Raw genomic sequence first — 115100 nt, forward strand, 5'->3', positions numbered from 1 at the left:
GACTTCAACGGCATACCGCGCGCTCACCCCACTGCCCGAGATCCGAGCCGGTGCGAAACGTCCGTCTGCAGTACAGTGCTTTTTAGCCTATACCCGGATTGACACTAAGCACGACGTCCCGCCTCTTCGTGATAGGTGACGGAGAACTTCAAGATTTTGGTTTCCGCACAATCGGCCAAAGCGACAGGGTATGTCGCATGTGCCACGCATAGGTTGGGGCAGCATCGGTCGCTTAACCTGCCGCCTGACGACAATCGTGTTTTCCGACACCGCGTGAACCCAACGTGGTTTGCGAGAGGCGGCCGCCAACATTGATCTGCTCAACGTACTTGAGCGCAACAGGACGTAGTACGATCACCCCGTCCGAGCGAGGTATACCGAAAGCCCGTGCATGACCAATTACGCGGCCGCGCGCTCCTCTTCCACTGCCAGATCGCGCAGAATCGAATGCAGCTTGTCGCCGCTGAAGCGAGACGGATCAAAGTCGCTAGCTGTTGCCACATCTGCGAAACGGGCCGCATCGTGGTCGGATAGGCCCACGAAACCCATCGCCCAGTTCGGAAAACTTCGAGTCGTGATAGGCTCCATCGCGAGGAGGGAGACCTCGCTATGGCGGTCGTCCTGCTGGATCCGCTCGAAGGCGACTTCCACCACATCGAGGGGCCCTTCGAGTACCTGAGCGAAACAGCCCGCGTTAAACATCAACGCGCCGGTGATGCCGTCCCGTTTATTGTTGGCGCGGCTCGTCGCAAGGATATCATTCACCTCTGCCGCAAACGTTTCGACGTCGCCGGTCGTCAGGTTACGACTGTAATACACTAAACGATAGGTTTCAGCGGACATCACCGTCTCCTCCGGATTTGTTGGTAAGGAAGAACTGCACGTTAGCCTGTGCCATCGGCCGTCCAGTGAGGTACCCCTGCACATGGGTACAGTTCTGATTACGTATGCGCTTGAGTTGCTCGGCGGTTTCAACGCCCTCCGCAGTGATCTCCATGCCGAGACTGGTACCGAGACTGGAGACTGCTCTCAGAATGGCTTCGCTGTCGGGATCGTCGCCGGCAACGAACGAGCGATCGATCTTGATCTTGTTGAACGGAAACTTTTGGAGGTAGCTCAGCGACGAGTAGCCGGTACCAAAATCGTCCATCGAAATCTTCACGCCCAGAGCGCGTAGCGCGTGCAGTGTCGCTAGCACGTTATCTGTGTCCGCGAGAAGGGCGCCCTCGGTAATCTCGATTTCCAGGCGCTCCGGCTTGAGCCCCGATCTGGCAAGCGCCAGTGACACGGACGCGAGCAACGTGTCTGCCTTGAACTGTAGCGGCGAAACGTTGACGGCTACAACGAGATCACCGGGCCAAGATGCAGCCTCCATACATGCTGTCAGAAGTACCCATTCGCCGATCTTTACGATCAGCCCGTTTTCTTCAGCGACGGCGATGAAGTCGAGCGGGGGCACGTTGCCGCGGACAGGATGCTGCCAGCGTAACAGTGCCTCAAAGCCCATTACGGTATCCGTCGAGAGATCGAGGAACGGCTGGTAATGAAGTTCAAACTGCTTGAGCGCCAACGCGCGGCGTAAGTCGATCTCCAACTCCCGGCGCTCCTGAAGCAGCGTGTCCATCCCGTGCTCGAAAAAGCGGTAGCGTCCGCGGCCCGCCCGCTTTGCCTCGTAAAGCGCCAAGTCGGCGTTACGAAGTAGGTCGCGGGGCTGCATCGAACCGGACCCCAGCCCCACACCAACGCTAATGCCAATGTTCACTGTGTGCCCACCGAGCACGTAGGTCCGGCCGATAAGGTCGACGAGGCGCTCGGCGAGAAGCTCAGCGTCGCGTGGCGAGCGGATGCCACGCTGAAGGATGACGAACTCGTCGCCTCCAAGCCTGGCGACGAGATCGTCTTTGCGTGACGCCTTGCGCAGTCTGTCCGCAACCTTTATAAGTAGCTGATCACCAATGCCGTGTCCCAGCGTGTCGTTGATCATCTTGAAGCGATCAAGATCGAGGCAGAGCACCGCGACCGGCTCGCCACCCTCGGCTGTCCCGGGTAATGCGCGCTCGAGTGTCGCCATAAAGGTGTTGCGCAAGGCGAGCCCCGTCAGGTCGTCCGTCTGAGCCTGCACCATTTCAACGGGAGCGATGGCAACCGGCCAGAAACTGACGCAAATGTTTCCCCCGCCAACCGGATTGAACAGCGCGTCGTACGCTTCGGACTGACGCGTCATCAACCTCATGCTCGATGGGCCGTCGCCGATCGAAGTGGACCGTAGATAGTCGGCGAAGATATCGGCCAGCGTCAGCCCGACGATCCAGCCACCAAAGCTGGTCGCGGCGGTTGCGTTGGCGTAGGTGATTTCATTGTTGGCGTCGACGACCAGAACCGGGTGCTGCAGTGATTCCAGGATCTGACCGGAGGAGAGCATTGCGGCTTCGGAGTTCTGCATAAGGTGCTCAAACATAGGTCTAAGTGCTCCGGCCTCTCTACGGCTTACCGTTGACAGGCGAACAAGACGTTAAGGCTTACGCACATCATACGTGACGTAAGCTTGCTATTGACCGTGAGCGCTTTGGGGAGAACTACGCTGAACGTCTCGGATTGGCGTGAGGAGCGCGGCGTCCCGGGATGACGGGGGTGGCACTTGCTTCCCATAGCCCGTGAGTCAGCGTTGAAAGTGCGACCCCGGTCTGGGCAACACAAGCTCCTGTAATTTCTTGACAAATATGGGTTATAAAGGGGCCCCAATCGGCGCCGATCCACAATTTTGAACCGATAAAGTTCACAGTGGCGCACCGTGCGTTTATTCGAAAAGTCTCTGCGCTAGATCATTAAATAAAGATATTGCTCCATGCCCGTTACGATTGGCCGATCGTGCCGAAGGAGGGGGTCTTTCTGAAAAGGAAAGCTGCCGCTACCGAATCGAAGCTCTTGGCATTTGCTGATCGATGTTGTCGATCGGACTACCGCCCGCTGATATGCGGTTTGTATGCCCACCTACACCGTCACAATCATCAATGGACACTTCTCTCAGACAGGGGAGCAGGAATCGCGCGATAATATCGAGGCGTGGAAGAGCGCTATTTCCAGCGCGATTACGATCGCTGCGGATCAAGTATCGAATGGCAATCCTTTCTTCGGCGCAGAGGTGACCGTCACGCTGGGCAAGGAGCAGATTGGCCGATACCTTGTCTCGGTGGGCGCTACTCCGCTGAAAGACTAAAGTCCGTTATTGGGCGGATACGGTTCGGCCGCTTTTAAGCGCACGGCGTTTTGCGACGACCCAGAGGCTGCCGTCCGAAATCACCTGTTGGTTGTACAGTATTGCCGGCGATCGAGATTGTCGGAGTTCGCGGTGAGTCTCACCGAACGGGCGAGACGGGGCCGGCCTTCTCAAAAAGGATCCCTTTTGCAACGCGACGGACACTGCTTTTGGCCACTTAGTGTAGCAAAACTAGCAACTTTACAGACATCCGAAACTCAGGAGTTTGGCGACAAAGACGGGCGATGACGGCAAGCGTCAAAGATCGTACCAGCCGCGTTATGAATGAACCTGCCGCTTTGAAACGACGAACACGCTGGATCGAGCGGCTACCGGTTGCACGCAACCGCCCTGTTCTCGGCACGATTGTCATGTTGGCGATCGTCGCCGGGGCGCTGGCGCTGCGGATGGTAACAGCCTCGCTGCTCCCGCCGGGCTTTCCCTACGTCACTTTCTTCCCAGCAGTGATCGTCACATCATTCCTGTTCGGGGGGCGGCTGGGCGTGGTTTCGGCTGTCCTATGTGGCCTGCTCGCCTGGTACTTCTTCATACCACCTACATACAGCTTCGAGATGACGCATGGCACGGCTTTTGCGCTCGCCTTCTATGTGTTCGTCGTCGCAACGGATCTGGCACTCGTTCACTGGATGCAGGCTGCCAACCGGCAGCTCGCCCGCGAGCGCGAACTGAGCCGGTCGCTGGCAGACACGCGGGAGCTGCTGTTTCGCGAGCTGCAACACCGTGTATCGAACAACCTTCAGGTCGCAGCCGGGCTGCTCAACATGCAGAAGCGCACGCTGGACGATCCCAAGGGAAAGGCGGCACTGGACGAGGCGACACGCCGGCTTGCCCTGATCGGACGCATCAGCCGGCAGATTTACGATTCCTCCGGTCTCGCTCAGCCGCTGCTGCCCTTCCTGGGTGAGCTGTGCCAGGGTGTTATCGAAGCAAGCGGCCGCGATGACCTCGTGCTGGAAGTGCAAGGCGATAACGAACTCCGGCTCCATCCTGATGCGGCCATACCCACCGCGCTCGTCATCGCTGAGGCTGTCGCCAACGCCATCGAGCATGGCTTTCGCGATGGTCGAATAGGGCGGATATCTGTTGGGGTCGGCATGCATCCCGAAGGCGCGGCGGTCACCGTTCATGACGACGGACACGGGTTGCCGGAAGGGTTCGTGCATGACGGGACCAGGAGCCTAGGTCTGCGCATAGCGACGACGCTGGCGAGCGGCCAGGGCGGTCGCTTCCGGATCGAGCCGCGTGGTGGAGCGCTAGCGACCCTTACCTTGCCATCTAACCTGATAGCATAGCGGCGGGATCATCTTGGGCGTCTTAAAACGTTCGTCTTCGAACAGTTAGGGCCAATCCGCGGACGCCGAAAGTGCCGAAACCGTTCTCATCCCCGATCTGCTCGCCGACGATTGCTATCGGACCAGCATCCTCGCCGCACAGAGCGTGCGATTCTATGCCGGAGCACCGCTAACCATACGGGACGGCTTCGGCCTGGGGTGTCAATCGGCGTCCAAAAAGGACCCCCTATCGGCGTCCAAAAGAGGCTCTGACGCACATTTGATGATCTCAGAGCCATGCGGGGCCGACCAATCGCGCTTCGAGTAGGTCCAGTTTACCGCGTCCGTACATCTGCCGTTTTACCAACTTCAGCTTAGTGATCTGCCCTTCGGTCTGCCCGTTTGACCACGAGGTGATGATGGCGGCTCGAACCGCGGCGATGTCGCGTGCAATTCCATTGGCAAAAGACGCTACCAGGCTGGCTCGGCCACGCTCGATCCAGGGAACGAGATTCCCCTCTGTTTTGAGCCGGATCATTTCGTGGAATCCGTCGACGACGGTACGCGCCTCAACGAGCGTCGGTACGCCTGCCTCTACCGCAGCAACCGTCACAGTTTCTGCCCTCGACAGGGTATCGCGCCCGGTCGTCATCAACCTGGCGATAGTTCTTGCCGAGGGCACGCGTTGAAGGGACTCCGTATCGACCCGCTCAGCCTGTCGCTGCCGGCTAGCCCATTCGGTTACGACCCGCAGCGACCCACGAAATCCTTGTGATCTCAGGCGTCGCCAGAGGTCAGCACCATTGTGAGATCCCGCTGCCCACTCTCGATCCAGCCACGGCAGATAGGTTTCCAATGAGCTCTCCCGAACCCTGAACACATCGCTACGTTCGCCACGCAAAATTCGGCGGACCAGGCCACGACTGTGTCCGGTGCGGCGCACGATCTCCTTGATAGATGCCCCGTCCTTGGCAATCGTCAGGACGGAAGCAATGGTCTCCTCACGGTGAAGATATCCCTGATATTGCAGGTGCTCCGCCGCTGTCAGCAGGGCGGGGTTTATGGTCATGGCACCGACGGATTGGCGGATTTGGCGCATCGACCGACGGACCGCCTCAAGAAATGCATGGCTCGCGTTTTCCATCAGGTGCCAGCGGTCCGCGACCTGGACTGCGTGCGGCAAAGCCTTTGCGGCAGCCCGCGCATACGCCCCACCGCGGTCCCGGGCGACGACCGTGATCTGTGGCTGGGTGGTAAGCCATGCCTGAGCCGTTGCCGGTTCACGATCCGGGAGCAGGCTGATTGGCTTTCGCCGCTCCAGATCGCAGATGATCGTGCCGTATCTATGATTGCGCCGCCACGCCCAGTCATCGATACCTATGACCGTCGGCGCTGGCCTTACCGGGCACCCGCGCCGACGTACCACTCTTAGCAACGTGTCGTTGCTGACCGGGAGCATCAGTCGCTTGGCCAGGCTTGCGGCAGGCCGGCCGCCAAGCGCCAGCCCGAGATGATGTACGAGGACGTCGAGACGCCCGGTACGCCGCGCCCAAGGCGCCAATACCCCAGTGGGAAACTGCTCAGTAAAGATCTGTTGCCCACACTGGGTCGCTGCACATCGAAAACGGCAAACTTCGGCGATCAGGCGAACTGATCTCCCAGCTAGTGGCAGGTCGGCGATACGACGCTGATAGCGGCTATGGACCCGGTTACTGTCAGTTCCGCACGTGGGACAACAGCTCGATTTTGAAATGCTGCGAACCGTAACGGTCGTTCGGTCGCCATCGCTGGACGCCGCGACCATCGCAAACCCAGCAGGGATGAGAGACGAGGGGTGAAGCGCCTTGTGCATGACGATAATCCCATCTGGAGCCAACGCCAGCAGACCTCATAACTGCATCAAAATTGAGTCAGAGCCCTTTTTCCACGCCGATCCACAGGCCTGGGGGCCTTGTGCGTGCTCGGCACGGAACCGAGAACCGCTACGACCGCCGAGATGGCGGCGCTGGACGATCTGGCAAAGATGGTCATGTCGCAGATCGAGCTTCAGCACGCCTTTGGTCGGATCGATCCGTTAGCGGAGCTTCTGAAGCAAATGAGTTGCGACGAGGGCCAGGGATACTCCTTTGCCCGGCCTATGGAGCTCGCCAGTTTCGAGCAGTGGCTTGATCGCCAGGAGGATGCACGAGCAGCTGCTAAAAAAATCAAAGCCGACATGCTTATCCGCTACCAACGGCTGGCCTGTCGCAAAGGCAGGGACATACGTGACGTCCGGAACTCAGCACGTTCGCGACATGTCGTGCGTACAGCCATACGGTTTGGAATGTTGCCAACTGGGAAGGGCGGCAGCGTTAGAATTCATACGTTCATACGTTCATACGACTGGATCACGTGAGGTGGAGCACGGCAAGCAGGCCTAGGCTGATCGCTACTAGACCGAGTAGCGACAGAACCACCGCACCCGTTACACGCCCACCGGTTTTGTCTGACCTGCTACGGGTCAGGACAGCCACCGCTTCAATGCCATTGTCACATTATTACTGCAATGTTGATTAAGGTGAATCGTTCGGCTTGTTGTGGATCTATACTTCAGGAGCTAGCAGATGCTCCCTCCAGAATGCTGCTAGTGTCCAGCTCTCGGGTTGGAGCCCAAACGACGCGGTCAGCCTGTCTGTTTTATCAGCATTTTTCAGACGAGCTGGCCGCTGCCGGGTAGGCTTGCAAGACTGGCACCGATTGGGAACATCACGCTGTCCCCGAGGACCCACTATCGCGCATTTCTTTCAAATAAACTCTAGGCAGCGACAGATCGACTAAAATTATCATCTGTTAGGCGGGAGACATTCCAATGTCCGTCTGTTCGTGTCTCCTAAGTCAACTCCATTGTAGTTGACTAGATTCCCAACGCTGTAGCCGGCAAACCATGCAAGGCATGCCGCATAATCTTCTATTGGCCACGGACAATCCAAAGGCGTCGTTCCCGCTGATTTTCCAGCCCGCAAGCCTTGCATATGCGCGATAGCAACTGGGTGAATGACTCTATCCATCGGAAATCATTCAGATATTTTGCCAATAATTTCAACGAAAAAATCCCTTGTGATGGCTCACGCCGTTGCCGATCGCCACGGCACTACGGCTGGCCTTAGGTCGCTCCCCACCCAGCCATTCCTGGAATTCGATCGCCTGTATAATCCAGGCGGCGCTTCCGACTGTCGTTATGGGATATGCCAATGACACCTGTTCACTGATGTTCGACATCCTGATTGAACAGCAAAGAACCGCAACGTCCATCAGGTTATACCTTTTTCGAACGCATCCATCATGCGCTTGCACCGAATAACTGAGTTGCTTGATCAGTAGAGGTACTTTGCTTGGCGTCATTGTTTCCTCTGCCAAGGCCAGCGTCCTTCGATCTCGACCTCTAGTGAGAAGCTTAGAAAGGTGCGGATCAAGACAATTCCGGCAAGCACAATCAGGCTTCGGATCGTCGGCTCAACAGCGACCGTATTGATAATATCGGCAGCGACAAGGAACTCGAGTCCCAGCAGAATTGATTGACCGAGGCTCGAACGAAAGTTCGATACCAACACATCGTGTTCCGCAGCTTTCTTCACCATCTTCATAAGGAAGGCTATTAGGGCACCAAACGAACCTACGACTATTATACCGATCCTAACTATCTCCACGATGCGGGTGGCGAGATGAATCCAGTCCGCTTCGCTGTTCATGGTTTCCCTTCTTTCAAATCTATCGCGTAAATTTATGCTCATTCAGCATATACGTTGGCAGGTAATAGTAGAATACTTGTGAATAATTCGCCGATACTGGTTCCTGTAAACTATGTATGCATCAAGAAGATTAGGCTGCTTTCGAATAAGGTCTTGTTTCTACGATCACTGCGACCGCATCAGCCAACGAGCTTACATAGCGGTCCGCACCCAAGGCCTGTTGGATCCCAGTATCGCTAAGGGTAGCTTCTCCCTGCGGCCATAGCCCGACAACAATGCGCGCGTTTGGCGCTCGGGCACGCAAGCGCCGGACAAGGTAACGCAACTGCGCTGGCGAACCGGTCATCTCCAGATAGGAAATGGCGATCACATCGATCCCGGTTAGATCCAACGTCTGCACCGCATCACGGGACACTTCGGTATTGGGAATACGTGTCGCTTGCACCCCTTGCTGACCTAGCAACTGCGTGAGCATAGCAGTAACAGCGTCATCGAACGGACCGTGCCCCGCAACGCAGGCGACCGTTTGAGCCTTTGCCATGGTGTCAGACGGTGCTGCCCCTGACGTTGGCTGTAGGTCCTCGATCACGGACATCATCGATTTGGTCATCTGCGCCGCACCAGCGCGGTCGATTGTCCCGTGCGCTTCGTCTTCGACTGCCAGCTTCAACCCTTCAAGCACGACCCCGTCATAGTATTCCGTGAGAGACCGGTCCGCGAGAAGCATCTCCGCCTGTGCCAAAGCCTCGTCGGGGTTCCGGGCCAGAATGCGCTGGTAGAAGCTTTCGATAGGTGTCAGCGCCGGTCTGTCGCCTAGCATGACGTCGAAGAACTCCAGGCTCTTCACGTGGCGTCCAATGACCACCAGACATAGCGTCAGCGGTGTGGACATGATGAGCCCGATCGGCCCCCAAAGCCATGTCCAGAAGATCGCCGATACAATCACCGACACAGGCGAAAGGCCTGTCGAGTGGCCGTAGAGCAGTGGTTCGACCACATAACCGGTGAGCGGCTCGATGATCGCGAAGAGAGCTACGACTTCCAGCGCCATGCCCCAGCCTGGATCCACGGCCGCACCGAGCGCCGCAGGAGCAACTGCTGCCAGGAACGGCCCGATATAGGGTACGAAGCGCAGCAGACCCGCCATCACGCCCCACATGGCCGGCGATGGTATGCCGATCAGCCATAGACCAAGGCCTATAACGACGCCGAAGCACGTGTTCACAGCCAGCTGGGAAAGGAAATATTTGCTGAGGCGCTGACCCGCGTCATCGATAGCACGCGTCGTGCGGTGCAGGTCGCTCGATCCGAACACTCGGATAAAGCGATCGCGCAGATCCTCCTTATGCATCAAGACGAATATCGCCACGATGAGGACGATGACCGTCGTCTCCAGCGGGCCCAGGATGGGTTCGAGAACCGTACGCGCTATCGCAAACGGCGACGTGCTGCCTTGAACGACTTCCACTGGAATAGGGCGGCGCTGGTCGGACGCTGTTACAGCCGGCGGTGTTGCCAGCGTTGCCGGCGCGGCACGAGGCCGGGCAGTTGGTCGCGAGCCACCCAGTTCCTTGGTGATCGAGGCAAGGCGTGCGACCGCAAAGCCCTGAACCCCTTGGACCTTTGCTTCTATCGTGCGGGCGTATTGCGGCGCGTTCACCGTCAGCGACGCGGCCTGACTGCCGATGAGCGCGCCGAACAGGCCCAAGAGACCCAGGGCCGCTATGACGGTCAGGATCACGGCGGGCGCACGCCAGAGACGCAGACGCTGCAGCAGGTTGACGACCGGTGAGAGAACGAAGGAGAGCATCACCGCCAGGGTGATCGGGATGAGCACCTCCTGACCGAAATACAGGGCGGCGATGACGAGCGTGCCAACGGCCACGCCGGCCAGCGTCTTGAGTTCCGGCGCCGAGGCCGAGCGGATCTGAGCCGCACCTGGATTGTCCGCGGGCGCTTCGCGGCTACCGGTCACGACATCCTTGTAGCCGGCGATATTGTCGGGGCTGCTCATGCGGAAACCTTCCTGCCGGGGCTCGCGTATCGGTCACGTCGAGACCCGGCACGAAGCATTTTTCGTTGTATCCGTCCTGACGTCAGGACGGGCAAAGCCGAGAGGTACATCTGCTGTCCCTCTCGGCTTCATACTTCATCGTCTGGGACGCTACCTCAGGACTTGAGCGCTTTCGCCATGTTGAGATGCGCTGCGACCGTGGGTGCCAGACCCGACGCGAACGTCTTCAGCTGGGGCACGTCGCCGGTTGCAGCATATCCCTTGAGCGTATCGAGCGTCTGCTGATGCCCGGCGACCTGGGCAGCCGCGTATGCGGTGTCGAAATCAGTGCCCTGCTTGCTCTTTAGATCGGCAAGCTTCTGCTGCTGCTCAGCACTCAGCGCCGGGTTGGGCGTCAGAGCTGGCGACAGCGTTGCCGTCAGTGCCTTCAGCTTCGCAGTCGAACCATCATGTGCGGTGATCATCTGGCCAGCGAACTTCTTTACCGCAGCAGATGCGCCGTTGGTTACGGCCAGCTTCGAGGTCTCGATCTCGAACGCATCGCTTGCAGCCGCCATGTTGACGAAAGCCTGCGCACCTGAGGCCGGTGCTGCCATGGCATCATTGGAACCGGCTGCATTCACGTCCGTGGCAGTCGTGTTGGCGTAGGTGCTGTTATCGACGGCGGTCGTATCGTCGGCCTTCTTGCCGCATGCGGCCAATGACAGGGCCGCTGCCGACACCAGTGCCAGGGTCTTGAAGTTCATCATACTCTCCATCTGCTCGCATATTACCGCTGCCTGCTCAACGCGTGCCTCCTGAGGACCGTTCCGCACGAGCAACGAACTCCGGACCGATCCTGAAGCGAGTTCGTTCTAGCCGTCCGCCGGCACAGCTGCCGGCCTTATCGGGACACGGTTATGAGCATCTTCAGCACGATCATGAACAAGGTTTTTCACCACAAAGCCGCACCAGCCGCTGCACCGTCTCAGGCTCCAGCCGCGGCGCCGCAGGCTGCACCACAAGCCGCGCCGACCGCTGCCGCCCAGCCCGCCCCCGCAGCGCCTCAGCAGTCCGTCGATGTCGGTGCGGTCCTCAGCGAGATGGCATCGATGAAAGATGGCGGGGGCAACTACCAGAGCTCGATCGTCGATCTTTTGAAGCTGCTGGACCTGGATTCCAGTCTGACCGCTCGCAAGGAACTCGCCAGCGAACTGAATGTCCATGCTGCAGCCGACGGCTCGGCCGAGCAGAACATTGCCCTTCACAAGGCAGTGATGGAGAAGCTTGCCGATAACGGCGGTATCGTTCCAGACAGCCTGCGCAACTAACGCGGCCGATCCGGAGGGGACCGCACCCTATGCGGTCCCCTCTGTCCTCAGACTGCTGGCTTAACCGCCCTCATTTCTAGCGAGCAGGACTAGCGTTCGGAGGCGTCGCAGTGACGGTTCCCTGCGCTGCTTGTGCTGGTAGCGTTTGACTACCACGCGGTGGTCCATTCGGCTCCTTCTGAAAGCCTTGCGCGGCGAGCCAGCATATCGTGACGACGAGCGCCACGATCAGCACGAAGATGATGATTGCCACCGGACCAGCCCGCTTGTTTCCTCGTTTCCGCATCACATGCGCTCCCTAGTCATGCCGTCGATGGTATTGTCATGCCGTAGGCCCGTGGCGATGAGATGTTCCTGGATCGTAAATCCGCCGGTTTGATCGAGCAGGACGGTCTTATGTCCGGACGGCTCTATCGCCGCTCGCCGAAGACCGAACCAAGAATGCCCCCCAGTCCGCCGCCAAGACCGCCCCCGGGCGCAGCGCCTGCGACTCCAGCGCCACCTAGGCTGCCAAGTACAGATCCAAGGATCCCGCCAAGGCCGCCTTGCTGCCCGCCCGAGCGCCCTGTCAGATGGCCGGCCACCAGCATGACCAGGATCGGCAGCATCTGCTTCAGAAGCTCAGGCGCTAGGCCGCTGCTCTGCGCTGCGTTGTCGGCGACCTCACGACTGCCGTCCTTCGACCCAAAGATACCGCCGAGGATCTGATTACCGCGATCGATCTGCGTCGGCTCGTTGCCCAACACGTTCGCAGCAAGGTCTGCGCCGCCAAGCGTGTTCACATGGGCGTCTAACTGCGTCGTGTTATTCCCCATGCCGCCCAGAACCGACGGCAGCAGCGCCTCGGCGCCGCGCTGGGCTTGCTCACGCGGTATGCCTAGTTGGGCGGCGAGTGCATCGATGCCACCATCAGGCAGCAGGTCATTGAGATACATGTCGGCTTCCTTGTTGTGACGGGTACCAACAGATGCTTGGACCTATCGGTCCGGTCCCCTTCGATCGAGCTAGGACCTTGGATCAGCAGGCATGCGCTGTCTGCACATATTAGTCAGGAAGTTCGGGCGTACCTGAGCCAACGGGTCGGCCGGATAGCCAACTAAGCCCTCCCCCGATAACGAGCAGCCCTGCCCCCATAAGCGCCTTGTCACGGCGTCGCAGGAGAACAAGCCCGCCAGTAACGATGACGGACGGTACCATGCCGACTTTGCCCAGGCCGGTTACGCGTGCTGCACGCACGACCATGCGGCCGGCAGCGTACTCACGCAAAGGTGAAGGCGTAGACGGTGTGGCTTGGGATACCGCCTTGTCACCATTTGAGGGCTGCGGTCCTGGTCCTGGCTGCGGCGCTATCTCCGCTCCGGAAGCTACCGTGTCGGCTGCGTACGCTCCGCGATCGCCGAGCGATTTGGTAGGCCCCCTGGTCGTGTCTTGCGTGGTCTGTCGCTCCAGCTCGCAATTGAACTCGGCGCCGAGCAGTAGAATGTAGGCGGACAAGTAGAGCCAGGTCAGCAATACGATCGCGGCTCCCATCGAGCCATAGGTCGCGTCGTAGCTGCCAAAGTTTGCCACGTAGAACCCAAAGCCAAGGGTAACGACCAGCCACAACACAGTCGTCAGCACCGAGCCAGGCGTCAGCCACGTCCACTTCGCCTCATCGCGATTGGGCGCGTAGCGGTAGAGCGTCGCCGCTGCTGCGGCTCCCATACCGGCCATGACCACGTAGGAAACAATCTTTCCCGCTATGAGAACGATGGCAGAGGCGGAGGGGAACAGTGTGTCCAGACTGCCCATCGCGGCTATCGCCATGATAGCGACGATGGCGATGAGCACTGCCCCGGCGGTGATGGCTAACGCGATAAGGTTCAGCCGAACAAAGCTCCGCGTTTCCTCTTCGTCATAGGCGATATTCAGCGATGTAATAAGCGCGGTTGCGCCTTTCATCGCACCGTACAACGCGATGCCGAGCGCAAGCAGAAGGCCGAACCCCTTCTTACCGTCCGATGTCGTTACAACGTTCGCCAGCTGTTCGCCGATTAGCTTGGCAGCATCTGAGCTGCCCCCTTCTGAGCGGTCCATCGACTATGAGAGTCTGGATCAAGGAAGGGACGACGAATGCCTGCGAAAAAGCACAAGCCGGAAGAGATCATCGGGAAGCTGCGTGAAGTTGAAATCGTCCTGGGCCAGGGCGGGACGACCGCCGAGGCGTGTCGGCGGATCGCGGTCAGCGAGCAAACCTATTACCGCTGGCGCAAGGAATATGGTGGGCTGAAGACGGATCAGGCTCGTCGGATGAAGGATCTGGAGAAGGAGAACCTGCGGCTGCGGCGTGCGATCTCCGACCTGACACTGGACAAGCTGATCCTGCAGGAGGCGGCACGGGGAAACTTCTAAGCCCCGCGCGGCGCCGACGCTGCATTGACCAAGTGAAAGAGGTGCTGGACGTATCCGAGCGACGGGTGTGTCGCGTGCTCGGGCAGCATCGGTCGACGCAGCGCAAGGTGCCGTGTGGGGCAGATGACGAACAGGCGCTGACTGAGGACATCGTTGCGCTGGCCGGGCAGTATGGACGCTACGGTTACCGCCGGGTGACCGCACTGCTGCATGCCGCGGGGCGGTCGGTGAATCATAAGCGTGTCGAACGCATCTGGCGGCGTGAGGGGCTGAAGGTACCACAGAAGCAACCCAAGCGTGGCCGGCTGTGGTTAAACGACGGCTCGTGCATCCGGCTGCGGCCGGAGTATCCGGGGCATGTCTGGGCGTACGACTTTGTCGAAGCGCGAACGCACGACGGGCGCAAGTTCCGGATCCTCACGATCATCGACGAGGCCAGCAGGGAGTGCCTGGCGCTGACCGTCGCACGTCAGTTGAAACACGAAGACGTGCTGGCGGCGCTTGCCGAGCTGTTCATCGCGCGAGGTCCGCCAGCGCATATCAGGTCGGACAATGGCAGCGAGTTCATCGCTACCGCGGTCCAGAAATGGCTCGGCCAAGTCGGCGTGAAGACGCTGTACATCGCGCCGGGCTCGCCATGGGAAAACGGCTATAACGAGAGCTTCAACGGTTCGCTTCGCGACGAGCTACTCAACGGCGAGATCTTCTACAGCCTCGCCGAGGCAAGGGTGCTGATCGAGGCGTGGCGGCGTCACTATAACACCGTCCGACCACACAGCAGCCTGGGCTATCGACCTCCGGCGCCAGCAGCAGCGACCCCGCCATTGCCGGCCTCCGGCTCCGCTTCGCTCCACCTACGCCCGGCAATGGCGGCGGAGGCGACGATGCACTAACTATCTACCCGGACCACCCGGTGGGGGCTGCTCACATCTGTCGGCATGACGGACGTCAGCGACTGGACGTTCTTCATCACCGTAGCAGGTGTAGCAACGAGCCCATAGCTCAGCACGACGGCGCCCAGCATAGGCACCATGGCGAGCACGCCGCAGAAAGCCACGCCAGAGGCTACTAGGCTAATATTGTCTTGCCCCCCCTCCTTCCAGGCTCGCAGAGCAATGTCCTTCCAACCTTTGGCAGGAATTGCCCAGGGACTGGCGGCATCGTGCCCCCTGGCGTTCGTCGTGTTCGTCTCGGCCATGCCGTGTCCCCTTAAGCATTTATTACACTCTTGGCATGCGATCACCACGCTCACGCTACACGCCAGTGTCGATACGATCGCGAATACAGAACAGCCTCAAACCTCTACGGCGGGCGGCGCATCCTTGTCCGGATCGCGACCGTGCTGCCGATCAAGGAGACGCATGATCGGCGTGACAGTGAGCCCGTGCAGAACGATCGAGAACAGCACGACCAATCCGAGTAGCCCCCACAGGCGTTCTGCGGCAGCGACGTGGATGTGGTTGAGGCCGTAGGCCAGATAATAGATCGACCCGACACCGCGGATGCCAAAGAAGGCGAGCGTCAGCTTCTCGGACCGATCTGCCCGGTGGCCCGCCAGACCGATGAGCCCCGTGATCGGGCGGATGACCAGAAGGATCACGAGCGCGACAAGGACATCTGTCAGCGAGACCGATGCCAACAACCCACTGACGAGCGCGCCGCCAAACAGGAGCAGCAATACCATCATCGCAAGGCCTTCGATCTGCTCGGTGACATCGTGCATATCGTGGTGAAAGTCGTGCGTTCGGTGTGTCCCCCGAAACGTTAGTGCCGTGACGAATACCGCTAGGAAGCCGTAGCAGTGGATCAGTTCGGTAAACCCGTAGGAGATGCAGGTCGCGGCCAGCGCGATCAGGCCGTCACCGGTTTGCGCGAGCTTGCTCTGCGCCGGGACATGGAAGGTCAGCCAACCGAACGTACGGCCGATCAACCAGCCGGCGCCAACGCCTGCACCAATTTCCCATATAACCCGGTACGTCAGCCACTCACCCAGGTTCGACTGGCGGGTCCCAACAGCCGCTGCCAGCATGATGGCAAGATGGACGAACGGAAACGCGAAGCCATCGTTCAGGCCTGCCTCTGATGTGAGTCCGAAGCGCACTTCATCTTCGTCTTCGCTCTTGGGCGGCCCGACTTGGATGTCAGCTGCCAGAACGGGATCCGTTGGCGCCAAGCTAGCTGCGAGCAGAAGGGCGATCGCCCACGGCAGTCCCATCCCCCACGCTGTCACTGCGGTGATGGCCAAGATTCCCAGCGGCATAGTGATAGCAAGCAGCCGCCAAGTGACGGCCCAGTCCCTCCACCGAAACACCCGGTCAATCTTTAAACCGGCGCCCATCAACGCGATGATGACGACGAACTCGGTGAAGCGTTCGGTGATTTCAGGGTAGAGAAGCGGCAGCGGCCTGAGCGTGACCTGTGGAACCGAGAACAGCGCAGCGCCAAGCGCAATGCACACGATCGGTAACGACAACGGCAGCTTACGGAGCGCCAGAGGCAGCCAGACGACCAACGCGGTAAGCAGGCCAAAGCCGGTGAGAATGAGAATGTAAGGGTCGGGCAACCCGGAAGCGGCGATCATGACGGGTCTTTCCGATAGGGAATCAGACTATGCCGCAGGAAGGCACGCATTACTGGTCGGCTAAAGAACTAGGTGAATGGGAGCGATGGCGCTGCCATCGCTCCTCAACACTTAAATTTACGAGCGGTCTGGACCCTTGCCCTGCTCGCTTTCGCCACGATGCTCCTGTTCGATACCATCGCGCTTTAGGCTCTCGTTCCCGAAAACGCTGCCGGCAGCCTGCTTGACGTTGCCAAGCGCCTCGTCGGCCATGCCCTTCGCCTTGCTGCCGGTGCTATGGTCGTTGCCGTACGAACGCACTCGCGACGAACCGCGATCGAGGTCTCGACGCCCGTAGATCGATGATGTGTTAGCAGGTTGCACGTCGTCTCCAGACGCTGCAAAGGCTCGATCCGGCGAAGCATTGAGACCGTAGCTAGCAGCGGTGGCAGCTGCTTCGGCGGGCTCGTAGTCCCAACCGGACGACCGCCAGGACTCGGCACGCTCGTCTATATCGACGGTATTGGCTTCTTCGAGGACATTAACAGCCTCACCGACAGAATCGTCATCCACGTTTGCCGTAAGAAGAAAGCCACCACGACGTACACCTTCCTCGTAGGTATGACGGTCATGGTCGGGCAAAAACGCATTCTTGATCGACGCCCAAATGCCGCGATCTTCGTGCGTCGAGTTCGTGGTTTCACTGTAGCCGTCGCTGGTCTTATCATGGATGCGGATGTGATCGGCATCCACACGTGACTGCTTCAGGCGTTCTTGGGCCGCTTCAGCGTCGTTACGGTCATCGAATAAGGCGGTGATGGTGCGGGTCATAGGTGATCTCCAAATATGTCAGTGAATTAGCGCGACGTTACCACCAGTTCGGTGCGGCGGTTCTCAGCCTGACCGGCGGTCGTAGCGTTGGTGTCAACCGGATCGGTTTCGCCGCCCGAAACGGTCTCGATCCGAGCGGCATCGATGCCCTGCGCAACCAAGCCGGCCTTGACAGCGTCAGCGCGTGCCTTGCCGAGAGCGACGTTGGCAGCGGCGGGTCCCCGAGCGTCGGCGTAGCCGGCGATGCGGACGCGCGTATTACCGTATTGCTTGAGAACGGTCGCGATGGTCGCCACTTCCTGTGCGTCGCCCGGACGCAGCGCGCTCTTTGCCGTATCGAAGGTCAGCTGTTCGAACTGGAATGTCCGCGGTGCGGCTTCGGTGCCGCTAAGGTAGCCGCCAAGGCCTGACGTACCAACGAGCGCTGTTGCGGAAGCGGCGCCGGGCGTCGTCGCGACGACTTCGGTCGGCGTCGAACTCGGTGCGGTTGCGACCGCTACGGTATCGTCATGGCCACAACGACCCAGCGCAAACAGTAGCGCCAGGATCCCCGCTGCAAGCGCAATCCAAGCGAGCCAGTTAGGCTTCTTTTTTTCGACATGGATCGCGCGCGGTGGCGCCCCATCGGTCTTGTGCGGGTCAGCCATTTCAATCCTCTTATGTTAAATGCATCGAAGCCATGCTGTCCTCGATACCAAGCCGTAACGATCGCTATCGCTTTTCGGGCGCACCCCGAACGAAGCGCGCTCAAACGATCCGGAATGCTACGCTATGGCTTGAAGCAGGATAGCTGATGCTCGCGCCGCGCAGATAGCCCATGATATGTTTTAGGAGCACTGCCAAATAGCAGAATTTCTACTTAAGCGGACTGCGGTTACTTCAGATAGAAGACATACGACGAGACTTTTGATCGTCATGCAAGTGACTATCATTACCCTCGATTTCCGTGCTGCTGTCATCTTCGCCGCCAGCTCCGGTATCAGGCTCGTTAGGGGTATCCGTCTTTGCGTTCTCGTCCGCCGGCTGATCGTCAATGTTCGCCATGTTAAATCTCCGTTTCAATCGCTACCGGCGTCTGGACCGAGCTTACTTTTCCCGGCCTTAACAAGCTTTTCGACCTTGTATGGATCGCCCTCGAAAACGTCGATCGCTTTAATTCCCACATCAAAACCTTAAGCTTCACCTGACCGTTGTTCGTTATTGTTCACGAAGCCCTCCAGTTATGAAAAGCTCAACGTAGGGGTGGCGCGATTGGGTACACCACGCGACCAGTTTTATAATAATGTCGAAGATCGAGTAGCCATCTAGGTCGCTGTATCATTTGAACCGACGTTGATCGGCAAGACCTACCTAGGCATGCGACCAGACGCTGCATGCTGCATGATACTCACATCGAGATATTCGACTGCGTCAGCGAGCTTTGCCGCGGAGAGAATGCAGCTGCCATTGCCGAGCAAAATCAAAGCGGCTTTCATCATTTTCGATGCCTCAGCCATGTCCTGGCATTTCTGCATTTCCGTATCGATGCCGCCCGGACCGTTAGCTCCCGCTACCTGATCGAGATGCTTGCTCTGAGACCCAGAGACCTCCGGGTCGCGTGCCGCTAATGTGTTACGACGCTGGACGGCGTCCCTTCGGCTACTGTCGGTAGCATGCTCCGAAGCTCGATCTGCCGCCCAATCGGATTTGCTGCGTTCTTGTAGCCCCACCGATCGCATCCCGTAGTTATTATCGAGGTCGCCTCCAGCCGGTTGGGATGCTAACGCGCCTGACCAGAGGATGCGATCCACACCAAATAACTTGCTGCCTTGTTCATATCTTATCCTTGATCAACGATATGACGCCTTGGCAACAATATTCCTATTGATCGGACGCCATAAACCCGTCGATTGACCCACTATCGTCGATCGACTGTCAAGTTATTTAGCATCAAGATTTCAGACGCCGATGTAGATAATTGTCGTCAAACCCGGCGATGCGTGCGAGCACTGAAAGATTGCAGATTGTCATAGACGAGCCACCGAGCTCTAAAGCGCCCTCCTGGCGTAGCTTGCGAAGCACGCGGTTTACGTGAACTGGCGTCAAACCCACCGCATCCGCCAGCACGATCTGTGAGAATGGCATGACGTAACGATCGAAGCCGTTCTCATCGACGTTGCGCAGTCGAAAGCATAACTCGCAAAGCAAGTGCGATACCCGCTCAAGGCTATTGCGTCGACCGAGGCTGACGATCGTTGCACGCAACATCGCGGCCTCGACAAGCTGTGTCCACCAGAACACGCGAATGAGCGCTGGCGATGCTTCGACAAGCGCTTCCATTTCGGGGCGCTGAATGGTGGCAATCCTCGCCGCCGTCAGCGTCTCGATATTGTGATCCATTTCATCGAGTACACCGACGTGCATATCGCAAAAATCGCCGGGCATCATGAAGGCGATGATCTGCCGGTTGCCGTTTGGCAGTATCTTGTAGCGACAGGCCCAGCCTTCGAGAATGACGAATACCGGTCCTGGTTGATCGCCCTCCCGGATAAGGTCCTGCGCCTTCCTGTACGACCGGACTTGAAGGCAGGCATGCCGCAGACGCTCCTCGTCCGCCGCCTCCAACGGTGCAAACGTGTTCAGCTTGTCAACAAAGGCATGGGCAGCAGGCGGCTTTGAGCGTCCGGTGGATACATTGCTCTCGTCGGGCAAAGTCGCGCGATCACGTGTCATGGGTTGTCCCCCGGGCATCTTTACCCGTGCTTTGAAGTATCGTGAGCACCCCAGGCTGCGGGGTGGCGGATTAGGTAAGGACGTTCACCGCACGCACGTCGACTGTTGCGACGACGACGTTGAAGAGGGGTTGATGATCCTCGTCACAAACATCAACTTGCCAATGACCTTGGCTTGCATATTCGGGGAAGTCGCGCAAGTATTCGCCTAAGTAGCTAATCGCGGCATTGCGTGCTTCTCCGAGATTCTCACACTCAAGACCGATGTCATCAACGTCAATGCCTATCATATCAAAGAAATATCGTGGCATTCATGGCCTCCTATACTGCCCCCGCTTTTTCGACGGTCAACGTTGTCACAAGATCAACCGGCTGCAAGAAGGTCTTCGAACAGCTTCTGCACTGGATATGGCGCTAGCTTGGTAAGCTGTGCGATGCGGATCACATACTTCTTGTGTTCTCTCATATTCTGGTAACAGGCCATTTCCCATTGGCCGAACTCCCTATGGGAAGTCAGACGTCGACTGAGCACAAGTAGCTCATTATGACGGTCATCCTGGATGATACGGATGAACGCGTCTTCCACGACTTCCTTTGGCCCTTCGATTGCCTGAAGGTATTTTCCCGATTTGACGAGCATGAAGCCGGTGATTTCATCACGCCGATTATTATCAACCGACAACTTGCATAAAGTCACGAGTTCATCTTGCGCCAAGATTCTCGTCGCAACACTGATATAGACGATTTGCAGCACGTCTTATTTTCCTAAGTGCCTGACAATAAACACTTAGATCATATACCATCACTTTAATCTAGATCATATTTAATAAAATAGTAACATTTCACGCCGTTCTGAAGCACATATCCGTTTGATCGAACGCGAGTTTCATCTTTGCAAGACCCCGTCGGATCTTGCTTTTAACCGTTCCGAGTGGGACCGCCGAACGCTCGGCTAATTCGGCGTAGGTTGCTCCATCGAAAAATGCGGATATAATTAGCGCCCTGACAGCCGGATCGAGCGTACCAAGTAAGTTGGTAAGATTACGTTTTGTTTCGAGTGACATCAGCAGGAACTCGACGCTCGGGCTTTCGTCGATAATGTCCGGAGCAGCCTCGAGTGGCAGTGCACGTTCACGGGGGTGACCCCGTCGCCAATCGATCGCCTTATTCCGCGCGATCATAGCCAACCAGGAGATTGGACTCGCCCGGCCAGGCACCCAGTCACCGGCACGGCGCCAGACGATAAGATAGACATCGGCGAGCACGTCTTCGGCGCCACTTTGCTCTCCACAGATCCGCACGCAAATGCCGAATAGCTTTGCGTTCGTCGAAAGATACACTGACTGAAACGCCGCCCGATCGCCGCGGCCTGTAGCGATCAACGCCTCGGCAAGAATGCGCGCCTGTGGAGTCAGCACGAAAGGCGGTTGGTAGAGCGCTGGTACGGGCGTCATATCAGTGGAGCGACTGTCCAGGTTCAGGTCGGGGTGAAGGTCAGGCCGGATCACCAAGGGTTGAACACGACTTGGACACGCAATCCGCGTCCTGGACAATCCCGCTCGATTGCCCCGCCGATAAGGCCTGATAGTTGATCAAGGAGCTGCGTACCGTTGCCAGGCTCCTTACCCTGCGGCATGCCGATGCCGTCATCTTGGACCGTCAACGCACCCACATCCCCATGCCGGGTCAAGGTTATCGAGAGTTCGCCAGCGCGGCCAGCCGGGAATGCGTATTTGACAGTGTTGATCACGAGTTCGCTGGCAATCAGGATCAGTGCCCGCCGCTTGTCCTTTGGGAGCCAGAGCTCGTCTAGGCTCAACCGCAAAATAAACGCCCCTGCATCTTCGACAAACAGCGTGGTCAATCCGACGATGACATCGCGCAATATCGGCGTACATGGGAGGAGAATATCATCGGGTCCGTCCGTAGCTATGGCGGCATAGGCGCTGGATAAAGTGGCAGCATGGCGCTGCACAGCGCCCGGATCCAAGGCCAGGTCGAGAACGGGGGCAAGGTTCTGCAGCGATGCGAACATTTGCGTAAAATTGGTCGCACGGTGATGTGCGTCCGCCGCCCAAAGGGCATGCCTTCCCTCGCCAGCAACATTTGCTGATGAACAAACGAACGTGCTCGAACGTGAGCCGGGATGATCAGGTCTCAGCAGGTCGAGTAGTGATGTCGACCGCCTGCCAATCTCTGTGATCGACTTTTGATTTAGGCCCGGTTCGATAAATGTTGGCATCGATCTTCCCCCGTGCGACCACGTGTCGTGGTAGCGCGAGACGCCCGCGCCATCTTGATCATGGTCAAGATTCTTGTGCCTCTGCATAGGTGCACTGGAGACATTTGCTGGAAGATCAAGGGCATCACCCTTCTATCGTGGCCGTGATCGCCCCGGGGCAAAGCCTGGCAAGCGCTATCGTTCGCTCATGCCCAAGTCGGCCAAGCGGTCTACGACACACATTTGGCTGTCGGCGAGCTTGGCACCGAGCAAATACTCCTCGGCGTCGTCAGCGACGCGAAGGAGTTCCTCCAACGTAATTCTGATCGCGTTAAGTTGCGCGCGCGCCGTCTCTACGCCTCGATCCCGCTCCATTCCAAACCTCCTTCTGCCGTTGAAATTCCTTTAGTCTGCGCCTGATGGAGGTAGCGATCGTCGAAGTCCGATGCACGCCGAAGCTGCTCCCAATGGGGTAGCCGTATCTGACGGCTTTTTCGCAGTATGAGACCATCGTCCTCCAAGATACGCAAAACGCGATTGACGTGTACCGGCGTCAGTCCGAGCGCGTCAGCCAGTTGCTCCTGCGTCATGGGCAGTTCATAATCCTGCCCGGGTGGGAGCCCTTCCATGTCGAGACGGGCCGCGATCTCACAAATGAGATGGGCGACGCGACCGCGCGCGTCGCGACGACCGATGTTCAGAATCCATTCGCGGTAGACCGAGGCATCGACGAGTACGCCGAGAAGAACTGCATGCCCTATCAAGGCCGCCGACTTGGCCAAGGCGCCAAAGGCGCTGCGTGATACTGTCAGGACGTCTGAACGCGACAACATCTGAACATTGTGGTCAGCATAATCGAGGAATAGGTTCTGCATATCGAGCAGATCGCCTGGAACATGAATTGCAACGATCTGTCGCGTTCCGGCTCCGGTAAGCTTATGGCGAAAGGCAAATCCAGTCATCAGCAAGGCGCATTTATCGGCCCTGTCTCCTTCCCGGACCAGATAGGCACCAGACTCGTAGCTGGTGACCTTGAACGGTAAAGCGAGGATCGCGTCCCGGTCACCTGGCGAAAGCACGACGTACTTTTCGAGGCTCTTAGCCATTCTGGCCATGGGAGAGGTCGTATCGAGCATTAGTTGCCTCCTGCGCAACGGTATCAGGGAGCGCGTCCCTCAACCGCCGGCAACGTCCCACCGAGCGATGCCGCTAGATTACCAAAGTTCTTATGCACAAACGCAACATAGATCAATATCCAGGGTGTATGGCGCCTACAGGCATTCCAACAGCACTACTCCCCGCCTTTTCAGGCGAGACGAGTACGCCGGTGCAGATAGCCTTCGTCAAACCCAGCGATACGGACAAGTTTATCGGGGTCACTTACTTCAAGGCTACCGCGATGGAGCGTCATAGCACCGGCAATGCGTAAGTCTTTCAGCACCCTATTAATATGCACGCTCGTCATGCCCAATGCGTCGGCTAACAGAACTTGGGAAAGCGGAAGCGTAAGCGTCGCTTCACCAGTCATGGCGATATCGCGTGCGCGTAGGTAAAGCTCGCACATGAGGTGAGCAACCCGTTCAATGCTGGTTCGACGACCCATGCTTGTGATCCATGCGCGCATCGTGCCTTCGTCGACCAGCTGCGCGATATACATGGCTTTGGCGATCGCAGGTCGCCGCCTCATCAGTTCATCCATGTCGACACGCTCGATGGTCGCGACACGAGCAGGAGTGATCGTCTGGATGCTATGATCCATCTCGGCCAGCAGACCAATATGCAGATCACATGCATCACCAGGCATCAGAAAGGCGAGAACCTGACGCGTGCCGCTGGGAAGTATCTTGTAACGACATGCCCAGCCTTCGATCATGACGAAGACCGGCCCCGGTCGGTCGCCTTCACGGATGAGGTCCTGACGTGTCTTGCTTACGCGCGACCGGGACGTAAGCGCAACCAGCTCCGCAACGTCGGCGTCAGCAAGCGGCGAGAAACCACGGAGTTTTTCGACGAAGCGGTTAGTCATTCGAGCTTAATCCCATACCGGGCGAATATGTGATATTGTCGAATGTTATAGCTTAAAGTTAACCTCAATGAGGAAAGCTGGCCAGATTTCTGCTAGTTCCGGTGATGCCGAAGACAGAGAAAGTTTCGCCATTGGCGAAGTGCAACGTCTTGGCCTCGAACCTGGAGCATGATGATGATCGGAGTAAGCAACGATAACGAGGGGCTCTGCCCGGCCGTTAGATCGGAAGCCCCCGATGCGCACGGCCAAGCCGCGATGCTGCTCGTGGAAAGCTTGATCCACAACCTGATTGAACGCTCCGTTCTGAATGTGGCCCAAGCTATCGAAATCGTCTCCATTGCAATGGACGTGAAAACCGAAATTGCAGCCGACCTCGATGATAACGATTCCAGGGACAGGTCCCTTGCCTTGCTGTCTTCGATCCGCGGGAGTCTCCGGACCGACGCCGCGGCATGAAACAAGCCGAACACGGCGTTGTTGGTCAATGCCCGTGTGATAACGACCAGCTGATCCTCGCGATCGACAACGCCTTCCTCTCGATCATCGGCCGCGAAAGGAGAGACGTAATCGGCAAACAGGGTCTCATAGGGTTTGGGTCGGGAGCCCGCTTGACAATCTAAGCTCGAAATCAGCACAGACCTTTAGCCGCGATACGACCAATATCCGCCGCGATATTAAGCCCATTTTGATTATATTGGGTTAGCCCGGTCGTGAACGGAGATTCCTCAATGGGCGCATTACATCGACCAAAGTTCAGCGAAGACCCCGTGGACATCCTTCTCGAGGCTTTCGATCCCCAGCGTACGCTGGAAGCAGACCTGCTCGCAATGTGGCCGGTGCTCCGTGACGGTGTGGCCATGGACGTACGAGAATTCTGGCGGCCTTTTACTGGGCATAACACCCCGTATGACCTCGATCACGATGCAGTCGAAGAACTTATCCGACGCGATATCAGGTACACTGAGATGAAATTTACTGGTGGACTAAATGGCAAGCTGATTGCAAAAATGGTCCGCCGAGGGCGGGCAAGCAGCAAAGACCGTGCAACGGAGATCGCGTTCACAGCGGGTCTACTGAGAAGCTATCACGCGCGCCATCAGCGGCTATCGCGGGCCCTCGCCGCCGACCCATCTACGCTTGCTCGTCTGACCCAGTCACTTTACACGCTATACGCGCTAGAAAACTCCGTCCTGCTGAACGGCGCTGCGCTGGAGCGCGCCGATCAGGAGCTTGCCAATGGCGCAGAACAGCGGGGTAAGTTGCAGGCTATCGACCGATCGCAGTGTTGGTTGGAGATGACCACCGGTGGCATAATCGTAGACGCGAACAATAACTTTCTCGCTACTATGGGCTACTCCCTTGGCGAAATCGCCGGACGACATCATGCTATCTTCTGCTTTGAGGAAGATCGGGTGTCGCCTGATTACGCCCAGTTCTGGGAAAGCCTTCGTGGCGGTCATTTCATGCAGCAGGAGTACCGCAGGCGGACACGCGAGGGCGCCGACGTCCATCTCCAGGCAACCTATAATCCAATCCTCGACCACGACGGCAAAACAGTAAAGATAATCAAATGGGCAACCGACGTCACTGCGATGCGGCTTGCCGAGCGGAACGAATCTGATCGTGCTCAACGCTTCCGACTTGAGGCGGAGACACGTCGAGCCGCTCATCAAAACACCTTGGCCGAACTTGCCGACATCGTCGACAACATTGGTGCCGTCACGCGGCAAACATCGATGCTCGCGCTCAACGCATCCATCGAGGCTGCTCGGGCAGGCGAACAAGGCAACAGTTTTGCAGTCGTCGCGAACGAGGTGAAGGCGTTGTCAGCACGAATCAAGGCTGCAACCGTACAGGCATCCACGGTTCTCAATTTAGGTCAGCGGTCCTTTGGCGCATAATGAACTACGAAGTCGTCGTGCTTCTGGACATTCGACACTACACGTAGTTTTTTCTTACTTAAGGCCGATATTTATGACCTAACTGTAGACGTTCAAGCACCCTTTCTAGCTACTCGACTTCGGACCGTTGTTCAGATATGGTATAGGACTAATGTGAAATTTGGCTTCTTGTTCGCGCACGTCATCAGCTTAAGGATCGCAGACATCCCGCCTCTGGATTGGCGGGACGCCGATTACCTCCTACCGAGCGATGCCAATAATTGCGGTCGCAACATATCCGTTCGTTGGATCACCCGTCATCGTTGGCGTTTGCTGCGCGATCTGCGCGGCCGTGTTGTCGCCGAAGACGTTATCGTTGCCGATCGCAGTCTGGGTGAAGCGTGTGGCGCTGCCGGGGTAAGTCGTCGTGTCAGCGAACACGGCCGTACATGCTGCTGCGGGCATGGCAAGTTGCGAGGTAAGTACCGAGTAGCGTCCGCCGGTCGCGTTGGCGAGGCTTGAGAAGACCTCGAAATGCATATGGGGATAGCGGCCGGAGTAAGCAGCTGGGAAAATGGTGGTGAAGGTCACTTCGCCATTCGCATCTGTCACTTGGACACCACGCAGATAGGATTCGGCTGCGCTCGATGTTCCGTAGAGCGAGTAGTTGCCCGTCCGGTCACAATGCCAGAGGTAAACAGCATACCCCGCGAGCGAGGCGCAGCTCGCGTTAACGTTCACCACCCGTAGCGTGAGTACCACCTTCACGCCGGTTGCTACCGTCGTCGAGTTGATGAAGCTGGCACGGATATCGGAGCGGACGATACCGCTGACAGTCAAAGCGTTGGAGGTCGAGCCATTCGACGTGTTGGTGCCATCGGCCGGGTATGGCCCCGCGGTTTCGGTTGGATCGGCAATACACGCGGTAGTGCCGGACGATGCCGGGGTCGGGGTCGGCGTCACTGTTGTCGTCGGCGTCGGGGTTGCGGTGGCCGTCCCGCCAGAAACGACAGCGACGGTATCAGACGCGTCACTGCCGCTTCCTCCGCAGCCTGCCACCAGCGCGGCGGTGCCGGCGCCTACGAACCACTTAAGCGCGCGACGACGATCGGCGAGACGGTTCATCAGGACCAAATCCTCCGCCAAACTGTGGCCGTGGTCCGGTTCGTCGATCATGTGCTGCTCGGTCATTCATCCCTCCTCGTGCTTCGGTGGACCTTGTCGAGGAGGTGTCACGCACCCGTATTTCGGCATCGACGCGAATTGTTGCTGTATGTTTCAGCAGGGCAGCAGCACGCGGATCCGCGCGCCGTGCGCGCTCGACTCGAAGGCCACCTGCCCCCCGTGCCGAGACACGATGGCGCGAACGATAGCCAGACCAAGGCCGGTGCCCCCCGTCTCGCGATTGCGTGACGGGTCGCCGCGAACGAACGGCTCAAAAAGGCTTTCAGCTGTTTCAGGATCAACGCCTGGGCCATCGTCATCGACCGATACGGCGACAGCGCCATCGAGCGCATGCCATTCAACACGCGCCCGGTCACCATAACGGACGGCGTTGCCGATCACATTGGCGAACAGTCGCCGAAGCGCAGCCGGATCGCCCATAACCACTATGCGCGGACCAAGGGTGATCGTCACATCGTCACCCGCCGCGCGCGTGTCCTCGGCCAGGCTGTCGAGCAGGCTTCCCAGATCGACGCGCAGGGTTGCACGATCCATGAGCTCGTCGCGCGCATATCCGATCGCAGCGCTAATCATCGCGCGCATTTCGTCAACGTCGGCAGCGGCGCGTGCGCGGGCGACTTCGGGCAACCCTTCGATATGAAAGGCAAGGCGCGACAATGGCGTGCCAAGATCGTGCGCGATCGCAGCGAGCATGGTCGTCCGCCCCTCGGCATGTTGACCGATGCGGGTGTGCATGTCGCTGAGCGCAACGGCCAGTTCGCGCACCTCTCGTGAGCCTTCTTGTGGCAGCGCCAACGGCAGCCCGACCCGCGCAGCCTGGGCCACGCCAACCAAGTGTTTGAGGGGACGCGAAATGCGGCGCGTGATGAACCACGCGGCAACTGACAATAGGACAAGGGCGAACCCCATGCCGCCGAAGGTTACGATGAGCCAGTTTGTGAGGAGCGGCCGGTCAGGGCTGCGAACAGTTCGCCAGCCGTCCGTTGTACGGCCCGACACGGTGAAGCCACCCCGGACCTCGCCCGATTGCCCACGTTCGCGCTCGGCGTAGGAACCAGCGACGGAGCCTCCCAAGGCCAAGGCAAGGGATGCGTCATGTTCAGGATCTGAGATTTCACCCGTCCGTGAGGAATGTCGACCCGGCAGCACGACGAGGTACGGCACGGTCGCGCCGCGCAGTGCGTTGACAATATCTGTGTCGGAAACCGGCCTCGGGCGTGGTGGAGGACCATTGAACGTAATCGCAAACGTGACGGCCGTCGCCAATAAGATGGCGGCGATCACCAACAGAAAGATGGGTTGCGCGATCGATGCTGCGCGCCTGGCGGTCATGTCAGCGTCGCTCGACGTCAGCGGTAAACAGATATCCTTCGTTGCGGACAGTCCGGATCAACTCTTCGCCCCCGCGCCCATCGTCGCGCGCGAGCTTGCGGCGCAGCCGACTGACTTGAACGTCAATCGCGCGGTCGAATTGTTCTGCGTCCATGCCGCGCGAATGATCGAGAATGAAGTCACGGGTGAGAACGCGCCGCGGATGCTCGATCAGGGTCAGCAGGAGACGAAACTCACCATCGGTCAGGTTGATGAGTACATCGTCGGGATCGAACAGTTCGCGCGCCGCAGGATCAACGCGCCAGCCTGAGAAACGAAGAAGCGCTTTGCCTCGATCAAATGGCGCCGGAGCATTTCCGCCCCGGCGGAGGACCGCGCGAATGCGCGCGAGAAGCTCTCGCGGGTTGGCGGGCTTTGCCAAATAGTCATCGGCCCCCATTTCAAGCCCAACGATCCGATCGACTTCCTGACCGATCACCGAATGCATGATGACAGCGGGCCCGTTCGTTCGATCCAGCGAGCGAAGGATCGACAATCCATCTTCGCCGGGCATCATCACATCGAGGACAATGAGGTCATAATGATCGCGCGCCAGCGCAACGCGCATTGCGGAGCCGTCCGGCACGGCATCGACCACAAAACCGTGCTGAACAAGAAACTGAGTGGTCAGCTCGCGGATACCCGGGTCGTCATCGACAATAAGGAGGCGTGTGGTGAGATCCATTATGTCCCGGTGGGCTAGTGCGATGTCGTACATGCCACGATTTTTGGCCTCTCAACGTATCTGCAGCATTACCGGGCTGCAACGATGAGGAACGCGGTCGCGCCGGAGTGAATATCAATGCCGGGACTGTTACGTCGAAACAGCTACGGATTGGTATCCAATGAAAAATGCGTTTAATGGACGGGCTGTGTCCGAGACGCCGTTCTCACCCGGCAAACCTATTCGGGCTGAGGAGACCCATTCCCGGTCATTCGATGGGCCCCTCCCGCTTCCCAACTTCGACCATTCATTCATCCGGTCGGGGCCACCTTCAAGACCCTGATCGGCGGCCGAGCAGGCCTATATGGGCAAGGAAACGGCCTGTCCGCTTTGGGTCGTCGATTGAGTAACACGGACGTTCGATCTGACGATGCTTTCGACGATGACCTACGCGTTGCGCCACCGCCATAGGGAAAGCCGCTGATCGCGTGTCGCCGTTGCCATACAAGTTCCCCGAACCGTGCGGCGTGGTAAGCTTAAGGCGGCGATCGATCAGGCTATGCGCGATCGATCTGCAATCTCGAGCATACCGAGAAATTCGGTGGTTCGCTCCAGCGGGATACCGAGGGAAGTCAGTTCCGTCCGATCATTGATGACAAGGGACCGGAGCTTTGGCGGCGCGGGCCGGTTGTCGGCCAGCACGAACCATTGAAAGCTGCCAAGCTGGAACGTGTAGGCGTCGTTCGGGCCCAGCTTCCGCCGGGTCGGCTCGACGTAGAATTCACGCACGTCGTAACGCGGGCTAACGAGGCGGTTCGCGATGACCGGGAACGGTTCCGCCCCCAGCCCGAACGCAACGTCTCGCGCGCGATCGGCCAGCGGGCCCAGATCGACCTCTGCGAAGGACGGGTGTGCTGAGATGGATGCCCGCCAAACTACCGACGTGGCGAATGCGACCAGCCGATCGCAATCGATGTCGGGGATTGTGCCTATGGTGCCAGCGGCAAACTGGGGCAGGTTCGATCTCGAGAAAGCGAGCGCAATCCGTCGAGTTGCCCCAAGCGTACGATCGAGACCGGGGCGATCTTTGCCTATGAAGCCCTCGTCCGCGGCGCTGACGGGCAGTCCGCGGGGGAGGTGCTGGCCAGCGTCGATGCGGCCATGATCTACAAGTTTGACCAGACGTGTCGGGTCAAGGCGATCGAACTGGCCGGGCAGCTTTTTCCGCCGAATGACGCCACGAAGTTGTCGATCAACTTCATGCCGAATGCCGTCTATGAACCTGACGCCTGTATCCGGGCATCGCTTGCAGCAGCCCACCGTGTCGGGTTCGATCCCAAGCGGCTGATGTTTGAGTTTACCGAAGACGAGCGGATGCGCGATGTGGCACATGTTCGCCGGATTATCGAAGCCTACCGGGCTCGCGGGTTCACGACCGCCATCGATGATTTCGGCGCCGGTTACGCCGGGCTCGGGCTGCTCGCCGATCTTCGTCCCGACATGTTGAAGCTCGATATGGCACTCATACGCGGGATCGACGGGTCAGCTGCCCGACGTGCCATTGTGGCAGGTGTGCTCGGCATCGCCGACGCCATCGGCGTTCGCTGTATCGCCGAAGGCATCGAGACCACAGCGGAATTGCGGACGTTGAAAGACGTTGGCATTCGGCTGTGTCAGGGATACCTGCTCGCTCGCCCTGCGACCGAGGCGCTGCCGGTCGTCTGAACAGAGAATGGTTGCGTTCGCAGCAGGTATCGCTGGGCAAAAGGCGAAAGCACTTCCGATTAACAGTCAGCCGAAAGCCGCGTCCTCTTCAACGGCTCGCGGTGCCAATAGCATTGCGCGACGAACCTGGTCCGGACTGGCGAGCGAACGGGACGGCTTACCGATCAGATAGCCCTGGATCGCGGCGCAGCCCTCCCGGGCTACGATCGATAACTGTGCCGGCTGCTCGATGCCTTCTGCCAGCACCGGCATGTCGAGGCTGGTGCCTAGCGCAGTAACGGATCGCAGGATGGCGACAGCCTGTTCGCTATGTTCGATCTCGGCGACGAACGAGGCGTCCAGCTTGATGCGGTCAAAGGGAAAAGCCCGCAAAACGTCCAATGAGGAATATCCGACACCGAAGTCGTCGAGCGCGATAGCGATCCCCATCGCTTTCAGTTGGCGCAGCTGGTTCAAAGCAAAGCGGCGATCGTGAATGATGGCGCTTTCCGTTAGCTCCAGCGAGAGGCGCTCGGCGGGTAGGCCACTGTCGATCAAAGCCGATCGAACCGTCTCCACCAACTGCGGGTCGGAAAGATGGAGCGGCGACAGGTTTACCGCCACGACATGGCGATTGGTCCAGAGGGCCGCCTCGAAACACGCCTGCCGCAATACCCAGATGCTAAGCGGCACAATCAGACCACTCTCCTCAGCGATCGGGATGAACGTTACAGGCGAAATTGCGCCCCGCGCTGGATGCTGCCAGCGGATCAGTGCTTCGTAACCTGTGATCTCCCCGGTTTTGACCGATGCCTGAACTTGGTAATGCAGTTCGAACGCGCCGGCAGCAACGGCGTCGCGCAGGTCACTGGCCAGCTCGCGACGCTCGCGTACGGCATCATCCATGTCCGCCTGATAGAAACACGGCGCTTCAGAATGCAGCGACTTTGCCCGATACATGGCGAGATCCGCCTTCGCGAGCAGGGTGTCGGCATCGCGACCGTCGTGGATGGCCAGTGCCACGCCTATGTTGGCGCTTATCGAGGCGGTGAACCGATCGAACTCGAACGGCAACACGAACGTCTCGTGCAAGCGATCGAGGAAGCCGGAGAGGTCATCGGCCGACGTATAGGAAATCAGCCCCGCAAACTCATCACCGCCCAGGCGGGAGATGTATTCTCCCGGCCTCAGCGTCACCAAGAAACGGGCAGACAGTGCAATCAGCAGCTGATCGCCGGCCTGGTGGCCGTAAGTATCGTTGACGGCCTTGAAGCGTGACAGGTCGAGCATGACAACGGCCATACAGGGAAGACCCGTTCGCGTCGCGAGCCTGCGGCCGAGCTCGTCGTTGAAGCTCATCCGGTTCGGCAGGTCGGTGAGCCCGTCGTGCAACGCCATGCGCCGTAGACGTCGGTAGGATTCACCCTGGGTATGCCCGTCGATCAAGGCGCTGAGGGCTGCGCATCCGACGACGAGCATAGCGGCAACTGCTGTCGTGACGCCGAGCGCCGACAAGGTGCCGTCCGACAGACCGGCGCCCAGTTGCAGCACGGCGATATGCATCGATGCCATGCCGGTAAAGTGGAGAGCGGCCACGCTGAGACTGAGCAGGCTTCCCGCCTGAGCTCTTCGCCAGCGGTTAACACCCTTGATCGTCTGGAATGCAGCTGCCGCAAGCACCGAGGACAGGACGACCGAGGCGACGACATAGCGCCAATCCCATGTAACAAGACCATCGATCCGGTATGCGGACATGCCAAGATAATGCATCGTCGAAATGGCGACGCCGATGATCCCGCCGCCAGCGGTACCCGCCCACCACCTTCTCGTAGCAGCCAGAGCAAGTCCGGGAACCGCGACGACAATGGCGAGCACCAGCGACGCCAGGGTGAGGATCGGATCAAGGACGACAGGCGCCTGCGTCCGGAACGCCATCATTGCCACGAAATGTGTAGACCATACCATGGTCCCCGTGCTGACCGCCGTCAGCATGATCCAGCCTACCCGGCTAGGGCCGCTCGCCGACAGGATCCGCCCGAACAGTTGGACGGTCGCGGCCGAGCCGATCAGGCACACCAGTAGCGCCGTGAACACGAGGCGCAGGTCATGTTGCTGCGTGATGCACAAGGCGACCTGCATCATGCCGCAGCCCCCGCACGCCAGAGATCACCCCGACCTTCAAGAACCATCGCTGCCTGGCGTGCCAAGCCGAGCAGGTAGGCGCGCTGGTCAGCAGACGCGGGTGACCGCGTGATAGTGTCGACAACGCAAAGCGCACCGACATCGATACCGTTCGACAGTCGCAGAGGTGCGCCGATATAATAGCGAATGAACGGATCACCGGTGACCACCGTTAGATGCGCGAAGCGTGGATCGCCCTGTGGATCGCAACATTCGAGAGCGCCTTCATGATCGATTGCGTGTCCGCAAAAGCCGCTGTCGCGAGGGATACAGGACAAGGCCAGACCGTGCGTGGCCTTGAACCATTGATCCTCGTTGTGGATCAACGAGAGGAGCGCAATCGGCGCGTTGAAGGCGGAGGCGGCTTCATGCACGAAGCGGTCGAAGCTCGGCTCCGCAGGGGTGTCGAGGACGCCAAGCCCCTTCACCGCAAGTGAGCGTCTGTGCTCATGGAGGAGATTCTTGAGCATCGCAGGGCACCATCAAACAGCTAACCCGAGACATATCCTCTGAACTTGTTGACGAACGGTAACCACGCCCGCAAAGCGCTAACCTCGACCGACTGCGGGACCGTTTCAAAGAACCGCGCGTCGCATAACTGACGACATTCGAGACGTCCGAAACTTAGGACTTGCGCGACATCGTTGCCGGATTCGTAATTAGAAACTGGGCATAGTTCCGTCGCCAAAACCGGTCAGCTAAGGATTCCCGTTTTCCCGTGTCGTTTAAGCCATTTCGAGAAAATCGATTTGGGAACAGATTTCGAGAAAACGGCACCCAACACATTGCTTTTCAGGGCGTTGAGCTTGGAATTCCTACTCGACCTTCCTTTCCGGGAAAGGCTGTGATGACCGCTGATGCAAAGGCGTCTGCCTGATGAAGACAGTTGAGCCAGCGGATGGTTCTAGCAATCCAAACCTAGCTCGGCGCTGGAATGCCGATGAGCAAACGGTAAAACTTCAGCAGCGCTGGCGCTTCCAACCATTTTCCCCAATTAAACGGTAGCGTGTGTTGCACGCCACGATCATTTAGTAATAGCGAGCAAAAGCCTTTCGGCAGCGGGCCTCCAGGCGGCCTACATGTCGCATATGCAGAGTTCTCGCCTTTAAAGATGACGATGGTTCCTGGGCTGGCAATGCCGGGGCCGACAACGTTTCCTATCACAAAGCTTCCATGATCCTCGGACTTTCGAAAACGCTCTTCGTCTAACAACGGCAGGCCCGATCCATCTAGCTTAATGTTCCACCCCTTTGTCTTCAGCAGCGCTAAATATATCGGGGAATATCCCGAATCGGGCAGCAGTTTCACGCTGGTTACAGATCCGATTGAGCCGTTCCAAACTCTATTGGGAATAAGTGCGTAATGCTTCCAGCGAGCTGGATCTCCACTTTCCTTGGAGCCATCATACGGCCATTCGTAGGTCACGCCTCCGAGCGAGACTTGGGTGTGTCCTACGGCTTCGCCCGTTCTATCGGAGCAGGCTGCGGTAAGCATGCTAAGCACGATCACGCTGGCGAGGGTCGCGGTGGGTATAATGCGCATGACAACCAGGTAGTTCGAGTTCCTTAAAATGGCCTTATGCCGTACATCCGTAAGCCTACCTTGGCCCCGTCTCGTGATTCGAGACCAACGGTGCAAATGCGGGTGTTTTGATGATGCGTAGGACATGCGGCGCGTTCGAGGCTAATTCCCGGATTTGGCTCCCCATCGAGACAGTTTCCGTTCGAGTGAACTGGGATAATCTCAGCGAGCATGCTCGCAGGTCCCTTCGCCCCCGTCCTTTCTAAACCTTCGTCTAGTAAACGTCCGCCCATGCGTCGCTCGTTTCTATTCCCGCTACTACTCGTTGCCTGCAACGGCCCAGCTGTAAGCGTGGATCAACGCCCCAATTTCGATGCCCCTCTCGACGTTGATGGCGTTCATCTTTTCATTCCTGTTAAGTGGGACCGTATCCACCCGTCTGCACCGCGCCCTTGGCCCAACGGGCTGAGCATCAGCACGGGGGGTTGGGGTCAGGAACAGCCGTGGCTTGGACCTCTCGCGGCAGCCGAGCCGCTCCCGCCCGGCCAATTCTTCCGGTCCGACAGCACCACGCAGCGGTTGCCGGACAACCATGTTGACCCGTTCTTGCGCTTCACCTTTACGTTCGAGTTCCCGTTGCGCCCGCGTGAAGATAGCTGGACTCGGTCGGACCCTGGCTGGGGCTACCCATTTAGCTATGATCAGTTGGTCCTGACGTACCGATCAGCCGCCGAAGACAAAGTCCAACCCTACACCGCTCTGCTGGCCGGGTTGCGGCCGTCCGACGGCACCGATATTGGAGACGGATGGCGCGAGGTGCGCTGCGTTTTTAAGAAGCGACCGATTTTCCTGCGCTACGACTCGCAAGACTGGCGGACCAACTCCGCTACGCTCCCACGCCGGCTCGCTGCTAGCTTTAACCCCCCGGAATGGTCACACTTTACTAAACTCAGCCATCCGCGCTGGGCGGCCAGCTTTGAGAGTACGCGCCTCCCAGTTGCCCAGTGGCGCACCCGCTACAGCACTGCGGACCAGCTCTTCGCTTGGCTCCGCACGCCCCCCGATCGCCGCAATCCCGCGCGACGTTTTAGATGGTGGACCACGGGACAATACCGGCCGCTCCGCTAGCATAGCGTTTCGGCGGCTTCCCACCCCATTGCAACATTGGCATAGGCTGGATTCTATATTTCTCGGTCAACCCCGAGTTTGGGAGCCCCCCCTGCATTCCCATCCAATCATCCCTATCGGGCACGTGCCAAAACGCCAAACAGCTGACGTTCTGTGCCCAGGGACTGCGGTTTGTTTAGCTTCCCTCGCTAAACGCATAGGGTGTTGAAACCGAGTTCGCAGATCGCGGTGCCGCCATCCGGCGCGGCGGGGGGATAAGCTATTGATTACGCCTAACGCGCCTATGCAACAGAGATGGTGACGACACGTCGAGCGCTGCTCAAAGGATCAGGCGCATCATTCGCGGTGATCCTCCTTGATGGTTGCGGCGTTCTTCTGGCAACCCGTTGCCGGGTTGCATTAACTTGCGTCGTGCGCATCGGGGGCAAGTCGTATTTGGGCCGTTCAGTCATCGAGATCAGGTCCTCCCCCGAACTGCTCAAGATTGGCGATGCGCCGGTCCGCCATACGTACGTGGTGGGCGAGGCGCTTGTTGTAGATGTGCCCGGGACGCCGATCTTCGTGACGCTCACCGTTCCAGGCCCCGCGCACACCCTGCCCGTTGCGGTTGTCGAGGCATTCTTCGGTTCGGTGACCGGTCCGGACGACTTCGGAGAGAAGTTGGTTCGACTTGCACGAGGCGGTAGTTGCGGGCGGATCGTAACGATCGCCCTGAAGAACGTGCCGAGGATAGTCAGATTCACAAAACTGACGGACCCGTCATCCATCGAAGAAGTTGCTTTGAGCGAAGGCAACGTGTCGGATGCGATGCCAGTATTAGACAGCATCGTGCTGCGATGCCAGATTACTGACGAGGGTGTAACCAAACAGCTACAGAAAGCGATACCTTGGATCTATTCTATGAGTGACGGAGATTTTAAGCCTGGTCACGCCGGAGATGATTGGTCCTTAGCTGCAACCACGACCGCGCACTCGTTTATTGGGGGCTAAACACGCCATTGCAAAAGCAGCCCTGACAAGCTCCCAATCCCAAATCGCGCGGTCACCGTCTGGCCTCTGCGCCCTGAAAGAGACTGGTCCGTTCATCTCCATCCCGGACATTCCCAAAATTCGATCCCTCGCGAGAATGGGCAGCGTTTGAATGCCGAATTGCAGATATTCGCATCTTCAGCGACAGTGCCGCGATGCAACCTCGCGCCCTACATACACTTAGAGCAATAGCGACCGCCCTTTTTGCCAGTGTGCCTTTAACCGCATGCAATCCTAGGCAAGACCTGTGTGAGAACAAAGACAGGAACTGGACGCAACGTCTGGAGCAGTCAGAACCCGTAGTAGATGTGCTGACCGTAACGCAAGCAGGGACTTTCATGTGGAATGGTAGAGCTGTCAGCTCTCAAGATCTATCAAGTCGGCTTGCACCGAGGGGGGAAATGAATGTCACGCCAAAAACGCTTCTCCGCCATGAACGGGGTGTCGATTGTGCTAAACTTTTAGCCATAAGAAACCAGATTGAGAAAGCGCTGGACTGTGCCTCCGGTAAATGTGCGGAGGGAAGCGAATGGGACTCGATCCCGGACAACGGCTTCGACGGCTTTAGTGGAGGACAATGAGAACGCCGGATAAGGGCGATCGTACTCGGAAAACGCGGGTCCGCTTCACTCTCCAACCCGGACATTCTCGAAATCCGATCCAGACCGTGCGAGAACTCGCCGTCACATGGGCACGGACGTCTTTTGTTAAACGGTGGAGCTGGGCGCAAATATTTTTGAGTTACTGCCGTGGTGGCGCTGTGGTGGCTTCAAGGGGAGGCCATTGAGCGCTGCGCAGCAGATTTGGCGAGCTTGATCAGCCCTGTACGGCCCTGATCAACCCCGGCACGCCGATGAGGGTAATGGCTCTTCTTAGATTGTATGCGAGCGCGGTCAGACTGAACTCGGCGCGAACCTTCTCCAGCCCGCGCATCAGGAATGCGCCCTGGTTCATCCATTGCTTGATCGAGCCGAACGGGTGTTCGACCGTCTCGCGGCGAACGGCAAGAATATCAGGGCGCGCAACCAAGCGCCCCGCCATGCGGTCCAGCACCGCCTCGTTTTCCCAACGGTTGATGCGCCGCCAGCGACTGCTGGTACAGTTCACCTTGATTGCGCAGTCTGAACAGGCGGCGGGGTTGGAATATTGGATGTTGGCGTGGCCGCGCGTCACTGCGCGATAGCTGATGTCGAGGGTCCGGCCACCTGGGCAGTGGTACGCGTCCCCCTCAGCATCGTAGCGAAAGAGATCCTTAGAGAAACGGCCATTGGCGATGGCGCTGCCCCGTCTCGGTCGGGCGACGAAGGGTGTGATACCATTCGCCTCGCATGCTTCGATGTCCTCGCCTTTGTAATAGCCCATGTCGGCGACCACATCGATCTGCTCGACGCCTAGCGCGTCTTTCGCCGCCCCAGCAGTGGGTGCCAGCAGACCCATGTCGGTGCCGGCGTTGGTAACGTGCTGCTCGACGATCAGCTTGTGTTTCGCATCCACCGCTACCTGCGCGTTGTAGCCCACCGTGGTCTTTCGACCCGTGACCATCGCGCGCGCATCTGGGTCGGTTAGCGATATCTGGCTCTCGCCGCTGGCGTTCAGCTCGTGCAGCATCGCCTCCTGGGCCTGACGCCGCTCGCGCACCCTGGCGATCTTTGCGGCCAGTGCCCCGCTGCGGCCAGGCCCATGGCCATCCTCGCCGCGGTCGATGGCGTCCATCTCGGCAAGATACCCCTCAAGCCGCTCGTCGGCCGCGGCAATATACCTGGCCAGCTTGTCACGGGAGAAGTTGCGTCCCGGGTTGTTCACCGCCTTCAGCCGCGTGCCGTCCACCGCCAGCAGCTCGCGCCCGAACAGGTCGAGCTTGCGGCATAGGACGACGAAGGCGCGGAACACTGCCTTGAAGGCGCTCCGGTTGTCGCGGCGAAAGTCAGCGATGGTCTTGTAGTCTGGCCGAAGCCCACGCAGCAGCCAGATCAGCTCGAGGTTGCGTGCCGCCTCGGCTTCCAGCCGTCGGCTCGACCGCACCCGGTTGAGATAGCCGTACAGGTACAGCTTGAGCATGTCGCCCGGGTCATAGCCTGGCCGCCCCGTCGCCTTCGGCCGCGACCGATGAAAACCGGCCTCGCCCAGATCGAGGTCATCAACGAACGCGTCGATGAACCGAACCGGACTATCCGCTGCCACATAATCCTCTACCGATGCCGGCAGCAGCAGCGCCTGGTCGCGCGCATGACCCTCGATATATGCCATGATTACAGCATACGCCCGTCAGCAACCTTGTGGAATCACCCAGCGAGTTTTCGCACGGTCTGCCATCATTTGCGAGGATCTAACCGAACAGACAGCATGACGCTCAGACCGAACACGCCTGTCAGAGTGCCGGATGTTAAACAGGAGGCGGACCGCCTGATCCCTTTGGACGATCAATTCGCCTAGCGTCAGGTAGCAACGCTGCGATCCTCCGATCGCCTTCTAGGGTTGGCGCTCCCTGCGGCGGTCCGCGTCTTCCATCTAGACCCCCCGGCCTGTTTCCAGGTCCGCCCATGGGGCCCGTTCCTGGGGGTTCCGGAGGTCGTCCGCCTGGACCACCGAAATGGTTTTCTTGTGCGATGGCCGCGCGATCTACGCGAACGGCCAGTGTCACGAGGTAGCGGCCCTTCGTCTCGCGAACGCTTCCCTCCGTAGTGTCGCCGGCCTGGATGGCGATGCCGTCATCAGAGTTAAGCGTGTCGCGTAGCTCAGCGCGCCGGTACGCCGTCACCTGACTGTACAGGAACTCGCTGAGCGTATCGGGTAAGAAGAACTGCGAGGTGAGGTTGGTGTGGTTGCCATGCCGCACCTTGAAGTGGATGTGGGTGGTTCGGCCATGATACCAGCCCGGATAGATGCTATGAAACAGTGCGCTGCCGTCTGCATCGACCGGCTGTACGCCTCGTAGGAATGTCCGACCTTTCATGTCGGTAACAGCCCGTCCCGCAGGCTGCTCGAACCCGGAGTAAACCCCCTGAGCATCACAGTGCCAGATATCGACGAGCGCGCCGGTGTATGGCAAGCCAGTCTCGTCAACGACGGTAAAGCGGATATCCACGGGGATACCGGACAGTCCCTCGGTAATGTCGGCCCGCGTAAGGTTCAGCGGTAGGTAATAAGGACCTTCTTCGGCTTGGGCCGTCATCGGACCATTGGAGCGTGGCGGCTCAGCCGGTGCTGCACGCGTCTCGGCCGAGAGCGCAACCATCCCGGTTCCAAGGAGCGCTGAGGTAAGCAGACGTCTGCGATCCAGCGTCGGTGAAGAAAGAATCTTATTGGCCATGGACTTGCTTGCTTAGCAGCATGATATTGCCGGCGAATTTCATACCAACGTGCTGCCGCGGCCGCTCTGGTGCGCACCCGATGCGATTATGACGGTAACTATCGGTCGGCCGATTTCGAAACACCACCCAGTCGAGACAGCGCTAGCCGTCTCGATCGCCACTTTAATCGGGGGCGAAGCGGCGGTCAGCCGTTCTTTTTAATACTATTTTTCGCGGAAGTGTCGCTCAATTGATTTTTGCCGAACTCTTCTTGTTCAGCACCTTCCTTGTCGAAGGAATGACCATCCGCATTCTGCTTGATCCTTCCCACAGCAATATTAATCGTTCCCTCGATTTTGCTAATAATACTGGTCACCGGAATCACCTTAAAATCTGAGCTGCCTGTAATCCCGCATTTGGGATATGATTTGAACTCCTCGCGGCAACTAATGGCCCCAAAAGTCTCGGAACTTGCGACTGCAATCACCGCAAATGGCTAGGCTGCTCACCGCCCCCTTGCCCGATTTGAAATTTGGGCTTTTGATTCCTAAAATTAGATCGATTTTTGGGGAGGCGCGACACATGCCCGGAATGAGATAAGTGCGACGCGGCCGTCTTTTGAACAGAATGGTCTACGAGCCTGCTCTAGGTTTATACCCACTGGACCTCAGGAATTGGCTACTCGTAAAATGAAACGGTCCATCTCAAACACCCGGGAGGAGGCAAGACGCGTTGGCGGGCAGGCTTTAGGAAGGAAGCCCCAGCGTTATAAATGCATGAGGTCCATCGCCTTAGGGTAACGGACCGCCTTAGGGTTGGCCAGGAGCGACGTCGACAGGCTCGCTACAGCTGTAACGGCCCGCCCTAACGGGGTAGTGAGGGCGGGCCGACCGGGGACGTTGGGAGATACCCGTCTAACATTAACGCTCAGTCACGCGATTGTTCCCGCCCGGTAACGGCCCGCCTCAAGCGCGCTGGAACGCGAGGCGGGCCGACCGACGCCCCAGCCGGTACGTTGAGATACGACCAAACCCTTCTCAAAAGTTTCATGAAAAGGAATAAATATGACGACGCCATCTGTGCCGGCGTGGCTTTCGGCTGCTCCGGCGAACAACCCGGCCGTGCAGCTATTAGGTAACAACTCTACTGAATTGCGAGCCATCGAGAACCGATGACGTGGCAGGGCGAAATACCGCCCCAGAGGAAGATTCCCGCCGCGTCCCTATAGGCTATGACACGCTCGCCTCGTCTGGCAAACCCTCTCCAATGGACGAGTTCACCACCTCCATTATCGGCATCGACTTTCCGGACGAAGACTAGCCGAAGAGCAACGCGCGCATAGAGTGTATGCCCTGTGCCGAGCCCGCAAACTCGACTGCCGAGCGATCAGGAGCTCCGCATGCCCGCTGAAGAGACCAGAGATTGGAAAGAGGCCGCGTATCTTTCAAACGCCGCCGGGAAAATCCCGGCGGCCAACACCGAACTGAAACGTGCGAAAGCTGCAGTCTAGCTTCTGAGCCGGGACAGGACTCGTGCAGCGACATTGCTCCGGGCGGCAAGCTTGCGTCCGTAGCGCAGGGCGGTCGACGGTGAGGACCAGCGCAGGGCTTGGGCAATGCCAACGCCGTCCTCGCCGGCCGCAAACAAGTCCTGCGTAAGCCCAACGCGCAGCGAATGGCTGGACAGCGCCCGCGCTGCATCTTCGACCTTCGCGATCGGCATCTCTACCAGCCTCTGATCGAACGCACTCAATGCCACGCGCCGGTAGATCCCGTTGACGCCCTGCCGGCTCAGTGAGGCCGTACCAACGGTATAGACCGTCCGCGCCGGTTCGGCCTTCTTGCCCTTGAGCTTCTCCTGCCAGTGCCGCGTGTGCCCCGGGATTGCCTCGTACGCCATCGGTGGAACCGCGGCCCGCAGACGGCGCCGATCGACTCCGACGCGGCGGAAGACCGGCCCCTCGGTGATGGCGCTCGCTACCAGCCAGGCGCCGACCCGGCGCATCGTGTCCGCGGACAGCCAGCCCCAGGCCCCTGCCCTTCCTGATCGGTCTTGGACGATGGGATGAACAGGAGCGCCGAGCCGTCGCTGTGCGGATCGATATGCGCGACGGTGACGGCGACAAGCTCGCTGACGCGCAGTCCAGCGTCATAGCCCAGCGATAGCAGCGCGGCATCGCGCAGCCCCTGCAGATCGCCGCCAGAGGCGCCGAGCAGTGCGGTCAGCGTGAAACCCTTGGTATGGGGATCTAGCGAGGCCCCGAAGCGCAACGGGGCGGCCTGGCGCTGCGCAGCGCCACGACGCCGGCGCAGGCCCTTGAGCGCTGCGCGGACCATGACGTGGCTTGTTGGCGCATGCCCCCTCTCCTGCATGCCTGACAGGCCGTGTGCCGTCGCGAGACTGGCAACCCGCCGGGCGACCGTGGCGGGCTTGGCGCCCCGCGCCTCGAGCATGGCGATGTAGCGGACCAGGTTTTCGGGCTCGGCGGGCAGCGGGGCGACACGGGTGTCCTCACACCAACGCAGATAGCAGGCCAGGTCGGACGCCAGTGCCGCCTTGCTCGCTGCTGCCATAGCGCCAAGCTGTGCGGCAAAGCCGATCTCGCTCACGGGGCCAGCATCAGCGGGCAGCGCAAGACTCAACAACCGGGTAACGCGGGCATCGATCGGCTCGACGATCCCACACCGCGCGCGGACCGGAAGCCCCTCCCCGTCGGTGCGATGGACGACGATCTCGCTCATGCGGCACCTGCCTGCTGGTCCGATTTACCCTGCATTCCGCCTGTGTAGCACATCGCTGTAGTTACCATAATGTCCGATTATGGTAAGTTCATATATATGATACATAGGGCTGCCTAGTGATCACGCGATTGCTAGCATATGGTGTGCGCAATGATGTTCCCTGATCATACTTCGCTGGGCCACGCGCTCGGTCGACTGGCGGGTGCAATTCGCTTTGCCTCCCCAGAAATCCGCAAGGTTGCGAGCCTCGCCACCGTGGCTGACGCATGGCGCGCGTATCGACGCGATGCCGGCATTGGCAACGTCGGCCCTGCCCACCAGCCTTCTACTGACGCCCTCTCGATCCTCCTGACCGACGACCCCCGCCGCGACGCCGTCGTGCTCTGGCTTGCTGCACACGGGGTGCCACCGATTGCCGACGCTGCAACGATGGTGGTTCGCATGGTCAACGCGACGCGCGGGTTCGAGGTCGATGCGCTGGCATTGCTCAACGCCGCCCAGGACGCCTTGGCGCAGGCGGCTGCTGATGGCCCCCTCACCGGTGCCTGCGGACTGGCGGACGCCGGTCCGGATCATCCGCTCCATGGGCTGGCGCGCGCTGCGGTCGCGGTCGACGTTTTGATCCGCGCGCCGGACTTCGCCGAAAGCTCTGGGCACGAGGCGCTACTTCCCCTGCCCTCCCGATCGATGCGGCATTACATTGCGTCCGAGCCGGCCGGATGCTGGGCCCTGAACCTTGTGCTTGTTGCACGCGGCATCGTCCCACAGGTTACCGGGATAGTCCCGCGCACGGTCTTTCGCCTCAATGTCACGGATGCCCAGCGGGCTGCCGCGCTCGTCGATCATAGCACGCAGGAAGCGTTGGCCGCGTTCACGAACTTGGAGCGCATAGAGTCGGTGTTGGGTCGCGGTCGTGAGGCCCTCGCCGGCTTATCCCGCAACGCCCGTGCGTTTGAGGCTTGGACGCTTTTGGCGGCGCTCGGTCCAACCACGCGCAAGCAGCTCATGCGCGCACTTAGCTTGTCGCGCGCCGGTGCTGATATCCAGGCGCGCGCGCTTGCTGCTGCGAGACTCGTTGGGCTCGAAACGGGAGGTTTGGTATGCCCTGCCCTCCCCGGTTCGTCTCCGTCGCCGTCTGCGTCTCTCGATTACGGTCCGCTTTGTGCAGCGGCTGCGGATCTTGATATCGCAATGGCAGAGATTGACCGCCTCCTCACACGGGGTCTCGATAAACGAAACTAACCAGTGCGATTTTTGGATACCCACGAAGATTATTGGCCCGTTCGCTTGCCTTACCTGCAGGAGGCTCGGTGCCTAGATGGATCCTAACCCTTCGCGGTAAGTGCCCGCAGTTCCTCAAGTGCCTGCCAATAAGAACGGTGACCACGCTGGTTAGTAAATTCAACAAACCAGTCGAGTGTTTCTTGTGGACCCTTTATAAAGAGATTTCCCTGAGCGACGGTTTCCCGCCGACGTCGGCTAGGTCGAGCTGAGACACTCTCGCCCTCCCCCTGGGCGCGATCGACGAACCCCATTGCAGCGCCACGCGCAACTGCCTCCTCTTCTCTCACACGATCGATACGAAGGGGCGCTTTCGAGAGGCCGGAAAGATTGAGTTTGTCGGCGGCTTCGTCAGCCGATGCCGCATTAGGCTTCTTGAACCCATAACCGCTCATCGGTCAGTCTCCTCACGCACAGCCTCTACGACTGCGTACGCAACTTCGAATGCGTTTCGTTTGGCTGCCGCAAGTCCTGAAGTCTTTTCATCGGTAAGTTCTTCCAATGTTGATGCAAAATCGAATACGTCACGGTAAGCCGCTCGTTCTACCAGTCCCTTACTGAGCAAGGGTAGATCAGCGTCCTTGATTGCTGAGGTAATTCGTTTCGCAGATTTCGTCTCAATCGCCGCGTTGTCACGACTCCGGACGAGGCGGTACGGAATAACGCGGCCTAAGGCTTCCGCCTCCTCGTGTATCAAACCAACGGCATTAGCTGCTAATTCTGCGTCAATCGGCGAGAGATTGAACGGAATCAGTACCAAGTGAGAACGGGCAAGTGCTCGTGATGTCATTCGCGAAGCAGTCCCCTCAAGATCGATTAAAACAAAGTCGTTCTTCTCTGTGAGGGCGTCGAGCACTTTTACTAGCTCTGACTCTTTAGGGCTTGCTACGATCTCAAACGGCAGTGCCCTCCCCTCAGCGGTACGCCTGCCGCCCCACTTCGCTATGATCGCGTTTGGATCAGCATCGACGACGACAACCGACGCGCCGCTGCGAGCCAACTCCCCAGCGAGAATGAACGTAAGGGTCGTTTTACCGGCACCCCCTTTCGGGTTTGCTACTGATATCGCTGGCATGCCTGCGCTTCCTCATTAACATTTTACTAGGCTACTAATTGCCTATTGCGATCGATTGGCCATGCATAGGCTGCTGGTTGCCTATCAAAACCCTATTAATAGCGCAATACATATACGATGGATATCCTTTTGGTAGCCTTTGGATCGCCTAGCGATATGGTTGCCTATGGATATGGCAGCCTATGCCTATAGTGGCATATGGATATGGTGGCATATGGATATGGTGTTCGATAGATGATCGCCAATCGAAAGAATATTGACTGGATATCCTTATCGTGACCAAATCAAATGGATATCCTGCGGATATCCACCGTCCTCACTGGCCTACGTTGTGGCCTTCTGGAGTTAGACGACCACCGCTGCTACCAGGATCGTCGTCGGAATAGAGCACCTTTGAATGCAATAGGTAATCTGCCGCCTTCAGCGCAGCCTGATTGTTTGCGCCAGCGACCGATCCACCCGAAGCAAGCTGCCGCTCGCGCTGAAGGCCATCTAAACCCTCTCCGCAGGCGACGAGCAGGGGAACGCTCGACTATGACACCAACAGCTTCAGCAAAGGGGGAGGGGGGGTCAACACCCGGGCATCCACCGCTCTGTGCGTCAGCCACCCAAATCAGAGCCACCATAACAGCAAAGAGCCCGTCGGCAGGGTTCACCGCGTACGCTTCTAGCTCAGCGCGATTGTCCCTAGCGATCGGTCGCCGCAAGGCACCTCCATGTCGCCATCAATGCCGCTGCCGCCCTTAACGAGCTTTTGCGCCGTCGGGAGGGGAGGGGAGGGCGATCGCAAGCATCCCGAAGATTGCGAGTGTCCGATCCATGTGTGTTCCCCTTGTTCAGTTGAGCGGTTTTGAGTTCGTAAAGTTGATGCTGGTGTGCAGGTTGCCGGCCGGCGACCGATGTAAGTCGATCATCCGACTGGCTCGCCGTGTGAAGACCATCGGTCGCACCACAGTCTTATAGGCGGTCGATGTACCGAACCACGTCGTCAGGCCATGCCACTTGTCCCCCTCGATGATCTTCATCCGGTAAGTGCCAGGTGGCACCGGTACGGATACGTCCTCGTTTCGGTTCACATAGACAGATATGACGTGCAGATCGGTCTCGCGATCGAACAGCTGTACGACTGCATTTGCCTGCGCCGCATTCACCTTGATTTGTGAAGTTGCCGTTTTCGGGTCGACGCTATCATTGACCGTAACGGTCCCGGACGCGGGGAACGGCAGCTCCGCGGCACGGTCTGGAATCCAGCCGGAGCGTTTTGCCTCACGATAGGCGGGAAACAGGATCGGTATCGCCCACAGCAGGAATATCCAATTCTGCGCGGGGTGCGTCCGACTGCGGCGCCTGGGTCGATGCCGGTTCTTCTGATAGTCGAAGCCACGATTTGCGGCATCAAACCAGCCACCACCAACCCCGGTGTCGCTGCCGCCTCCGCCAATCCGGCTAGCGCTTCCAAGCGGCACCGCCTTTCGGTCTCCATGAAGCTCCCGTCGGCCTTTGCGGTCATTCCACCATGTCGTTCCAGCTCCGAGTCCTTGGCGCCGGCGATAGCGCTCGCGCATGTAGTCACGGTCATCAATGCCCATTTGCAACGCTCTTGGCGTCCTGGGCTCGCCGGTTGACTGCGCGGCGGTGCAGGACACCGAGCTGCTGCGCGAAATCGACGATCACGTAAGAGAATTGGTCCGCGACATCCTGCTCGGCATCACATGTCGGCGCGATCGAGGCGGCTGCGAGGACAAGATGCGCAGCGGCGATGGGATGCGCTTGCATCAGGTGGAATGACTGAGTCCGGAAGCTGTCCGCCAAGTCCGTGTCGGACAACGCATCGGGTGTCAGCAGCTCGGCCGAGGACGGTTCACTTTCGGCGTGCTGCATGATTACCCTCCTCGGTACGTGAATCGCTTTGCGTAGTGTGCGGTGTGAAGGTGGTGCCTTGGCCGTGCCATTGGGCTCCGATCATCGCGCAGGCGATCGCCCACAGGGCCGTGAAGACGGCAGTCCCGCCCGCGATCCAGAATGCCAGCCCCATCAGGCGGCGATGGCGGTGTCGCGGTCTGGCTGCAGGCCAAGAATTGACCGTTGCCTCCCAGATGACACCGTCGGTCGGCGCGGCATCGAGACGGGTTGTACGACCACGTTGCCTGGGCGGCACTCGCATATAGTCACGGTCAGCCCGCCCCATGACTCACCTCCCGCTGTTCCCGATGTGTCGTTGGGCACACTGTTCTGATGGTGACCAAGCGTAGTCTCGAGGCCATCCAATCGTACTCGAAAGCACGAAGTACGCTAACGACGGCAATGCTCATGACGAAGCGTTCCCTTGAATGGCGTGAGCCTGGAAAAGCGGCGCGATTGCGACCCGAACCTTGTGGACCCGGGGCTGGACAGCGCGGCCGATGCGAATTGTGCGGTAGCCGGCATCGGACGTCATTGCGTCGCGCCGGCTGTCTCGCTGCGCATTGTGGCTCGCGTCATCGACCTCGATCAGCGCGACGATCGCGCCGGTCACTCGATCCTGCGCCACAAAATCAATGATCTTTTGAGAGAAGGCATTGCGATCGGCAGGATGGCTTTTGCCGATCAGTCGGGGAGGGGCCTTCAGCAGTGCGCCCATCGCCACCTGCGCGTGAAAGCGGTATTCGGGCAGGCAGCGTTCAAGGATATCGAGCATTGCCAGCTCGCGAGGGGTCATGAACCGCTTGGCCAGCGGCCGCCTGCCCCCGACGATGCCAGCGTCTGCGCCAGTCAGCGCCTTCAAAATCATGAACACCCCGAGCAAGGCGATCACAGCCGCGATATTCTTGTCCATGGTCAGAGGGCCTTTGTAGAGAGAGGATCGATTTCCATCGTCATGTCTGCGCTCACATATCCAAGCTGAGGTTCTTCTCGGGGAGCCCGCGGATCTGCTCATTGGATTTCAGCATCGCAGGAAGGGCGCTAAGGTCGTCCATGTCGAGCGGACGCATACCGAGCTCGTCGTCCTTCCGATCGGCGCGAGCATCACGCCGATCGGCGTCCTGGCCGTCCTTGATCGACGGCATCTCCCCATCGAGGTTTTTGATGTCGGAATAGTCGGTGGTCGACGCGCCCATTGGCGGCAGGTCCGTCATGTCGAGGCTGGCGGGATCGATCAGGATCTTCTTGCTGCTCGCCTCGTCGAGGCTCTCCATCGCTTTGGTGAGCGCATCGTCGGCCGCTTTGGTCTGCACGGCAGCACCATCGATATCGAGGCGGCCGAGGCTTTCTAGCGATGAGGTTTTGTCGCCGGGGTTCTTATCCAGCTGCAGCTCGAGCTTCTGCTGGTTGTCGACGACCATGGTCAGGTCGAGGCGAATGCGGGTGACGCCTACGTTGAAAAGGCGCTGGTTCGACAGATTGCGCTCGAAGCTCTGCATCACCGTGATGGCTTTGTTGACGGTGATGCCCTGCGCCATGTGCATGTTGAGCGCGTAGGCCAGGTCCATCCGCTGCATCATCGGATCGTTCTTCTCGAGAGTGACCTGGTCCTTGTTGGCCAGCTCGACCGTGACCTTGCCGTTCTCGATGCCGGCGATCGTCGCCAGCGAGGCATTGTAGATGCCGCGTTCCTTGTCGTTATCAGTCCACCGAATCCGGTCGCCCTCGTGAATCTGGATCGTCTCGATCGTCGCGAGCGACATACGATCCTTGTCGATCATCGGATCGATCTTCTGGGGGCTGAACTTGATCGACTTACCGTTTTTGACGATCTCGACCTTCCCGTTGGCAAAGGTTCGCCGGACCTTGGCTACACCGCGTTCGAGTTTAAGCTCCGGCACCGAGCCCTTGATTTCCAGCCGCTGCCCTTTCTCGTAGGTCTTGGCGTAGCGCAGGTCCTCACGCTCGATGTTCACGTTCTGGATGACCGCAATGGATAGCCCGTCACCTTTGAGCGTGCCCTCGTCCTTCAGGCCTTTTTGCACCGCCTGATTGATCGCCGCGCGGGTCTCGCGGCCTGACGCGAAAATGGCCGTGTTGGCGCGTTCATCCGGCGACAGGGCCAGCCACAGGTCGGACGCGTGCGCAGATGGATCCTCATGCTCTACAACCTTGTCGCCAAGCACCTTCATGGCCTGACCCGCCATGCCAATGTTGGCTAGCGCCGCGACCGTCCGCAGTTGGTCGGTCTGCTGGCGAAGATTGTCATCCATGCGGGCCATGCCGATCTTGTCGGCCTGCATCATGGCAAAGGCCTTGCCGGCATCGATCGGGAGCAGCTGCTGGCGATCGCCGATCAGTGCGACTTTCTCGATGCCGAGCGATTCCGCGATCGTCAGCAATTTGAGCATGTCGCGGTTCGACACCATCGACGTCTCGTCGACGACGATGACCGTGTCCTTTAATTCGTCACGACGCGCCTGCGCATCGGGCGTGTTCGGGTTGGTGACGTGCTTTTCGTTGTGCCAGATGAAGTGGGCGATCGTCTCGGCTTTAACGCCTGAATCCTGCATCTGGTCGACCGACATTTCGCGGCTGGGACTGGCGTCAAGGCGTGCCATCCCTTCCTTCATGTCGGCGACCATCTTATTCTGAAAGGCGAGGCCCAAGATGGATTTGCCTTCTCCCTCTACGACGCGGGCAACTGCCTGCAGCATCGTCGACTTACCGGCGCCGGCGATGCCCTGGACCGCGACGATGCGATCCGAAGTCGAGACGATCAGCGTCGCGGCTGCGAGCTGGCCTTCGTTCAGAGGGTGAGGGGAGGCGGCCTGCAGTCGGTCTGGCGCTTCCGAGGGAGCCACGATCGGGGCACCTGCGTTTTTACCCGCCTGGACCCGCGCAAGGATGCTCTCCTCGGTCCGAAGCGCTTCCGGTGTCGTGACAGCTTCGACCTTCTGACCCTGGTGGGTAATCTCCCCGGATAGGAGTTTGCCCTTCTCGATGAGCTGCTCGACCCTCGCCTCGACATGGTCGATGGTGACGCCCTTGAGGCCGAAGTCGAGCGCCCTCTTGGCGACCTTGTCCTTATCGAACGCCGCTTCGCGCTGATTGAGACTACGGACCGCGGATGCGACAGCAAGCTGCGCGTTCGCCTGGCCGGTGGACTGTGCCAGACGAACCAAACCGCGGTCGACCAGCGGGTCCGGTGACCGGAGCAATCCCGACACCGTATCCATCGCGACTTTCACGGCGTCGGCGATCACCGTGTAGCTGCGCCCGATCGGGCCAGCATTCTCGCGTTGCTCCAGCTTTGCGGCGTTCTGTAACGCTCCCTCGAGCAGCTTCTTGCCGTCAAACCCTTGCTCTGCGGCCTTTTTCATCCAGTCGAGCACGAGGCCGTCGCGGTCTTCGACACTCAGCTTGGGATCACGCGTATTTACGGTGATTTTGTTACGGCCTTCCGGCGAGACAATGCCCAGCTCCGCCGCTTTCTCCATGATCTGTTCACGGCGCTGGCTGAACGTCTCCAGCACGGCTTTCGGAACGCCGGCAATTTCGAACGTCCCGTGCTTGCCGGTCATCTGCACCTGGTAGCCAAGCTTCTCCAGCTCATCGCGCAGGAAGCTATGATAGATCGAGCCGATCACGCTGTTGCTTGACCATATCCGGTCTGCATGGAGGGCATGGAGTTTGCCGTCCGGCCCCTTTGTCATGTTGGCGACGATGGCGTGGATATGTGCTTGCGGATCTAGTGCTCGGCTCGTGTCGTGCTGGAACAGGGCGTAGACCAGATTGCCGGTTTTAACCGCCTCGGTTTTCCCGTCTTTCGTCATGCGCGTTTCGGCTAAATTCTTTTCGACCCATGCCATGGTCTGTTGGACTGCCTTGGTCTGTGCGCCGTCAGGTCCAAGAATGCGTTTGTCGCCGGCAATATACGCCATAACCGACACGGATTTGGGTGCCGAGAACGTCAGGTCGTAGCCTGGCCGTCGCGAGCCCTTATTATCTACGACGCGCCCGCCAGAGGGAAGCTCGCCATTGAGCGCCTTGGCAAATGCCTCCTGCGAGACGGTGCCGGTAAGGCCAGCTGCGGCCGCTCCTTCACCGCCCCACATGCTGACGTCACGGGCCTTCTCATCGGTGTAATATTCGCCGCTGACGAAGTCGTCCTTGGTGAAGTATTTTGCGGCGCCGGATGCCGATCTGACGGATGCGATCGAGTGCATCGTTACATCCCATATCCGTCATCAGGGAAGGCATCGCGCGCCTCCCGGATCGACAGGTCCTCCGGCCGTTCTCCGGTGGGCGTAGGATCGTCTTTCTGCCGCTGTTGGACCTCACTGCGCGCCTGGACGGACTTACCCTCCAGTGACCGTTCGCGGTCCTTTCGATCGTCATCGCCGGAACGCTCATGCATGTCCTGAAGTGGCACCTGCGGTTCGGTTCTGGCGGTGGCTTCGATGGTTGTGGCGTCGCGCGAATTGTCGACTTCGTTCTCGGTCGGCTGTGACAGAATGTTGGTGGCGAAGGTGTTGGCCACGTTTGCCGGCTCAACCTCTTCTTCTGTCAGACCGGGCACATCGCCACGTCCAACATCGTCGTCACCACCCTGCGGCTTGCCACCACCTCCGCGAACAACCTTTCCAGGCTCGTCCGGCTTAGCCGGTTTCCGCTCGATGAAGCCCTCGGCGACGGTCGGGTAATGTTCCCATTCCAGGCGGATGCGTGCAGCAGGGAAGCCATCGGGGAATTTCACAAAGCCGTGCAGGCTCGGAAGGTTCATGATGTCGTCGGGGATGACCAGCGGTTCGATCTGTTTACGGGGGGTCAGGGTCGATGCGTCGCGGGTGTTGTTGTACCCATAGCTGTACCCCTCATCCATCTGCCGGATCTCGCGGTTGCCAATGTAGCGGGCACCCTGTTCAGCGGTGTCGAGGTCGGCTGCGGCTAGGATCAGTTTGGTGCGTGCGAGCGACGACAGGTTGCGGGCATTCTCCTCGCCGTAGACCTGGATGAGCTTGTCGAACGAGTGCAGCCCGAGGACCATTGCACCGCCGAAGTTACGGGCGGTCTGGAGGCCGTCTTCGATCGCCGGCAGGCGGTGAAGTGCGCCCAACTCGTCGAACACGAACCAGGTGCGCAGATTGCGGGTTTTCTTCATCGTCATCAGCGCGTGAATGGCGAGGTTCGACCAGAGCGTGAGCAGCGCCCGGTTCATCTCGAGGTCGGTGTAGTTGGAGGTGATGAAGAGGATCGAGCCGGGTTTTTTCTCGGCCGTCATCCAGTCCTTGATCGAGTATTGCGGACCGTCGTCGGGCAGGAAGCGCAGGACCTGCGCGTTGGTGTTGAACACCGCCCGGATCGATTCAGCCATCTTGGCGGCCTCAGGCGCCGTGATGGGGTCGGCGATGGTGTTGGCAAGATGCTTGTGAACGAGCTTCAGATCGGCGGTCATCAGGTTATCGGCGAGTGCCTGGTTCGACGTCAGTCCCTTCTCGATGAGCTTTATGCACATCTCGATAAAGAGGGTGCGCGCAGCGAGTGCCCAGAACGGATCGGCCGCCCCGCCATCGGAGGGGATCAAAGCTCCAGCGGCAGCGGTAAACTCGCTATAGGTTCGGCAGTCGTTGAAGATCGTCCAGGCCGGGCAGCGTGCGTCGGCGGGGTTGAGAATGGTGTCACGTGTCGGGTCGTAGAACGCCTCGACATAGGCCCCGGTCAGATCGAACACGACGGCGGTATCTTCGCGTTCGCGCATCTCCTGAAGGAGCTTGCGGAACACGGTCGTTTTACCGGACCCGGTGGTGCCGAGCGTCATGAAATGTGATTGTTCGAGGCGGTGGGGAAACGGGATGCCGGCAACGGTGTAGGGGTGGTGAACGCCGCCCATCTTGCGGGCCTTGAACTTCAGCTTCAGGACCTGTTCCGGTGTCTTGTCCGGGAAGAGTTTCGCGGCCTCCTTCACGAACTCGATTTTGTTGTGCTGGGCGATCTCGGAATAGAGCAGATCGCGCTCGACCAGCATGGCGCCGCGCTCATGGCGTTCCTGGATCATCGCCTTGCCGCGACGGGCCGAGAAATCGACGTACCAGATCGACAGCGGGATGGTGATGCACGAGGCAATCGCGACCGAGCCCATGAGCCCCTTCACGGCCTTGTGCCATGCAAGAATGACCTCTGGCACGTAAGGCACGTAGCCCATGTAGGTGTGGCGCACGCTGTTGTCGGGCAGACGCAGGTTGATGCGCTTCATTTCGTCGAACGATATCCAGTCCCACAGCCCCGACAGAATGCGCATCGAGATGAGCTGGACGTTGTTCTCGTCGAGGGTGAGCGAGAGGATCGTCGAGTACGCGATGACGAAAATGCCAAGCCACATGTAAATCGGCATTTTGACACCCTGTAGCCACATCAGGACCTGGGTATTGAGCAGCTGGCTCCCACGGGTGAAGTTGCCCGAATTGCGCGGTGCTTCCCCGCGCGCGCTATGGTGCTTCTGCGGGATCGGACGCCGATCGTTGCGGATGTCCTCGCGGGGCGCTTTGGGGTCGTCACGCGCCATGATGAAGCTTCATGCGACGGTCGGCTTCGAGAACGAGCGTTTCCCGCAATTCCGGATGGTTTTCCCGGATGATCGCATCGAGCGCGACCTGCATATATTCGGTCACGCGCAAGTGGCGTCGCTCGCTGCCTTCAAGCAGTTTCCGGCCATCAAGATGTTGTTCGATCGCCCGACGAACCAAGTCCGACGGCGAGCACTCCAATTTGGCTGCTTCTGCCTCTATACGGGCACGCAGATCACCGGCTACCCGAAGGGTATAAGGGCGTGAGGTACTCAAGTGACCAGCCTCCTAGCAGAGAGGCTGATGGGTCCTTAGGAGGACGTTCCTTATAGCTGTGGAACGCGGCTACAACAAGCTCGATATCGTGGTTTGCGCATAAGCCGTATTACGGTGTCTTACGCAGGAAACGGCGGAAATCTGCGCTTTTGGGGGAGTATTACGTTGTAAGACAAACTGTAAGACGTTGTATACACTGTCTCGGACTTTCTAACTCACTGTTTAGCCACGGGAAAAGGCAAGCGCAGCTTGCGTAAGGTGTGCTGTCAAATCCGCATAAGATTCGCCTAGATCCGGGCTCAAAGTCATCCGTTGAAGAGCATGCCATTTTCCTTTTTCCGCAGTGACTTAAGCGCGCGAGTCAGCGCGCTTGAATGCTGACTATCTCCCGATGACAAAACTGCATGTTCTCTATCTGATCCGTATTGGGGAGCAAATAGCCATCACGAGGGTGTAAACTACGGGGGAGTACCTGGGCAGCGATCTGGAGGCTTCCTCGCACCCCTACTGTTCGCTAGACGTTCCAGAGAAACTGGAGCGGGCTATAGGCCGGCAAGGGAGTGAATGGTGCGCGTTTTGCACAGTGCCGATTGGCAGCTCGGCAGGGGGTTTGGCCGCTTTGAACCCGACGTTCGGGCGGCTCTCACCGAAGCCCGGTTCGATGCAATCGACGCCATTGGCCAAGCTGCTCGCACCCATGACGCGAGCCATGTGCTAGTAGCTGGCGACGTTTTCGATACTGAAGGCCCGGAAGACCGAACCATCGTCCAGGCACTGTCCCGGATGGAGCGCTATCCGTGCCGCTGGTGGCTGCTGCCAGGCAACCATGATTATGCGCGCAACGGCGGTCTGTGGGACCGGGTGAGGGCTCGTCGAACTGCCAACGTCATGATCCTGACCGAACCGGAACCGCGGGAAATGGAGGACGGCGTTTGGCTGCTACCGGCACCCCTCACGCACCGGCACAACCTTGACGATCCGACCGCCGATTTTGATAGAATGGCAACGCCGGGCGCACGCCTTCGCATCGGTCTCGCGCACGGCTCGATCAGGGATTTCGGATCGCGGGGCGAGGCCAACAATCAGATCCCACCCGACCGAGCCGAACGTTCCGATCTCAACTATCTCGCGCTGGGGGACTGGCACGGCGTCCTCCAGATCGGCAGCCGTACTTGGTATGCTGGAACGCCCGAGACCGACCGCTTCCAGCGCGACGTTCCCGGGCACGTCTTGCTCGTCGATTTCGAGGCCGGGGAGAGCCCCCAGGTCACCCCAATTCGAACCGGTCGCTACCAGTGGCTGATCCGAGAATGGCGGGTCAATGACACAGCCAGCTTCGATGCGGAGCTGCAGCACTTGATGGGCGAGGTCGATCCCGCTGCGACGCTGCTCCAGCTTTCGTTGGTCGGCATCACCAGCATGACTGATCGCGTTGCCATCCTGGGCAGGGTCGAGAATGATCTACGGCACCGGCTCCGCTATCTCGATCTCCGCGCCGACGATTTAGTCGCTAGGCCGAGCGACGACGATCTCGCGTCGTTGGCGGGGGAGGGAATGCTCGGCGCCGCGGCCGCCAAACTCTACGCGAAAGTGAGGGCAGGGGAGGAGGATGCGGCGCTGGCCAAGCGCGCGCTTGAACGCCTGTTCGTCGAACATATGAGGGGTGCCACTGCGTGAGCCTGAAGCTGCGGCGCATCACCGCCAACAACTTCCGTAAATTCCGCGCGCCGGTAACAATCGAGGGGCTCACAGATGGGCTCAACATCGTGGTCGAGCCCAACGAGACGGGGAAGTCGACCCTGCTCGAAGCAATCCGAGCAGCTTTCTTCGTCCCACACCGATCGGGCAACCAGCTAACGCGATCGTACCAGCCGTTCGGCGAGAATGTCGCCCCTGAAGTCGAGGTCAGCTTTGATGTCGCGGGGGTGCCGTGGACGGTCACTAAACGCTTCCTCAAGTCACCATCGATGGAGGTGAGAGGACCGAGTGGCAGAAGCCAAGGTGATGCTGCCGAAGACCAGCTTCAGGCACTGCTGGGGTTCGAGAAAGACACGAGCCGTAATGGCGATGTCACTGCCTATGGCGCGCTCGGTTTGCTTTGGGTTGGACAGGCCGAAGCGCTTGCTGTTTCCGCGCCGGGCCGGATCGTCCGTGACACGATCCAGGCGACACTTGAGGCCGAGGTCGGCACGATCCTTGGCGGTGCGGCCTACGAGCGGGTGCGCGAACGGGTTGACCAACAATGTGCCGTCTTCTGGACAGCAAAAGGATCGCCCGGTGGCGAGCAGAAGGCCTCAAGGGAACGGCTCGACCAAGCGCAGGCGATTGCACACGAAGCCGCCAGCAAGGTCGAGTTTCTAGAGAAGAGCTTCGCCGAAGTGGAAGCCGCGCGTGTACGCCTCAAGCTTCTCCAGAGGGAGATGGCTGACACCACCGACACCGACAGGCGCGCCGATCTGGTTCGATCGCTCGAAATCGCACGTGCCGCAGCGCAGATGCTAGCACAACGCAAAGCCGAGTATGAGATTGCGAGCATCCGGGTTCAAACCCTGGATGAGGTCGCATCACGCCACGCCACCGCTGTACGCGTTCGTGACAAAGCGGAGGTCGTCCTAGATGCTGCCAAAGTGCGCAGAGCGGAACGTTCTGAGGAACTGATGGCGGCAAGGCATAAGGCCGATGCGGCGCGCACCGCGCTTGTCGAGGCGCGAACCAACCGGCAGCAGGCCAAGGCGGCACTCGCCGAGGCTGAAAAGTACGCGGCCGCCTTGCGTCGTCGGCAAGCGATCAGATCCGCGCGCGTTCGGCACGACACCGTCATAGCGTTGGAGCAACGCCTTTCCATCGCCAGAGCGACGGCTTCGACCATGATCCCGTCAGTGAGGATCAGCCAGCTGGAGAAAGGCGAGCGGAGCATTGCTGAAGCGCGTGCGAAGCTTGCAGCCGGTGCAACCACCATCGAGCTTGTCGGCTCCGCACCGGATGTCAGGATCGACGGCAACCCGATTACAACCGACCGTCGTGTCCTGACGCATGAGACACGCGTCAGCTTGGGCTCCGGCGCGGAGCTCATCATTCGTCCACCGGCATCCGCTGGAAGCGCTGAGCTGGGGCTAACCGAAGCCATCGCTCGCCACGATGAAGCGCTGACCGAGTTGGGCGTGGAGAGCATCGCTAGCGCACGGCAGCGCAACGACACGGCACGGGATGCAGCTGGCGAGATGAAGACACTTTCCGCCCAGCTAGACGCGAGCGCGCCTGCCGATCCCGAACTCGGACTTTCTGCCGGCGTAGCGGCGCTAAAGCTGCTCGTAACGGGCTTGTTGGCGGAGTCGGAGGGCGAGAACGAAGACGAAGCCCCGCCGGTTCGCGCGCTGGCTGACGCCGTCGATGTCGCCGAAACCGTGCTTGCCCGTGCTGAGGGCGCGCAGGAAAGTGCGGCAACGGTCCTTGCCTTGATCGAGGAACAGGAACGGCCATTGGCTGCCACCGAAGCAGGGGCAGCCAGTGACCTTCAAAATGCAATGAACCAACTCGGACAGATCGAAACGGGACAGGGGTTCGCGAACCTTGCAGGGGATCTGATGGGCGCGAGGGAGAAGGCGGCGGAAACGGCCACCATTCTGAACGAAGCCGAGCGCAACGCTACCGCTCACGATGCGCATTCGATCGAGCGCGGGATCGCCAATATCGATTCTCGTCAGGCTGCCGCAAGTGAGGTGCGACGGCGGCTTGAAACCGACATTGCCCGACTGGAGGGCACGATCGAAAGCGAGGGCGGCAAGGGGCTAGCCGAACGCGCTGCCGTGGCGACCGAGGAGGCCATGGCGGCGCAGCAGGCACTTGGCCGAACCACAGAGGAAGCGCAGACGCTCAAGCTGCTACGGGACACCCTGGAGGAGGTTCGAACCGAGACCTCCCGAACCTATGTCGGTCCGGTCACAATCCGAGCGAAACGACACATTGAGCGTCTCCTACCCGGCTCGGAACTCCTCTTTGCCGATGACCTTGGTCTGGCGGCGATCAGTCGCGGGGGATCGCCCGAAGATTGCGTCAGCCTCTCGAGAGGCACCCAAGAACAGCTCGCCGTTTTGACACGGCTCGCGATCGCTGATTTGCTGCGGGAAGAAGGGCGTCCTGTCTCCCTCATACTCGACGATCCGCTCGTATATGCCGACGACACGAGGTTGGACCTGATGACCGAGATTTTGACGGAAGCCGCACAGCATATGCAGGTGGTTTTGCTGACCTGCCGTGAGCGGGCTTTTCGCCATATGACCGGTACCAGGCTCGTTCTTTGACTTGTGATTTAATAGAACGGTAGATACCGGCTTGGCCTCTTATGAACGCTTAAATGCCCCAAGCGGACGCTCGTTCAGGCTCAGCAAGTAGGCAGATGCGCGCAGAACCCTGTCATTTACGCTCACCTGACGGTGGCCCGAAAGCGGACATCGGATGATGACCGCGTGTTATGGTTGCACCGACGACCTGTCCAATTGCTTCCATTGCCGGCAAACCTCCACGAGGATTCGTCCGTTACGTGTGGTCCAAATAATAAAAAGCTTGCTTCGGCGGTTTCACGCGTCTTGGTTGATGTGGGGAATCTCCATATGCCATCACTAGACTTCGAGGCCGAGAAGGCCGCTTTCCGTGAATACTATAACGACAACGCACAGCGCCTCGATCAGGCGAAGGACAAGTTCCTTGATTTACTCGATTCGATCATCGCGCACGCCGGACTGGACGTTGCGGCGGCAAGCGGTCGCATCAAGGACCGCGAGGAAGCCATTAAGAAGTTCACGCGGAAGTATCAGGGCGACCTCGAGGAAAGCACCACGCCCTATGAGATCAAGAGTCACATCACCGACTTGGTGGGGCTGCGCCTCGTCTGCCTATATGAAGACGAAATAGAGCCGATGGGCCAGCTCATCCGCGAGCACTTCGATGTAATCGACGTAACCGACAAGACCGCCGAGATCGAGAGAACCGAGAATTCGTTCGGCTACAAGGGACTGCACCTTGACCTTCGACTAGACCCGGTCCGTGCGGCGATGCCTGACTATGTGCAGTTCGCACGATTCCGATTCGAGCTGCAGATACGCACGGTCGTCCAGGACTCGTGGAGCACGCTCGACCACAAGATCAAATATAAGAAGTCGATCCCCGCCGCATTGAAGCGGCGCATTAATACGCTCGCCGCGTTGTTCGAGCTCGCCGACCGTGAATTTCGCCAAGTTCGAGAGGAGACTGAGCTTCAGATTGAGAAGGCTGAAGCCGAGCCGGAACCCGAAGCCGAGATCGAGGTAGAGGCCGTGGAGATCGTACAAGGCGAGGTTGCGCTCGACCCCGCCGTCGGCATCGAGCGGGGAAAATACGCGCCGCTAGACGCGTTCCGGCTGCTACGCATCGCCCGCCACTTCTTCCCCGGGGTCGAGTTCGAGCCCAAGAAGATCGACGGATTCACGGCGGACATCGTCGAGCGCCAGCCCGGGATCAGCCGTGGAAAATTCAATTTCTACCTTCGTTCGACGATCGGCCTCGTGCGGCAATACAAGGCATGGTTCATCGAAAGCGGTCGCGGCGAAAAATTCAACCCGTTCACGGAGATGCGCCACGCGCTCTACGCGGCGAACCCAGAAACCTTTGCGAGCATGTTGACTAACGTCGCCCGCGCGACGTTCGACACCTGGCGGCTGGAAAACGTGGCCTGAGCTAAAACAAGTCGCTGGACGTCGTCAACGCCCGGCTATCGCGGTCACGGCATCCAGCAGCATCTTCACCGCACCGACGGCCGGGCCCTCGACCAGCATCCCGCATTCGAGGTTCGTCGACTTCGAACGCTTAAGCAGATTTGCCGAGCCGACGTAGGCGGCGACGCCGTCTGCCAGGACAATCTTCGCATGGAATGTCTCGTTCGCCAGGTCCGCGCCGCCATAGTCGATGATCCGGGTAGCGCTGGCCTCGATGCGCCTGCCCGCAACGCCGCAGCTTAGGAGCTGGGACGCATCCCGCAAGACCAGCAAGCGCTCGGCCGCCGTCGTTGCCTCGAACAGCTCAGCCGCCCACTCAGCACCGACGCGGTCGATGAAGGGAATCATGATGGTGAAACGCTCGCGCGCGAGACCGGCAAGATGCGTGAACGCGTCGGTCGTGCGCGTTAACGCAACGTATTGGCTAGCGATGTCGGCGGAGAGCGCGTCGGCGAGGCGGCTGGGCACCGGCGGCATCGTCACGACGAGCCGGGCCGTCGCTTTCGCCGATACGAGTAACTCGCCGCTCATCCTTTGAGCGATGCGTCGAAGAAGCCGACCAGGTTCGGAGCCGACTTCGGCTCCCACTCAGGTCCTTTTCCACCCTTCAGCACCGCCCGCGACAGGAGCAGGTTCGACGCAATGCAGCTGACCTCGGACACCATCACGCACGCCGGGCATGCACCGCCCCGGGCGTCGCACAGGCTGCCCGATCCGCAGCGAAGCGTGCGCGGGTCGAGCGCGCGTTTTAAGAACGCCTCCGCATAGTTGCGCCACATTGCCGAGATGTTGCCTAGATCCGGCGTCATGCCCTTGCGGTAGATGACGAACGACAGGTCGGCAGGGAAGATGTGCTCGCCGATGCCGTCGCGGTCGACGCCCGAGGTATCAGCCAGCGAGTGCATCATCTGGTGGGATAACGTGTGGAGCAGCAGGTAGACGTATGCGGGCAGCGTCCGGGGATATCCGCCCATTCCCTCCCTATCCTTGAACACCTCGAGAAATGGTCCGAAGTCGTCGTATCGCTCTAGGAATGCCCGGCCGACATGGTCCGCAGGCACGTTGACGATCTGGTTCGCCGCCAGCCAGCGGAGTACCCGGCCTTCGTCCAGCTTGAAGTATAGCGCCTCGTTTAGCTGTTGCGTGACGTAGATCGGTCGCTTGTTCTCGGCGATCGGCAGCGGGTCGAACGCCTTGAGTCGGACCGGCATGTCGACGCTGTTTCCATTGTGCTCCCGTTTGTAGACCGGTGTCGCCGACACCCGTGTGTAGCCGAAGCTGAACTCGCAGATCGGCAACCCGCGGACGAGGACTAGCCGCTCAACGCCGATGTGCCCGAGCAGCGAGCCGACGGACTCTCGATACTTGGCCTTGCGTGCCGGGTCGTTGACCACATCGGTCAGAGCGATGTCAGGGTTCATGACGTCGACCGCGGCGTGGACCGTCATCGCCACCTCAATGTGCTCGCGTACGAACGCGTCATGCTGGATGGTCAGTCGGATAGGATCGTAGCGGCGCGTCCAGTCCTCGCGAACCGCGATCGCCTGGAGTACGGCCGGGCTTTCCAACCTACCGCGCTCGACGACGCCGTCCGCGAACCACGCCTCGCGTTGCTCATGCGCGTTGTCGCGGTGCCGGCGCGCGGCTTCGGACCGGCCGCCCTCGTCAGCCTTTCGGGCCATGCTGAGGTATGTCTCATACTCGCCCCACTCGCCAACTCGCGACGAATCCGCCTCCACCTTCTCACGGATCTTGTCCTCAGACGGTTCGGAGAACGGGATATCGTGGATCTGCGCCAGCCGCATGATCAGAGCGTCACGGCGCGTTGGCGTCATCAGTTCGACGACGGAGCTGTCCTCGAATACGATGAAGCTGGTCCGCTGGACGTAGAAGGTCGAGTTCGCCCGGTAGGAAACGGGCAGCATGTTAACCTCGATCCACTGGAACATACGGCCACCGTCGTTCTGCTGGATTTGGAGCCGCGCGAGCACCTCAGGGTTGGCCTTTTTGAGCGGCCGAGTCTCGCCACACCCCTCGCAGACGTATCGCCATTCTGAGAAGACGGGCGCGTCGTTGCGGAGCCTGAAGCTGGCGGAGCCGCAGGTGCACATCCGGATCTGACGCGTGCCGCCGGTCTGCGGGTCAAAGTTGTAATTGAACGGGCTGAGCGGCTCGATGTCTCCGGACCAGTGAACGTAGACGACATCGATCTGGGTCCAGCGCGCCTCGTGCCCGTTGCACTTCCTTGGCAGTGGCTGCCGCGCCTGATCGCCGACACTTCCGAACTCGCGTGTCGATCCGCAGATGCCGCACCGGTAGAGCAGCGGATAGGGGACATAGCCGACCTTGTCGGGGCTCGTCATTTGGAAGTCGGTGCGCTCAACCCGCGCTTCGCCGGTCTTGGAATCGCGGAACGGGGTGTCCAGGACGAGCTCGGGCAGCGCGTCTGGAAGCGCCTTGATCGCGCGATCGCGCCAGTTGGTTATGGAGTCGCGCAGGTTCTCGAAGATCAAGGCGATCGTCGTCGGCTTCAGATCTTTGGCCTCGTTGGCCAGCGGGACGGAGCGGCAGATCCCCTTGCCGCCCTCCCACGTCATCAACACGCCGGGTGCGTAGGATCCGGCGATCTGGACGCGCGAACGCGACATGGTCGGTGGCTCGAGAGGATCGGGTTCCGTCCGTGCCGCCCCGAAGGCGGCAGGGCGCCGGGTTGGGGCGTTGCGCCAATCTTTTCCCTTAGCGTCAGCCATTGCTGCCCCCATCCGCATCTACTTCCGAGGCGCTGCCACGTTGCGTCCTGATGGCGCGCATGACCTTGGCGAGATCGCGCCGGTCGACGTCCGTCGTCTTCCCCTTTGCAAGCGGGTCCCGCGCCGCGGCGACGATGTAGCCTGCCTCGTCGACGTCCCGCAGCGAGGTCATTGGCGGCTTGAACGCAGGCAGGTCCTTCCAATAGTCGCGCAAGCTAGAGATCGTTCCACGGCTCGAGATGTCTCGCGCGAAGTTCTCGACCTGCTTGTCGACAAGACCGCGGTAGAACTCCTCGTAGTGCGGCGAGCCGAGATGCGCGGCGCCCTTGCCTGCGAACCCGCTAGCGCGAAGAATGAACGCGACGAGTGCCTTAGTAAACGCGAGGTGGTCGCGCTGCTCCAACGCCGACAGTCGGTTGACCTGGTCCATGTGCGCGACCTCGAACTTGCGGGCGTTGTCTTTGGCAATGAAGTCGCGCGCCTCGCGCAGCATTGCCCAGGCCTGTACGTATGACGCCATCGTGCGCTTGACCGCGTTCTCCGCCCACCGTTCGACAGCGGGCGGCGCGATCATTCGCTCGAGGAAACGGTGGAAGATGTCGTGGGTCTCGACGACGTAGCGGTCGCGGCGGTTCTGCGGCGTCGGGAGCAGCATGACGAACCCGACGTGTGCGCGGCCCACGCGGCTCGACGCCTGGATGTATTCGGCGATATCCGACGGTAGCCCGGCGAAGAACATGCTGTTGAAGCGGTCGACGTCGACACCGTGGCTGATGGCGGAAGTAGCGACGATGTTACGCACGGTCTGGGCGACGTCGGGATAGTCGTTGCCGGCGAACGGAGTCTCTGCGGCCTCCATCACCGCCTGGATGTCCTTCATGTCGATGCCGCCGGAGATGAGGCGGCTGTCGAACGCGGCGTACGCCCGGCCAATACGTCGGTGCTCGTGCTCGACCCCCGCGCTCAGCGCGTCGATGATCTGGTCGCCGCCCTTCTTATTCGTGACATAGGCGAGGGCGATGCGGTGCAGGTCGATGAGCGCCATGACCTCATCTTCGCGTCCGTCCGCGACGGCACGGTCGATAGCGGCGCGGTGCCAGTCGCCCGCTTTGCCTACGGAGATGGCGTCGCGGATCGTGGCGATCGCGGCTGGGCGACGCGCGTCGTCCAGCATGCCGTCCCAGAGCGAGGTAATGATGCCGTGGAATGCGGAGAGGACGCCAACCGTCGTGACAGTGTGCGTCGCGTCGTTGGTCATCAGCGACACGTAGAGCCGCATCCACGGTGCAGTCGCCTCGGGGGCCTGCGCGAAGGGGAGTGTATCGGCGAGACAAACACGGTCAGCGTTCCATTCGGGCGGCGCGGCCGGCTCGGCGAAGAAGGAATGATAGAGATCGGGCCCAGGATAGGGGAAGCGGAGCGGGATTCGCTGGTATAGCGTCTCGAGCTGGCGCTCCGGTGCCGAGATGGTCGCCGTCGCCGCGATAATCTTCGGCATGCGTGGCGCGCCCCATCCGTCCCCGGTCCATCGGCGCGCGATCTCTAGATCATCACCTGCCATGTCGGCGATGTCCTCGAGCGTAGTGTCGAGCAGGGTGTCGAACAGTCCGCTGAAGGTGCCAAGGCTCTCTTCCAGCAGATGGGCCTCGTCTTGGATGATAAGCGAGGGGAACGGGTCGTGGAACACGCGCTTTCCGTCCGAATATGCGGGGAAGACATTGGCGCAGCGGTCCGCTGCGGGGTCACGTTTTAGATCCGCCTCGCTGCGCGGATTGTCGAGGTTGCCGCGCTCATCGATGCGCCGCGCCAATCCGAACATGCCGAGTACCTTGCTGATCGTACCGGTGTTCTGTCCAAGCATCGCCAGCTTGTCGACGGTGCCGAGCACGATGGCCGGCGCGCGCGCGTAGATCGCGTCGTCGGTGAACACGAACGGAAGCGGGTGGTGCCGGCCGTGCTCACGGTTCCACTCGCAACGGTTGTTAAAGCAGACGATCGCCGCACGACGGCCATACTGCCCGTCGTTCTCGTCGCGCCTGAGGCCGGTGGGCTCGCCGCAGACAGGGCAATCTGGGATCTTGTCATAGGCTTCACGGGCCTCGATGTAGCGGCGGGCGCGTTCGCGTTCCTGGTCGTTGCCGGTCTCGCCATCGAGTGCCTTGTCGTCCGGATGGTCGGGATCAGCCGCCAAGGGGATGTCGGCCTTGAATTCGCGATAGTGGTTGGGGGTGTTCTGGCTACCCACCCAGAACCCCATCTCGAACGGCCATGCCCCGACTCGATGCCGCTTGCGCACCAACTCGGCGCGCACGACGAGCTTCAGGAGCCGCTGAGCCTGCTGGAGCGTGAGAAGGCGCAGCGGATAGCGGATCATCGCGGTGATGCCGCGGTCCTTTCCGCGCAGACGGTCGAGGAACATCGCGAACAGCAGCGTGCCGTAAAAAGCCTCGGACTTGCCGCCGCCGGTGGGGAAGTAGAGGAGGCTAACGCCGTCCTCGTCGAGCAGCGCGTCGTGATGGTCGCGCCACTCGTCCATCCTCGAGGCGAACACCGGCACGTGCGCGAGCACGAACGCCATCTGAAACAGGCGCCATCCTCGCTTGTCGTCGAACGCGTCCCGAAGTGCGAACGCCTCGTTAGTCATCGTCCAGGCCCGCCACGGCGCCGCGCGCCGCTCAAGCGCTCGTCTATCGCCGCCGCCGTTCTCCAGTGCGTCGAACGCCCTCTTCGACGTGATTAGCAGTTCGACACCGAGCTCGATGTAGCGGGCCTCGGCGCGCTGAGCTGCGATATCCTCGCGCAACCGCGTAGCCTCGATTGCTGCGTCGCCCGGCTCTAATCCCGCCGTGACTTTGTCCTTGAGCCGTGATTCCTGGCCGTCGATCCAGGCAACGTAGGCGCGCGGCAGAGCGAGAATCCGTGACGCATCGAATGCCGGGTCCTTCAGCACGGCGAACTGGAATGGGAGGTCGAGGTTGCGCGCGACGATGCGCGGCTGCGCGAACCGCGGCGCGGATGTCGTGCGCAGGATGACGTCGGCCCCTGCGGTATGCGCGTCGATCCCGCAGTTGAGGCCGATCGCCGGGTAGTCGAGATGGTCTCGGAAGCGATATGACGGTTCCACCCTGTCCAGCCGCAGTGCCCGGTGCGCAGCGGACGGCAGTGCGATCGACAGGCTGGCGTTGAACACGATGTTGCATCGACTGCGCGCGTCGAGCGGTGAGAGCTCGGCCGACTGGTTGTCCAGCATGACCCGCATCGAGAGCGCGCTGGTATCGAGGAAGTCGGCCTGGCGCTCCACTTTCACGACGACGCGCGACAGGTCCGGAATAATGCGGTTTCGATCGACGGGACGCGATGCCAGTGCGGCGGTCGCGACGGTCCAGTTGGCTTCCGAAAGCGTGTCATTCGGTTGGACCGTGACGTCCCGCCAGGCGATCCCTGCGCCTTCGCCCACAACCCAGGACTCGAGGTGTGATGCGATCGCGTCCCCGAGGGTGCGATTGTAAGCATCGATGGTCGATCCGAGTTCTGTGTCGCTTGCGTCGCAGCCGAACTCGAGGGTGGGCAGTTCCAGGTCAAGCCGCCTCCACTTGCCCGGGATCGGCGCCGGATCGACCAGGGTAAGGGGTAGCTCGCGCCCCTCCCGGACGAGGCGGGCGATTGGTGGGATCGGCGGGATCGGCGACGTCCCGTCGTCGGGAGTGGTCGGGTCGGCATCGGGCGTCTGATCCGGGTGCGGATCGATCGGGTCAGGCTCTGGCTCGCCGTTCAACAACTTGATGCCATGCGCGGCGTAAGCCTTGCGCCGCACCTCGGCGAGTATTTGCGCCCTCGCGGCCCTGACCTTCGACCGCTTCGTCTCGTCCATCGCCTTCCAGTCGGGACGGTCGATGCCTGCCGCCTGGAGAGCCAGCGTGCGCTCATTTCGGATGGCGTCGTCGATCTGCTGCTGGATGTTGGCCCGAAGTCTGAAGTCGAATTCGAGCTCACCGCCGCCGGCTACGAGATCGGCCCAAGCCGGAATCACTCTTATGTAGATTGACAGGCACGGCGTCACCCGCATCGCGGCGCGAGTCCGCGCGTTGACCACGAAGTCGATGCCGATGGCCGCGATACGGATGTCGGTCGTCTCGTCATCGTTTCCAGAGATGTCGAAGCGAGGCAGCAACTGTCCGGCGAATATGCCCCGACGCGGTGAACTGCCGAGCAGGTTCCGCCCGCGCTCATCCTTCCCGCTCACGCGGTCGACCAGCGCGTTGACCAAGGCGTCGCAGACCGCTTCCTTCAGTTCGACGTCGATAGCCGCGAGCTCGCTGTTCGATTTCCCCTTCATGACGTCCTGTAACTCCGAACCTCGTCGACGATCGCCACATGCTCTTCTGCCATCGCCCGCAGAGTGCGTATCTCGTCGGTGCGGTCGCGGTTGCTCGCCATGGCCGCATGCGGGTCGGTGAGGATGCCCCGGAACGCGTCGTGGAAGACATTGCCGTAGCGAACACGGTGCGAGCGCTGCGCGACGACTGCCCAGCGCCAGAAGGTGCGCGCCATCCGTTCAGTGATACCGAGAGCGGCCGTAAAGCGCATAAACGTCTCCTCCTCCTGCGGCGCGTGCGGCACGACGTCGTGCAATGGCTTTTCGACCTCACGGTCGAGGTCGATCCAGTAGCGCGCCGTATCGGCGGGTACGACGGGCTCGCCCATGGCGGCTACGAGCGATCGCAACTTAGCGCTGACGGTGGGTTCGGGCATAGCGGAGAAGCGCTCAACGACCAGCTGGTGGTAGTCCCGGATCTCCTCGGCCGCAGTCGCGCGGATGTTCACCAGCGTGCGAGCACGTTCCACGAAGCCGTATCCAATGACGCACACCTCGTCGCCCTTCTTCACCTGCGAAGCTGCCCGCTCGACAAACGAGGTCGTCGCCGCCCCATCGTCGCGAAGCACAATCTCGGTGTTACGGCGCGCTATTATTCGCTGACCGTTCTTGAGTTTGATCTCGACGAGGTTGCGTTCGCCTCGCCCGCCGCCGCTCAAGTCAATCACTGACCCGTTGGGGAACTCGACGTCGTCCGTCGGCATCTCGAACCTGACCAAGTGTCGGCCGATCTCCTCGACTCGCTTGTTTGCCTTCGCCGCGAATGCGCGCAGTCGAACCGCGAGCGGCGCGATGCCGATCTCGCTGGCCAGCCGCTCTGCGTCGCGGGCGGCAAACGCGAGAGTGTCGGCGTCGGCCAGGATCGTCACCTGGTCCGGCAGCCAGGGTTGGGTCAACGTCGTCAGGATCCCGGTCCGCGTCGGCGCCACGACGACCACGCGCTTGCACTGGTTACGCAACGCGTTGGGAAGATCGGACACCGTCTTCAGCAGTCGCTCACCGCCGAACCGGATCATCTCAGAATCGATCCGCTCGCCGAGCTTCGGATGGCTGGCAGTCAGGCGGTCGGCCGCAAACTCAGCGACCAGGTCGGACCTAAAGACGAACATCGACCCCGAGCTTGACCGTAGTGTTGGCTGAATTGCTCCTTCCAGCATGGTGGTCATGGGTGTCCCGCCTTCAAGCCTTCGCATCAGATCGCGAGCGCCGGAGAGGGAACCGGCTTCGGCATCGACCTGACTGGCTAAGCTACGCGGATCGTCGAGCGTCGCGAGATCGGCCGTCACGCGATAGGCGGCGAGCAGGTCGTCGGCGGCCGCGGTCGACGTCTCGCGTTCTAGAAATCTGCTGAGCTCGCTAAGTGAGCCGGGCAGCAGCGCTGTCCGGCGAACCGTCGCGATCAGATTGCGCGCCGTCGTCGATCCTGCTGCGTCGCCTTTGTCGGCAAGGCTGTTGGCGAGGCGCCGCAACGCCTCAATGATGTGGTCGACGTCGCCGAAGAAACCATCGACGTAGATCTTGTCGCCGCCTTCGAAGGTGGTGTCGCCCGAGCCGGCGGGCCGAACGATCTCCGGCACTTGAGAATAGACGACGTGGCCGGTTGCCGGCGTCGGCTTACTATTGCGTCCCGGTCGCCGCGTCCCAAGTATCTCGAACCGCGCCGTGGCGTAGGTCCAGGGGTCGTCGGCGATGGCGAGGATGCCCGTTGCGGGGTGAACGTCGCGAAGGCACGCGACCATTTCCGACGCCTTCGTCAACCAGTCCCAGCCGAGCCGGTTACGGGCGGTCCGGGTTAGGTCGAGGATCAGCAGATCTGGCGCGCGCTTGATGGCGCGGAGATCGATGCCGAGCCGCTCACCGGCGCGGACCGTGTAAAGGAAGAACGATGCCTTCGCCGGATCGTCTGCGTCGCCTGACCGGCTCTGCTTGGCAATGTCGGTTTTGGTGCGGGTGCGCCAGAGCAGCATGCTGTTCGACGAGCGCTCACCCCTCGGCGGCCCGTGCGGGACGATCTCGTCGAGAATAGGGTGCTCGAATTCAGCATAGTTGCGCCCGTCCGTGGCCCGACCGGTCAGATTGCGGACGCGTGCCAGGACCTGATGGAAATCCTTCGCCGCGTCACCGGTCTCGCTCATGTAGCGCTTTAGGTGATCGAAGTTCACCGCCCCGAGCACATGCCTGTCGACCTGTACTTGCCGCGCCTGAGCGTGCGTGCTGCGGGCATAGGGGAACGCGATCGCGCGGACACCGTCGGACCGTCGGCGGCCCTGTTCGGGAGAACCCAGGACCTGCACCTGTTCGCTTTCGGCGCTGGCTACGGCGGCGATCGTCAGTAGGCCGACGATGGCCGAGCCCGACACTCGCGCCGGAGGCCATGGCATGACTACCTGCGTCGAGCCGTCGGCTGCCACTTCAGCCGCCGAGCAAACCAACCTAAGATAGGCGGGCGTGACCTCTGCGACCTCTGCACGGCCGAGCGAATGGAAAGGCTGTGACGCAAGCGCAGCCATGTAGCGGTCGATGTCCCGCTTAGGACGTTCCGGGGTTAGTGCCTTCGGGCTTGCCGCCGCTGCCAAGCTGCGTTCGGCGTTCAACTTCGCCATTTTCGAGAGCAGTACCTGCCGCTTCTCCAGCGCCGCCTGGCGCTGTTCGGCACGGTCCCCGGGCGCCACGCCCGGCGGTTGCTGGAAGGACCGGCCGCGTCCCATCAGGCGTCGACCGTCTCGGGCGTGAACCTATAGGACCGGATCGCGGCCGTCTCGGCGTCTTCGGTTTCGGCGAGAGCGGCGGCGAACGCCTCGGGTGGTGGCAGGTCGAGCTGCCTGAGCAGCGTGACCGACACGGCCGCCGTGCCCGAGACGCGGCGGTAGCGCTGGTCAGCGGCAGCAGTGTTGAGGAGGCGAACCGCCAGCTCGAGCTTACCGACGTCATCTGCCGTCAGCACGATCGTGTGGTTCTCGCTGACGAACCCGCCCCATTTTGCCTGTACGGACGGATCGACCATGGCGGCCACCAGCCGGCGAGGCTGCTTGTCGTTCGTGGTTCGCTGCATGACCGCAGCCGGGCCGCTTACGATAGCCGCGCTGTCGCCAAGGAAGGTCACGAAGTCCGCGCCAGCACCCTTCTTCCCCCCCGGCCGGCATGTCTCGCCGGGCCGCACGTTCTTCGCCCAGACCAGCGGGTATCCGCGCTGACGCGGCGCGAGCTTCGCGACCAGCCGGTCCGTCTCACGGTTCCAGACGAAATAGCCTGCGCGCGCCGTGACACCGTAATCAGCCAGCGTCGCTCCGCCGACTAGGTCAGGATCGATCGCGGGCAACGGCCAGGCGTCGCCAGGATCTTCCGGCAACCGCTGCTCGACCACGGGATCGCTCGACGGCATCAGGCCGACCACCGGGAAACGCACCGGCGCGAGCGTGTCGTGGACGTTGCCCTTGCGTGCGATGAGGACGCTGATGTCTTGGGCGACGTCGATGAAGACGCCGTCCCGGCCGGCGATCGACCCAACCGCAAGCACGGTCGCCTGCGAGCGGATGAAGGCGCGCATTCGATCATATAACGGGCCAGCGCGGAAGCTGGATGGAATGACGAGCGCTACGATGCCCCCGGGCTTCGCATGCCGGAAGCACAGTTCCGCGAAGAGTGCATATTTGTTGACATGGCCGCTGTGAGCAACTTTCCGCCATTCCCGGCCATGTAAATCGTCCGTCGCAATTCGGCCGTATGGGGGATTCGCGATCACCAGACCGTAGGACGCTGGGATCGCCACGCGAAGGGCGTCGCCAGTAAGAATGACCTCACGTGGCAGAGCGGAGCCAAGGCGCTCCGCGATGAGTCGGCTGGAAAGCATGGCCAACCCCTTGTCGATCTCGATGCCGTTCAGCCGGTATGCCACCTCGTCAGCCTTTAGTCCCGCGGCCGCCATCCGGCCGGCCAGCGTCGAAAGGAATGCCGCGCCGCCCGCAGCAGGGTCGAGAACGTCCTCCGTCGCCAAGTCGAAGCCTGCTTCGATGGCAAGGTCGACGACCGCGTCGGCGACCGTCGGCGGAGTGAAGTAGGTCGCCTGTGACCGGCGGACCTTAGTTGGCAGCATCAGCGTGTAGAGGGTACCGATCCAATAGTGGCGCTCGTCCACAGGTAGCGCATGTAGAACGCGCCGGAATGCCTCGTGGCATGGGTCACCGCTGATGTCGGCGAGTAGGTCTAGGCAGACGTCTGCGCGCGCCTGTGGCGTCGCGGTATGCTCGACAAGCATGCGGGCGGTCGCACGTGCGCGAGCAAGTAGCGCCGCCTTAGTTCCCTTCTGGTCCACCGATGCCCCCTGCGCCAACGCTCTCGTCGTCGGCAGCGCGTTATAGGTTGGCGATTTGCCTTGTCCAAATGGGTTCTCGAGATCTTCAAATCATTTCGGGCTTATGCGCAAGGGGCCTAAGGTTCGGCGGCTAAGCAACACCCCCATTCGCCGCTCATGCGCAGCTTGATAAGCTGGCAAGTCGCTGGAGGCCGGATCGAAGGAAGCGGAGGTGGTGACCAAGAACCATCTGATCGCTCGATGGTGGTCGATTAGGACGTGGCCTATCGCCCCATCTGTGAAAGTGGTTTGCCACTGGAAAAGAATGTGGAAAGGTCAATCATGGCCCAACCAACCCTTCTCGCGAGCTTTAATGAAGCTCAATCGCGACTCGTCGTACAAACCGCTGATCTGCCGCTTGGTACGCTCGCAGATATGGTTGAAACTGGCGCTATCGATCTGCAGCCAGGCTTTCAGCGGCGAGAACGCTGGAAATCTGATAAGCAATCTGCGCTTATCGAGTCCTTTCTTCTCAATGTTCCAGTTCCTCCTGTATATTTGTCAGAAGAAAACGACGGAACTTACACTGCAATCGATGGTAAGCAACGTTTAAAAGCAATAAATGATTACCTACAGGGTAGATTTGCTCTTCGAGGTCTAGATCGCTTGACTGAAGCGAGCGGATTGCATTTTTCCGAACTTCCCTCGGAGATTGTTAACGCCCTACGCCTCAGACCCTTTCTACGGGTCGTTACACTACTAAAGCAAACCGACCCACTGCTAAAGTATGAAGTTTTTCTGAGGCTTAACAGGGCGGGAGAACCACTTAACAGCCAAGAAATCAGAAACGTGGCGTTCCGAGGAAACCTCAATGATGCGATATACACCGCATCGAGCGAGCCATTCCTCCGGTCACAACTCAAGATCAATGATGATTCATCACCTGCGTACCGCGACATGGCAGATGCAGAATACGTATTACGCTTTTTAACACTTTACTACGGATTTAAGACTTTTGGTGGAAATCTTGGCGCCGCCATGGACTCTTTCATGCGTGCAAATCAAGGTTCAACTAGGCAGGTCGCTGAGGAAACGGTGGAGAAGTTTTATTCAGCTCTCGGTAGATGTGAATATTTATGGGGAGATCACGCTTTCCACAGGCCGGAGGGGAATGGGTGGCGAGACCAACTGCTTGCAGGTCTCTATGATGCACAAATGATAGCTATTTCCTTCTTTTCAGAAGACGATTTCAATACGATCCTATCTAAGAAAACCGACGCTCTAAAAATTGCCCGAGATGTCTTCAAAGACAGTGAGTTTGATAAATCTGTGAAAACGGGCACCAACACTCCCGCTCGGTTCAATTACCGGGTCACAACGTTATTTCATAAACTCCACGCTTTGATATAGATGGATAGATCAGCTTTTTATTCGACGCTGGGTGTGATGCTCGAGCTATCTCAAAACCCTCTTTTAGTCGATGTATTTCCTCCAAGTTCTCCGATAAATGCTTCCGCACGTATCTTGCGTTTGGGCATAGCAGTGAACGCGTTTGCTAGTTTAGAGTCTTACGTTAGCGCTTGCTTCGACCGCCTAGTTGATTTGTTACCAGGTTCTTCTTTGCAATATTCGGAATTTCCAGAGTCCTTGAGAGATTATCTCTTAATAAAGGCGGCTGCGGGCATGACGACAAGAGGCGGTCGGATCAAGTCGCTTCCCGAAAAACTTTCCTTTTATCAGTCTACGATTGTCGAACTATCATCGTTTGGTAGTACGCCGCCACTCTATAGCAAACATGGATTTAGTCCAAAGGGATCAAACGTTGATAGTAGCGATATCGCCTCAGCGTTCAGCGCATTCGGGGTAGCGAAGTGCTGGTCTAAACTTTCGAGTGCAACATCTTTAATTGGACTGCCGCAAGCCGATTTGTCCCTAGAATATGGTAAGTTAGCAGAGACGCGGAATAAACTAGCACATGAGGCATCGTCAACAATACCAACATCGAATTTGCAAGATCACATTCGGACAGCAATTAATATTGGTCTCGTCATAGACTGCCTGACTACGCTCGTTGGTAAAAGATTTTCCACAGCCAGTAATGCTTTAGAACTATCAGCCGGAATTGTCCTAGCTGACAGCCATTTCCGTTTTATTGACGACGAAACGAGCGGCTCTTATGCTGAGAGAAACTCGACATCCGGCAATGTCGTGAAGCGGTATCCCATCCTCCAAGATGCCATCGACGGAGCGCGCGGACGCAGAACAGCGAAATTTGTGATACGGCGTGACGTGGGACGCCGTCCAGTTGGACTCGTCAGCGCTGGCGATCCGGGGGCGCTATGAAGCACCAATCTGACGAAAGCTCCCGACCCGATATGTAGGGCGATTTGTTGACTTCGCTAAAGCGCAGAGGTTGGCGCGCGATCGTTGCGGCCCGATGCTCAGTGACGACCGAGGTCGGCGCGATGGTGATAGTGCGGCACCGTCCGCCCATTCTCGTTTGCACGATGTACAAGGCGCGCCTGCTTGCATATCGACGTACACTTAAGATTAGGCGATCATCCGCTCAATCGCTGTTCCGATTTGTTCCGCTGCACCGAGGACATGATTGTCATCGAGGTGCGCATAGCGCGAGGTCGATTGCGTGCTGCGATGTCCAAGCAGTCGCCCGATCATCGGCAGCGTTTCCCTATTCATCGCCGCATGACTCGCGAACGTGTGCCGAAGGTCATGAACTCGAACCCCCGTCAGCCCAGCTCTGTCACGGATCGACGGCCAGTGATTGCCGATGCGCAGTACCGGCTTGCACAGCCCTGGGTTCCAAAACAGCCACGCCACGCCCCGCTGGCGTGGCAGCGCGGCGATCACCGCACGGGCTTGATCACCCAGCCAAACGGTACGCGGCCCTGTCTTACTATCGCGCAGCTTCAGCCGGTTGCCCTTGACGTCCGACCATTGCAGGCCGGCCACCTCGCCCGAACGACACCCCGTCAACAGCAAGAGGGTCACCGCCGACGCGACAACCGCCTTAAGCTTGTCCTCTCCGGCTCGATCCTCTGCCAGCACTTTGCCCAGCCGCTCCAACTCAGCGGATGACAGAAAGCGTTCGCAACGGTACTTCCGGTTAGGACGAACGGTCCGGCATGGATTGGTGTTCTCAAGACGATAGCCCCAGCTTTCTGCCTTGGTCAGCATGTTGGCAAGGATGGTCAGGCAGCGGTTGGCAGCCCCCGGTCCGGTCTCGTCATTGAGCGCGGCGAACCAATGGGTGACATGAGCCTCGTTCAACTCGTCGATGAAGATGCCAGGGAAGGCATGGTCGAGATAGAGCCGGCGGTACACGCCGTGCGTCGCAAGGGTGGAAGCCTTCCACTGCGCCGACCAGCGCCGCCAATATTCATCGACGAAATTATCGAAACGTGGTGCGGAGCGGATGCGGGCGCGATCGGTCGCCGGATCATGACCTACCTGTGCATAGGCGATCACGCGCCGAGCAATCGTCAGCGCCTGGTGCTGGCTAATGATCGTGCTGGGTGCGATCGTGATCGTGCGAAGGCGTCCAGCCATGCGGGTCTGGACAATGTAGACTTCGCGCCCAGTGGGGTAGAGACGCAAACCAAAGCCGCGCTCATGCTCGAACCAGGTCGTCGACCGAGCCTTTGTGTCGGGTCGATAGGGATATGGATATTCAAAGGATATCCCAACTTCGGCCAACGATTCGCGCACGATTCTTTTGAGTGCCAGTGCGGTCATGCCCGCAGCCCCATCGCTTGAGCCAGCGCGCCAGAGACCCGCTGTGCGGCATCCCCGATGACGTCGTCTGCAAGGTGGGCGTACCGGGCGGTGGTCCCCGGCAGTACGTGACCAAGCAGTTTGCCGATCGTCGCGAGGGGGACGTTGTCCATGATGGCGGTGGATGCGAAGCTGTGCCGCAGGTCATGAATGCGCAGGTCGGGCATCGAACACCGCTGACGCAATGCCGTCCACCAGCCGACGACAGCGACAGGCGCTTTGCCGGTTCTGTCTGGGAACACCAGAGCGCAATCTTCACTGCGGGGCAAGGCCTCCAGAATGGCCATCGCCTGACTGTTCAGCCAGATAGTCTTCGCGCCCGTCTTGCTATCGGGCAATGCCAGACGGGGCGGTTGCACCCACGCCCAACGTAGGTCGCGGATCTCTCCGACCCGCGCGCCCGTGTAGAGCAGTAGCCTGACGATCGCGACCTGCGCCGGGTGGGTTGCTTCCGCGTCCCGAAGCGCCGCGCCCAGTCGGCGATATTCCAGCGGAGAAAGAAAGCGCTCCTTTGGCTCGCGGGGGTAGCGGGGGAGACCCCGACAAGGGTTCGAACCCTTGCGCCGGAAATGGAGCGCCTCGGCATATTTCAGGAGACTGGCCAGCACCGGCACCGCACGATTGAAACGGGTTTCGGCGCACCCCGCACAATCGTCACGCCAGCGGATCACATCGGCTGGCAACACCTCGGCGACCCGCGTTCCGCCAAAGACCGGCGCGAGGTCGCGCCGCCATGCATCATGGTTGCGCTTGGCGGTCGAAGGTTTCCAGTAACGGGCAATGTCGTTCCAGTAGGTTTCGACATAGGCAGACAACGTCGGTGTGGCCTTCACTGACCTATGCTTGGGCAAGCCATCCAGCGCCACCTCGGTTAAAAGACGGCGCGCCTGGGCACGCGCAAGGGTTGCGTCCACGTCCTCGACCCGTCCGATCGTAACGCGGCGCTGCTTACCGCGATGACGAAGCCGCACTGTCCAGAAAGCGTGTCCGCTTGGTCGGATACGGAGGCCGAACCCGGCAAGTTCCGCGTCCCAGATGACATATTCCGAAGGGCGGGCAGGATGGTTTTTGCGAGCAAAATTACCGTCCAGTAGTGCCCGTTTTTCAGCTCTGGAGGCATTGGGGACCAAATAGCCATCAGAAGGGGCCAAATCAGGTTCGCAACCGATTAAAAACGTTGATTTTTTGGGGACCAAATGGCCATCGCCAGGCCCCAAACTGCAAGCCGCTTTTGAGCGACCCACCATTGATTTTGCTAGGTTTTTTTCCATTCAGCAAGCGTAGCTTGCGTAAGGTGTGCTCTACTGTAGTCCCGATTCCCATGTGCTGATTTGGTCTCCTCGGTCCTTCGGATCGATATGATGGCATCTCGGTTGTCCGCGGGGCAAAGGCCCGCCTTCACGGCGGAATGACGGTCGGACTGGTCGCTCTGGCGGGGTGTCTTGGGGTCGGTGTGCGACGATCGTCACGGGGTTTTCCTTGGTCTGTTGAGCTGATGGTTGGTTGGCGCTTTTCCCTCGCCTAATCGGTGGCTATACCGGTGCCGTTCAGAGCCCGATCAGCCTGACCAAAAGGCAAGAACTATGGCGAAGTCACTGGACGCTGAAATGGCCGCGATCGAGGCCGAGGAACGCAAGCTGGTAGATCGTCGAAAGGCGCATCTGAGGAAGCTGCGGGATACGGCTATTGGGACGGTTGAGAGGGTAGGGTTGTTCAAGCTCCCACTGGATCGACTGGAGCGGTTGATGGAGGCTGTGAAGACGCTAGGCGTGGACGAGGTCGAGAAGCGGCTCACGGCGAAAGCCTGAGACGGATCGAGGCCGAGGCCCACGCCAATGGCCGCACGGGTTTGCTACCTCGTGCGGCCATTCTCTGTTTGGACAGGGAGAGGCGCAGCCGGCTTAGTAGCATCAGGCAAAAAAAGGGACGCGTCAGCCGGTAGGCTGGGCGTCCCATGCAGTCATTTTAGATAGACGCGGATCGATCAGATCCAAGCCAGCAGGTACTCCCCTTCGATCGGTTTGAGTGCCGCCATCGTCGCTAGCGTTTCAATGCTCTCGGCCATGTCCGGATCGGAATCGAGGCGGCGCCTGATGCGGGGATCCGTCAGCCTCCGGCGAAGCTCCGTCATCGGCACCATGCCGGCGACCATGCGGTCGATCCCAAGGCCGTCTAACAGCGCCAGCGCTTGGGGGTTTGCGAGAGCTATTTCCGGGGCCGCATCCGGGTTCAGAGACAGGCGTATCGTAATATCGCCAGTGGGTTCAGTCTGCGCCACCCGGACGCGTCGACCGAGGAACTGAGCCTCGTCCAAAATCGCGATGACGGAGGGGTCGTGATCGAAGCATTTTGAGACGATTGCGAGCGACAGATGGCAGACGCGGGCGTCGAACTCGAACCATGGATCGCCGGTGACGCCGTAGTCCGGGAGCAACATGGCAAAACCCAACCGGAGCGATTGTTCGGCAAGCAGATCGCGTAGCGATGCGAGCTGGTCGGGGGTGATGATTGCCGCCATTGGCGCGAGGATGGCGCGGCCGTCTTCGACGCGGAACGTAATGGTCATAGTAACCTCCTTCGTTGTAACCGCAAATCTCTCCCTCCCTCCTCTCCGGAGAGGTTCCGCGACGCCTGTGATCGAGCATCACCGTCGATGCCGCGACGCGTAGTCAGCGCACGGGCGAAAGGCCGCTGCGCGCAGGCGAGCGAGGCGTGCAGGGTATGACTGTCAGACGTTGAAAACCGCGTCAGCAGCGCCGGGGCGGGCTCGATGCCCGCACCGGCGCTTCCCCGGCCGATGCGTAGCCAGGGGAGGCCCGACGGGGCCGTACCGAAGCGAGCGAGCCGGCCCCGCACGCCCGTCGAAATCAGCAACGGAAAAGGGCCACCCGATCGCCCGGATGGCCCTTTGAGTATTAGAAGATGAAGGGAGGAGCCGAAGCCCCTCCCGCGGTCATTTGATGAACTGGGCGTAGGCGGTGAGCGCAGCCCCGATCGCGATTGCTCCCGTCATCAGTGACCCGAGCCCGATGATGTACCATTTGAGTCCGTCGATTGAGGTCTGCATACCCTTGAGGCCGCTTTCCAGCTTTACCTCCAGACCTGCGATCTGCTGCTTCAACGGCTCAATTGCGCGACCCACGGCCATGTCGATCTGCTCCTCGACGACGACGACTGCCTTTGCCGCTGCCTCATCGTCGATATTAGCCGATCTTAGTGCTCTGAACAACGCGACTTGCATTTCGTCCTCCTTCTTCTTCAAGACGCATTCCGGATTAGGGCGGCGCGGCGAGGGTCAAGGGATCGCTCTTGCGACCGCTTTAGCGGCGGTAGGGGCAACGACATTTCGCAGAAAAATGGTGGGACCCTGCCGTCCCTTGAGGCTCGTCGCGCCGCCCGGGATAATAGGACGACTTGAGATAGATTTTTCCCCGCGGCAGCAGCGCCAAGGCGGGCTCGATGCCCGCCCTGGCGCTTCCCCGGCCGAGGCGTAGCGAAGGGCAGGCCGAAGGGCCTGACCGATGCGAGCGAGCCGGGTGCCGCGCCAGCCTCAAACCGGACTTTCGGGCAGCTCGTTCGCGATGCTTCTTAAGCTGCGGCAGCGCATTACCGGAGGGGGGAAGGCGACCGGCTGCGCGGCGTCCAGGTGCGGCCCGACGGGGCCGTGCCAAGGATGTCGCGCGGCCGGTCGCCTGGCGTGGGGGGAACCGTAGGGTTCCCCCCACAGCAACGCTGACAAAAAGGGGCCAGCGCGGGGATTTCACCCGCCGCTGGCCTAGTGTTTCCTGCCAAGGAAAGGGGAGGGGCGGCGCGCTCTCGGCTGCGCCGCCCGGATAGGGTTAGCCGATTGCCTGCCGCTTGGTTGCGGTCGGTGCCGGTGCCTGTCCGTCGATGCGGAAGGCGTGGGTCGGGACGCGGGCGTCCTTCAAGGTCTGCAACAGGTTCGATTGCAGGCCGGAACCTTGGCAAACGATGGCTTCAACGGGTGCGAGTTTTACAAGCTGCTCGTTGCGAACAAACCCGGCGCGGTTGCCATAGCGGCCCGTCTGCGGTGTGAAGGCAACCACGGTAACGCCACGGCTCGCCGCCCATGCTGCCGCGATCATGTCGCACCCTTTACGCTGCGCGGTGGTGCAAAGCGTCATGTGCGGGATACGGGCTTTGATCTGGTCGAGGCGGTCCCAAAGCTGTTTGAAGTCGTGCCACTCCTGACCGCCCGAAAAGACGACAAGCGGGCCGGTAGGGTTGCGCTTTTCGCGGTGGTCCTGCGCGCGGGCCTTCAAGAAATCGAGGGCGGCAATTTGGCTTGCGGTGCCTCCGCTCGAAACCTTCGATCCGCGCGCGGGGGACCAAGGGTGGCCGGACTGCGCCCGGTAGCAGTCGGCGGCATAGTCGCGCATGCATTCGATGGCGGCGCGCTGTTCTGTCTTGGTCTGGGCGCGGAGTTGCAATTCCTCCATTTCGACGGCGTAAATCTCGGACGGATCATAACGGCGCGTCATCTCGCCAAGGTCGCGGCAAAGCGTGTCTTCCTCGCGTTCCAGCTTCTGCGCTTCGTAGTGAAACGAATTGACGAACCCCCATGCAATCGCCTGTGCGCTCGCCTCTAGGCGGGTATCGCGGAACAGGTCGAAAAGCGTTGCCATGATCGCCGCGCAATCGTGCTGCGCCTCGATCGGCTCGGGCATGTCGAGTTCGGCGCGGCCTGCGCCAAGCTCGACAATGGAAAGCGCGCCAACGTCGCCGAACGCTTCCTGAAAATTGGTCGTTGCCGCTGCGTCGGCGATGCTCTCGGCAATCTCCGCCGTGCGGGGGTCGGTCGCGTCGTCAGACGCGCTGCCGGTCGCGGGCGTGGCGTTGGTGCCATTCATGGCTTCGCCCAAGTCGGCAAAGCTGGTAAGGCGCGGGGAGGTCGTTTTCTTGGTCATGGTTCGTACCTTTGGCAGGGATGGCGGTTTAGGGTCGGGGGAGGGTTGCACCCCTCTCCCCGCCCGTCTTGGTCGCTTAGAACGCGGGGATTTCGTCGTTCAGCGGCTCGGAAAGCTGGCCGTTGTCGGTGGCGTTGCCGGTGCCGAAACCGTCATCCGATGCCTTGCGGCGGTTCTGGCGGGTGCCGTCCAGATTTTCGCGGCGCGTGGTCGGGCGGTTCCAGACGACGCGGAAACCCTCTTCGTTATTGCCGAAAAGCATGATCTGGAGGGGTTCGCTGATGCTGGGGTCGTCCAGCTTACCCTGATAGAAAACTTCGCCGCTGCTGTTGCTGGTCATTTCCCAAAGCGCGCCGATCTGCACCCAACGCTTCGCGACGTTCAAAACCATGATCTCGAACGCGGGGGCCTTGTCGTTCGTGCTCTCGACGGGACGGAGGCCAAGGCGCGCGAGGTCGATGGTTGCCGTTGCGACCGAACCGAGAAGCTGACCGCCGACCGACTTGAAAGAACCGATGTTCATAGTATTCACTCCACGTTGCGGGGGCCTATCCCCCTGTTTGCCGGTGCTTGGGGCCTTTCCCCTCCGGCATCTTCTTTTTACCCCCTCTAGTCTATTTGACCAACCTGATTGATTACTTGACGCCCATTCATCGTACACGGTGAGTCCGAGCATAAAAAAGCCCCCGACTAGGGGGCGTAAATAACAAATCAAAGACGCATTGATCGCGGTAGCGAGCAATTCTGTTTCTACCGTGCTGATGGGCAAGGCCCGGCCTTTGTTCTCATCGCACCCGGAGCCGTCCTCGCAGGGGCTCAAGAGGCAGGCACGGCTGGCGGGGTCCACACGAATGACGGAGGCTCCGCCGCTTTAGCGGTGGAAACCGTAGGGCCTTTAGGCCCGGTATTCTTGTTGAGGCGCCTTCAAATCAAACAAAAGCATTGTCCGCTCCAGCGGACAATTCCCGTTTGACGCCGACCCCGTCGGACGGGTCTGCCACGCCGAGACACTGAGAGACGGCGAAGGGTGTGATGAGAACACAGGCCCACAAAGAACACATCATGCGCCTAGCGCATGATTCCACAGCCGAAGGCTGCCTGCGGTGGTCGTTGTCCTGGGCGTGACGTCAGGGTGGATCCGCACCCCGCCCCACGCCATCCTCGGACCCTGGCGCACGAGCCCTCTCAGCGCGTGCCGGGAGCCCGACAAGTGATTGTACCCGAAGGGCCGAGACCCGCTCTTCGCGGGGCTCGGGGAGGCCCTTGCCGACTATTGAACGGTCCCGCCCTCTTGGGCGGGATGTCCCAACCCTTCCTGTTCTTGCTTGAAATCTTCAACGATTCCGTCCGGCTACCCCTCGTCTAGATCGCTCCCGATCACGCACCGGAGCGCTTTCGTTTTCACGCCAATCTCTGCACCATGCGACCGAACAGACCTGCCTTTTGGAGAAAGTTATCGTGCCCGCTTTTGACAAGGATTTGCTGAGCGCCACGATCGACACGAACGGTATCGCCTGGGTGACCTACGCAGGACCTCCCTTCACCGTCTGGCAGTTGGTGGAGAGCGATGCGACGGGGTCGGTCACGCGGCGATCGTCATCAGACTCAGACTTACTGCTGGAGCCTGTCATTCGAGCTGGTTCATGCTGTTGGATGTTATGTGTCCAGTATTGCGGCGACGGCGAGCCACCGCCGTTCCCGGTCGCCAACCTCACCGAGGTGTTTCTGGTGGGCATAAACACGTTGTGCGAGCGATTTCCGGCAATCGCTGCAGACAGGCCAACGACGGCTGAAGGCGTCGTTTAACGACGGCCACAAGCTACATTCGAGACGGCCCCATCGACAAGAAAGCATCGCATTTCCGTAGGGGAAAAGCTTGTCTTGAGCCCATCAATCAAGTCTTTAAAGTGGCCTATCTAAAAGGGCGAACGTCGCAGTGACGCTGGCCGAAAACACAAAAGCACATGCCTCGCGATGTATGATCGTTCGGCAGGGGAGGGTTACAAAAATGAATCCGGAAGCGATGCTCTGCACATTGGAAGGGCATCATCGAGACATCATGGCTGGCCTTCGCGAAATCAGACGGCATTGCGGCGAGGAAAACCCGAACAGTCGTGAGCTGGCGGACGCCCGTGAACAGTTGACGGCGTCCAGCCTGTCGCGATCCAGGTATGTCAGCGAGGTGATCGTTCCAACTTTGCTAAAAGATGCCGACGATGGCTTGAGAACGGAGCTGTCCGAGTTACTCTTTGCAACCGCAACCAAGCGGATGTTTTCGCGCGCGCATATTGCCCAATGGACGTCGACGTCGATCGAGGCGGACTGGTCAGGTTATTGCGCCGCGGCGCGGGATATTTGGCCAATGATGGAAGAGCAGATCGCGCGTGAGACGAGGGTGTTGGCTGCACGGCTCAAGCAGCCATAGCGACATCAAGCCGGGTTGGATTAATTCAGGCCAAGGCGGTGCCGACGGTACCGTCAGGCGCACTGGGTGGCGTTCGGCAAACAAAAAAAGGGCCAGCGTGAGCCGGCCCGGATAGTTTTTAGGAGAAGATGCCTGAAAGGCGTCGCCATGCTGCATCTGCGAACAACGTTTTGCAACCGCGAACAGGCTTGAACCGCATAATTTTTGGTTGTTAACCGGCGAAAGCCGGCAGCCGCATTTCGCGCGATCGCTTGGCTATCCGGGGGGACATTGAGCGACACGCGCATCGGTACGGTTGAGCGGGCCTTTCAGCTGGCGAGGGCAGGGGCCTGTCGCTCGGTTTCAGACATTCGAGAACGCCTTACCGCCGAGGGTTATGAGGGCGTATTCAGCCACTTGAACGGCATGAGCATCAGGCGTCAGCTGAATGCCGCGCTCGTAGCGCGTGGCGTGACGGCGCCGGTCGAGAGCGACGACGACTGAACGGCGCCGCCCTACGCGGATCAGATCGCGTTCTTGAGCGGTTCTGGCAACTTGCCATCGGGCAGGGTTTCGCGAAGATGGCCATGGATCATCTGAGCGTTGAACGGTTTGGAGAGAAACGTCGCCTTCTCCGGTAGGTCACCCGTTTCCGGGCTGACGCGGCCGCTACCGATGACGATCTCAATCCACGGGTAGTTTTCGGCGACGTGGCGCGCGAGCGCGAACCCGTTCGTGTCGCCCGGCATGTCGACGTCCGAGAAGAGGAGGGTGATGGTGTGGGCGTACTCTGGAAGCATGGCGATCGCGGCATCGCCGCTACTGGCTTCGTAAGTACGGAAACCCGCGTCTTCGAGGATGCCAGTTATATCCATAAGGATGAACGGTTCGTCGTCGACGGCCAGGGCGTAAGGGACTGTTGATAAGGTCATACGCATCAACCCGCGATTTGCTAAAATGGCTCCGATACACAGCGCATGCAGCACGCGGGATTACCGCGTGGAACGGGCGTCGATCGCTTCCTGGAGAAGGCATGCCGAAACGCTTCCGCTATCGTCTTCGCGATCGAACAAAGCGAGAGCCATTTTCATGAGATCCAGCGGGACGTCGATCGGCGGTTGATCGGCAGGGGCGGATTCCGGGAGCGCATCAATCATCCAACCTCTCATAACTTGACTCAGCTTAATCGATTATGATTGACGGTTTGGGCATTATCAACGGTTTATCTACATAAAATCCCACGTTTTTATTTTTATTAGCCAGGTCTGACGGTGAACGACCACGGATCGAGCAGTGTCACACCGGTGCCGGCAAAGTCTGCGAGGTTGCGCGTTGCGATCGTCAGGTCATGTACGAGCCCCGTCGCGGCGATCCAGGCGTCTCGTTCGCTCTTGGTGTCCGGAACGTGCAGCCGCGCGCAGCGCAGCGCAATCGCCGTGTCGACGGGGAGTATGCGCCCGGCAAAGGCGGGCATGACCTTGTCGTGTAGCCATAGCCGTAACACGCCGGCTTGCTGCGGATCGCGCCGTTCGAGCAGTGCGATGCCAAGCTCGATCTCCATGATCGTGATGACCGAAAGGTACATGTCCGCCTGATCGACGCTACCGGCCCACGCTTCGACGGCTGCGCTGATCTTTCCGCTGCGCCGCTTGCGCAGCTCGGACAGGGCGTTGGTATCGAGCAAGTACATCAGTCGAAGACCGCCGGACGTGGGAACGATGCTGCCCGGCTGAAGTCGACCTCGATGTCTCCGACCTCGTCCATGTCGAGGGCGTCGAGGATGTTGCCAGGAGGCGCTTTTAGCCGCTCGTATTCGGCAAAGGGCATGACCGCCATGATTGGTCGGCCGCGTTCGGTGATGATGACTGCGCCATCAACCGCGGCTCGCTTGATGCGACCTGGCTCGCGATTGAAGTCGCGACTGGAGAAAGTTTGCATGGCGGCTTGACCTTGTTTGTCGTGACGTACAGACATTGCCGCAGGCAGCGGAATTGTCAATGTTCGTCACGCGACCGGGTACTGCTCGATCTCATAACGATCCCGCCAAATCCGAGGCCTCACCCGAAGGAGGATATGATGAAAGTACAGGATATGATGCGGGGGTATGACTATGACCTCCCGCTATATGACGTGCTGAATAACAGCGGCACCAACGAGAACGGCGACCCCGAGATATCGACCGATCGGCGGGTGCTGGCAGGCGCCACGATCGGGATCGGCCTCGACGTTGCCTATTTCGCGATCACGGAGATGCAGGAAGCGTTCACCGCACTGGCGAGCGAAACGAGCAACGGCATGGGCCGTGGCGAGGGTCATAAGGATCTCGAAGAGATCCTGCGCGACAAGAGCCCGTTCCAGATGCGGCTTTGGTACCTGCTGTACGACACGCCTATCGAGCAGGCGATTACAGAACTCGCCTGGTTGCAGAGCCTGACGTACCGTCGTGGTCGGATGTGCATGGTAATGCGCGAGCAGAAGCTTGCGGTGATTTATGCCACAAACGCCCAGCTGTGCGAGAGCCTGACGGCCGCGCAAATCATGGCCAACGTGACGACCGAGGGCTGACGATAGTCGCCCAGTCAGGCGACCAGGGCGAGAAGACTCTCCGGGTGATGTGGCCGGCACCGGGAGACACGGAAAGGCTGAATGGGATTGTCGGTGCGGACCACAAACTGGTCGACGCCGGTGCTCTCACGAAGCTGAATGGCCACGGCGTAGGCGTTCTCGAGTGAACTCAGTGAACTGCGTCGGGCTGAAAGTGCAATGACGGTCATGGTGATGTCCCTTCGGGGTGAAGTCCTTCGGGTGAAGTGCCGTATGGCGGGTGGAACGGCCGAAAGGACCGTTCATGGAAAATTGACGACGATCCGTATATCGAGGGTGGTGGACCGGATTCGACGCAGATGCGTTAAGCCAGTCTATCCACCGTTTCGACGGAGGATCCTTCGATCGACGGGGTCGGGACCGCTGCTATCGGTTCCGGCCCCGTTTTCGTAAGCGGAGCCGTCGACGTCAGACGAGCCAATTCTCCACACGAAGACCCCGGATACGTGTGAACTCGCCGACATTAGCGGTGACCAGCGTGGCACCTAGTGCATAGGCATGGGCTGCGATCAGGAGGTCGTTGGGGCCGATCGGTTTGCCAGCGGCTTCAAGCTCGGCACGGATCCCCCCATATTCGGCGTCGGCCGGGACATCGAGCGGAAGGATCTCGAGCCCGCCCAGAATGGCTTCCACTTGCTGGAGCAGGCGAGGGGACCCCTTACGGGCGCAACCATAGCGCAGTTCGGCCGCGGTGATGATGCTGACACACAGATTGTCGCTCCCGATCTCCACGATCTTATCGAACACCGCGCCTTGCGGATTTCGAACGAGGTCGGAGACGATGTTGGTATCGAGCATGTAGCGTGACCCGGTCACAGGTCGACGGCTCTGAGCGGGAGCAGCGTAGCATCGAGATCCTCTGGAAACAGATCCTCAGAGGCGAGGGGGGTTAGCCCTTTCAGGATGTCGAGAAGACGGGCCTTGGGTTCGGGCTCGATGATAAGCTTGTCGCCTTCCTTGTGGATGAGCACACGGCTTCCCGAAAATTCGAACTCGGCGGGAATTCGCACTGCCTGACTGCGATTGTTGCGAAACAGCCTGGCTTCGCGCACGTCGACATTAGCAGATGTCTGGGTCACGACGCCTCCTTTGCATATGCCATGTATATACCTTGTTGGGCTGACGTTATCAATCGCGATGAGCGATGGCGTCGTAGTTACGTCCGTGTCTTCCATCTCAGGTGGCCTCGGCGTGGGAAGCGCGTAGCTTTATGCGGTCCTGGCCAGGGTTGCTGCTTGAGACGGCTCCCGGCGAAAGCCGGAACCAAGCCATGCAAAATCGATGCCGAATATCCGCTAACTTATTGATTTAACATAAGAAATATTATCGATCCGAACGATCCTCGTGGCTCTGATTCGTGCCAAAGGCGGTTCGTAAAGTTACCGCCGACGTATGCGACGCGCCTTCGATCTCGCCCCGGTGAAGCCCAACTCGATCAGGTTGGCAACGCGCGCATCACGTGCCGAAACGCTGGTCTCACCCAGCACCACGACCACAATACGCCGACCTCGACGCATCGCCGACGCTGCGAGGTTGTAGCCGGCGTCGGAGGTGTACCCGGTCTTGATGCCGTCGACGCCCGCAACCCGACCGAGCAGATGGTTATGATTGGCAGTGCGACGCGATCGCCACTGGATCGTACGCCTGCTGAACCGGGCATATTGCCGCGGAAATTGCCTGACGATGGCGCGAGAGAGCTTCGCCATGTCGCTCGCCGTTGTCACGTTCCCGGTGCTGGTCAGCCCGGATGCGTTTGCAAACCGGGTGTTCCGCATCCCAAGCTGGCGTGCCTTTGCCGTCATCAGTCTGGCAAATTTTGGCTCACTGCCAGCAATGCGTTCAGCCACGGCAACGGCCAGGTCGTTCGAAGAGATCGCGGCGATAGCATCCAGCGCCTTGCCGACGGTGATCCTCCCACCTGCGGCTATGCCTAAATGCGTCGCCGGCTGGCGGGCCGCCCGGCGGGATATCGGCAAAGGGTCACTTAGCCGTAAGCGGCCATCGGCCAGCGCTTCGAATGCGAGATAGAGCGTCATCAGCTTGGTCAGCGACGCCGGCCGTCTCGTCGCATCCGGCGCCTGCGAAAACAGAACGGTACCGGTTGAGGCATCGACGACGATCTCAGAGACGCGTGATCGAGCATATGCGGCTTGCGCAGGCAGGCCGAATGCCAAGCTGGCAACGATAAGACCGATCTGCAAACGCCGTAGAGAACTGAAAAACATGCGGAAGTTGGGATCCTCAATGAGCCTTGAAGATGCCAACCCTGACCTGACTGCTGCCTTAAGCGGCGCGCTTCGAAGGGCGCCTCGGAGCGACTGCTACTCGAGGTCACTTTCTGTCACTGTTATCAGATTGGCCGTTGGCCGAAGCTCGGCAAGATCGGCGCAGATATCAAGTATCTCGTCGCTGAACCGCTCGAACAGTTCCAGGGCGTCATTGTCTGGTTCGTCGCCGCTCACTTCACGCAAAACGGCGTATTTCACAGCAAAGTCGCGGTCGTCGCTATCGATGTCGGCGGTAAACTCGACCTGCTTTTCGCGGTCGTTGTCGACCAGGCTGTCCTGATCAATCGTGAGACGGTTCGCCATGTATTACTGCTTCCTTGGTTGGCAGGCTCCCCTGCCCGAAGGCTACACAGCGCGCAAACTCAGCAAAGGCTGATCCCGCGGTACGTCGCGTCCTCAACGATAATCTTGGCAGTTCCCGGTCCGACGATCGTGTTCACCTTCCCCAGCGTTGTATCGATCGTGTCCCCTGGAAATACGATCTCGACCACATGGGAATTCGCGACTGGGAGGCCATCCGCGTCGATTACTATCGGCGCCGGTAGCAGTTGAACACGATAGGCAGGCACGTCGGAATTGGTCATGGGGCCTTCTCCAGCCTGGTGGATCAGTGTCAATGCCTAGGGGCTGCGGTCTAGAAGCCGTTCCAGCATGGGGCAGAATTAGTCACGTTCGCGTCAGATGATTGCATTTGAAGCCGGCAAGTTAATCATGGACTTGGCACATGCCCGCCCGGCTTATAGGCAGGGCTGTCTAATCATCGACGCAATCTCGAAAGTCAGGTTTCATGCAGGTCATTGTCCGCGACAACAACGTCGACCAGGCTCTTCGCGTTCTGAAAAAGAAGTTGCAACGCGAAGGTGTGTACCGCGAGATGAAGCTGCGCCGCCATTTCGAGAAACCGTCGGAGAAGCGCGCTCGCGAACACGCAGCGGCCGTTAGCCGGGCGCGCAAGGCGGATCGCAAGCGCGCCGAGAAGGATCAGTAAGCCCCAGGGTTTGTTTAGACCGTCACCGTGTTGGCGGATGCTGTTTGCTCAGGCGGCGAACGACGGAGACGAGTTTCGCCATGGCGGGGTCACGGATCGGCTCGGCGAGCCGCATCTCCCGGCTCCGTCCGTCGATCGTCAGGCCAACCGTATACGTGCGCGCATCCGGCCTCGCGATATCGGTCGATGGCTCGCAACCGAAGAAGTCAACCTGGTCGGCAAGGCTGGTGAGTTCCTGACGCTCCGGCGTTGCAAGGTCGCCGAACGAAATAGTCTGTTCCTTCGCAAGCCCCGGAAAATGGGCAAGGCCTCCCTCGATCCGTACCCGGGCTTCGCCCGTTACGGTCTTGTCGCAAGCCTTGCTCATCTGCATCAGATCACTCCAACCGTTGTCCATGCTTCGGCGACGGCTGTCGTCTCGGCACTGTCCGTACCGTGCAAACGTCCCGCGACGTCGATGGTGACGCGGGCAAAGCCGGCGAAGTCCGTGTTGGCCCGCGTATTGGGGTCCAGCAGCGCATTGTACCATATCCGACCGGCGCGGTCCCATGCGTTTCCACCGATCGTCGTCGCCGCCAGGTAGAAGGCCCGGTTGGGGATACCGGAGTTGATATGAACCCCGCCATTGTCCTGATTGGTGCGGACGAAATCGTCCATGTGGCCGGGCTGGGGATCCTTGCCGAGGACAGGATCGTCGTACGCCGTTCCAGGCTCCTTCATCGACCGCAGCGCGACGCCTTTGACTGCGGAAGTTAGAAGTCCAGCACCAATAAGCCAGTCCGCTTGATCGGCCGTCTGGCCCAGCAACTTCTGCTTCACCAGGCTGCCGAAAACGTCCGAGATGCTCTCGTTGAGCGCGCCCGACTGGTTGAAGTAGGCAAGCCCTGCCTCCTTCTCGGTAACCCCGTGCGTGAGCTCGTGACCAATGACATCGAGCGCGATCGTGAAGCGGTTGAACAGCTCGCCATCGCCATCGCCGAACACCATCTGGGTGCCGTCCCAGAAGGCGTTGTCATAGTCCTGGTCGTAATGGACCGTGGCATCGAGCGGCAGCCCGGCATCATCGATTGAGTTGCGCTGATAGGCCTCCCAGAACAGCGCAAACGTTGCACCCAAGCCATCATACGCCTCGTCGACTGCGATATCGCCCGTCGGTCCCTCCCCTTCACGCCGCACGACGACAGAACCAGGCGCTTCAGGTTCGCCCCCAGCGTCTCGGATCGTTCGAAGTGGACTGGGGACAAGGATGTTGCCCGCAGCCGACCGCCGGCGGGCGAGATCTCCGGTGACGGGCCCCGCCGTACTGGCCCGTACGATCCGGATGGTCGGATCAATCATCAGGCTGTGCATCGCCATGGCGCGCAACGCAGGCGAGCCGTTCTCGGCGATCTTGGAAAGGATGTAGGGTGGCAAGATGCAATGAAGCGAATGCCGATGGGTGGACATGCACATGATCGTGTCTCCTTATCGATTAGCGGCGGGAGTGGCGAAGCGCGAAGGGTACGAGCGCGACCCACATGATGGTGATGAACGCGAGAAACTGGCTGGTCTGCGCCGGGCCGCCCGAGAGGTAGCCAAACCCGCCTAGCGAGGCGGCGTAGAGCTCGAACGAAATGACCGACACGCCGATCGCCAGCACATCGGCATCTCCCCCACTCTCCTCCTGCGTTCCAAACCAGCGCAGCGCGATGACGAACAGCGTGATGATGGCGATCAGGATCAAGCGGATGACGATGTCGTTGCCCGCAATTCCTATGGCGAGGGGGTAAAGCGTTACCGCCTCGACCGGGAATAGCTTCATCAGGCTGGCGTAATATGGCTCGGGCGTTGGACCGGGCCGGCGTCCGGGTATTACCAACGGCGTTGATGATCGTCGAAGGCGCAGCGCGCCGCGCAGGGCTGGCCGAGCGGACGCCACTTCGTCATTGGCGAGTGCCGCAATCGCGCGCTGTACGGCTGCTGCGTACCGGGACACCTCCGCATCGCTGGGTAAAAGCGCGGCGCCGATCGCCGTCGCCTGTTCGCAGCGATCCAGGATCGTGGCGAACGCCGGTCGGCCCACGGTCTCGGCACTGTGGGACGAAGCGAAGCGATCGCGTGCGTTACCGAGCGCCGTGCGTATTCCGAATAGCGTATCGAAGAAGCGCGGGAGATAGAGGGGGTCCTCGGTCAGTCCCTGAAGCTGATCGATGAGCGTGTCAGCCGCCTCCACGGCCTCGATAAATGTGGTCATCAAATCCTCCTCAGGCGGGGGTGGCGATCGAGGCGATAAGTCCGAGCGCACGGGTGATGCGATCGATGTTCAGTCGAGCCGCGGTGCGGCGCTGCTGCGGCGATAAGCGACCTGCCAAGGCATCCCTCAGCCCGGCCTGCGCTTTCGCGGTGAGATCAATGGCGTCTGCGACTTCAGCCGCCCGTACGGGTCCCTGCTTCGCGGCCTCGCGGGCGGCGAAAACCCGGGCGGCAAGCTGCTCGCGCTGTTCGGCCGTCAGACTGGTGCGATTGCGAAGATAGGTTCGGAACAGTGCGTTGCCGTAGAGATCGTCGGCGTTGCGCGCCGCCCCCCTGCCCCAGGTCGTGACCTGAACAGACAGCGATGCCAGTGCGCGATCGACGACGACGCCGCGTTCGACAACCAATGCACGTACATCGCGGGTTTGCCGCGCTTCGCGCGCGAGGTCGTTGGCAAACGCGATCAGCGCGACGATGCTCTGCCCTTGTTCGCTGGCGACAGCGGCGTTGACGTTTGGCAGGTCCGTGCCGGCGACAAAGTTCGTGAACCGGGCCAGCCGGTCGGCTTGATCGGCAAACGCAGTGATCTCGGCCGATACGTCGGTCTTGGGGGCGTCGAGAATGGCCGCTAGCGCATCAGCGTATCCACCAATTGTGGCGAGCAGTGCGACACGTGGCTCCAGCACCGCTCGTGGACTGCTTCCGATGTCGGTTTCGAACGCCGTATAGCCAGGGGCGGGTACCTCGTTCGCAAGGCATAGAGGTGCAGGCGGGACGGTCGGCGCCATAGGCACCTGGATGCGCAGCGGGGTCGCCGGCAGGCAGCTTGGATCGCTCGCAACCAGCGCTGCAGCAGCCTCCCGACGGCGCAGCTCTATCGCGTCGAAATAGGCCGTCGCGGCTAGGACTGCCTCCCGGCCTCGGGCCTGAACGGTCCCCGCGGTTTCAAGCTGGATTGCGTTTGTCGCACATCCCGCCAAAAGAGGCAGACCCGTCAGTACGGGCAGAAGGGAAATGACGCGGCAGCGCATAACGGTCTCCTTCGGGCTTTCGGGCATCATGCGCCTAAACTGCGATTCTCTCTTCTCTTTCTACGCCGCGGGATCGTCCGCACACGCGAACGGTCCGCTGGCCGATCTCGCGTGCGAACAGCCGTAATGATGTTGACGACGCTGGTGATGAGCGCTGCGATACCTACGAGCATGGGGCCGTCGATCATGTCGGTCATTGTCCGACTCTCCTTGTTGATCCGACCACCGATGTTCCATATATGTTCTTTGTAGGACAGCGCTATTTGCGGCCGTTACAGCCTAATATCTTCGGCCTCGGTAATCAGCACCCGGACAGCGTCGCCGGTCGCCTTCTCCTCGTTCGAGAAGCCGTCAAATTCCCGCAACGACCCAAAGTCGAGGTTCGTTAGGCCTTCTATCGCGAGGACTGATCGCTGATAGGTCTTGAACGCTCCGAACAGGAGCGACTGCGCGTCCAGGTCGACATCATGATCGATCAGATACGCGGAGGCCGATGGACGACCATCGTCATGGATGAAGGCGACGACCTTCCAATAAGCCAGCGGGATAGCGACGCCGCGGTAAACCGGATCATTGCCCCTGAAGACTGGTCCCGTAAAAACGGTCGCACGTTCGCCGACCCGGCGCGTGTTGCCGAGAATATAGTCCTCGAGGCTCAGCCAGGATCGCTGATTGAAGACCGAGAGCTGTGGCGCGCAGTTGGTGAAATGGAAGGTATCGCGGTTGGCTACGCTGGCGGTCTGGCCCCAGTTGGGATCTTCGCGCCGCACAAGATGGCCGCGATCGAAGTCGTTATCGGCATAAAGCTCATCCCCCGCCTGGGCCTCTTCGGGAATGCGGCCGTCGAACGCCCACGGATCACCGCCGCGCGGTACCGATACGCTGGCGCTTCCATCAATATTGACGCCGGTGAAGAGGGCAAGACGCCGGCTTTTCGACATGAGAAGCGAGAAATGCTCGTAGTCGAGGCGGTCACCCTCGCTGCCCGTAACCGGCAGCACATCCCCGGCAATGGCACGGGTGTCGGGGAGCGGCACGGCAAAGCCGGGGAGAAAATCTGCGTTGTAACCTGCCCTACCCTGGAACGCGCCAGCGTCGGACGTCCTTACTCCTTCGCGTTCGAAGGGCAGTAAGCCGAGACTTTGAGGTGAGAGCGTCCGAAGGTCGGCCAACCGGGGTCGATATGACAGGTCGATCATGATGATCAGCTCCTCAGAGTTTCACGGCAGGTGCGCTCGATACGTCGTGTTGTGATGACATCCGCGTCGCGGACAAACGCATTAGAGACGCAAGGTGGCAGTCTCGTTGCATTGATGCGCCGCTACCTGACTTTGTACAATCCAGGGCAGCCGAAGCTGTCGGTTACGACCCTTCCCGTGACTTTTTCTCGAACGAATACGAAAAGGCCGGGCGATCGCTCGCCCGGCCTTTCACTCAAGCAAATGGGTAAGATCAGCGCGGCGGAGTGGTGCCGGGCGTTCCCCCTGTCGTGGAGCCCATAGTACCGCCGGTCGTGCCGCCCATTGTGCCGCCAGGGTTCGTGCCACTCATTGAACCAGCGGTGCCGTCAGTCGTACCGCCCATCGTGTCCGGGCCAGTCGTGCTGCCGGTGGTACCGGACAACGTGCCACTCGTCGTACCTGACGTTGTGCTACGCGTTTTGCCGCGAGCCTTCGTGCCATGCTGCGTGCGTGTCGTTGCGGTCGATCCTGATGAACTTGTCGTTGGATTAGTCTGGTCCATAGAACCGGTCGACGCTCCCCCGTTCATGGTGGCAGTGGCTGATCCACTCATACCGCCGCTTGTCGTGCCACCGGTGGTGCTACCGGTCGTCTGCGCCAGCGCTACACCCGGAATAATCAGGGCTGCAGCTGCTATCGATGTCAAAATCCGCATTTTCTCTCTCCTATATTCTTAAAGAAGAAAGCGATCGCGGTTAAGTATGTTCCCTACTACCTGAATATAAAGGGTCCTTCGCCCGACTCTACCCCGGGTGCCTAGTATCTGTAGACGACTTATGCGACCTGATCGACGGAGGTATTATTCTAAACCGTAACGTGTGGTGCGCCGGTCCTGATCGTAATATTCTTCGCCTTCACCGCATCGGAATTTCGCGAACCAGGTCAATTACGAGCGACCGCGTCCAGCAAGGATCGGGCGGAGGGCGTCGCCGTAGCAAGAGTCCGCGGTGAAGTGGACGGTCTGCAATCCTTTACATCCCGGCCAATCCGTTTCGCCGTTTCAAAGCATCAACCCTACTGGATCCCGACTTCGGGAGGCAGCGTCGTAACCGCGTTGCCACGCAGCGCGCAGACGACTGCCGCGCCGCCCGTTGGGGTTATCATTGCCCATGACGAAGCACCGCCAGCCTGCTTTCTCGGCTTCCCAGTTTTCGTCGACCGGTCCGGGCGTCAGCAATGACATTAGGTCCAGGCGGCGATCCTTCGGTGTTGCCGTAACCATGTCAGAGGTCTTCTCGGACCATGATCGTCAGCACACGCCGGGTGATGCTGGCATCGGCGGGATCTTCCGAGCCGTACTCGAACGCAGCGTCGTAATAGTCGATCTTGAAGTAGACCGTCGTCCCCTCGAACTCGAAGTTGCCCCGGTCCCGTTCGGCCGCATCCGCATCGGCGAACACATGGTGGCGGATGGCGGCGTAGAGTCTCGCCTGAACGACGATCTCCATGGCGCCGTCACCGGAAGCGAAGGTGCCAAGGCAGTTCCTCGTCACCATGATCCGAGCGGTACGGTCGAGGCCATGGCGACAACGGTCATTGAGACTGGCGATGGACGCCAGACGCGCTTCGGCGCTCGCCAGCGATCCGTTGAGCAGCCGGCGATCCTTGGCGGTGGCTTCGGGCGCGGCGCTGGTGGCGATCGTGGCAGGGAGCATGGCGGTGTCCTCAGGCTCGGCGGGGCCATTCCCCGCATCTGCCTGTCACCTCCCCCTCCCTCTCTGGGCCTCGGGCCTTCTCAATCGGCCTTGGTACACCGGACTCGGCACCTCTCCCCGCTGCGCGGACGCTCCAGCGCTCAGGCGTAGCGACACTCGTCGGACGCGAAGACCGACCAGAGGTGAGCCTCCGCATCGATCAAGTGGTTGAAGCTTTGGCTGGTGTTGCCGACGTCGACGATCCAGTCGGTCCCATGCGCCTGGACGAAGCCAACCGAGTAGACGCGGCCTGGGCTATCCGATGGTGGGATTGTCGCCAGATCGTGGCCCGCCGCGGCCAGGCTCGGGACATCGCGCCCCGTTACACGCCAGGTGTCGAACCGGGCCGCCTCGTCTGAGGCCGTCAGGTAATAGCGGGTGGCAACTTCCCAAGCGGCGTTGACGTGAGCGAGGTCGGTGCCGAGTGCATCGGCATCACCATTCCCGACGATCGCGGGCGGGCGTGTAGCTTGCCACGCCGCCAGCATGACCATGTTGGCGTCGAGGAAGTCGTGCGACGCGCAGATACCAGCTGCGATCGTCTGGTTTCGTACCCGCATCTGGCACCACTCGTCTGGATCGAGTTGCTCTGCGAGACGGTGTGCGAATGCGCAGGCGAGTGTTTCGATCGCAATATGCCCAAGGGCTTCGGCATAGCCGTCGCCCGCATAGACGACCGTCAGTTCGCCGACTGCGTCGCGCCGGCTAAAGGTGAACCTCGCGTTCTCCGGGAATTCGCGCATCTCCGCCTGTTCGTAGTCGATCCAGATCTGTGCGGCCTCGCCCATCGGACCGACGCAAGGTCCGAAGCTCGGTGCCGTTTCGTGCCACCAGCTCATCTCGGACCATTCCGGCGGGATCGGCACCATCGTGTCGATCGCATAGTCGGGAAAGAACGATGGCCACGTCGGCATCACCTCATGGGTGGTGAACCCGTGGGACAGGCAGACCAGACCTTCGGTAATGCCTAGCCGTCGGTATCCCTCGATCGTCTCGGCGTCGCCGTCTGCGCCGGCTATCAGTTCGGCCAGCACGTAGGGCCATGCCGGGACGGGTACCCTGACGTTGAGAAAGCCGTTCCAGGTCGTGTTATCGGTGAAGCCGGGGAACGTGGGTCCCTCCCCGAACGACCACGCGATCGGGCGCAGACGATTGTCCTGTCGCGTTGTGTCCACGGCCTCGGGGCGGACGTCGAACTGGGCAAGCGCGCATGCAAACGCGGTCCCGTGCTGAAAGCGGCCGAGCGCCGACAGGACGTCGACATAGGTCGAACGTGCCTCATCGGTCTGGAACTCGTGTTCGGTTGCATCGCGTGCGGAGAGATATTCACGGGCCAGTGTCACCGGGTCGGTCCGGATCGTTTCGGCGAAAGTGGCTATGTAGCGAGTGCGCATGGGGGAAGGATCCTTTCCGGCATATTCCGGCCTCCCTCCCCTCACCCCTCTCCTCTCCTGCGCCGCCCTGGCTGGTTAGCCGGGCGTCTCGCTCTTCAACATCGCGGCGCGTCCCCGATCAAAAGCCTATGGATGTATCGCGCGAGGCCAGGAGGATTTTGCGTGGAATGAGCGCCTACGTGGGATAGGGGTGCATACATGAGCCAGCAGGTTATTGACTTGGTAGCGGCAGCGAATGCCCTTCCCCCAGAACATCAGAAGCTGTCGCACTTGATATTGCAGTTGCGCGATAGCCACAGCATTCGAACCGATCTCATGCTTGCAAACGACTTCGTTGGCACGATGAGGGTAGTTGGCCAGCAGGCCGCAGACGCTGGCGCAGGACAAAATGCCGAAAACGCATTCCTTGCTCTCTTCTACAGTGCCGTCATTCTCTATGTTCGTGCCACCAAGACCCAATCGGACAATCGGCGCTCCTTCGATTTCAACAAGGAGTATGACGCGGATCAGAAGGTGACGCACAAAGTCCTATGTGATCTGCGTGATGAGGCATTGGCGCATTATGGGCCGGGCGGCAGTTACAGCGGACCGGCTTTCCAGCGGGATGGCGTCTTCATTCCTTAAGGCCCAGATAGTGACAGCCGGGTCTTCACCGCGAGCCATCGGCTCGTCATACAACCACAGTTGATCGCTGACTTAGACCAAATGACGCATAGGGCGTTGATGCTGTCGGACAAGCGAACACAGTTGCTCAATCAAAAGGTAGTGGATGGCATAAACGAAGCCATGGTCGCCACACCTAATGTCGTGCATATTTTTCGCGATCATGTTGGGAACCTATCCGACTTTTTGGGAAGTGAGGCGGCCTCTGATGTCGTCATGGCTGGTCCTCGTGTTGGGTATCGTCGTGGAAGCGCAAAGTATTAGGGGAACGGCATGCCTGAGGGGATGAAGCCAGCTGGAACTGAGTTTGGTCGGAGGTTGCTCAACCGAATTGGCCATGTTGCCCGTTTGAACGGGGATGCGGAACTTCTGCTCAAGCACAATCGTGTTGCCGGTGCAGCTCTGATGGCGGCGCTTGCATACGAGGAATTGGGTAAGCTCATCGATTTTGTGTGGAAGGAGTGGGGCGTCGAACCCAAGGGCTACACTCGCAACGCGCACGACAGAAAACAGCGGGCAGTTGCCTGCCTACTGATAGTTGCGGACCTTTACCCTCATGCCAAAGAGATGGCGGGCAAGGGCGGTATTGACGAAGCCGACTTACAGCGCCGTGTGGAAGCCATGTTGCCGACCAAGCGCCAGAAATTCACATTTTGGGTTATCATGGGCGGCATGGAGAAATTCAAGCATCTGGCCATGTATGTGGACGAGAGCAACGAGGACACCGGCGTTGATGCGTTCGCGATCAAGCGCGAGCATGTTCAGAACGTCTTAGAGGTGCTTGAACCGGCGCTGGACCATCTGCGCGATCCACGCCTATTGCGCTCATCTGCCCTTGTGTGGGAGCAAGCAGGTAGGACGTTGGCAGCGATGAAGGCGGCAGGACAGAAGTATTTTGAGGACGTTTCCCCTTTGGATGCATCTGTTTAGCCGTAGATATTCCAGGCTTACGTCGGCGGTTCCTCTGACGGATCGGCGTGCTGTTGTTTTCCACCCCAGCTGCTCCGCTACCTGACCGTCTTCGCATCCCCACGTTTTCATCTGCAATGCCATTTGCATCCGTTGGGGATCAGCCAGTGTGTCGGGCTTTTCGCGCTGTTCGGTCAGCATAAACGCCCATTCGGCTGCGTTTCGCTACGCTGTAGGGATCGGGCTTGGCAATGATAAGGACGAGGCGTTCGGTCATGCTTCTATTTAAGGATCAAGATGATCTGCTAATCAGAGGCCTATGCCAGACCATCCCGACCTGTCGCCGCTTTCAAACCCGCCCTCGCTAGAAGGACTGGCCGAGGAGGAGCGCATCGATGCTATGATCGATTGGTTCAATGAGAACTTCGAAGATCCTGCTCAGGAGACGCCTTACAACGGCCGGGAGGGCGGCTACCTCTATATTCACGGCGGGCCGTATGAGGCGCAGAATTACATAATCGACGCCTTTCCCGATGCCGCGGAAGAGGAACACGTCGAGGCAATCGACCGGATTGATGCAGAGGGGCCAAACTACGCCCCGGCCGGTCATCGCGTGCTGGCACCGGACGAGGATTACGAAGACGTGGAGCCGTCTGATCCACGCCCGCCGCTGGGTTATCGGCTCGATCAGCTATCGTTGCAGATCGGCACCATCGGCAAGCATGTCGAAGAGATCATCGCCATCCAGCGCCGTGAAGAAACGGGCGAGGCAGGCATTGGCCATAACCAACCGCCAGAGCCGATCGAGGGTGAGCCCGATCTAAACGACGTGTTGGAGAGCATTCGCGAATTGCGCGTCGAATTGGCCAAACCCGACCGCGAGAACAGTGCGGACGTTGCAGTGATCGAGAAGGCGCAGGGGCGGTTTGCTGGCTTAAGGGCTTGGATTGACGCGTTAAAGGCAAAGGCCGCCTCGTCAATGATCGAAGGCGCGGCAAAAGCCGCTGGCACGCTACTATTCGGCTACGCTGTCGAGCATCATGCTGAGATATATACAGCGGTTACAGGCGCGATAACGACGATGGGCGATTGGCTGCACCTCCTCGCGCCGATGTTCTAAGTAGGATAACAGGTGGTGAACATGGACGGATGGAAGCCACACGTCGATCAGCCCGCGAACCCGTTGTTCACGAACGGCGCTAACAGCCACATGAATGCGTGCGTTGGCGACAATGGCGGACCTTATGACTTATTTCAGTATGGGCGCGGCTTCTTCGCAGGCGGACATGGGATAGTGAAGACTGCGCAGGAGCACGTCGCGCCAGTCGATCTGCTCGTATACCCTGCGGCGTTCAGCTACCGTCATGGCATCGAGTTGTTTCTGAAGCACCTCGTGCAGACGTTGAACGGCATCCTAGAAACAGGTGAGACGTTCAGAAAGAACCATTCCATGATCCAGCTATGGCGCGAAGTGGCCCGACTGAACGAGGCAGTTGAGCGCGATTTAATGGAAAACGAAGCGGTGGATAGGGCAGGCGAACTAATAGGACATTTCGACAGCTTCGATCCTCGCGGCCAGGTGTTCCGCTATCCCGAGGATATCAATGAGAACCGCCACCTTGCAGAACACAAGCTGATCAATGTCGAAGTGCTGCGCGACTACATGATGGAGTTGCAAGATATACTTGAGCGGTTTGTCTATCAGGCCGAGGGCCATCGTGGTTGGCAGCTTGAGCAGCGTGCCGAGTATGGGCGAGACTGACGCTACCAATCAACGCGGGTACACGCAGCGGGGTATCCGCTTCGTTGAGGCACCTCGCGATGAACCATATAGCATCGTAGATGTGTTCGAAGACCTGTATGGCAACCGATGAGAACTGATCGAACCTATCGCCGGCCAACAGTAATTCCCGATTGAGCATGCTTTTCGAGAAAGGCAGCAGCGCGACACGGGGGCATCTATCAAACCTACCTCCCGGAAAGCGGTCGGATTGCTTCTCTCCAAGTGTCGCCGTTCGTTGTCCGCTCGCTCCTAGCGTACGCAAAATTCACTTTCGTGTTGTGACCCAAGTTTGAGAAGCGGGTCCCGCGGCGTCAGCCGCAGGCGTTCATCAGGCGGGTGGCGCCGCCAAAGGCGCGCAGGGCCGCTGCCATTTCGCGGCGGATGTTCGTCTTGTTAGAGACGGTAATCTCCGTCGCGAGACGTTCGCCGGTGGAGGTGGCGTAGCCTTCGGCGAGCGTGCCGCCTTCGGCCTCGATCCGGATCAGGTGGCCACGCCGCGGTGCTGGACCGACATGGCGGGCGGTGAACTCACCGAGCTTGCCGTTTAGACCCTTTATGGCCTTGCCCCAACGGATGTGGCCGGCGCCCAGATTGTCCGTGCCGTCGTAGCCTCGGTCGAGCCAGCAGCGCAGGTGCGCACGCTGTTGCAGGAGCGAGTTTTGCGATCGCTCCATGTTCGCACACAGCGGCAATGCGCTTGCGAAGGCGTCGACGATGCGAAGGTAGTCGCCCTGTACCGCTATCAGGACGTCATTGAAATCGTGTCCCCTTAGGATGGCGCGAAGGGCATCGCCGTGGCTAGGATCCGCGATGATTTCGTCGGCGCGGGAAGCCGCGATCGGCACCTTCGTCTCAATCGGGCAGCCATTCACGACGAAGCCGTCATGGCGGTCGATCGTGACGATCTTCATGGCCTCGGTGCCGGGTCGGGCGCGGATCTCATCAACGAGGTTCAGACTCGAGACTCGCATCAACCCCGGCGTCACCTCTTCGATCGTTGCGTCAGAGACAATCAGCAGACGCCTAGACCACCGCGTTGGGCGGGCATGATCGTTCGGCTTGGGCCAGCTGCTCGGCGCCGGTCGTGCCCTCGGCGGTAGCGGCGCTACTGGACGTTGATTATCCCGGCGAATGGCGGCGAGGTTGCTGCGGCGCGCGGCGTCAAACAGGTCGGCCTGGTCACCGCCACCATCGGCAAAACCACGGTTATAGGCCTCGCGCTTTGCGTCCTGCCGGCGCGAGCCATCGGCGCAAAAGCGATGCTCCCAACCGGCATCGGCCGCGGTCCACCCGCTCGAGTAGGCAACGGCAAGATCCCAGTCATAGCCGTATCGATCCCGACCACGCAGGATCGCAATCTCGCTATCGACAATAGTCCCTTTCTGGGCGCGTGATTCCATGAAGGCGAAGTTCCGTCTCTGCCGGTCGGCCTCCGTCCTGGCAGCGATAGCGTCGTTCAATGGCTTCATCGCCGCGATACGTTCGCGTCCCCGCGCCATCAGGTCCTCCAGTGGTGCCGTGTGTGGCAAGTCCGGATACGATCGCCAGATCAGGGCCAGCTCCGTTGCCTGGTCGATCGACCGTCCACGCGTCAGCCAGCAACGCATATCGGTTGAATCAAAATAGTCCGGCTCTACGGCCTCGGCATCACGCGGTGACCGGACAAGGGGGAACGCTCCCGCCGGGACGATCCCGGCGGGCCGCGATTGCAGCATTAGCATTGGCTCAATCCTTCAGGGGTTGGGCGGGATTACGCTGCGGTCAGACGTTGGCGCGCGGCCTCCGCCTGTTGCGGAAAGGCCGCTGCGAGGTGGCCGTAAAGGATACCGAAGTCGGCGATCGGGAACGTCCCGGCGGCGTTCGGCCGCGTCGTCAGGAGCGCACCGATCACCAGCTCGACGTGGTCCAGGCGTTCGATCGTTGGGACCGGACCAGCATAGATGACCGGGGGCGTAAATCCGGCCTCGAGCCATGACCCCAGACCTTCCTCTACCGCCTCGGCATACGCCTGAACGGCTTCGTCTTCCTCGTCCTCGATGTGGAGGGCAAGCGTCCGATAGACGCCAAAGTCATGCCGGTTCGTGTGCGGTCCAAGCTTGCAGCCAGCGGGCGGCATACCGTGACGCGCGATGATCGCCAGCTTGTAGGCGACGACCTCGAACGTGTTCACGGCTTCGAAGTCCGGCGTCTGGCCGAGTTGGGCGCAGTCCTCGTTGGCCGGTGCGCCACCAATATCGATAATGTAGGACATGGGGTATCTCCATCGATCCATCTGGATCGACCTAAACCCCATCCCCCTTCTCTTTAACCGCCGCGAAGCGTGGTGCTCAGGATCGATAAAGGAACCGCTGCGCCGGTCCGTCGACAGATCCGAGCGTCTTGAGGCGGTCGGTCTCAAGCGTAGCACCGAGCGTTTCCGGCAGGTCGGCATAGCGGGCGGCAATCTCGATCGCCGCTGCTGCGGTCGGTAGCTCGTCGGGCTCAGTACCCTGCCATTCGACCATGTCTTCCTCGCCTTTCATGGTCGGGTGAGGACGCAGGACCTGCACGAAGAACGTCGCCAAGGGACGATCCCAACCGATTGCCACGGTGGTGCCGGCGTTGCCGGTGAAAGTATGACGGCTCATCAATTGATCCCCCAATTGGTCAGGAAGCGAGCGTGATCCACGCAAGCTGCCACGGGCGCGGATGCGGCGTAAAGCGGAGTACGCCAGGGACCTGTTCGGCATCACCAGCCAGCCGCTCGACCAGCCAGTCGATATAAAGGATGGCATCGGCCATATCCCCTTCGAGCAGATCGTCGAGCATCGCTGACTGGCGTGCGTGATCCTCGGTGAGCATCGACCAGTCGAGGGCATCAAGGAAACGCTCCCGTCGCTCCATGAAGTGCGCAATGCGTGTGGCGTCAGCTCGTGCAACCGCGAGCGCGTCTTGGATGTGCATGGGCATCACTCCTTCAGGCGGCGATCAGGACCGGGGCGACAGGCGCGACCGGTCGGACGGCGATCGACAGATCGCGGCGCAAGCGATCAGCGAAGCGGTCCGGCTTCAGCAGATCGGCCATCGGCGCGTAGTGGTTGGGCGGGCTCGTGCTATCGCAGACAGCCCGGTACGCTACCTCGCGACCCTCGTGACGTGCGCCGATCCTGACAGTGACTGCAAACTCGCCGGCCGCCAGCAGGACATGGCCTGATTGATCGCGTTCGCCCTGAAGCGACACTACCTCGAATGTCCCCGGTGCCAGGCCAATGCAGACGGCCAGAGCGTTCATCGCCTCGGTCGCTTCGATATGAAAACGCTCCTTGGCGCCGGCATCATATTCCACGCCGCGGATTGCGAGCGCCAGCAGTGTCGGGAACCGCTTCATGTCTGCGAGGCGACGCGTGCAGGCGTGGCGAAGTACGTCGCGGGGCGCACGATTGGTCGACACGGTTGCCATGTGACGCGCCAGCAGCACGACAGCGGGGTCGCTGTTGGGATCAACGCCGGCATTGCGGCAGTCGTCGACCGCTTTTCCCATCGCGTGCAGTGTCGCGACGACGGTGGTGAGGGCGCTCGGGTCCAGCGCTTGTTGGTGGCGGAAAGGCACATCGTAAATCATCGACGCATGCTCCGAATGAGGACCGTGCGCTCTTTCGACGCACACTCTTCACCCCCCTCTCTTCTCCCGCGACACCCGGTTTGCGCTCGTATCGTCAGCCCCTCAGGGCTGGGCGCTTGGGCACGTCTTGGGAAAGATGTTGCCAGATTTTGGCAACATCTTTCCGGCCTTTAGTCGGCCCCCTCCCCCTCCGTTGCCCAGAGGGGATAGGGCGACGACGCTCTCGATCGTCACGGCATCAGTTCGACCTCAAGTGCGGCGAAGGTGTTGACCGGGCGGGAGCTGTCGTAGCGCGCCGCATCACACAGGCCTTTGAAGTCCGGTCCTTCATACTGTGCGAAGCCCAGGTGATCGCAGCCGGTGATGCGCTGCCCGGTGACGCCGACCTTGCCCTTGGGGACCCAGTCGGCCCAATCTCCGGACGCTGACCGTACCCCGATCTCTCCGATCGCGGCCTCGTAGAGCGCTACCTTCTTCAGGACGTAGCTATCGCTTGGGCTGATAACCTCGCCAGTGAATGCACCGTATTGGATCGGCCGCCAGTGACGTGCCGTTTGATGGGCAAGGTTGCGTTCGATGTCGAACAGCGGGTCTTTCAAGGCTGCGAACTCGGTCTCGAACCCGATGACTACCAGCGACCAGTTGACGTCTTCCTCGTAGTAGATGCCGTCAAGGCGCAGGGCTTCCGGCATCGCAGCCTGACGCTCATTCGACAGGACGAAGCCACCATGCGAGGGGGTGGTAACTAACCAGATGCCTGGCAGGCGTTGGATCGCGGTATCGGGAGTGTCCCAGAGCGTATGCACGGGCGCGGAGGTCAAAGTGAAAGCGGGCATGATCTTCTCCTTGATCGATGCCCTTCCCCTCCCCCTTCTCTCCCACGCGATTTAGCGCTCGCGGCTGCTTTTGCCCCGGGCCTTGCATGAGAGGCGTTCGCCGCGACGCCATTTTGCCGGGTCGATGAAGTAGCCGGCATGCGCGCCGGCATGTCTGGCCTCGGCGTTTTCATAAGCGGCGAGATAACGCTGGGCACGCTCAGGGTCGCTCTTCAGGTAGCTGGTCGCCGGCACGGCAAGCCCGGCTGCGATCATGCTCTCACCAAGGTCCTGGCCCCCAATCTCGACCGTTCATATCGGACGACCGTAGCTTTGCTTGCCCGTCAGGCGGATTGTGCTGCTTCCCGATTTCAGGAGTTTCGACGCATAGTCCTGTGCCGCCTTGCCGCACGGCCAGCAACCATCCGTATTTCGACACAATTGCCTCTTCTCGAAGGCATCGGCCCCAAGAATCCGGACGTCGAACGATACGGTGTCACCGTCGATCGCGCGTCCGTCGGCGCGGATCAGCGCTGGGTCTTCGGCTTGGGAGGCGGCTCCTCCGCAGGCGGCAAGGGCAAGAGCGAGGACAATGGTCATGCGCATGCGCGGGTGTCCTCGATCAGTCCGGCGGTCGTCTCGACGATCAGCCACGGCTGCAATGGCTCGCCCGTATCGACGATGTCGGTGTGGACCCCGTCAAGGCGCATCCATGCGGCGACCCTGACGGCGTTGGGCCTGCTGCACAGCACACGGCGCAGCGGCGAGAGGGGAGTGTCGGCAGACATGGGGCTATCCATCATGCAGGTGTCGCATACGCGGTAGGGGCCGCGAAGACGGTGCGGTGAACTTTGGTTTCTGGAACGACAGACCAGGCCAGGTCGCGGAAATGCGAGATGCGGTAGTGGCCGTGCCCCTTGTCGCTCCGGAAGGTGATCTTTTCGCCGCGTTTTACGACGATGAACTCGGTGCCGGTATGGCCGTCGCTGAACGAAACCGGGCGGGAAAGTTTTATCCGCATCCCGTTATCGATTTTGCGGGCGTGCAGCCTTAGCCGAACGAGGCAACGGCGCCGCCAATCCAGCGCGCTTTCTTTGCTGGTTGGCGACAGGAGACGCAGGATCCGGGCCGGGCATCCGGCCTCGCAGGGTCCCATCGATTCCTCCTGGTCCTTGTACGCAAATACGTATCCGTCTCTGGCCTTGGGGTTCCAGCGGACCAGACACACCAGTGCGATGACGTAGAGCGGCTCGTCGTCTGAAATGATCTCAGCTGCTGCGTACCAGACGCGGTTTCCGACGAACGCGCTGTCGATAACGCGCATGCCGCGCGTGCCGTCACCATCCAGCGCACGACTGTAGGTGAACTGGTCGTCGAGATAGGCCTTGGGGTTCGGGTGGCCGGCCATGCCGGCCCTGGTCATCGAGAGCCAACCCATGTCGTATTCTCCGGTTCATGCGGCGAGCCGCGTTTCTGCTGCAGCCTCGGTCGAGAAGGCGCGAAGGTAGGAGAAGGCCTGTTCAGCCTTGGTCGCGGCGAGGAAGATCGCGGTCTTGTCGGCGCGCAACACCCCCAACCAGTTGGCAAGGTAGGAGGCATGGCTGTCGTGCAGCTCGGTCGGAAGGCCAAGATCGCCGCAGATCATGGCCGAGCCAAGCTCAGCGACCAATTCTTCGACACAATATGCGTTGTCGCCGAAGCGCTTCCCCAAGGTGCGATCGAGCCGGGAGGCATGGCCCGCCCAATGGACGGTCTCGTGCGCCCGAACCGATGCGTATGCGTCTACCGACTTGAAGCTGCCGGTGTGCGGCATCTGGATATAGTCGAAGGTCGGGTGGAAGAATGCCCGGTCACCGCCGTGACGGACCTTGGCCGGAATACCGGCAAAGAAGGCGTCGATGCGATCCTGCCGTTCTGAGATCAGCAAAGGGGTCGGTGCGACCTCGCGCGGGTAGTAATACTCCGGCAGGCCAACGATTTCGTCGGCGTTGAAGACGACATAGGAACGCAGAAAACGGATCATCTGGTCGGCGGTCGCACCGAGGAGATTGGGCATTCCCGCCTTGCGGAAGGTCGATGCATAGACCGAGAACGATGGTCTCGCATCACGGTTGATCTCGCCGCCCAGTTCGCGGGCCTGACGGGCGGTCATCCAGTAGCGGCTGCGATAGCCATAGGTGTCGGCGGTCGTCCAAAGCCACAGAGCATTTATTCCGGTGTACGGAACGCCCTCATGGCGCAGTGGCCTGCCACCTTCGCCGGTAACTGACCAGGAGCGCTGCCACGGCAGGGTCCCGGCCTCGAGCCTTGCGATGATGGCGGCGGTGATGTCGGCCGCAATGTCGCGGGTTGTAGCGGTCATGACGCTGTCCTCGTTAGCGGTGAGGAAAAGGCTCTGCCGGCGCCGCGAGGTCGCGGGCCGGCAGTGAGGCTGCTCAGAATTGAATTGTCGTGCTGCTATTCGGCCGCGACGATCTCGTTCACATCGTCATCGTTCTGGTGAGCGAGTTCGGTCTGGGCGCTGCCGCTCGTCTCGACATCGTCTGGGCCGTCACCGACCAGAGCGGCAAGACCATCCTCGCCGGTGTCGTCGCTGTCCGCCTCGATCAAGTCCGCGAGATCGCCCTGCACGCCTTCGTCTTCGCTCTCACGCGCGACGACAGTGTCGCTGAAGCGCATCGCGGTCGGCACCCATTTAAGGGCAGCTTCCTTGACGTCGGTCTCGACGATCGCTTCGCCAGCGAACAGCTTCTGGCAGGATGCCGAGATCTCGGTCTTCTTCTCGCTGGCATGGCGGCTCGACAGCGCTGGGCCTCCGACCTCGTGAAGGAGCGAGATCAACGACCCCTTGGAAACGCGGTCGAAGAAGTTCTCCGACGTCGGGCGCCACCAGCTGGCGACATCGACTTCGAGGATGCTCGCCATGCGGCCGTGGAGCGGGTTCTGGCGGTTGGAACCGTAGGACTCCTTGGCCTCCAGCGACGTCGCTACGATGTAGGCCAGCCATGCGCTCTTCACCTCGTCGCCGAGCGCGCGGAATGCCTCGAACCGCATGACCTTATTGTCGGACTCGCCCCACGATTCATCAAGCCCGTCCCGTACCTCGGCGAGGTAGTTGCGCGCGCGCGATCCCGGCATGTTGATCGACAGGATCGGATCCTGCGGCGCATGGGCGCTGATCGTCGTGCCGTCGTTCGACGAGGTGCCGCGCCGTGCATCCACCATGGCGAACAGCATATAGTCCAGCGCCAGGCCGGGACTGGCGATCAACGACGCCGCCAACACATCGCGACGCTGCATCGCGAGTTGGTCGCTCAGGACCTGGCTGAGTGCCTTGCCGCCCGGCGCCGCGTTATCGGGGTCGACCTCCTTGGGACCGCCTGCCGTCACCGGCGTCACAGCGCCTTCCTCGATGCGGAAGGTCGGCTCCGCCCGGACCCGTTCCGAGACCTCGCCCTCGCCGTCGGCAACCCCGTCGTCCGTCTCGTCGGTCTCCCCGTTATCACCTTCGACCGGTTCCGGCTCGACCACTGTCACGCGGATCGGCGTTTCGCTGTAATAGGTCTCATCCAAGACCATCGTACCGGTCTGCGACAGCGTCAGAAACGCACCGACACGGGACACGAGTTCAGCGGGGAGTACCGAGGGACGACGTTGCAGCGCTTCGAGTTCCTCGCCAAGCGCATCATGCTCTGCGTCGCAAGCGGTGAACGCCTCTTCGGTGAGCTGGTCGTTCTCCATCTCCTGCTGCAGTTCGCCCATGCGCTGCTCGATCTCGTCTACGTGCTGTGCCTCGGCCGGCGACATCGGCTGGACCGGCAGGGCGATGCGATGGAGGCTGCGGGCCGCATCCCAAGTGCTGTGGCTGGCGACAGGCCGGATCCAGGCAAGACCGCGTTCCTCGCCGATACGCTTCGCTTCCGCTTCCATCATCGCGGCCGCGAGGGTCTGTGCAATCTCGGGGTTGGTCCAGCGCTCGCCGGCGTTGCTGAACAGGTCGCGGTCGACGACGCCCCCTGCGGCCTCGTAGGATTCGACGCCGACCAGGAGCGCGATCGGATCGTTAGCCCGCATCGTGTCGTTGGCGATGACGCGGCGGATTGCATCTGCATTGTAGTGAACCATCGAGCTATACGTCTGCCAGACGCGCAACTGACGCTCGTGACTGCCGGTCGAGGCGTAGGCCTTGGCCATGTCGAGGGTCAGCTCGCCGTTCGCGAGAGCAGAGAAGATCGGCTCGGCAAGATCGGCCAGGCGGAGCCGACCGTCGATGAAACGGCGGGTAACGCCAAAGCGCTTGGCCACAGCGTCGATATCGGTGCTGCCGTTCAGGAAATGCTGGAAGGCGCGGCATTCCTCGGCCGGGCTGAGCTTCATGTGATGGAAGCTGACCGCGAGCGAGGTTTCGGTCAGTTCGGCATCGTCACCCTTCAGGACACGCACCGGCACGTCATACTCGTCGGGATTGATGACGCCCCGAGCTACCAGCATGTTGAGCGCACGCCAGCGCCGGCCGCCATCGAACACCTCGAACGTCCCGCGTGGCCGCGAGACCGGCGTAACGAGCAGGTTCTGGAGTACGCCGCGGGCTTCGAGATCGGCTGCGAACGGCTCGATCTGCAGCGATTCATCGGGCGCGGTGCGGACGTTGCTGGCGGAGAGGCGGAGCTTCGAGAGTTTCACGGACTGGATCATGGGAAATCACCCTTCGTTTCTGAGCATCCGATTTGTTCGGACACCATTTCCCTTCCCCCTTCCCTCTCCTTGCCGCCTTGGAATACCTCGGCACAATTTAATGATATTGTTCGATTAAGTATTGTCAGAGATACCGTTCGTACTATCTAGCGACGATCCCAAAACAGCTTTCTATCTATATACGGAAAATATGATGACTGATGATACCAACTCGATCGAACTCGCAACCGAGTTGACCATTGCCTGGCTGGCTAATCCAAATACGCGGACAACTGCTGACGATGTCCCTGCATTTCTGCAGTCGATGCATGCGGCTGTCTCGAAGCTCGGCGGTGAGCAGAGCGTCGATGCTCCGGAAGCGCCGGCTCAGGAGTACACGCCTGCTGTGACGGCACGAAAGTCGCTTGCCAGCAAGGAGCACATCATCAGCATGATCGATGGCAAGCCTTACAAGACCTTGCGTCGTCATCTGGCCACCAACGGTATGACCCCGGCTGAGTATCGTGAACGGTATAATCTCAAGGCGGATTATCCGATGGTTGCGGAAGCCTACAGCGAGAGCCGTCGGGCCATGGCCAAGAAGATCGGCCTCGGCCGTAAGCCTGGCCAGACCGTTCAGAAGGCTGAAGAGCCTGCACCTGCCAAGCCGCGTCGCGGCGCGAAGCCCGCAGCAACCGCAGACGCTGAATAGTCAGTCGTGAGGATTGGCGCTTGGTCGAATGCCAGGCGCCAACGCCTAGCTTTATGAGCGGTGCTCATAAGGCAAAACAACAAAAGGCCGCCCCTTCCGGGGCGGCCTTTCCATTGTCAGCCACTGCTGGCTTGATCCTTAGAGCTGGACAGCCCCGCCAGCGGGGGTCGCACTCATCAGGTTTGCCACGAGCGGCGTGTAACAATGAGACATTCGACCACCTCCTTCCAGTTGTTGAACAGTGAAACGGATATGGGCGAGCCTATCGAAGGTTCAAGGATTACAATCATATTTCGATAAACCGATCTTTCCATTTTGCATCCCGATCCACGATACAGCGTCGAAGCGAGTTATCTTCGATGATGGTACGGCCGGCCCCGTATTTTCGTCGCTACCATTTTGGAGCCGGTACATTGAACGGACCTAGATATATGATCAGCGTCGGCAGGCCGGCTCGGGTGACGCAAAACACCTGTTTGTCGCACAGTGACGTTTCGGACCGGGTTTTCCGATCAATTGATTACCGAACGGCCATTGTGGAGAGGAAAGCGGCTCGGCGACTTTCGGGCGTGCAATTGCGCCAGCAGCCTTTCATTCCGACGCCTTGGTTCAGCAGCCGTCTTCCGAATATTGTTAACGCTCAATTCGCGAGAGGCACGGTAGCAGTCGGTTCGAAACCGCCCGCTAAACTGCGGCCTTGTTGATCCGGTTTCGGCCGGCGTTCTTCGCGGCGTACAGCGCCAAATCGGCACGTCCGTGCAACTGTGCGTAATCTTCGCCGGGCAGGGAAGATGCGATGCCCATGCTTATGCTGGCGAGCATGGTGGCATTGTAATCCACCACGAACGGTGCTGCGCGCAACCCGGCCTGGAAACGTTCGGCGACCTCTATCGCGGCATCCATGTCGCTATGCGGCAACAGGACAGCGAACTCGTCGCCGCCGAGGCGACCGATCACGTCCAAGGGTCGCGTATTAGCCTTCAGGATGTCAGATATGTGTTGAAGGGCCCGATCGCCGACCTGGTGCCCCCAGCGGTCGTTGATCGTTTTGAAATAGTCGATGTCGATCGTGATCAAGCTATCCGACCTTCCTTGCGCGCTTGGCAGCGAGGTTCCTGCAGCACCTTCGAAACCTGCGCGATTACGAACACCGGTAAGTGGATCGGTCATGGCCTGATTGGTCATCTCGCGATCATGTGCATCGAGGCGTTCAGCTAGCCGCGCACGAGCAGTCACCTCGGCAGCAACCGGCAAGCACGTTAGCAATAGAACGACCAAAAACGCCTGTAGGAGATGCGCCTGATCCGACGGGATCGGCGATAGTCTCACCACGGGCCCGTCGCCATGCATCGTAGCGATCGACCCGACGATGGCGATCAGCATGACGGCGGCTTTGGTGCCGATGCTACCGATGCGGAAGGTAATCAACATCAGCGGTGGGAACAGCAGGAAGAGCATCGGCTGTTTGGCAAGGAAGAAGACGAAATAGCTGACAGCGCCCGTCAGCCCGAGGATAGCCACCCCCTCAAACCGCTGTAACCAGGATCTGCTGACAACGCAGGCGACGAAATCACCCCGGAAGACGGCAAAGAAGAAGGGAGTGAATACCAGCAGTCCAAGCGCATCGCTGGCCCACCAGTCGACAAACGATTGCGCGAGAGGCTCGCCGAAAAACCGGTTCGCCGTGGTTGCCCCAAGGACACCGCTAGCGGCGGGTGCGACAAGACCGGCGACCACAAGGAAGCGCAGCAGCGATCCTATTGAGTGCAAGATGCTGTCCTGACATCGGTCGCCACGCACGAGCGCAGCCACCAGCGCAATTTCGAACGTGTTTGACACGCCATACAGCACAGGTCCGATAAATGATCCCCGCGTGACCAGATTAGCCGCGATGTTGCCGACAAAGCCTGCGCTCAACACCGTTTTCCAGTGTGGCCGCTCGTCAGCGAGCAAGAGAGCGACGAGAATGGCGTTGGCCGGCCAGAGCGCCGCGATGTCACGACCGTTGCTTGTAAGGTAGATAGTCGAGGCCGCCGCCAAGAAATACATTGTAGCCGCGGTCAACCACGTTCTGCTGACGTCTCTTGCCGAACTAGGATTTCGCATCCGGGCATCCTTCTCACTTCATAAGTGCGCCAAATATTTAAATATTCGTCAAGAGCAGCAATTATGAACTTCCGCAGGCCGCTTGGTGCCAATCTTAATAGGTAAGACGAATTGGAAGACGGTGGACATAAGAATATTCGCTTAGAGACTTGGTCAGGATTATCGACGCCACGCTAATTACCCAAGACGATCTTAACGGGGCGATTGTGGCGGTGTGCATGGTCTTCGCGATGTTCGAGCGCTGCGGACGTGCCCATTAAGTTCTAACGCCGACTCCCTGAAAAACCTTTTCGACCGCTCGAGCGAGATGATCGCGTTCGTACGGCTTTTGGATCACGACCTCTTCACTACTGCGCCGTTCGAGAGCAAGATCCTCGCCATAACCCGAGGCAAAAATGAACGGAGTGCCAATGGTCTTCAACTTGGACGCAAGATCGAAGCTTGTGCCCCGCCCGACATTGATGTCGAGCATCGCGAATTGAAAGTTCTGCTGGGCTAAGAGCTGGTCGGCTTCGGCGAGGGTGGACGCGAGCGCAACCTGCGCGGCGCCAAGCAGGCGCAGCATATCCTCGGCTTCGAGGGCAATGAGCATGTTGTCCTCGACGAGCAAGACATTGGCTCCGATCAACGGCTGATCGGCTGGTTCCCGAATACCTGTTGAGGCATCGCTTCCCCGAACACGAACCTCTGGCTGTACCAATTCGGGCGCAATAAACACGTGGTGCTCGGGGATGAAAAACTCGGCCACTAAGCCTTCGAGCAGAAACTGCAGCTTCGCCGTTCCCTGAAGATCGAACGGGATTGTCCGTTCGAGGATGACAGACCCAAAACCACGTCGGCTCGGCGCGACTACGGCCGGTCCGCCGATTTCCCTCCAGCGGATATACACGCCTTCGCCAGCCACCGCTTCTGTCGTCACCTCTACGCGGCCGGTGGACGATAGAGCACCATGCTTGCAGGAATTGGTAACGAGTTCGTGGACTACTAACGCCATCGTCGCGATGGCCTGCGGCTGCAGCTGTACGTTCAGACCAATCGAGATGAAGCGGCCTTGCGCCCCCGCATGCGCAGCGATCTCGTCGTCGAAAAGCCCAGCCAAGGGCGCCGGCCCCCAGTTCTGCCGCGTCACCCGGTCATGTGCGCGGGCCAGTGCCTGCACCCGTCCGCTCAACGAGTCGACATAGGTAGCGACGTCGTTGACTGCCTGCCCCGTCTTAGTAATGAGGCTGCGGATGAGGGCGAGGATGTTCCGCACACGGTGGTTCAGCTCGGCGATCAGCAATTCCTGCCGCTCCGATGCCCGCCTGCGTTCGTCGCCCGCGCCATCGGAGTAGCGCAGGATGACCTCGATCAACGCCTGTCTGACCGCCTCGCCGATACGCTGCTCGCGATCGGAAAAAGGCGGGGCCTTACCGCGTATCAGTTCAGCGAATGCCGCAAAGCTCTTGCGCGGCGAGATGCGCGGGCCGTCTGCGCCTTGCTCGACCACTTTGGCCGGATCACCGCCCCAGCGGATCTCGTCCAGCCGTTGGCGACGAAACAGCATGATGTAGTCACGCGGGACGCGTGAGATGGGGATCGACATCATGCCGGCGGCCGTATTCGCGTTTGCTTCACATGCAGCATGCACGGCACCAAGGTGATCAGTGACAAACACCCGGCTTGGCGAGGCCGCATTCAGATGGTGGGCGAGCGCAACCACTTGATCCTCAGGCGGTGTCGCGCCGTGTAGGAATGCCGTGCCACCGCGGTAGATAGCGACACCGTCGCAGTCTATCATGTCGCGGGTCACGTCCTGCAGCCACAGTGCATTTTCCATAAGTGACTCGTCGCCGGCGATGGAGGCGATCAGGCGATCGGAAAGCAAGCGTGCCTTCTGTTCGTCCTCGCCGCGGCCGTGCCGGAGACGGCTTTCGAGCATCATTGAATACATTACACCGAACAGTTCAGCAGCGGTGCGCATGACGAAGCTCGGCAGCCGCGGCCCTTTCGCGTGGCAGGCGATGAGCCCCCACAACCGCTGCTCGACAACGATAGAGATCGACAGTGACGCGCCAACGCCCATGTTGCGCAGGTATTCGATATGAACTGGCGACACCGCGCGACCAATCGAGAGCGAAAGGTCCAACAACGGTGTAACCGCGTCGGCCGGTGGTAACAGCGCAACCGTAGGAGCGGCAACGTCGGCAATGATGCGGAATGGATTGCGCAGGTACAGGGCGCGCGCCTGCTGCGGGATGTCTGCCGCGGGATAGTGCAGGCCCAGGAAGCTCTCCATGCCGGACCGCGTCGACTCGGCGATCACTTCACCGTTGCCATCAGGATCAAATTTGTAAATCATGATGCGATCGAAGCCGGTGATCGCCAGTGTCTGACGCGCCGCATCTTGATGAAACTTATCATGCGTCGGCGCCTTGGCGAGGCGCGCCGCCATGGCCCGTACCATCGAGGCGGCCTCCATCCGCTCGGCTCCTTGGGAGCGCTCGCCCTCGACAATCAGGAGATCGCCCTGAAAATGGATCGACAGGTCTACGGGGGGCAGGCCACGGACAAGATCGACGTTGAACAACCGCTCACCGCCCGTTGACGCCAAAATCGCCATGCGATTGCGAATATCGTGCAGCGCCGTGTCGCTGATCAGGGCATCGAAGCGAGCCCCGAGCATCTTCTCAGGCTTCGCCCTGAAGAAGTCCTTCACGTTCTCGGAGGCACGAACGATTGTCCAATCGTTCGCCATGGCAATCAGGAAGGCGAAGCTCTGGATCTGGTCGAGCCGGGTTATGGGCTCGCGATCGCAAGCGGTCAGATCAGGCGCGGTGTGTTGATAATCTGACATAGCCCCCGTCGGCTCAGCGCCGCTGTGATCGATAATTAAGCGGGGACGTTCCCACCATCTCTCGGAACACCCGGCGAAATTGCGGTGCTCCCTTGAAGCCGACTGCCAGCGCGATCGCTTCGACCGACAGGTTGCCGGTACGCAGCATCTCCGTAGCGCGCCTGATACGGCGGCCCTGGACGTAGGCATGGGGGTTTTCGCCCGTCGTTGCCTTGAACGCGCGTGAGAAATGAAAGCGGCTTAGACCCGCTAAGGCAGCCAGATCGGCGAGGCTGATCGATTCGTGGAGGTGCGCTTCCACGTACTCCGCTACCTGAGAAACCTGACGATCAGACAGCTGACCTTGCGGATCGGCGAGCACGCCGAAAATCTCGAGGGAAGCGAGGAGACAGATGCTTTCAGCATGGAGGTCATCGACCTCCGGCGCGCGCACCAGCGTCTGCAGTTTCCTAAGCGTGCCGTGTAGTTGCGCGTTGCGGGCGTATGCAAAAGGCTCCGGGCGGTGGCGCGCATAGCGATGTCCCAAGTCCTCCCGGACCGCCTCGGGATCGAAATACATGGCTATAAAGTTATTGGGGCGCACATCCGGGTGAGCCCAACCCTCGATCCCACAGCCCTTTGGCACAAACGTAATAGTGTCGCGCAGATCACGGTTTCGCAGGGTGGGAAGCCCGTCAATTCTCAACTCACCGTCGCGAAGCGCGATGTCATGCAACGCGAGATAGTGGCTCTCGCCCCGACTGCTGAATTCGTAAGGCTCGCTGCTCACGAACTCGACATACTCTGCCGAGAATCCACTCCAGTCCCGCGGTGCGCGCACTACAGGCTGGGGTGTCGACGTGGCGAAGGCCATATCAAGAGAAACGCGTGATGGCATATCCCTAGGTAGGACATATTTTGCTGTGAAAAACAAGTCTTGCTGTCGCCCTGCGTGATGTCTCGCAGGATAAGACGCCAGGTCGTCCCCCGAGCTTTCCAAGAGTTTGCAGGCGCCACAACCTCGCATGACCCGGCCGCTATTAAGCGCTTAATTCCCGCCGCTCCCTGTCGGAAAACACATGTTTGTTGTCACCGACGGTCGGAAGCAACGCCAAAGCCTCGTCGA

At 60.1% G+C, this 115100-nt stretch carries 110 protein-coding genes and 2 pseudogenes; 30 read left to right on the top strand and 82 right to left on the bottom strand.

All coding sequences use genetic code 11. From position 1 onward, the window contains the following. Positions 1–399 precede the first annotated feature (399 nt). Positions 400–843, bottom strand: coding sequence for a BLUF domain-containing protein (locus AC1MH0_RS19355; RefSeq protein ID WP_480965812.1), 444 nt, complete (start codon positions 841–843; stop codon positions 400–402). Next, the gene (locus AC1MH0_RS19360) at positions 833–2443 is read right to left on the bottom strand and encodes a putative bifunctional diguanylate cyclase/phosphodiesterase (RefSeq protein WP_480965813.1); all 1611 of its coding nucleotides are present in this window, start codon (positions 2441–2443) and stop codon (positions 833–835) included. Before AC1MH0_RS19360 ends, AC1MH0_RS19355 begins: the two co-directional genes overlap by 11 nt. A 540-nt stretch (positions 2444–2983) precedes the next feature. On the opposite strand from AC1MH0_RS19360, the gene AC1MH0_RS19365 reads away from it, so the two are divergent. Next, complete coding sequence (locus tag AC1MH0_RS19365; protein ID WP_480965814.1) at positions 2984–3217, top strand: hypothetical protein; 234 nt, start codon at positions 2984–2986, stop codon at positions 3215–3217. Between the two features lie 320 nt (positions 3218–3537). Further along, positions 3538–4569, top strand: coding sequence for a sensor histidine kinase (locus AC1MH0_RS19370; RefSeq protein ID WP_480965815.1), 1032 nt, complete (start codon positions 3538–3540; stop codon positions 4567–4569). A gap of 268 nt (positions 4570–4837) precedes the next feature. Here the strand turns inward: AC1MH0_RS19370 and AC1MH0_RS19375 are convergent, their stop codons facing one another. Beyond that, positions 4838–6400 carry an ISL3 family transposase gene (locus AC1MH0_RS19375; protein ID WP_480965816.1) on the bottom strand — a complete coding sequence of 521 codons (1563 nt, stop codon included), beginning with the start codon at positions 6398–6400 and terminating at the stop codon, positions 4838–4840. A gap of 144 nt (positions 6401–6544) precedes the next feature. Here AC1MH0_RS19375 and AC1MH0_RS19380 point away from each other — a divergent pair, with 144 nt between their 5' ends. Then, positions 6545–6943 (top strand): hypothetical protein, encoded by a 399-nt coding sequence (locus AC1MH0_RS19380; protein ID WP_480965817.1) that lies wholly within the window; start codon positions 6545–6547, stop codon positions 6941–6943. A 683-nt stretch (positions 6944–7626) separates the two neighbouring features. Here AC1MH0_RS19380 and AC1MH0_RS19385 read toward each other — a convergent pair. The 4 genes from AC1MH0_RS19385 to AC1MH0_RS19400 form a co-directional block, all read right to left on the bottom strand. Beyond that, complete coding sequence (locus tag AC1MH0_RS19385; RefSeq protein ID WP_480965818.1) at positions 7627–7944, bottom strand: hypothetical protein; 318 nt, start codon at positions 7942–7944, stop codon at positions 7627–7629. After that, complete coding sequence (locus AC1MH0_RS19390) at positions 7926–8276, bottom strand: DUF1622 domain-containing protein (RefSeq protein WP_480965819.1); 351 nt, start codon at positions 8274–8276, stop codon at positions 7926–7928. Before AC1MH0_RS19390 ends, AC1MH0_RS19385 begins: the two co-directional genes overlap by 19 nt. A 130-nt stretch (positions 8277–8406) precedes the next feature. Then, positions 8407–10290 carry an AI-2E family transporter gene (locus tag AC1MH0_RS19395; protein WP_480965820.1) on the bottom strand — a complete coding sequence of 628 codons (1884 nt, stop codon included), beginning with the start codon at positions 10288–10290 and terminating at the stop codon, positions 8407–8409. Between the two features lie 155 nt (positions 10291–10445). Beyond that, a complete protein-coding gene (locus tag AC1MH0_RS19400; protein ID WP_480965821.1) occupies positions 10446–11036 on the bottom strand; it encodes a DUF4142 domain-containing protein in 591 nt (196 codons plus the stop codon). A 153-nt stretch (positions 11037–11189) separates the two neighbouring features. On the opposite strand from AC1MH0_RS19400, the gene AC1MH0_RS19405 reads away from it, so the two are divergent. Beyond that, positions 11190–11600: a DUF3597 family protein gene (locus tag AC1MH0_RS19405; RefSeq protein ID WP_480965822.1), complete on the top strand. Its 411-nt coding sequence runs from the start codon at positions 11190–11192 to the stop codon at positions 11598–11600. Positions 11601–12010: 410 nt separating this feature from the next. On the opposite strand, the gene AC1MH0_RS19410 is transcribed toward AC1MH0_RS19405, so the two are convergent. Continuing rightward, on the bottom strand, positions 12011–12535 hold the full coding sequence (locus AC1MH0_RS19410) for a DUF937 domain-containing protein (RefSeq protein ID WP_480965823.1): 525 nt from the start codon (positions 12533–12535) through the stop codon (positions 12011–12013). Between the two features lie 109 nt (positions 12536–12644). After that, complete coding sequence (locus AC1MH0_RS19415; RefSeq protein ID WP_480965824.1) at positions 12645–13676, bottom strand: YihY/virulence factor BrkB family protein; 1032 nt, start codon at positions 13674–13676, stop codon at positions 12645–12647. A gap of 36 nt (positions 13677–13712) precedes the next feature. Here AC1MH0_RS19415 and AC1MH0_RS19420 point away from each other — a divergent pair. Further along, a protein-coding gene (locus tag AC1MH0_RS19420; RefSeq protein WP_480965825.1) for an IS3 family transposase occupies positions 13713–14884 on the top strand; the annotation gives its coding sequence in 2 pieces (ribosomal slippage) (positions 13713–13977 and positions 13977–14884; 1173 coding nt in all). Here AC1MH0_RS19420 and AC1MH0_RS19425 read toward each other — a convergent pair. The 5 genes from AC1MH0_RS19425 to AC1MH0_RS19445 form a co-directional block, all read right to left on the bottom strand. Continuing rightward, positions 14881–15189, bottom strand: a complete 309-nt coding sequence (locus AC1MH0_RS19425; protein ID WP_480965826.1) for a hypothetical protein — start codon at positions 15187–15189, stop codon at positions 14881–14883. The two genes, AC1MH0_RS19420 and AC1MH0_RS19425, sit on opposite strands and share 4 nt — an antisense overlap. Before the next feature lie 96 nt (positions 15190–15285). Further along, positions 15286–16572: a cation:proton antiporter gene (locus AC1MH0_RS19430; protein WP_480965827.1), complete on the bottom strand. Its 1287-nt coding sequence runs from the start codon at positions 16570–16572 to the stop codon at positions 15286–15288. Between the two features lie 117 nt (positions 16573–16689). Then, positions 16690–17382, bottom strand: coding sequence for a hypothetical protein (locus tag AC1MH0_RS19435; RefSeq protein WP_480965828.1), 693 nt, complete (start codon positions 17380–17382; stop codon positions 16690–16692). A gap of 26 nt (positions 17383–17408) precedes the next feature. Beyond that, the gene (locus AC1MH0_RS19440) at positions 17409–18029 is read right to left on the bottom strand and encodes an OmpA family protein (protein WP_480965829.1); all 621 of its coding nucleotides are present in this window, start codon (positions 18027–18029) and stop codon (positions 17409–17411) included. A gap of 232 nt (positions 18030–18261) precedes the next feature. Next, a complete protein-coding gene (locus AC1MH0_RS19445; protein ID WP_480965830.1) occupies positions 18262–18426 on the bottom strand; it encodes a hypothetical protein in 165 nt (54 codons plus the stop codon). Positions 18427–18755: 329 nt separating this feature from the next. Here AC1MH0_RS19445 and AC1MH0_RS19450 point away from each other — a divergent pair, with 329 nt between their 5' ends. After that, positions 18756–18989 carry a hypothetical protein gene (locus AC1MH0_RS19450; protein ID WP_480965831.1) on the top strand — a complete coding sequence of 78 codons (234 nt, stop codon included), beginning with the start codon at positions 18756–18758 and terminating at the stop codon, positions 18987–18989. A gap of 322 nt (positions 18990–19311) precedes the next feature. On the opposite strand, the gene AC1MH0_RS19455 is transcribed toward AC1MH0_RS19450, so the two are convergent. The 7 genes from AC1MH0_RS19455 to AC1MH0_RS19485 all read right to left on the bottom strand — a co-directional run bounded on the left by AC1MH0_RS19455 (position 19312) and on the right by AC1MH0_RS19485 (position 24340). Next, positions 19312–20094 (bottom strand): Crp/Fnr family transcriptional regulator, encoded by a 783-nt coding sequence (locus tag AC1MH0_RS19455; protein ID WP_480965832.1) that lies wholly within the window; start codon positions 20092–20094, stop codon positions 19312–19314. Positions 20095–20164: 70 nt separating this feature from the next. Then, positions 20165–20404 carry a DUF6894 family protein gene (locus AC1MH0_RS19460; RefSeq protein ID WP_480965833.1) on the bottom strand — a complete coding sequence of 80 codons (240 nt, stop codon included), beginning with the start codon at positions 20402–20404 and terminating at the stop codon, positions 20165–20167. A 53-nt stretch (positions 20405–20457) separates the two neighbouring features. Then, entirely contained in the window at positions 20458–20847 is a 390-nt protein-coding gene (locus tag AC1MH0_RS19465; protein WP_480965834.1) for a BLUF domain-containing protein, read from the bottom strand. Between the two features lie 88 nt (positions 20848–20935). Continuing rightward, positions 20936–21601 (bottom strand): sigma-70 family RNA polymerase sigma factor, encoded by a 666-nt coding sequence (locus AC1MH0_RS19470; protein ID WP_480965835.1) that lies wholly within the window; start codon positions 21599–21601, stop codon positions 20936–20938. Beyond that, positions 21598–22335, bottom strand: a complete 738-nt coding sequence (locus tag AC1MH0_RS19475; RefSeq protein ID WP_480965836.1) for an ATP-binding protein — start codon at positions 22333–22335, stop codon at positions 21598–21600. The genes AC1MH0_RS19470 and AC1MH0_RS19475 overlap by 4 nt, the downstream gene beginning before the upstream one ends. Positions 22336–22667: 332 nt before the next feature. Continuing rightward, positions 22668–23450, bottom strand: coding sequence for a Crp/Fnr family transcriptional regulator (locus AC1MH0_RS19480; RefSeq protein WP_480965837.1), 783 nt, complete (start codon positions 23448–23450; stop codon positions 22668–22670). A 170-nt stretch (positions 23451–23620) separates the two neighbouring features. Then, positions 23621–24340 carry a Crp/Fnr family transcriptional regulator gene (locus AC1MH0_RS19485; protein ID WP_480965838.1) on the bottom strand — a complete coding sequence of 240 codons (720 nt, stop codon included), beginning with the start codon at positions 24338–24340 and terminating at the stop codon, positions 23621–23623. Positions 24341–24508: 168 nt separating this feature from the next. Here AC1MH0_RS19485 and AC1MH0_RS19490 point away from each other — a divergent pair, with 168 nt between their 5' ends. The 3 genes from AC1MH0_RS19490 to AC1MH0_RS19500 all read left to right on the top strand — a co-directional run bounded on the left by AC1MH0_RS19490 (position 24509) and on the right by AC1MH0_RS19500 (position 26241). After that, positions 24509–24796: a hypothetical protein gene (locus tag AC1MH0_RS19490; RefSeq protein WP_480965839.1), complete on the top strand. Its 288-nt coding sequence runs from the start codon at positions 24509–24511 to the stop codon at positions 24794–24796. After that, positions 24793–24960, top strand: coding sequence for a hypothetical protein (locus AC1MH0_RS19495; RefSeq protein ID WP_480965840.1), 168 nt, complete (start codon positions 24793–24795; stop codon positions 24958–24960). The genes AC1MH0_RS19490 and AC1MH0_RS19495 overlap by 4 nt, the downstream gene beginning before the upstream one ends. Positions 24961–25068: 108 nt before the next feature. Beyond that, positions 25069–26241: a PAS domain-containing protein gene (locus tag AC1MH0_RS19500; protein WP_480965841.1), complete on the top strand. Its 1173-nt coding sequence runs from the start codon at positions 25069–25071 to the stop codon at positions 26239–26241. Between the two features lie 240 nt (positions 26242–26481). Here AC1MH0_RS19500 and AC1MH0_RS19505 read toward each other — a convergent pair whose 3' ends face one another. The 4 genes from AC1MH0_RS19505 to AC1MH0_RS19520 form a co-directional block, all read right to left on the bottom strand. After that, entirely contained in the window at positions 26482–27411 is a 930-nt protein-coding gene (locus AC1MH0_RS19505; RefSeq protein ID WP_480965842.1) for a dioxygenase family protein, read from the bottom strand. Between the two features lie 87 nt (positions 27412–27498). Beyond that, on the bottom strand, positions 27499–28737 hold the full coding sequence (locus AC1MH0_RS19510) for an ATP-binding protein (protein ID WP_480963083.1): 1239 nt from the start codon (positions 28735–28737) through the stop codon (positions 27499–27501). A 1-nt stretch (position 28738) separates the two neighbouring features. Continuing rightward, positions 28739–29494 (bottom strand): response regulator, encoded by a 756-nt coding sequence (locus tag AC1MH0_RS19515; RefSeq protein ID WP_480963082.1) that lies wholly within the window; start codon positions 29492–29494, stop codon positions 28739–28741. Positions 29495–29992: 498 nt separating this feature from the next. Continuing rightward, a complete protein-coding gene (locus AC1MH0_RS19520; protein ID WP_480965843.1) occupies positions 29993–30229 on the bottom strand; it encodes a hypothetical protein in 237 nt (78 codons plus the stop codon). A 279-nt stretch (positions 30230–30508) separates the two neighbouring features. Between AC1MH0_RS19520 and AC1MH0_RS19525 the strand changes: the two are divergent. Then, positions 30509–31165: pseudogene (locus AC1MH0_RS19525) on the top strand (EAL domain-containing protein); the annotation flags it as partial. Positions 31166–31231: 66 nt separating this feature from the next. Here AC1MH0_RS19525 and AC1MH0_RS19530 read toward each other — a convergent pair. The 3 genes from AC1MH0_RS19530 to AC1MH0_RS19540 form a co-directional block, all read right to left on the bottom strand. Beyond that, positions 31232–33286 carry a putative bifunctional diguanylate cyclase/phosphodiesterase gene (locus tag AC1MH0_RS19530; protein ID WP_480965844.1) on the bottom strand — a complete coding sequence of 685 codons (2055 nt, stop codon included), beginning with the start codon at positions 33284–33286 and terminating at the stop codon, positions 31232–31234. After that, entirely contained in the window at positions 33283–33795 is a 513-nt protein-coding gene (locus AC1MH0_RS19535) for a GAF domain-containing protein (RefSeq protein ID WP_480965845.1), read from the bottom strand. Before AC1MH0_RS19535 ends, AC1MH0_RS19530 begins: the two co-directional genes overlap by 4 nt. A gap of 448 nt (positions 33796–34243) precedes the next feature. Beyond that, on the bottom strand, positions 34244–34750 hold the full coding sequence (locus AC1MH0_RS19540) for a hypothetical protein (RefSeq protein WP_480965846.1): 507 nt from the start codon (positions 34748–34750) through the stop codon (positions 34244–34246). Between the two features lie 1518 nt (positions 34751–36268). Between AC1MH0_RS19540 and AC1MH0_RS19545 the strand changes: the two genes are divergently transcribed. Next, complete coding sequence (locus tag AC1MH0_RS19545; protein WP_480965847.1) at positions 36269–36964, top strand: hypothetical protein; 696 nt, start codon at positions 36269–36271, stop codon at positions 36962–36964. An 855-nt stretch (positions 36965–37819) separates the two neighbouring features. Here the strand turns inward: AC1MH0_RS19545 and AC1MH0_RS19550 are convergent. From AC1MH0_RS19550 to AC1MH0_RS19565, 4 genes and pseudogenes are all read right to left on the bottom strand, one after another. Continuing rightward, entirely contained in the window at positions 37820–39250 is a 1431-nt protein-coding gene (locus AC1MH0_RS19550; protein ID WP_480965848.1) for an IS1182 family transposase, read from the bottom strand. Between the two features lie 136 nt (positions 39251–39386). Continuing rightward, positions 39387–40313: an intradiol ring-cleavage dioxygenase gene (locus AC1MH0_RS19555; RefSeq protein WP_480965849.1), complete on the bottom strand. Its 927-nt coding sequence runs from the start codon at positions 40311–40313 to the stop codon at positions 39387–39389. 185 nt (positions 40314–40498) lie between these two features. Next, positions 40499–40780 (bottom strand): hypothetical protein, encoded by a 282-nt coding sequence (locus AC1MH0_RS19560; RefSeq protein WP_480965850.1) that lies wholly within the window; start codon positions 40778–40780, stop codon positions 40499–40501. A 1019-nt stretch (positions 40781–41799) separates the two neighbouring features. Further along, a pseudogene (locus tag AC1MH0_RS19565) lies at positions 41800–43034 on the bottom strand (integrase). A 150-nt stretch (positions 43035–43184) separates the two neighbouring features. Here AC1MH0_RS19565 and AC1MH0_RS19570 point away from each other — a divergent pair. Beyond that, the gene (locus AC1MH0_RS19570; RefSeq protein ID WP_480965851.1) at positions 43185–44276 is read left to right on the top strand and encodes a hypothetical protein; all 1092 of its coding nucleotides are present in this window, start codon (positions 43185–43187) and stop codon (positions 44274–44276) included. Between the two features lie 83 nt (positions 44277–44359). Here AC1MH0_RS19570 and AC1MH0_RS19575 read toward each other — a convergent pair whose 3' ends face one another. The 7 genes from AC1MH0_RS19575 to AC1MH0_RS19605 all read right to left on the bottom strand — a co-directional run bounded on the left by AC1MH0_RS19575 (position 44360) and on the right by AC1MH0_RS19605 (position 53857). Further along, on the bottom strand, positions 44360–44710 hold the full coding sequence (locus AC1MH0_RS19575; protein ID WP_480965852.1) for a hypothetical protein: 351 nt from the start codon (positions 44708–44710) through the stop codon (positions 44360–44362). Beyond that, positions 44707–45390, bottom strand: a complete 684-nt coding sequence (locus tag AC1MH0_RS19580) for an AAA family ATPase (protein WP_480965853.1) — start codon at positions 45388–45390, stop codon at positions 44707–44709. The genes AC1MH0_RS19575 and AC1MH0_RS19580 overlap by 4 nt, the downstream gene beginning before the upstream one ends. Positions 45391–46226: 836 nt before the next feature. Continuing rightward, complete coding sequence (locus AC1MH0_RS19585; protein ID WP_480965854.1) at positions 46227–46979, bottom strand: hypothetical protein; 753 nt, start codon at positions 46977–46979, stop codon at positions 46227–46229. Next, positions 46969–47271, bottom strand: coding sequence for a hypothetical protein (locus AC1MH0_RS19590; protein WP_480965855.1), 303 nt, complete (start codon positions 47269–47271; stop codon positions 46969–46971). Before AC1MH0_RS19590 ends, AC1MH0_RS19585 begins: the two co-directional genes overlap by 11 nt. Positions 47272–47698: 427 nt before the next feature. Beyond that, a complete protein-coding gene (locus AC1MH0_RS19595; RefSeq protein ID WP_480965856.1) occupies positions 47699–48205 on the bottom strand; it encodes a DUF2726 domain-containing protein in 507 nt (168 codons plus the stop codon). A 52-nt stretch (positions 48206–48257) separates the two neighbouring features. Beyond that, positions 48258–51521 (bottom strand): MobF family relaxase, encoded by a 3264-nt coding sequence (mobF, locus tag AC1MH0_RS19600; RefSeq protein WP_480965857.1) that lies wholly within the window; start codon positions 51519–51521, stop codon positions 48258–48260. A 2-nt stretch (positions 51522–51523) separates the two neighbouring features. Beyond that, the gene (locus AC1MH0_RS19605; protein ID WP_480965858.1) at positions 51524–53857 is read right to left on the bottom strand and encodes a type IV secretion system DNA-binding domain-containing protein; all 2334 of its coding nucleotides are present in this window, start codon (positions 53855–53857) and stop codon (positions 51524–51526) included. Here AC1MH0_RS19605 and AC1MH0_RS19610 point away from each other — a divergent pair. From AC1MH0_RS19610 to AC1MH0_RS19625, 4 genes are all read left to right on the top strand, one after another. After that, complete coding sequence (locus tag AC1MH0_RS19610) at positions 53856–54125, top strand: hypothetical protein (RefSeq protein ID WP_480965859.1); 270 nt, start codon at positions 53856–53858, stop codon at positions 54123–54125. The genes AC1MH0_RS19605 and AC1MH0_RS19610 overlap by 2 nt on opposite strands. A gap of 576 nt (positions 54126–54701) precedes the next feature. After that, a complete protein-coding gene (locus AC1MH0_RS19615) occupies positions 54702–55811 on the top strand; it encodes a metallophosphoesterase family protein (protein ID WP_480966120.1) in 1110 nt (369 codons plus the stop codon). After that, positions 55808–58435, top strand: coding sequence for an AAA family ATPase (locus AC1MH0_RS19620; protein WP_480965860.1), 2628 nt, complete (start codon positions 55808–55810; stop codon positions 58433–58435). The genes AC1MH0_RS19615 and AC1MH0_RS19620 overlap by 4 nt, the downstream gene beginning before the upstream one ends. A 309-nt stretch (positions 58436–58744) precedes the next feature. Then, positions 58745–59845: a GTP pyrophosphokinase gene (locus tag AC1MH0_RS19625; protein WP_480965861.1), complete on the top strand. Its 1101-nt coding sequence runs from the start codon at positions 58745–58747 to the stop codon at positions 59843–59845. Positions 59846–59869: 24 nt separating this feature from the next. Here the strand turns inward: AC1MH0_RS19625 and AC1MH0_RS19630 are convergent, their stop codons facing one another. From AC1MH0_RS19630 to AC1MH0_RS19650, 5 genes are all read right to left on the bottom strand, one after another. Beyond that, entirely contained in the window at positions 59870–60415 is a 546-nt protein-coding gene (locus AC1MH0_RS19630; protein WP_480965862.1) for a phospholipase D-like domain-containing protein, read from the bottom strand. Continuing rightward, positions 60412–62532, bottom strand: coding sequence for a hypothetical protein (locus tag AC1MH0_RS19635; protein WP_480965863.1), 2121 nt, complete (start codon positions 62530–62532; stop codon positions 60412–60414). The genes AC1MH0_RS19630 and AC1MH0_RS19635 overlap by 4 nt, the downstream gene beginning before the upstream one ends. 94 nt (positions 62533–62626) lie before the next feature. After that, positions 62627–66970 (bottom strand): helicase-related protein, encoded by a 4344-nt coding sequence (locus AC1MH0_RS19640; protein WP_480965864.1) that lies wholly within the window; start codon positions 66968–66970, stop codon positions 62627–62629. Next, positions 66967–69717 (bottom strand): Hint domain-containing protein, encoded by a 2751-nt coding sequence (locus AC1MH0_RS19645; RefSeq protein ID WP_480965865.1) that lies wholly within the window; start codon positions 69715–69717, stop codon positions 66967–66969. Before AC1MH0_RS19645 ends, AC1MH0_RS19640 begins: the two co-directional genes overlap by 4 nt. Further along, positions 69717–71321 carry an N-6 DNA methylase gene (locus tag AC1MH0_RS19650; RefSeq protein ID WP_480965866.1) on the bottom strand — a complete coding sequence of 535 codons (1605 nt, stop codon included), beginning with the start codon at positions 71319–71321 and terminating at the stop codon, positions 69717–69719. Before AC1MH0_RS19650 ends, AC1MH0_RS19645 begins: the two co-directional genes overlap by 1 nt. A gap of 258 nt (positions 71322–71579) precedes the next feature. Here AC1MH0_RS19650 and AC1MH0_RS19655 point away from each other — a divergent pair, with 258 nt between their 5' ends. Both AC1MH0_RS19655 and AC1MH0_RS19660 read left to right on the top strand, forming a co-directional pair. Continuing rightward, positions 71580–72710: a DUF262 domain-containing protein gene (locus AC1MH0_RS19655; protein WP_480965867.1), complete on the top strand. Its 1131-nt coding sequence runs from the start codon at positions 71580–71582 to the stop codon at positions 72708–72710. Beyond that, positions 72711–73643, top strand: a complete 933-nt coding sequence (locus AC1MH0_RS19660) for a HEPN domain-containing protein (protein ID WP_480965868.1) — start codon at positions 72711–72713, stop codon at positions 73641–73643. It begins immediately after the preceding gene. A 207-nt stretch (positions 73644–73850) separates the two neighbouring features. Here AC1MH0_RS19660 and AC1MH0_RS19665 read toward each other — a convergent pair whose 3' ends face one another. After that, positions 73851–75053 carry a tyrosine-type recombinase/integrase gene (locus tag AC1MH0_RS19665; RefSeq protein WP_480965869.1) on the bottom strand — a complete coding sequence of 401 codons (1203 nt, stop codon included), beginning with the start codon at positions 75051–75053 and terminating at the stop codon, positions 73851–73853. Beyond that, positions 75050–76288 (bottom strand): tyrosine-type recombinase/integrase, encoded by a 1239-nt coding sequence (locus tag AC1MH0_RS19670; protein WP_480965870.1) that lies wholly within the window; start codon positions 76286–76288, stop codon positions 75050–75052. The genes AC1MH0_RS19665 and AC1MH0_RS19670 overlap by 4 nt, the downstream gene beginning before the upstream one ends. A gap of 387 nt (positions 76289–76675) precedes the next feature. Between AC1MH0_RS19670 and AC1MH0_RS19675 the strand changes: the two genes are divergently transcribed. Beyond that, the gene (locus AC1MH0_RS19675) at positions 76676–76900 is read left to right on the top strand and encodes a hypothetical protein (RefSeq protein ID WP_480965871.1); all 225 of its coding nucleotides are present in this window, start codon (positions 76676–76678) and stop codon (positions 76898–76900) included. 176 nt (positions 76901–77076) lie between these two features. On the opposite strand, the gene AC1MH0_RS19680 is transcribed toward AC1MH0_RS19675, so the two are convergent. The 4 genes from AC1MH0_RS19680 to AC1MH0_RS19695 all read right to left on the bottom strand — a co-directional run bounded on the left by AC1MH0_RS19680 (position 77077) and on the right by AC1MH0_RS19695 (position 80543). After that, positions 77077–77658: a hypothetical protein gene (locus AC1MH0_RS19680; RefSeq protein WP_480965872.1), complete on the bottom strand. Its 582-nt coding sequence runs from the start codon at positions 77656–77658 to the stop codon at positions 77077–77079. Positions 77659–78045: 387 nt separating this feature from the next. After that, positions 78046–78354 (bottom strand): hypothetical protein, encoded by a 309-nt coding sequence (locus AC1MH0_RS19685; protein WP_480961891.1) that lies wholly within the window; start codon positions 78352–78354, stop codon positions 78046–78048. Positions 78355–78931: 577 nt separating this feature from the next. Beyond that, the gene (locus tag AC1MH0_RS19690) at positions 78932–80020 is read right to left on the bottom strand and encodes a DUF2493 domain-containing protein (protein ID WP_480966121.1); all 1089 of its coding nucleotides are present in this window, start codon (positions 80018–80020) and stop codon (positions 78932–78934) included. Between the two features lie 76 nt (positions 80021–80096). Continuing rightward, positions 80097–80543 carry a DUF736 domain-containing protein gene (locus tag AC1MH0_RS19695; protein ID WP_426284027.1) on the bottom strand — a complete coding sequence of 149 codons (447 nt, stop codon included), beginning with the start codon at positions 80541–80543 and terminating at the stop codon, positions 80097–80099. Positions 80544–81478: 935 nt separating this feature from the next. On the opposite strand from AC1MH0_RS19695, the gene AC1MH0_RS19700 reads away from it, so the two are divergent. The 3 genes from AC1MH0_RS19700 to AC1MH0_RS19710 all read left to right on the top strand — a co-directional run bounded on the left by AC1MH0_RS19700 (position 81479) and on the right by AC1MH0_RS19710 (position 82928). Next, positions 81479–81826 carry a hypothetical protein gene (locus AC1MH0_RS19700; RefSeq protein WP_480965873.1) on the top strand — a complete coding sequence of 116 codons (348 nt, stop codon included), beginning with the start codon at positions 81479–81481 and terminating at the stop codon, positions 81824–81826. 130 nt (positions 81827–81956) lie between these two features. Continuing rightward, positions 81957–82445 (top strand): hypothetical protein, encoded by a 489-nt coding sequence (locus AC1MH0_RS19705; protein ID WP_480965874.1) that lies wholly within the window; start codon positions 81957–81959, stop codon positions 82443–82445. 270 nt (positions 82446–82715) lie between these two features. Beyond that, a complete protein-coding gene (locus AC1MH0_RS19710) occupies positions 82716–82928 on the top strand; it encodes a hypothetical protein (protein ID WP_480965875.1) in 213 nt (70 codons plus the stop codon). Positions 82929–82948: 20 nt separating this feature from the next. Here the strand turns inward: AC1MH0_RS19710 and AC1MH0_RS19715 are convergent, their stop codons facing one another. From AC1MH0_RS19715 to AC1MH0_RS19725, 3 genes are all read right to left on the bottom strand, one after another. Beyond that, complete coding sequence (locus AC1MH0_RS19715; RefSeq protein WP_480966122.1) at positions 82949–83356, bottom strand: response regulator; 408 nt, start codon at positions 83354–83356, stop codon at positions 82949–82951. 323 nt (positions 83357–83679) lie between these two features. Continuing rightward, positions 83680–84117, bottom strand: coding sequence for a PIN domain-containing protein (locus AC1MH0_RS19720; RefSeq protein ID WP_480966123.1), 438 nt, complete (start codon positions 84115–84117; stop codon positions 83680–83682). Further along, positions 84114–84422, bottom strand: a complete 309-nt coding sequence (locus tag AC1MH0_RS19725) for a type II toxin-antitoxin system Phd/YefM family antitoxin (protein ID WP_480965876.1) — start codon at positions 84420–84422, stop codon at positions 84114–84116. Before AC1MH0_RS19725 ends, AC1MH0_RS19720 begins: the two co-directional genes overlap by 4 nt. Positions 84423–84500: 78 nt before the next feature. Between AC1MH0_RS19725 and AC1MH0_RS19730 the strand changes: the two genes are divergently transcribed. Beyond that, a complete protein-coding gene (locus tag AC1MH0_RS19730; protein WP_132833849.1) occupies positions 84501–84989 on the top strand; it encodes a hypothetical protein in 489 nt (162 codons plus the stop codon). Between the two features lie 14 nt (positions 84990–85003). Here the strand turns inward: AC1MH0_RS19730 and AC1MH0_RS19735 are convergent, their stop codons facing one another. The 6 genes from AC1MH0_RS19735 to AC1MH0_RS19760 form a co-directional block, all read right to left on the bottom strand. Further along, the gene (locus AC1MH0_RS19735; RefSeq protein ID WP_081874273.1) at positions 85004–85198 is read right to left on the bottom strand and encodes a hypothetical protein; all 195 of its coding nucleotides are present in this window, start codon (positions 85196–85198) and stop codon (positions 85004–85006) included. Between the two features lie 238 nt (positions 85199–85436). After that, positions 85437–85826, bottom strand: a complete 390-nt coding sequence (locus AC1MH0_RS19740; RefSeq protein WP_056678503.1) for a type II toxin-antitoxin system VapC family toxin — start codon at positions 85824–85826, stop codon at positions 85437–85439. A gap of 14 nt (positions 85827–85840) precedes the next feature. Next, a complete protein-coding gene (locus tag AC1MH0_RS19745) occupies positions 85841–86107 on the bottom strand; it encodes an antitoxin (RefSeq protein WP_243643430.1) in 267 nt (88 codons plus the stop codon). 300 nt (positions 86108–86407) lie between these two features. Next, positions 86408–87253, bottom strand: a complete 846-nt coding sequence (locus AC1MH0_RS19750; protein WP_480965877.1) for a D-alanyl-D-alanine carboxypeptidase family protein — start codon at positions 87251–87253, stop codon at positions 86408–86410. A gap of 96 nt (positions 87254–87349) precedes the next feature. Then, positions 87350–87619, bottom strand: coding sequence for a DUF1488 family protein (locus AC1MH0_RS19755; RefSeq protein ID WP_056678177.1), 270 nt, complete (start codon positions 87617–87619; stop codon positions 87350–87352). Between the two features lie 59 nt (positions 87620–87678). Further along, positions 87679–87900: a hypothetical protein gene (locus AC1MH0_RS19760; protein WP_480965878.1), complete on the bottom strand. Its 222-nt coding sequence runs from the start codon at positions 87898–87900 to the stop codon at positions 87679–87681. A 203-nt stretch (positions 87901–88103) separates the two neighbouring features. On the opposite strand from AC1MH0_RS19760, the gene rpsU reads away from it, so the two are divergent. Next, a complete protein-coding gene (rpsU, locus tag AC1MH0_RS19765) occupies positions 88104–88304 on the top strand; it encodes a 30S ribosomal protein S21 (protein WP_056483632.1) in 201 nt (66 codons plus the stop codon). A 22-nt stretch (positions 88305–88326) separates the two neighbouring features. Here rpsU and AC1MH0_RS19770 read toward each other — a convergent pair whose 3' ends face one another. The 8 genes from AC1MH0_RS19770 to AC1MH0_RS19805 form a co-directional block, all read right to left on the bottom strand. Beyond that, on the bottom strand, positions 88327–88677 hold the full coding sequence (locus tag AC1MH0_RS19770) for a protealysin inhibitor emfourin (protein ID WP_480965879.1): 351 nt from the start codon (positions 88675–88677) through the stop codon (positions 88327–88329). Then, complete coding sequence (locus AC1MH0_RS19775; RefSeq protein ID WP_480965880.1) at positions 88677–89756, bottom strand: M4 family metallopeptidase; 1080 nt, start codon at positions 89754–89756, stop codon at positions 88677–88679. Before AC1MH0_RS19775 ends, AC1MH0_RS19770 begins: the two co-directional genes overlap by 1 nt. Before the next feature lie 19 nt (positions 89757–89775). Beyond that, a complete protein-coding gene (locus AC1MH0_RS19780; RefSeq protein WP_480965881.1) occupies positions 89776–90537 on the bottom strand; it encodes a hypothetical protein in 762 nt (253 codons plus the stop codon). A 10-nt stretch (positions 90538–90547) separates the two neighbouring features. Continuing rightward, positions 90548–91222, bottom strand: a complete 675-nt coding sequence (locus AC1MH0_RS19785; RefSeq protein WP_480965882.1) for a hypothetical protein — start codon at positions 91220–91222, stop codon at positions 90548–90550. A gap of 371 nt (positions 91223–91593) precedes the next feature. Continuing rightward, the gene (locus AC1MH0_RS19790; protein ID WP_307090327.1) at positions 91594–91764 is read right to left on the bottom strand and encodes a hypothetical protein; all 171 of its coding nucleotides are present in this window, start codon (positions 91762–91764) and stop codon (positions 91594–91596) included. A gap of 75 nt (positions 91765–91839) precedes the next feature. Further along, a complete protein-coding gene (locus tag AC1MH0_RS19795; protein ID WP_480965883.1) occupies positions 91840–92766 on the bottom strand; it encodes a DNA/RNA non-specific endonuclease in 927 nt (308 codons plus the stop codon). A gap of 1265 nt (positions 92767–94031) precedes the next feature. Then, positions 94032–94463 carry a DUF3768 domain-containing protein gene (locus AC1MH0_RS19800; RefSeq protein ID WP_480965884.1) on the bottom strand — a complete coding sequence of 144 codons (432 nt, stop codon included), beginning with the start codon at positions 94461–94463 and terminating at the stop codon, positions 94032–94034. A 140-nt stretch (positions 94464–94603) separates the two neighbouring features. Further along, positions 94604–95896 (bottom strand): hypothetical protein, encoded by a 1293-nt coding sequence (locus tag AC1MH0_RS19805; protein WP_480965885.1) that lies wholly within the window; start codon positions 95894–95896, stop codon positions 94604–94606. 198 nt (positions 95897–96094) lie between these two features. On the opposite strand from AC1MH0_RS19805, the gene AC1MH0_RS19810 reads away from it, so the two are divergent. From AC1MH0_RS19810 to AC1MH0_RS19830, 5 genes are all read left to right on the top strand, one after another. Next, entirely contained in the window at positions 96095–96520 is a 426-nt protein-coding gene (locus tag AC1MH0_RS19810; RefSeq protein ID WP_480965886.1) for a hypothetical protein, read from the top strand. 99 nt (positions 96521–96619) lie between these two features. Then, positions 96620–96823, top strand: coding sequence for a hypothetical protein (locus tag AC1MH0_RS19815; protein ID WP_480965887.1), 204 nt, complete (start codon positions 96620–96622; stop codon positions 96821–96823). Between the two features lie 9 nt (positions 96824–96832). After that, a complete protein-coding gene (locus AC1MH0_RS19820) occupies positions 96833–97489 on the top strand; it encodes an AbiV family abortive infection protein (RefSeq protein WP_480965888.1) in 657 nt (218 codons plus the stop codon). A gap of 298 nt (positions 97490–97787) precedes the next feature. Further along, complete coding sequence (locus tag AC1MH0_RS19825) at positions 97788–98588, top strand: hypothetical protein (RefSeq protein WP_480965889.1); 801 nt, start codon at positions 97788–97790, stop codon at positions 98586–98588. Between the two features lie 15 nt (positions 98589–98603). Further along, positions 98604–99230 (top strand): hypothetical protein, encoded by a 627-nt coding sequence (locus AC1MH0_RS19830; protein WP_480965890.1) that lies wholly within the window; start codon positions 98604–98606, stop codon positions 99228–99230. A gap of 332 nt (positions 99231–99562) precedes the next feature. On the opposite strand, the gene AC1MH0_RS19835 is transcribed toward AC1MH0_RS19830, so the two are convergent. The 12 genes from AC1MH0_RS19835 to AC1MH0_RS19890 form a co-directional block, all read right to left on the bottom strand. After that, entirely contained in the window at positions 99563–100972 is a 1410-nt protein-coding gene (locus tag AC1MH0_RS19835) for a hypothetical protein (RefSeq protein ID WP_480965891.1), read from the bottom strand. 29 nt (positions 100973–101001) lie between these two features. Beyond that, on the bottom strand, positions 101002–101502 hold the full coding sequence (locus AC1MH0_RS19840; RefSeq protein ID WP_480965892.1) for a hypothetical protein: 501 nt from the start codon (positions 101500–101502) through the stop codon (positions 101002–101004). A 76-nt stretch (positions 101503–101578) separates the two neighbouring features. Beyond that, positions 101579–101878, bottom strand: coding sequence for a hypothetical protein (locus tag AC1MH0_RS19845; RefSeq protein WP_480965893.1), 300 nt, complete (start codon positions 101876–101878; stop codon positions 101579–101581). 19 nt (positions 101879–101897) lie between these two features. Further along, positions 101898–102194 (bottom strand): hypothetical protein, encoded by a 297-nt coding sequence (locus AC1MH0_RS19850; RefSeq protein ID WP_480965894.1) that lies wholly within the window; start codon positions 102192–102194, stop codon positions 101898–101900. Positions 102195–102207: 13 nt separating this feature from the next. Continuing rightward, positions 102208–102852 (bottom strand): hypothetical protein, encoded by a 645-nt coding sequence (locus tag AC1MH0_RS19855; protein WP_480965895.1) that lies wholly within the window; start codon positions 102850–102852, stop codon positions 102208–102210. 230 nt (positions 102853–103082) lie between these two features. Further along, positions 103083–103688, bottom strand: a complete 606-nt coding sequence (locus AC1MH0_RS19860; RefSeq protein WP_480965896.1) for a DUF7007 domain-containing protein — start codon at positions 103686–103688, stop codon at positions 103083–103085. A 51-nt stretch (positions 103689–103739) separates the two neighbouring features. After that, positions 103740–103943 (bottom strand): hypothetical protein, encoded by a 204-nt coding sequence (locus AC1MH0_RS19865; RefSeq protein ID WP_480965897.1) that lies wholly within the window; start codon positions 103941–103943, stop codon positions 103740–103742. Between the two features lie 36 nt (positions 103944–103979). After that, positions 103980–104273: a thermonuclease family protein gene (locus AC1MH0_RS19870; RefSeq protein WP_480965898.1), complete on the bottom strand. Its 294-nt coding sequence runs from the start codon at positions 104271–104273 to the stop codon at positions 103980–103982. Then, positions 104264–104455, bottom strand: a complete 192-nt coding sequence (locus tag AC1MH0_RS19875; protein ID WP_480965899.1) for a hypothetical protein — start codon at positions 104453–104455, stop codon at positions 104264–104266. Before AC1MH0_RS19875 ends, AC1MH0_RS19870 begins: the two co-directional genes overlap by 10 nt. A gap of 11 nt (positions 104456–104466) precedes the next feature. Further along, positions 104467–105105: a DUF6927 domain-containing protein gene (locus AC1MH0_RS19880; protein WP_480965900.1), complete on the bottom strand. Its 639-nt coding sequence runs from the start codon at positions 105103–105105 to the stop codon at positions 104467–104469. Positions 105106–105120: 15 nt separating this feature from the next. Continuing rightward, the gene (locus tag AC1MH0_RS19885) at positions 105121–106029 is read right to left on the bottom strand and encodes an ArdC family protein (protein WP_480965901.1); all 909 of its coding nucleotides are present in this window, start codon (positions 106027–106029) and stop codon (positions 105121–105123) included. Between the two features lie 95 nt (positions 106030–106124). Next, positions 106125–108362: a ParB/RepB/Spo0J family partition protein gene (locus tag AC1MH0_RS19890; RefSeq protein ID WP_480965902.1), complete on the bottom strand. Its 2238-nt coding sequence runs from the start codon at positions 108360–108362 to the stop codon at positions 106125–106127. 193 nt (positions 108363–108555) lie between these two features. Here AC1MH0_RS19890 and AC1MH0_RS19895 point away from each other — a divergent pair, with 193 nt between their 5' ends. Next, entirely contained in the window at positions 108556–109053 is a 498-nt protein-coding gene (locus AC1MH0_RS19895; RefSeq protein ID WP_480965903.1) for a Ros/MucR family transcriptional regulator, read from the top strand. Between the two features lie 684 nt (positions 109054–109737). Here AC1MH0_RS19895 and AC1MH0_RS19900 read toward each other — a convergent pair. The 3 genes from AC1MH0_RS19900 to AC1MH0_RS19910 form a co-directional block, all read right to left on the bottom strand. Next, a complete protein-coding gene (locus AC1MH0_RS19900; RefSeq protein WP_480965904.1) occupies positions 109738–111102 on the bottom strand; it encodes a GGDEF domain-containing protein in 1365 nt (454 codons plus the stop codon). 313 nt (positions 111103–111415) lie between these two features. Then, positions 111416–113995 carry an HWE histidine kinase domain-containing protein gene (locus tag AC1MH0_RS19905; RefSeq protein WP_480965905.1) on the bottom strand — a complete coding sequence of 860 codons (2580 nt, stop codon included), beginning with the start codon at positions 113993–113995 and terminating at the stop codon, positions 111416–111418. A 13-nt stretch (positions 113996–114008) separates the two neighbouring features. Further along, entirely contained in the window at positions 114009–114848 is an 840-nt protein-coding gene (locus AC1MH0_RS19910; protein WP_480965906.1) for a helix-turn-helix domain-containing protein, read from the bottom strand. Between the last annotated feature and the right edge of the window lie 252 nt (positions 114849–115100).

The sequence above is a fragment of the Sphingomonas sp. AP28 genome, assembly GCF_056680455.1.

Coding starts and splice junctions, on each gene's coding strand:
- AC1MH0_RS19355 (WP_480965812.1), bottom strand. CDS start 843: ATGTCCGCTGAAACCTATCGTTTAGTGTATTACAGTCGTAACCTGACG.
- AC1MH0_RS19360 (WP_480965813.1), bottom strand. CDS start 2,443: ATGCAGAACTCCGAAGCCGCAATGCTCTCCTCCGGTCAGATCCTGGAA.
- AC1MH0_RS19365 (WP_480965814.1), top strand. CDS start 2,984: ATGCCCACCTACACCGTCACAATCATCAATGGACACTTCTCTCAGACA.
- AC1MH0_RS19370 (WP_480965815.1), top strand. CDS start 3,538: ATGAATGAACCTGCCGCTTTGAAACGACGAACACGCTGGATCGAGCGG.
- AC1MH0_RS19375 (WP_480965816.1), bottom strand. CDS start 6,400: ATGCACAAGGCGCTTCACCCCTCGTCTCTCATCCCTGCTGGGTTTGCG.
- AC1MH0_RS19380 (WP_480965817.1), top strand. CDS start 6,545: ATGGCGGCGCTGGACGATCTGGCAAAGATGGTCATGTCGCAGATCGAG.
- AC1MH0_RS19390 (WP_480965819.1), bottom strand. CDS start 8,276: ATGAACAGCGAAGCGGACTGGATTCATCTCGCCACCCGCATCGTGGAG.
- AC1MH0_RS19395 (WP_480965820.1), bottom strand. CDS start 10,290: ATGAGCAGCCCCGACAATATCGCCGGCTACAAGGATGTCGTGACCGGT.
- AC1MH0_RS19400 (WP_480965821.1), bottom strand. CDS start 11,036: ATGAACTTCAAGACCCTGGCACTGGTGTCGGCAGCGGCCCTGTCATTG.
- AC1MH0_RS19405 (WP_480965822.1), top strand. CDS start 11,190: ATGAGCATCTTCAGCACGATCATGAACAAGGTTTTTCACCACAAAGCC.
- AC1MH0_RS19410 (WP_480965823.1), bottom strand. CDS start 12,535: ATGTATCTCAATGACCTGCTGCCTGATGGTGGCATCGATGCACTCGCC.
- AC1MH0_RS19415 (WP_480965824.1), bottom strand. CDS start 13,676: ATGGACCGCTCAGAAGGGGGCAGCTCAGATGCTGCCAAGCTAATCGGC.
- AC1MH0_RS19425 (WP_480965826.1), bottom strand. CDS start 15,189: ATGGCCGAGACGAACACGACGAACGCCAGGGGGCACGATGCCGCCAGT.
- AC1MH0_RS19430 (WP_480965827.1), bottom strand. CDS start 16,572: ATGATCGCCGCTTCCGGGTTGCCCGACCCTTACATTCTCATTCTCACC.
- AC1MH0_RS19435 (WP_480965828.1), bottom strand. CDS start 17,382: ATGACCCGCACCATCACCGCCTTATTCGATGACCGTAACGACGCTGAA.
- AC1MH0_RS19440 (WP_480965829.1), bottom strand. CDS start 18,029: ATGGCTGACCCGCACAAGACCGATGGGGCGCCACCGCGCGCGATCCAT.
- AC1MH0_RS19445 (WP_480965830.1), bottom strand. CDS start 18,426: ATGGCGAACATTGACGATCAGCCGGCGGACGAGAACGCAAAGACGGAT.
- AC1MH0_RS19450 (WP_480965831.1), top strand. CDS start 18,756: ATGCTGCATGATACTCACATCGAGATATTCGACTGCGTCAGCGAGCTT.
- AC1MH0_RS19455 (WP_480965832.1), bottom strand. CDS start 20,094: ATGACACGTGATCGCGCGACTTTGCCCGACGAGAGCAATGTATCCACC.
- AC1MH0_RS19460 (WP_480965833.1), bottom strand. CDS start 20,404: ATGCCACGATATTTCTTTGATATGATAGGCATTGACGTTGATGACATC.
- AC1MH0_RS19475 (WP_480965836.1), bottom strand. CDS start 22,335: ATGCCAACATTTATCGAACCGGGCCTAAATCAAAAGTCGATCACAGAG.
- AC1MH0_RS19480 (WP_480965837.1), bottom strand. CDS start 23,450: ATGCTCGATACGACCTCTCCCATGGCCAGAATGGCTAAGAGCCTCGAA.
- AC1MH0_RS19485 (WP_480965838.1), bottom strand. CDS start 24,340: ATGACTAACCGCTTCGTCGAAAAACTCCGTGGTTTCTCGCCGCTTGCT.
- AC1MH0_RS19490 (WP_480965839.1), top strand. CDS start 24,509: ATGATGATGATCGGAGTAAGCAACGATAACGAGGGGCTCTGCCCGGCC.
- AC1MH0_RS19495 (WP_480965840.1), top strand. CDS start 24,793: ATGAAACAAGCCGAACACGGCGTTGTTGGTCAATGCCCGTGTGATAAC.
- AC1MH0_RS19500 (WP_480965841.1), top strand. CDS start 25,069: ATGGGCGCATTACATCGACCAAAGTTCAGCGAAGACCCCGTGGACATC.
- AC1MH0_RS19505 (WP_480965842.1), bottom strand. CDS start 27,411: ATGACCGAGCAGCACATGATCGACGAACCGGACCACGGCCACAGTTTG.
- AC1MH0_RS19510 (WP_480963083.1), bottom strand. CDS start 28,737: ATGACCGCCAGGCGCGCAGCATCGATCGCGCAACCCATCTTTCTGTTG.
- AC1MH0_RS19515 (WP_480963082.1), bottom strand. CDS start 29,494: ATGTACGACATCGCACTAGCCCACCGGGACATAATGGATCTCACCACA.
- AC1MH0_RS19530 (WP_480965844.1), bottom strand. CDS start 33,286: ATGATGCAGGTCGCCTTGTGCATCACGCAGCAACATGACCTGCGCCTC.
- AC1MH0_RS19535 (WP_480965845.1), bottom strand. CDS start 33,795: ATGCTCAAGAATCTCCTCCATGAGCACAGACGCTCACTTGCGGTGAAG.
- AC1MH0_RS19545 (WP_480965847.1), top strand. CDS start 36,269: ATGGTGACGACACGTCGAGCGCTGCTCAAAGGATCAGGCGCATCATTC.
- AC1MH0_RS19550 (WP_480965848.1), bottom strand. CDS start 39,250: ATGGCATATATCGAGGGTCATGCGCGCGACCAGGCGCTGCTGCTGCCG.
- AC1MH0_RS19555 (WP_480965849.1), bottom strand. CDS start 40,313: ATGGCCAATAAGATTCTTTCTTCACCGACGCTGGATCGCAGACGTCTG.
- AC1MH0_RS19570 (WP_480965851.1), top strand. CDS start 43,185: ATGATGTTCCCTGATCATACTTCGCTGGGCCACGCGCTCGGTCGACTG.
- AC1MH0_RS19575 (WP_480965852.1), bottom strand. CDS start 44,710: ATGAGCGGTTATGGGTTCAAGAAGCCTAATGCGGCATCGGCTGACGAA.
- AC1MH0_RS19580 (WP_480965853.1), bottom strand. CDS start 45,390: ATGCCAGCGATATCAGTAGCAAACCCGAAAGGGGGTGCCGGTAAAACG.
- AC1MH0_RS19585 (WP_480965854.1), bottom strand. CDS start 46,979: ATGGGCATTGATGACCGTGACTACATGCGCGAGCGCTATCGCCGGCGC.
- AC1MH0_RS19590 (WP_480965855.1), bottom strand. CDS start 47,271: ATGCAGCACGCCGAAAGTGAACCGTCCTCGGCCGAGCTGCTGACACCC.
- AC1MH0_RS19595 (WP_480965856.1), bottom strand. CDS start 48,205: ATGGACAAGAATATCGCGGCTGTGATCGCCTTGCTCGGGGTGTTCATG.
- mobF (WP_480965857.1), bottom strand. CDS start 51,521: ATGCACTCGATCGCATCCGTCAGATCGGCATCCGGCGCCGCAAAATAC.
- AC1MH0_RS19610 (WP_480965859.1), top strand. CDS start 53,856: ATGATGAAGCTTCATGCGACGGTCGGCTTCGAGAACGAGCGTTTCCCG.
- AC1MH0_RS19605 (WP_480965858.1), bottom strand. CDS start 53,857: ATGGCGCGTGACGACCCCAAAGCGCCCCGCGAGGACATCCGCAACGAT.
- AC1MH0_RS19625 (WP_480965861.1), top strand. CDS start 58,745: ATGCCATCACTAGACTTCGAGGCCGAGAAGGCCGCTTTCCGTGAATAC.
- AC1MH0_RS19630 (WP_480965862.1), bottom strand. CDS start 60,415: ATGAGCGGCGAGTTACTCGTATCGGCGAAAGCGACGGCCCGGCTCGTC.
- AC1MH0_RS19635 (WP_480965863.1), bottom strand. CDS start 62,532: ATGTCGCGTTCGCGCGTCCAGATCGCCGGATCCTACGCACCCGGCGTG.
- AC1MH0_RS19640 (WP_480965864.1), bottom strand. CDS start 66,970: ATGAAGGGGAAATCGAACAGCGAGCTCGCGGCTATCGACGTCGAACTG.
- AC1MH0_RS19645 (WP_480965865.1), bottom strand. CDS start 69,717: ATGGGACGCGGCCGGTCCTTCCAGCAACCGCCGGGCGTGGCGCCCGGG.
- AC1MH0_RS19660 (WP_480965868.1), top strand. CDS start 72,711: ATGGATAGATCAGCTTTTTATTCGACGCTGGGTGTGATGCTCGAGCTA.
- AC1MH0_RS19665 (WP_480965869.1), bottom strand. CDS start 75,053: ATGACCGCACTGGCACTCAAAAGAATCGTGCGCGAATCGTTGGCCGAA.
- AC1MH0_RS19675 (WP_480965871.1), top strand. CDS start 76,676: ATGGCGAAGTCACTGGACGCTGAAATGGCCGCGATCGAGGCCGAGGAA.
- AC1MH0_RS19680 (WP_480965872.1), bottom strand. CDS start 77,658: ATGACCATTACGTTCCGCGTCGAAGACGGCCGCGCCATCCTCGCGCCA.
- AC1MH0_RS19690 (WP_480966121.1), bottom strand. CDS start 80,020: ATGACCAAGAAAACGACCTCCCCGCGCCTTACCAGCTTTGCCGACTTG.
- AC1MH0_RS19695 (WP_426284027.1), bottom strand. CDS start 80,543: ATGAACATCGGTTCTTTCAAGTCGGTCGGCGGTCAGCTTCTCGGTTCG.
- AC1MH0_RS19715 (WP_480966122.1), bottom strand. CDS start 83,356: ATGACCTTATCAACAGTCCCTTACGCCCTGGCCGTCGACGACGAACCG.
- AC1MH0_RS19730 (WP_132833849.1), top strand. CDS start 84,501: ATGAAAGTACAGGATATGATGCGGGGGTATGACTATGACCTCCCGCTA.
- AC1MH0_RS19735 (WP_081874273.1), bottom strand. CDS start 85,198: ATGACCGTCATTGCACTTTCAGCCCGACGCAGTTCACTGAGTTCACTC.
- AC1MH0_RS19740 (WP_056678503.1), bottom strand. CDS start 85,826: ATGCTCGATACCAACATCGTCTCCGACCTCGTTCGAAATCCGCAAGGC.
- AC1MH0_RS19750 (WP_480965877.1), bottom strand. CDS start 87,253: ATGTTTTTCAGTTCTCTACGGCGTTTGCAGATCGGTCTTATCGTTGCC.
- AC1MH0_RS19755 (WP_056678177.1), bottom strand. CDS start 87,619: ATGGCGAACCGTCTCACGATTGATCAGGACAGCCTGGTCGACAACGAC.
- AC1MH0_RS19760 (WP_480965878.1), bottom strand. CDS start 87,900: ATGACCAATTCCGACGTGCCTGCCTATCGTGTTCAACTGCTACCGGCG.
- rpsU (WP_056483632.1), top strand. CDS start 88,104: ATGCAGGTCATTGTCCGCGACAACAACGTCGACCAGGCTCTTCGCGTT.
- AC1MH0_RS19770 (WP_480965879.1), bottom strand. CDS start 88,677: ATGCAGATGAGCAAGGCTTGCGACAAGACCGTAACGGGCGAAGCCCGG.
- AC1MH0_RS19775 (WP_480965880.1), bottom strand. CDS start 89,756: ATGTGCATGTCCACCCATCGGCATTCGCTTCATTGCATCTTGCCACCC.
- AC1MH0_RS19780 (WP_480965881.1), bottom strand. CDS start 90,537: ATGACCACATTTATCGAGGCCGTGGAGGCGGCTGACACGCTCATCGAT.
- AC1MH0_RS19790 (WP_307090327.1), bottom strand. CDS start 91,764: ATGACCGACATGATCGACGGCCCCATGCTCGTAGGTATCGCAGCGCTC.
- AC1MH0_RS19795 (WP_480965883.1), bottom strand. CDS start 92,766: ATGATCGACCTGTCATATCGACCCCGGTTGGCCGACCTTCGGACGCTC.
- AC1MH0_RS19800 (WP_480965884.1), bottom strand. CDS start 94,463: ATGCTCCCTGCCACGATCGCCACCAGCGCCGCGCCCGAAGCCACCGCC.
- AC1MH0_RS19805 (WP_480965885.1), bottom strand. CDS start 95,896: ATGCGCACTCGCTACATAGCCACTTTCGCCGAAACGATCCGGACCGAC.
- AC1MH0_RS19810 (WP_480965886.1), top strand. CDS start 96,095: ATGAGCCAGCAGGTTATTGACTTGGTAGCGGCAGCGAATGCCCTTCCC.
- AC1MH0_RS19815 (WP_480965887.1), top strand. CDS start 96,620: ATGCTGTCGGACAAGCGAACACAGTTGCTCAATCAAAAGGTAGTGGAT.
- AC1MH0_RS19820 (WP_480965888.1), top strand. CDS start 96,833: ATGCCTGAGGGGATGAAGCCAGCTGGAACTGAGTTTGGTCGGAGGTTG.
- AC1MH0_RS19825 (WP_480965889.1), top strand. CDS start 97,788: ATGCCAGACCATCCCGACCTGTCGCCGCTTTCAAACCCGCCCTCGCTA.
- AC1MH0_RS19835 (WP_480965891.1), bottom strand. CDS start 100,972: ATGCTAATGCTGCAATCGCGGCCCGCCGGGATCGTCCCGGCGGGAGCG.
- AC1MH0_RS19840 (WP_480965892.1), bottom strand. CDS start 101,502: ATGTCCTACATTATCGATATTGGTGGCGCACCGGCCAACGAGGACTGC.
- AC1MH0_RS19845 (WP_480965893.1), bottom strand. CDS start 101,878: ATGAGCCGTCATACTTTCACCGGCAACGCCGGCACCACCGTGGCAATC.
- AC1MH0_RS19850 (WP_480965894.1), bottom strand. CDS start 102,194: ATGCACATCCAAGACGCGCTCGCGGTTGCACGAGCTGACGCCACACGC.
- AC1MH0_RS19855 (WP_480965895.1), bottom strand. CDS start 102,852: ATGATTTACGATGTGCCTTTCCGCCACCAACAAGCGCTGGACCCGAGC.
- AC1MH0_RS19860 (WP_480965896.1), bottom strand. CDS start 103,688: ATGCCCGCTTTCACTTTGACCTCCGCGCCCGTGCATACGCTCTGGGAC.
- AC1MH0_RS19865 (WP_480965897.1), bottom strand. CDS start 103,943: ATGATCGCAGCCGGGCTTGCCGTGCCGGCGACCAGCTACCTGAAGAGC.
- AC1MH0_RS19870 (WP_480965898.1), bottom strand. CDS start 104,273: ATGCGCATGACCATTGTCCTCGCTCTTGCCCTTGCCGCCTGCGGAGGA.
- AC1MH0_RS19875 (WP_480965899.1), bottom strand. CDS start 104,455: ATGTCTGCCGACACTCCCCTCTCGCCGCTGCGCCGTGTGCTGTGCAGC.
- AC1MH0_RS19880 (WP_480965900.1), bottom strand. CDS start 105,105: ATGGGTTGGCTCTCGATGACCAGGGCCGGCATGGCCGGCCACCCGAAC.
- AC1MH0_RS19885 (WP_480965901.1), bottom strand. CDS start 106,029: ATGACCGCTACAACCCGCGACATTGCGGCCGACATCACCGCCGCCATC.
- AC1MH0_RS19890 (WP_480965902.1), bottom strand. CDS start 108,362: ATGATCCAGTCCGTGAAACTCTCGAAGCTCCGCCTCTCCGCCAGCAAC.
- AC1MH0_RS19895 (WP_480965903.1), top strand. CDS start 108,556: ATGACTGATGATACCAACTCGATCGAACTCGCAACCGAGTTGACCATT.
- AC1MH0_RS19900 (WP_480965904.1), bottom strand. CDS start 111,102: ATGTATTTCTTGGCGGCGGCCTCGACTATCTACCTTACAAGCAACGGT.
- AC1MH0_RS19905 (WP_480965905.1), bottom strand. CDS start 113,995: ATGTCAGATTATCAACACACCGCGCCTGATCTGACCGCTTGCGATCGC.
- AC1MH0_RS19910 (WP_480965906.1), bottom strand. CDS start 114,848: ATGGCCTTCGCCACGTCGACACCCCAGCCTGTAGTGCGCGCACCGCGG.